This window comes from Arthrobacter sp. 01N442 (assembly GCF_056399345.1).
In genome coordinates, this window is the sequence record NZ_JBFTRD010000001.1 from 284,824 (window position 1) to 397,273 (window position 112,450).

Consider the following 112,450-nt stretch of genomic DNA (forward strand, 5'->3'; position numbering starts at 1 on the left):
GTGGCGACGACGCCGGCCGCCTCAAGTTCCTTGTAGGCGCGCGCCACGGTGTGCGGCGCGACCCCCAGTTCGCCGGCGAGGCTGCGGACGGCGGGCAGGCGGGTGCCCGGCGCCAGGGTGCCGTTGTCCGCCTGCTCGATGATATTCAGCCGGAGCTGTTCGAAGAGCGGCACCGAGCTGCCGGTGTTGGGCTTCCAACTGCCCGGGAACTGCGCCGCGGCACGTTCGGCGGAGCTCACAGTTCGGGCTCCAGGACAGCCTCGGCCTGTTCGCGGCCGGCGAACTGGGCCCGGTAGAGCGCGGCGTAGAAACCGCCCCCGGCCATTAGTTCCTGGTGGTTGCCCTGCTCAACTATCCGTCCGTGGTCCATGACCAGAATTAGATCAGCGTCCCGGACCGTGGACAAGCGGTGGGCGACGACGAAGCTGGTGCGGCCCTGCCGAAGCTTGGCCATGGCGTTCCGGATCTGCACTTCCGTGCGGCTGTCCACCGAGCTCGTGGCCTCATCGAGGATCAGGACGCTGCGTCCGGCCAGCTGAGCACGCGCGATCGAGATAAGTTGGCGCTGGCCGCGGCTCAGGGAGTCGCCGTCGTTGCCGAGCATGGTGGCGTAGCCGGCCGGGAGTGCGCGGACGAACTGGTCCACATGGCTGGACTGCGCCGCGGCCATGATCTCGCCGTCGCTGGCGCCGGGCCGGCCGTACTCGATGTTCTCCCTGATGCTGCCCGTGAACAGCCAGGCGTCCTGCGTCACGGTGCCGAAGACCGACCGCAACGTGTCGCGCGGCATGTCGGCAATGTCGATTCCGTCCACCGTGATCCGTCCGGAGTCCAGCTCGTAGAACCGCATCAGGAGGTTCACCACCGTGGTCTTGCCGGCCCCGGTGGGTCCCACGATCGCCACTGTCTGGCCCGGCTCGGCAGTGAAGGAAAGGTCCTCCACGACGGGCTTGCCGGGGCTGTAGCCGAAGGTCGCGCCCTCGAAGGTGACCCGGCCCGCGGGCGCCGGCGGCTCGGCGCCAGCGGCGCGCTCATTGACGGCGCGGACGGCCGCGGCACGCGCCGCTCCGGCGGCAGGTTCCGCAGCATCCGACGGGATTTCGGGCGCGTCCAGCAGCGCGAAGACGCGCTCGGCGGAGGCCACGCAGGACTGCATCAGGTTTAGCATCCCGCCGATCTGGCCCATCGGCTGGCTGAAGAGCCTGCTGAACTGGATGAAGGCCTGGACACCGCCGATCGTCATGCTGCCGGCGGCCACCTGGAGCGCGCCGATCACGGCGACAGCGATGTAGTTGAGGTTGGAGACGAAGATCATCAGGGGCTGCACGACGCCGGAGAGATACTGCGCGCTGGACGCCGCCCGGAAGAGCCGCTGGTTGCTCCCGGCGAAAATCTCCGCGGCGTTCTCCTGGCGGCCAAAGACCTTGATCACCTCGTGCCCGGTGAAGAATTCCTCCAGGTGCGCGTTGAGTTCGCCGGTGCCGGCCCACTGCTCGGTGAAATGCGCCTGCGACCTCCGCGCCACGAGCACGGTGATCAGGGTGGAGAGCGGGACCGAGGCCAGGGCGATCACTGCCAGTAGCGGGGACAGCCATAACATCAGGGCCAAGGCGCCGGAGAGCATCAGCACCGACATGATCAGCTGGTTGAGCAGCTGATTGAGCGCCTGCGAGACGTTGTCGACGTCGTTGGTGGCCCGGCTGAGCACGTCGCCGCGGTGCTGGTCGTCGAAATGGCTGGATGGAAGCACGTGGAGCTTTCGTTCCACGGAGGCCCGGAGCCCGTAGCTCAGCCGCTGCACGGCCGTGGCGGTAAGGGCGCCCTGGATCCAGCTGAACAGGGAGGCGCCAAGGTACATCAACGCGACTTCGAGCAGCAGCCGGCCGAGCCTCTGTTCATCGAAGGGACCCCCGACGACGCTTGCCACCACGACGTCGGTGGCGTCGCCGAGGTATTTGGGTGCCGCCACGTTCAGCGCCGCGAAGGCGCAGGTGGCGGCGATGACACCGGCCATGCGGCGGCGCACCGGCTTCAGGAGGCCCAGGAGCCTCCCGGCGGTCCGCCATTTAGCGGCAGCCGTCCGTGCCGGGGCGGCGAAGTCCGCGCTCACGGGGTCTCCTCCAGGACCAGCTGGGAGGCGGCAATCTCCTGGTAGGTACGCGACGACTCCATCAGCTCCCGATGGGTGCCTTGGGCCACGAGCCGGCCCTCCTCCAGCACAAGGATCAGGTCAGCCTCCTCGATCGTGGACACGCGTTCCGCCACGACCAGCACCGTGGCCTCCCGCAGCGCCGGCTCCAGGGCGGCGCGAAGCCTCTCGTCGGTGCCGTAGTCGAGGGCGGAGAAACTGTCGTCGAAAAGGTAGACGGGAGCGGGCCGAAGCAGCGCCCGGGCGATGCACAGACGCTGGCGCTGGCCGCCCGAGAAGTTGGTGCCGCCCTGGCTGACCGGCGAGTCGAGGCCGCCGGGGAGCTCGCTGACGAAATCTTCGGCCTGTGCCGTCTGCAGGGCCCGCCAGAGTTCCGCGTCGCTCGCGTCCGGGCGGCCCATTCGCAGGTTATCCGCGAGGGTCCCGGAGAAGAGGTAGGAGTGCTGCGGCACCATGGAAATCAGGCAGCGCAGCTCCGCCAACGGAAGCGAGCGGATCCCGCGGCCCCCGATGCTGATGCTGCCCGCCGTCGGGTCGAGGAGGCGCGGCAACAGGTTCAGCAGCGTGGTCTTGCCGCTGCCGGTGGCGCCGATGACCGCCGTCGTGGTTCCGGGAGCGGCGCTGAACGTGACCCCGCTGAGGACGGGGGCTTCGGCACCCGGGTAGGCGAAGGCGACGTCGCGGAACTCGACCGTGCCTTCGGGCACCGGGCCGGCGTGGTCCGGGCCGTGGACCGGTGGGGCCGCCGGGTCCGGCTCTGGCGGCTGGGCGGCCGGATCCGGACCGCCGATGGCGGGCTCGGTATCGAGAACCGCCTGGATGCGCTCGGCGCAGACGGCAGCGCGGGGCGCCGTGGTGAAGACGTACATCGCCATCATGATGGCGATCAGGATTTGCAGGATGTAGGCGACGAAGGCCGTCAGAGCGCCCAGGCGCATGTCTCCGGACTGGATCCGGTGGCCGCCAAACCAGACCACCGCGACGGAGGACAGGTTCACCACCACCATGATCATCGGGTTCATGCCGGCCACCAGCAGGGCCGAGTCCAGATTGTTCCGGGTGAGGTCCCGGTTTGCGGCGTCGAAACGCCGGATCTCGTGCTCCTGCCGGACGAAGCCCCGGATGACGTTGGCGCCGATGATCTGTTCCCGCAGCACCCGGCTGATCCGGTCGATAAGTTCCTGGCCCCGCCGGTACAGCGGAATCAGCCGGCGCACGATCAGCAGCATGAGCCCGGCCAGCACCGGAATCACCGCGGCGACGATCCCGGAGAGTGGAAGGTCCTGGCGGGCCGCAAGCACGATGCCGCCGATGAAGCTGGCGGGCGCAGCGACGAGCATGATGAAAACCAGGACGGTGAGGTTCTGGATCTGCGTGACGTCATTGGTGGCCCGGGTGACAAGGCTCGGCGCCCCGAACGCGCCGACCTCCTGGGAGGAAAAGGTCTGGACCTTGGCGAACAGCTCCTCGCGAAGCTCGCGGCCCACGCGCATGGCCACGACGGCGCCGAGGTAGCCGGCGGCGATGGCGGTTCCGACCTGGAGAATGGCGACGGCCGCCATCCAGCCCCCCAGCCGCAGGATTACACGCGTGTCGCCGGCCACGATCCCGTCGTCGATGATGGCCGCATTCAGGGTGGGAAGCATCAGGTTGGCGGTGGTCTGCAGCAGCTGCAGGCAGATGATGGCCAGGACGGTCATCCTGTGGGCGACAAGCAAGCGCCCCATCAGGCGAAGTAGCACCGAACCTCCATCGCTAGAACAGGGCTCGGACTAGGACCAGAACGCGGCCGCCCCCAGACCGCCTTGTCATTGTAAGCCCGATCACACTCCGATTGTTGTCATACGGCGTGTCACATTCGTCAAATGGCTCGGGTGGCGGACGAATTGCCCTCCCGCACCGCCCGGCGGCGACCGGGATCTACCCCGCTCAACCGCGCTTGCGAGCCACGGCGAAGATCCTCCGGAAGGGGAAAACCGTCCCGTGCGCACCGGGCGGATAAGCCTCCCTCAGCAGCCGCGCATACTCCCGCTCGAAGCGGCCCGCCTCCTCCGCCGTGAGCGCGGCCAGCACCGGGCGCAGGCCGGTCCCACGCACCCATTCGAGCACCGGGTCGGCCCCCGGCAGGAGCTGGAGGTAGGTGGTCTCCCAGGCGTCGGCGTCGCACCCCGCATCAAGCATCAGCTCCAGATACTCGGCGGGTTCGGCCACGACGTCGTCGTGGCGCAGCACGCCTGCCAGCCGGCCGGACCACTCGTCCGAGCCAGCAAGGCTCCGCATCAGGGTGTGTGAGGGTGAGCTGAAGTTGCCCGGGACCTGAAGCGCGAACCACGCCCCCGGACGCAATGCCGCGAGCCAGCGGGTCAGCAATTCCCGATGCCCGGGCACCCACTGCAGGGCCGCGTTCGTGACGACGACGTCGGTGTCCGGCGTCGGCATCCAGTCGGCAATGTCCGCCAGGCCAAACGCAAGGTTGTCTGCCCCCGCCCCGATGGCCTCCGCCTTCTCGAGCATCTCGGCGGAGGAGTCCAGCCCCTGCACGGCAGCGCCCGGCCAGCGCGCCGCCAGTGTGGCGGTCAGGCTGCCAGGTCCGCAGCCAAGGTCGACGACGTTCCGCGGAGCCTCGGCATGGATGCGGGCGGTCAGGTCGAAAAACGGCCGGTCCCTATAGTCCCCGAATTGCACGTACTTGGCTGGATCCCACTTCACGCGTTCCTCCGCTTCCCCATGGCTCTGTCAGCGGAAGCCTAGCCCTCCGGAGGCGTGTCGGCCCGGCGGCGCGGCGCAAACGGCTCAGCGCGCGGCGTCGGTAGCCGCTGCCGTATCCGCCGGGTAGAAGGGAGCAAGGTTTTCCTCGATCCAGCGGCCGAGCTCTGCCAGGGTCTGGCCGGTGATGCCATGGCCACCGGGATCACGGCGCCCGCGGGCGGCCGCCCCGGATTCCGTGTGGAGGTACCGCCATGTGCGCTCCAGCAGCTCCGCCGGGATGACCCGGTCCTGATCGCCCTGGGCGACGAAGACCGGAACGCCCGCCAAGCCGGCCGGGGCCACGGGAACGCCCGCTTCGAACGGGAGGGTGCCATAAAGGATGGCCGCGCCGGCATAACGCTGGGGATCGGCGAGCAGCAGGCCGCCGGCAAAGGCCGCACCGCCGCTGAAACCGACCAGCACAACGGGCCGGCCGGCAGGGGCTGCCGCGTCAAGCCATGCCCGGAACCAGGCCATTGTTTCGGTCAGCGACTCCGCAACCGGGCGGCCGATGCCGCGGTTGGCGAACCAGGCGTAACCGCCGCCCTCGGCAATCGGCGCCCGGACGGCGGCGTAGGCGGGACCGGCCGGCAGCTGCTCGGCGAGGCCGATGATGCCAAGCTCATTGGAACCGCGTCCATGCAGGAGCACCACCAAGGGCGCCGCCGGGTCGGTCGTACCAGCAGACGCCACCACGGGGGCACTGTGTGCGGCGGGCATTACTTGGTGACCTTCAGGCCGGTGTCCCAGTTGAAGTCGGCGAACTCGGGGTTTGCCTGGAGGGTCATCAGCACGAACTGGAAGCCTTCCAGTTCGCGGGCGCGCTTGAGCGGACCGACCACGATCGGCCGCAGCCCGGCATCGCCGACGAAGCTGCTGACCGCCCCGTTGGCGTTGGCGTCGTCTCCGGCAATGAAGACATCCAGGGGCTGGCCGGCGGATTCACCGGCCAGCAGGGTTCCGGCGAAGGTGGTGTTGAAGGCCTTGACCACATTGGCGCCGGAGGGGGCAAGCGCGGCAATTTCCTCCGCGGCGGAAGTCCCGGGATCCACGACGAGGGAGTCGAAGGTCTCAAAGTTCACCGGATTGGTGATGTCCACGAGCGTCTTGCCCGCGAGGCTCCCGCCGTAGCTGGCGACCACCGACTTGGCGGCATCGAAGGGGACGGCCAGGAGGACGATGTCCCCCTGGGGTGCATCGGCGGTGGTGCCGAAGCGTGCACCGTTGCCCAGGTCCCCGGCCAGCGCCTGGGCCTTGGCGGCGTCCTGGCCGAGGATCTCCACGCTGCGGCCTGCCGCGTGGGCGCGGGTGGCGATGCCCCGGGCCATGTTTCCGTTGCCGATGATGGTGATGTCGATCATGGGATTCTTCTTTCCAATGAGGCGGGTCAAGAGGTTGTTCATCAGTTTCTGTTCTGCTGGGAAATAGGTGGTTAGTTGAAGCTACAACTAACGTACGCCGACTTAATTGAAAGTTCAAGTGTTGACCCTTCCGAGTAGCCCACCGGCAGCGCCCCGGGCCACTAAGCTGGAAGGCAATGAAACTTGTTGATCAGCTCCCCGCCCCGGCCGCCCGCGTTCCCGGCAGGCACGGGCTCGATCCGGACGAGCTCTACACCCGGTTTGTCGAATGGACCGAGAGCCGCGGGCTGGCCCTGTACGCAGCGCAGGACGAGGCGGTCATGGAGCTCGCCGCCGGCGCCAACGTGATCCTGGCGACGCCCACCGGGTCCGGCAAGTCGCTGGTGGCCATCGCAGCGCACTTCCAGGCGATGGCGCGCGGGGCCCGCAGCTACTACACAGCGCCGATCAAGGCCCTCGTCTCGGAGAAATTCTTCGCCCTGTGCGAGATCTTCGGGGCAGAGAACGTCGGCATGATCACCGGCGATTCCGGCGTCAACCAGGACGCGCCGATCATCTGCTGCACCGCGGAAATCCTCGCCAACGTGGCCCTGCGCGAGGGCTCGGACGCGGACCTTGGGGCCGTCATCATGGACGAGTTCCACTTCTACTCCGATCCGCAACGCGGCTGGGCCTGGCAGGTGCCGCTGCTGGAACTTCCGCAGGCGCAGTTCCTGCTGATGTCCGCCACCCTGGGCGACGTCAGCCGCTTCGAGGAGGGCATCACCCAACTGACCGGGCGCCCGACGACGACCGTCAGTTCCGCGGAACGGCCTATCCCGTTGCACTTCTATTACCAGCAGACACCCGTGCACGAGACCCTGGAGGAGTTGCTCTCCACCAAGCAGGTGCCCGTCTATGTGGTGCACTTCAGCCAGCTGGAGGCGATCGACCGCGCCCAGAACCTGATGAGCATCAATGTCTGCACCCGGGAGGAAAAGGACAAGATCGCCGAGTTGATCGCCGGGTTCCGTTTCGCCGCGGGCTTCGGCAAGACCCTCAACCGGCTGGTCCGGCACGGCATCGGCGTGCACCACGCCGGGATGCTGCCCAAGTACCGCCGGCTCGTGGAGCAACTCGCCCAGGCCGGCCTGCTCAAGGTCATCTGCGGCACGGACACCCTCGGCGTCGGGATCAACGTCCCCATCCGCACGGTCCTGCTGACGGCGCTGAGCAAGTACGACGGCGTCCGCACCCGCCTGTTGAATTCGCGCGAGTTCCACCAGATCGCGGGCCGGGCGGGCCGGGCCGGGTATGACACCGCCGGCACGGTGGTGGTCCAGGCCCCCGAGCATGTGATCGAAAACGTCAAGGCGATGGCCAAGGCCACGGCGAAGTTCGGCGACGACCAGAAGAAGCTCCGCCAGGTGGTCAAGAAGAAGCCGCCGGAAGGCTTCGTTTCCTGGGGCGAACCCACCTACAAGCGGCTGGTTGATTCGGTGCCGGACCCGCTGAGCTCCAGCTTCACCGTCACGCACGCGATGCTGATGAACCTGATGGAACGCCCGGGCGATCCGTTCAAGGCCGCCCGCCGACTGCTGACGGAAAACCACGAGACGCGTGCCGCGCAGCTGCAGCTGATGAAGAAGGCACTGGGCATCTACCGCGAACTGCTGGCCGCCGGTGTCGTCGAACGCATCCCGCCCGCGGAGCAGGGCCCGGACGGCCGCAGCGTCCGGCTCACAGTCCACCTTCAGGCGAACTTCGCCCTAAACCAGCCGCTCTCCCCCTTCGCCCTGGCAGCGCTCGAACTGCTGGATCCGGAGTCGCCGTCGTACGCCCTCGACGTCGTCTCGGTGATCGAGTCGACGTTGGAGAAGCCGCGGCAGATCCTCTCCGCCCAGCAGAAGAAGGCCCGCGGGGAAGCCATCGCCGCGATGAAGGCCGACGGGATCGAGTATGACCAGCGGATGGCCATGCTCGAGGAAGTCACCTACCCGCAGCCGCTCGCGGAGATCCTCGGCGAGGCGTTCGATGTGTACCGCAAGGCCGCTCCGTGGATCGGCGACTTCGAACTCGCCCCCAAATCCGTGATCCGGGACATGTACGAACGCGCGATGAACTTCGGTGAGTTCGTCCAGTTCTACGGCCTGGCCCGCTCCGAGGGCATCGTGCTGCGCTACCTGGCCGACGGCTTCAAGGCCCTGCGCCAGACCGTGCCGCAGGACGCGCTGCGTGAGGACCTTGAGGACCTCATCGCCTGGCTCGGCGAGTTGGTCCGCCAGGTCGACTCGAGCCTGCTGGACGAATGGGAGGAACTTACCTCCGGCGCCGCCCCGACCCCGCATGATGCCCCGCCGCCCCCGCCGCCGTCGCTGACCTCCAATATCCGTGCCTTCCGGGTCATGGTCCGCAACGAGATGTTCCGGCGGGTGGAGCTCTTCGCGGATGAGGCCGCTACCGCGTTGGGCGAACTCGACGGCGGTTCCGGCTGGGACGCGGAGCGCTGGGAGGACGCACTGGACGACTACTTCGAAGAGCACCAGGACATCGGGACCGGCCCGGACGCGCGCGGGCCGGGCCTGCTGATTATCACCGAGGAACCGGGCGTCTGGAAGGTCCGGCAGATCTTCGACGACCCGGCCGGCAACCACGACTGGGGCATCTCTGCCGAGGTAGACCTGGCCGCTTCGGACGAAACCGGCACCGCCGTCTTACGCGTGACGGACGTGAACCGCCTGTAGCCGCTAGTAAACTGGCGACCATGAGTGTAATCCGCCCGGCCACGCCCCACGACGTCCCCGCCATCCTGCAGATGATCCACGACCTGGCCATCTACGAGAAGGAACCGGACGCCGTCCGCAACACCCCGGAGATGCTCACGGAGGTGCTGTTCGGAGAGAACCCCCGCGTGTACGCCACCATGGCCGAGAACGAGGCCGGCGACGTCCAGGGCTTCGCACTGTGGTTCCTGAACTACTCCACCTGGGAAGGCGTGCACGGGATCTACCTCGAGGATCTCTACGTCATGCCCGAGGCCCGCGGCGCCGGACACGGGAAGGCGCTGCTGCAGCACCTGGCGGCCACCGCCGTCGACCGCGGTTACGCCCGGGTTGAGTGGAGCGTGCTGGACTGGAACGAGCCCTCGATCGCCTTCTACAAGAACCTCGGCGCCGCCCCGATGGAGGCGTGGTCCACCTTCCGGCTCACCGGAGACGCCCTGGACGCGTTCGCGGGCGCCCGGACGGCCGATGCCCGTGGCTGACACGGCTGAGCTGGGGACCGCTGCCGTCCCCCACATCGTCAAGGCGCGGCACGACTACCGCGGCATGCGCACCGCGGAGCACTACTTCGAGGTGCCACTGGACCATTTCGGCGGCGACGGGGAATCCATCACCGTCTTCGCCCGGGAATACGTCTCCGCAGACCACAGCGAGGAGGCCGCCGCCGAACTCCCGTGGCTGCTGTACCTGCAGGGCGGTCCGGGCGGGCGCGGCAACCGTTTCCCCGCCCTGGGCGGCTGGAGCAAGGCCGCGGCCCGGGATTTCCGGATCCTGATGCTGGACCAGCGCGGCACCGGACTCTCCTCCCCCATCGACCGCAAGACCCTGCCGCTGCGCGGCAGTGACCGGGAACAGGCCGAATACCTGGCGCACTTCCGGGCCGACTCGATCGTGGCCGACGCCGAAGCGATCCGGCGGACCCTCGGCGCCGCGCCCTGGACCATCTACGGGCAGAGCTACGGCGGCTTCTGCGCGCTGAGCTACCTGTCGTTCGCGCCCGAGGGGCTGCGCGAGGCGCTGATCACCGGCGGCCTCGCTCCCCTGTCCGGCCCCGCGGACCGCGTCTACCAGGCAACTTTCCGGCGCGTCGCGGCCCGCAACGCCGAGTACTTCGGCTGGTATCCGCAGGACCGGGAACTGGTCAGCCGCATCGCCCGGCACCTCCGCGAGCACGAGGAACTCCTGCCCGACGGCAGCAGGCTCACCGTGGAACGCTTCCAGATGGTGGGTTCCTACCTGGGCGGCAACACCCGGGTGGACGGCCTGCACCACCTGCTGGAGGATGCCTTCGTCAGCACCCCCGACGGCGACAGGCTCTCCGACGGCTTCCTGGAGCAGGTCCGCGGGCTTGTCTCGCGGGCATCGAATCCGCTCTATGCCCTCATGCATGAGTCCATCTACGGCCAGGGCGAAGCCACCGACTGGGCCGCCCTGCGGGTGCTCCAGTCGTTCCCCGAGTTCCGCCCGGACGCCGCCGACCCGCTGCTGACCGGGGAAATGGTCTACCCCTGGTACTTCGAACAGGATCCCGCCCTGCGCCCACTCCGCGCGGTGGCACAGCTGCTCGCGGAGAAGGACGATTGGAAACCGCTCTACGATCCCGAGCGGCTGGCCCTGAACAATGTGCCGGTGGCCGCCGCCGTGTACAGCGACGACATCTACGTTGACCGGGAGCTGTCGCTGGAGACTGCGGCCGCCGTCCGGGGCCTGGAGGTCTGGGAGTCGGATGAGTTCCACCACGACGGCATCGCCGACGACGGTGAGGCCATCTTCGGCCGGCTGCTTGGCATGATCCGAGGCATGCGGGCCTGAAGCGCCCGCAACCCCGGGGTTCACGGCCCGGGGTTCAGGATGCAGGCCTGGTTTCAGGACGCAGGCCCGGGTTTCAGGCCTCAGGCTCAGGCCGGCGCAGGGGTACGCGGCGCCCGGATGGCTGCCTGCAGGACCACGCCCAGCACCGCGGCGGCCACGACGGCCGCCACAAGGTTCAGGCCCTGATACCCGACGCCGCTCATCACGAGACCGGCGAAGCCCGAGCCCACAGCGCCCGCGACCCCCATCAGCGTGTCCGACACGCCCTGCACCAGGACCCGGTCCCCGGCAGCGACGCTCTCGGCCAGCAGGGTGGAGCCGGCGATCGTGGCCGCGGACCAGCCCAGCCCCAGGAGCACCAGTCCGGTGGTGACCAGGGCGGGCTGGGCCTGGCCGAAGCCCGCCACGCAGACGGCGAGCAGGATCAACCCGTGGCCCGCCAGGATCACCGGCAGCCGGCCCACCCTGTCGGTGAGCCAGCCCATTACGGGTGAAAGGGCGTACATGCCGGCGATGTGCAGCGAAATCGTGAAGCCGATCAGCACGAAGACGTCCGTGCCGGCGGCATGCGCGTGCTCCGCGGCATGGCCGGCCATGGGGCCCTCGGTGAGCAGTTGCAGATGCAGCGGGGTCATGGACATCACGGCGGCCATGCAGCCGTGCGCAGCGACGACGGCGAGCAGCGCCAGCGTGGCCCGCGGCGAGGAACGGACCGCCCGCAGACCGTTCCGCAACGCGTGCTTGCGCCGGGCTGCCACTGTCCCCTTCGCTGGCTCCTCCGCCGGCCCATCCCCCGGCCGCTGCCCTGGCCCCTGGCCCGACTCCTCGCCTGCGGCGCGGAGGCGGGCGGCCAGCAGCAGCGGGTCCGGGCGCAGACCGATGAACAGCAGCACCGCGGCGAGGGCCAGTCCGGCGGTCGAAAACACGAAGGGCCCGGAAATCGGCGGCAGGCCCAGGGCCTGCCCCACCAACGCGCCGGGCTGGATTAGGTTCGGCCCGGCCACGGCGCCGACCGTCACGGCCCACACCACGATTGCGAGCGACCGGCCGCGGTGTTCGGGTTCGGCGAGATCCACGGCGGCGAAGCGGGCCTGGAGGTTGGCCGCCGTGCCCAGGCCCAGCATCGCGGCACCGAGCAGCAACGCCGGGAAGAAGGCGGTGACGGTGGCCAGGATGACCAGCACTGCCCCGGTCATAGCGGACAGCAGGCCGGTCACGAGGGCTGCCCGGCGTCCCCGCCGGCCGGCAAGGCCCGCAAGCGGAAGCGCGGCCAGTGCGGCCGCGAGGGTCATGGTGGTGGTCACCGAGCCGGCCCAGGCGTTGGAGCCGGAGAGCTCGACCGCGAGGAGCGACCCGACGGAAAGGCTGGCACCGCCGCCCACGCCGCTGAGCAGCTGCGCGGCGCTGAGCACGACAACGGTACGGCGCTGCACCCGTTGCGGGTGCAGCGCCGTACCGGCCGCCGTCGTGGCGTTGAAATTTTTCACGTCCCGAGCTTAGCCCGGAGACGGGCTGTCGGGGCGCGTTACTCGGCGTCGGTGAGGCTCTTGCGGGAGTCCTCTTCGAGCCGGGCGTCCAGCTTGGCCTTCGAGGCCTTGGAGCTGACCAGGCTGGCGATGACCGCGATAATGATCGTTCCGACGATCACGCCGAGCGAAACGTAGGTCGGGATTTCCGGGGCCCACTCGATGTGCTTGCCGCCGTTGATGAAGGGCAGTTCGTTGACGTGCATGGCGTGCAGCACCAGCTTGACGCCGATGAAGGCCAGGATGACGGACAGCGCGTGCTTGAGGTAGATCAGCCGGCTCATCAGGCCGCCGAGCAGGAAGTACAACTGGCGCAGGCCCATCAAGGCGAAGATGTTGGCGGTGAACACGATGAAGGCACTCTGGGTGAGGCCGAAGATGGCCGGGATGGAGTCGACGGCGAAGAGCAGGTCGGTCATGCCGATGGTCACGAAGACGATCACCATCGGGGTGAAGACCTTCTTGCCGTCGACCTCAGTGCGGAGCTTGCCGCCGTCGAACTTCTCGGACATCGGCAGGATGCGGCGGATCCGGGCGATCAGCGGGTTTTCCTTGTCTTCCTCGTCCTCGCCCTCGTCCTGGGCCTGCTTCCAGGCGGTCCAGAGCAGGAAGGCACCGAAGATATAGAAAACCCAGCTGAACTGTTCGATCACGATCGCGCCGAGCATGATGAAGATCCCGCGCAGGATCAGGGCAATGATGATGCCGACCATGAGGACTTCCTGCTGGTACTTACGGGGTACCGAGAAGCGCGCCATGATGATGATGAAGACGAACAGGTTGTCGATGCTGAGGCTGTATTCCGTCACCCAGCCGGCGATGAACTGTCCGCCGTACTCCGGGCCCGTGAAAAGGAACATGGCTCCGGCGAAGACGAGCGCCAGGCCGATGTAGAAGGAGACCCACAGGCCTGCTTCCTTCATGGAGGGCTCATGCGGGCGCTTCAGCACCAGGAGCAGATCGATGGTGAGGATGATTCCAAGAACGACGAAGGAGCCGATCTCGAACCAGACGGGAAGTTCGGGCACGAAGATACCTTTCGCAGGGTACGACTAAGCGGTGTAAGTCTCTCCGGCTGAGCTGCCGCACCTGGGCTGTCGCCATCAGGTGCAGATTCGCTGCCCGCTACGCCCGGCAGGGCATCTGTGCCGTGCGTGTTGACGATCGTAGCGCTTGGGATACTCCCCTACGTTTGATCCACTTTACCTCAGGCGTGCCCGGCCGACTGCATCTGGCGCAGCTCCTTCTTCAGTTCTCCGACCTCGTCGCGGAGCCGGGCCGCGAGCTCGAACTGCAGCTCGCCGGCGGCAGCGTGCATCTGCTCGGTCAACTGTTCGATCAGGCCCACCAGGTCCTCGGCAGGGGCCGCGGCGAGGCCGTCGGCACGAACCTTGGAGCCGCCCTTGCCCTTGCCGCGCGCCTTCCCCGCGCTGGCCAGCAGCTCGCGGGTGTCCGCGTCCTCCTTGGCCAGCTGGTCGGTGATGTCGGCGATCTTCTTGCGCAGCGGCTGTGGGTCAATGCCCTTTTCGGTGTTGTATGCCACCTGGATCGCGCGGCGGCGGTTGGTTTCGTCGATGGCCTGCGCCATCGAGTCGGTGATCTTGTCCGCGTACATGTGGACCTGGCCGGAGACGTTTCGGGCCGCACGGCCGATGGTCTGGATCAGCGAGGTCGCCGAGCGGAGGAAGCCCTCCTTGTCCGCGTCCAGAATGCTCACCAGCGAAACTTCGGGCAGGTCCAGGCCTTCGCGGAGCAGGTTGATGCCGACCAGCACGTCGAAGACGCCCATCCGCAGTTCACGGAGCAGCTCCACGCGGCGCAGCGTGTCGACGTCGGAGTGCAGGTACTCGACCTTCACGCCGTGGCCCAGCAGATAGTCGGTGAGGTCCTCGGCCATCCGCTTGGTCAGCGTGGTGACGAGGACGCGTTCATTCTTGGCGGTGCGGGTGCGGATCTCGCCCAGCAGGTCGTCGATCTGGCCCTTGGTGGGTTTGACGATGACCTCGGGATCGATCAGGCCGGTGGGGCGGATGATCTGCTGCACGAAGCCGTCCGCCTTGCCGAGCTCGTACTTGCCCGGGGTTGCCGACAGGTAGACGGTCTGGCCCACGCGCTCCTGGAACTCGTCCCATTTGAGCGGGCGGTTGTCCATGGCGGAGGGAAGCCGGAAGCCGTGGTCCACGAGGTTCCGCTTACGGGACATGTCGCCCTCGTACATGGCGCCGATCTGCGGCACGGTGACGTGGGATTCGTCGATGACCAGCAGGAAGTCGTCCGGGAAGTAGTCGAGGAGGCAGTGCGGCGCCGTGCCGCGGGCGCGGCCGTCGATGTGGGAGGAGTAGTTCTCGATGCCGTTGCAGAACCCCATCTGCTGCATCATTTCCAGGTCGTAGGTGGTGCGCATGCGCAGCCGCTGGGCTTCGACCAGTTTGTTCTGGCTCTCGAGCACCTTGAGGCGGTCCGCCAGCTCGTCCTCGATCCGCTTGATCGCCCGGGCCATCCGTTCCGGACCGGCGACATAGTGCGACGCGGGGAAGACGTACATCTCGGTTTCGTCCCGGATCACCTCGCCGGTCAGCGGGTGCAGGGTGTAAATGTTCTCGATCTCGTCGCCGAAGAACTCGATCCGGATCGCCAGTTCCTCGTACATCGGGATGATTTCCACGGTGTCGCCGCGGACCCGGAACGTGCCGCGGTGGAAATCCATGTCATTGCGGGTGTACTGCATCGAGACGAATTTCCGGAGCAGGTCGTCGCGGTTCATCTGGGCGCCCTTGCGGAGGGTCACCATGCCGGCGATGTATTCCTCCGGGGTGCCGAGGCCGTAGATGCAGGAGACGGTGGCGACCACAATCACGTCGCGCCGGGTCAGCAGGGCGTTCGTCGCGGAGTGCCGGAGCCGTTCGACTTCCTCGTTGACGGAGGAGTCCTTCTCGATGAAGGTGTCGGTCTGGGCCACGTAGGCTTCCGGCTGGTAGTAGTCGTAGTACGAGACGAAGTACTCGACCGCGTTGTTCGGCAGCAGTTCACGGAATTCGTTGGCCAGCTGGGCGGCGAGCGTCTTGTTTTGCACCATCACCAGGGTGGGCCGCTGGACCTGCTCGATCAGCCACGCCGTCGTCGCGCTCTTACCGGTACCGGTGGCGCCGAGAAGCACCACATCCTTCTCGCCATTCTGGATGCGCTCGGTCAGTTCAGCGATCGCGGCGGGCTGGTCTCCGGCCGGTTTGAACTCGCTAATAACCTCGAAGGGCGCCACGACACGGTTGATTTCCTGGGCAAGGCTCATGCTACTAATCTACCGCCGCCCTCCGACAGGAAAGCCGGATTCAGCTTTGGGCGGTACCCGCCGGTCCGGAGGCGGCGTACGACGGCGGCAGCCAACCGGTGCGGCGGGCCCACTCTTCCATCCGCGGAGCGGCGTGGCCGGTGAACCACTCCTCCTTGTCCGCCGCGTAGGCCGCGGTGGACTTGTCCACGCCGTGCCGTCGGGCCGCGCGGCGCTTTTCCGCGAGGTAGTCGGCGCGCGCCCCGGCGTCGTCGCGCAGCCAGTCGCGGAAGCACAGCGCATACCTCCAGCCGGGCGACCCCGCGGCCCGAATGTGCAGGTTCACGGCCCGGCGGGGGTCCGCGCTGCCGTGCACGCGCTTGTCCCAGTCGGCGGGGTCGGGGTGGGCGGGCTTGGGGTTGTCCGGGCCGATGCCGGGCCAGCGCGGGTAGCCCGCCGCCGCCAGCAGCGGCTCGAGGCGGTCCGCCGTCGCCAGGTCACGGACGGTGAGCTGCAAATCCAGCACGTCCTTGGCGTCGAGTCCCGGAACCGCGGTAGAGCCGATGTGGTCCACGGCGAAGACGTCCCGGGGCGCCACTGCCAGCAGGCGGGCCGCGATCCGGGAGGCCTGGGCCGGCCAGTCCGGATTGGCCGGACTGAGCACGGGGCCGCCGGTGCGCGGGGCCACCCGGTGCTTGGTCAGGTTCTCCGCGAACGGGAGCAGCCGGCGCTGCCAGAGCCGGTCCACCGCGTCCCGCAGTTCCTCCTTGGAGCCCGCGTTGTCCAGCACGACGTCGGCCGCCGCCAGCCGGGCGTCCCGGGTGGCCTGGGCGGCCATGCGCGAGCGGGCCTCCTCGACCGTCATCTTCCGGTGCTCCACCATCCGACGTACCCGGACGTCTTCCGGAGCGTCCACCACCACGACGAGATGGAAGTGGGCGCCCTGGCCGGTCTCGACCAGGAGCGGAATATCCTGGACCACGACTGCGCCTTTCGGGGCGCCGGCCGCGAGGGCGGCGGCGCGCTCCCGGACGAGGGGGTGGATGATGCCGTTCAGCACCGCCAGGCGTTCGGGATCACCGAACACGAGGGCGCCCAGGCGGGCTCGGTCCAGGGCGCCGTGGGGATCCAGGATGGCGGAACTGAAGGCTTCCACCACCCGCGCCAGACCGGGTGTCCCGGGCTCGACGACCTCGCGGGCCAACGCGTCGGCGTCGACCACCACGGCGCCCAGTTCACGCAGCCGCGAGGCCACCACTGACTTCCCTGAGGCGATGCCGCCCGTCAAACCGATCTTCAGCACCCCACCAGACTAAACTGAAGCCGTGCCAATCGACGCGGTTTCTCCGAGAGACGGAGCCACCGTGTACACAACACTCGCGGCCGGCGGCAGCTTCCGGCACGAGCTGGAGATCAAACGGTCCCGCTTCATCACGGTGCTCCAGCGCACCGCCGACGAGGACAGCGCCCGGGCGCTCATCTCCGGCCTGCGACGGGAATTCCACGACGCCCGGCACCACTGCTCGGCGTTCATCCTCGGGCCGGACCGCGGCGTGCAGCGCTCCAGCGACGACGGCGAACCCTCCGGCACCGCCGGCATTCCGATGCTGGAAGCGTTGCTGAAACGCGAAACCGCCCCCGGCGTGACCGACCTGAGCGACGTGACCGCCGTCGTCGTCCGCTATTTCGGCGGGATCCTGCTCGGTGCGGGCGGACTGGTCCGGGCCTACTCCGAGTCGGTGTCCGCCGCGCTGGAATTGGCGCCGCTGGTACGCCGCCAGCGGCTGCGGATCTGCGCCGTGCCGGTGCCGCACGCAGCCGCCGGGCGGCTTGAGAACGAGTTACGGTCGGCCGGCTATGTCATGGCCGGCACCAGCTATGATGCGCAGACGACGGTCCTCCGGCTGGCGTTGCCGGACGACCCGGCGGGGCTGGCGGAGGCCGCTGATCGGCTTGCGGCAATTTCGGCCGGAAGCGCCGAACTGCTGCCCGGAGAAACGGAGTGGACCGATGTTGCCATCGACTGATCCGGTGCCGGTGGTGGCGCTGGTCGACGTGACGGATCCCGTGCTGGAGCGGCTCCTGGCAGTCGCCCTGCACGAGGCCGACGCCGATGAAGTCACCCCGCCGCTCGGGACCGCCGAGGGTTGGAACACCGAACGGATCAGCTGGTTCCGCGCCTACCACCGCGCGGCTGCCGCAGGGCTCGACGGCCCGGCGCGGCAGAAAACCTGGGCAATCACGGCTGATGGAGAGTTGGCCGGATCCGTCCGGCTGCAGCGGGTGTCCGCTGCGGGGTCCGTGACGTTCCCGCACGACGGCGGCGCCCTGGAGACCGGGATCTGGCTGGGCCGGAGCTTTCGAGGCCGCGGCATCGGCCGGGAGGCGCTGCGCCTGGTCAAAGCCCAGGCCGCGGCGGCCGGCGCGGACCTGCTGGCGGCGGAAACAACCCCCGGAAATGCAGCAGCCCAGGCCTTGCTGCGTTCCGCGGGTGCCGAGCTCGCCGCCGACGGACAGCGGATCAGCGCGCGGTTCAAGCTGGGCTAGCCGCCGGGTCCGGGTGCGCAGTGGACAACCTCATCCCCCGCGCCCACTGGATCCGGGGATGCGGCCGGTCGTGGCCTGTCGCGGACCCGAGGACAGTGGTTGGATGAAGGGAGCCCTACGCCCGGCGACGACGGCAACAAAGCGGACGGCCCGGGCACGGCGATGAACAAGGAGACTATGCATGGACGATCCCTACAACCTCTCACGATTCCTCGAAGCCCAGGACTCCGCGGGTACCTACCAGCGCGCATTGTCGGAGTTGCGGGCCGGCTCCAAGCAGAGCCACTGGATGTGGTTCATTTTTCCGCAAATCGCCGGGCTGGGGCAGAGCGCGACTTCCCGGAAATACGCCATCTCATCCTTGGATGAAGCTCGGACTTACCTGCACCACCCGGTTCTCGGAAGCCGCCTCCTGGAGTGTTTCCGGGCGGTCGACGCCGTCACCGACCGAAGCGCCGAGCAGATCTGCGGCGGCATCGACGCACGGAAGCTGCATTCGTCGTCGACCCTCTTCCTGCGGGCGGCCCCTGACGAGCCCGCGTTCCGCCACGTCCTGGACAAGTACTTCGGCGGGGATCCGGACCAAGCCACGGACCGGATCCTCGGCACCGCGGCCTGAACATCCGCCGGCAGCATTCTCCAGGCCCGTCCCCCGTCACACATCCAGCCGGCGCGAGGAGCATGTCCCGCGCCCACGCCGGCCACTGGACATGGCCGCACTATGCTCAGCCCCCGCCTCCAGGACTGGGCATGTCCCCACGTCCCGCGCAGCAGCACCCCGCTTAACCCAAAGCGGGCCCCTGCACATGGCAGGGACCCGCTTGGGTTGGCCCGGGGCGACCCGGGCCGGTGGCAATTAGTTGCCGGTCAGCTTCTCGCGCAGAGCGGCAAGGGCTTCGTCCGATGCAAGCGTGCCTGCACCGGTCTCGGCTGCAGCCGGCTCGGAGGAGTAGCTGGTGGTGCCGGAGTCGCTCTCGCCGGACGTTGCAGCGGCAGCGTCGTCGGCAGCGTGCTGGGCAACCTGCTTCTTGTGGGCTTCCCAGCGGGTCTGGGCGTCAGCGTACTGCTGCTCCCAGGCGGCGCGCTGCGTCTCGTAGCCTTCAAGCCACTCGTTGGACTCCGGATCGAAGCCCTCCGGGTACTTGTAGTTGCCCTCTTCGTCGTACTCAGCGGCCATGCCGTAGAGAGCCGGATCGAATTCGGTGGACTCGGCGTCGACGCCCTCGTTGGCCTGCTTGAGGGACAGCGAGATGCGGCGGCGTTCGAGGTCGATGTCGATGACCTTGACGAAGAGCTCGTCGCCAACGGAGACAACCTGCTCGGCCAGCTCAACGTGGCGCACGGCGAGCTCGGAGATGTGGACCAGGCCTTCGATGCCGTCTTCAACGCGGACGAACGCGCCGAACGGAACCAGCTTGGTGACCTTACCCGGAACAACCTGGCCGAGGGCGTGGGTGCGGGCGAAGGTCTGCCACGGATCTTCCTGCGTAGCCTTGAGCGACAGGGAAACGCGCTCGCGGTCCAGGTCGACCTCGAGAACCTCGACGGTGACTTCCTGGCCAACTTCGACAACCTCGGACGGGTGGTCGATGTGCTTCCAGGACAGCTCGGAAACGTGAACCAGGCCGTCTACGCCGCCCAGGTCCACGAAGGCACCGAAGTTGACGATGGAGGAAACGACGCCGGGACGAACCTGGCCCTTTTCCAGCTTGTTGAGGAACGTGGAGCGGACCTCGGACTGGGTCTGCTCGAGCCACGCACGGCGGGACAGCACAACGTTGTTGCGGTTCTTGTCCAGCTCGATGATCTTGGCTTCGATCTGCTGACCGATGTACGGAGCAAGGTCGCGCACACGGCGCATCTCGACCAGGGATGCGGGCAGGAAGCCGCGCAGGCCGATGTCGAGGATAAGACCACCCTTGACAACCTCGATGACGGTACCGGTGACGACGCCGTCTTCTTCCTTGACCTTCTCGATGTCGCCCCAGGCACGCTCGTACTGAGCACGCTTCTTGGAGAGGATCAGACGGCCTTCTTTGTCTTCCTTGGTGAGCACCAGGGCTTCGACCTGATCGCCAACGGAGACAACGTCTCCGGGATCAACGTCGTGCTTGATGGAAAGCTCGCGGGAGGGAATGACACCTTCGGTCTTGTAACCGATGTCGAGCAGAACTTCGTCGCGGTCGACCTTGACGACGGTACCTTCGACGAGGTCTCCGTCGTTGAAGTACTTGATGGTGGCGTCGACTGCTGCGAGGAAGTCCTCAGCGGTACCGATGTCGTTAATTGCGACTACGGGGGTACCTGACTTCTCGGTTGAGGTGATGGTCATGTAGTAGGGGCTCCGTTGTGGATAGTTAGTCGGTCAGGCAAACCGTCCCACCCGCGTCGGCGACACGGGTGAAGAACACGGCAAATCAAAGGCGATCCGCCGGGTCATCCTGATTTTGTGGATTAGGTTGCGCACACGTAGTACACGCCCGTTTAGTCTAGTCGTATACGCCAACCCCGGTCAAAGCGCAACGGAGCCCGCCGTCGCCGCTCTAGAAGTGCGTAAGGCAGTGCGGTGCGCGTTCGACGGCGAGCATCAGCCGCGCCGTCAGCGCCGCCCCCGGGGTGTGTTCGGTGATCCGACCGGCCGACAGCAGTGTCACCGGACAGACCGCGCCCAGGTAGAGGGAGCCAAGGTGCGCGACGTCCAGTGACAGGTCCGGTTCGGCGTCAGGGGCCGGCGTCACCGTTGCCTCGCCGCCGCTGACCGTCAGGACGAACGTCCCGGCCGCGAAGCCGAGGCTGTCGGTGACGCGAAGCACGAGGGTCCCGTCGGCGGAGTAGCGCCGCGCGGCCAGGGCTTTCTCCACGTCCAGGATCCGCAGCCAGAGCATGTCCCGGGCGTCCGAGGCATCGACACAGCGCGGGTCCGTGAGCGCCCACGGCAGCGGATCGTCCACGGGCGCCTCGTCCCAGCTCACGCGTTCGACGAGGTCGATGGCGCCGAGGTATTGCCACAGCTCCAGGTAGGCGGTCCGGGTGGCGGCCACCAGGTCGACGACGTCCATCGTGTACGGGGTGCTGGACCAGCCGCCGAACTTGTAGGACACGTAGCCGTCCACGGCGCCGTCGGCGTCGTAGTGCAGCGCGACCTTGACCTTGGGGTCCTCACCGTCTTCACGGCTGATGGAACCGGAGGTGAACTGCCGGTAGAACTCGTGCCGGCCCACCGAGCCCGGCGTCTGGCGGTGCAGGCGTTCGAAGATCGCCGGAGCCAACTCAAGGAGCACCTTGGGATCAGCCACCTCGACGCTCCCGACGGGCGTGTGCTTCAGGACGAAGCGGGCACTCGTGTCGACCCTGATCGACTGTTCGGACGTTGCGACGCCGAAGCCGAAGCGGCCGTAAATGGACGCTTCCGATGCGGTCAGTGCCGCCATCGCCAGCCCCTCCTGCCGTGCCAGCCCCAGCTCCTCCGCCATCATGCGGCGCAACAGTCCGCGGCGGCGGTGCGAGGTCCGCACCGTAACGGCCGTCACGAGCCGGGTATCCAGCAGCCGGCCGTAGCCAATGTTCAGCGTCTTGGTCATCGTGCCGAACGTTGCCACCGGCACGTCGGCGCCGAGGGCGTGCTCGGACACCGGACCGGTCTGGTACGCGCCGGTCAGTACACGTCCGTCCACGCGCTGCATCTCGAGGCCTTTGTCGACCCGTTCGTCGCTTCGGCGGGCGTCGTGGAAGCCGAAGGCTACGGCCCGCATCCAGGCGACCGACTCCGGATATGCCGCGTCGTCCTTGGCCGCGGGTTGGAAACGCCGGATTTCATACTGCTCTGCCACGTGCTTCTCCCCCTGGAAATTCTTGCAACTTTGAAAGAACTGAACGGCCGGCCCGGCCTAGTGCCCCGCTTCGTACCAGCTGGTGCCGATACCGATCTGGACTTCCAGCGGCACCGACAGCTGGGCCGCGGCGCCCATCTGCTCCGTCACGAGCTTCTCGACCGCCTCGCGTTCACCCTCGGCGACCTCGAGGACCAGTTCATCATGGACCTGCAGCAGCATCCGTGATTTCAGCCCCTGCTCGGCCAGCGCGCCGGAAACGCCAAGCATGGCCCGCTTGATGATGTCCGCCGCGGACCCCTGGATCGGCGAGTTGAGCGCGATGCGTTCGGCGTTTTCACGCAGCTGCCGGTCGGTACTGGTCAGATCCGGGAGGTACCGGCGGCGGCCCTCGATGGTGGCGGTGTACCCGTCGATCCGGGCCTGGTCCACCACGCCGCGCAGGTAGTCGCGGACGGCGCCGAACCGGTCGAAGTAGTCCTTCATCAGGGTCCGCGCCTCGTCGACGGAAATTTCCAGCTGCTTGGACAGGCCGAACGAGGTCAGGCCGTAAGCCAGGCCATAGGACATCGCCTTGACCTTGGAACGCATCGCACTGGTGACCTGGTCGGTGGGCACGTGGAAGATGTTGGAACCGACAAACCGGTGCAGGTCTTCGCCGTCCTTGTAGGCCTGGATCAGCCCGGGGTCGCCCGAGAGGTGGGCCATGATGCGCATTTCGATCTGCGAGTAGTCAGCGGAGAGCAGGCATTCGTAGCCTTCGCTGACGACGAAGATGCCCCGCACGCGGCGGCCTTCCTCGCTGCGGATCGGGATGTTCTGCAGGTTGGGATTGTTGGAGGAGATCCGGCCCGTTGCCGCGACGTTCTGCGCGTAGGTGGTGTGGATCCGGCCGTCTTCCGTGACCGATTTCTTCAACGATTCCAGCATCTGGCGGAGCTTCGAGGACTCCCGATGCGCCATCAGCTGGACCAGGAATTCATGCCCGGTCTTTTCCAGCAGGTTCTTCAGCGAGGCGGCATCCGTGGTGTACCCGGACTTGATCTTCTTCGTCTTCGGCAGGCCCAGCTCGTCGAACAGGACGGTCTGGAGCTGCTTCGGCGAGCCAAGGTTCACCTCGTGGCCGATGGCCGCGAACGCCTGCTCCTGGGCGTTGTCGATCACCTTGGCCAGGTCCGCCAGTTGCTCGTCCATGCGCTGCATGTCGATGGCGATCCCCGCCAGTTCCATGTCGGCGAGGACCCGGCTGACGGGCAGTTCAAGGGTGGTCAGCAGCTCCTGCGCCCCGCGCTCCTTCAGCTCGGTTTCGAAGTAGCGGCTCAGGGCCTGGACGACGGCGGCGACATGGACCAGCGCGCCGGCGGCGGCAGCGTCGTCGCCGTCGAACGCCAGCTCCAGCTGGCCCGCCTTCGCCTCCTCCTTGGAGACGGTGAGGTTCAGGTGGTGCTGGGCCAGCTCGGCGAGCTCGTAGCTGCGGCGGTCGGGCTGGATGAGGTAGCCGGAGATGGAGGTGTCATCCACCACGCCGGCCAGTTCCATGCCGCGGGCGGACAGCGCCTTGAGCGCGCCCTTGAACCCGTGCATGACCTTGGCGGCCGAGGGATCGCGGAGCCAGGCGGCGAGGACGTTCTCGGTTTCGGCGTCCTGGCTGGTGAGGTCCAGGTAGACGGCGGACTCGCCGTGGACGATCGCGACGGCGGCCGCGTCCTCGCCGATGCGGCCCGGGACCAGGTCCACCGCGACGGCGGCGCGGTTGCCCTCCGCGCCGGCCAGGAACGCGCTGAGCTCGGCTGCCGTGGCGGGAACGGTGTAGTCCGGGGTGGCCAGCGTCTCGCGTTCGGCCTCGGTGACCTCGCTGCCGTAGAGGGCGAAGAGCCTGGTGCGGATGGTCTTGAATTCGAGCGTGTCGAAGAGTTCCTCGAGCGCGGCCTGGTCTGGCTTGGGATCGGCCAGGTCCTCCAGTGTGACGGGCAGTTCCAGGTCGGTCCGCAACCGGTTGAGCTTGCGGTTGCGCTTTACGGCGTCGACATTCTCGCGAAGGGCATCGCCGACCTTGCCGCCGATCGAGTCGATGTTCTCCAGTACACCCTCGAGGCCGCCGTAGAGGTTGATCCATTTGGCCGCGGTCTTGGGCCCGACGCCGGGGACGCCGGGAAGGTTGTCGGCCGTTTCGCCCACCAGGGCGGCGAGGTCCGAGTACTGGGCCGGCGACACGAAGTACTTTTCCTGGATGGCGTCCGCGTCCATGCGGGGAATGTCGCTCACGCCCTTCTTGGGGTAGAGCACGAAGACGTTGTCGGTGATGAGCTGGAAGGCATCGCGGTCACCGGAGACCAGGAGCACCTCGAAGCCGGCCGCTTCGCCCTGGGCGGCGAGGGTGGCCAGGATGTCATCCGCCTCCCAGCCCGGGAGCTTGATGGTCTTGATACCCCAGGCGCCCATGACCTTGTCGATCAGGTCGATCTGGCCGCTCATTTCCCGCGGCGTCTCGTTGCGTCCGCCCTTGTAGCCGTCGTACTCGGCCTTGCGGTGGGTGGTGTCGTCGGAGACGTCGAACGCCACAGCCACGTGGGTGGGCTTCTGCGCCTTGATCAGGTTGATCAGCATGGAGGTGAAACCATGCACGGCGTTGGTGTGCTGGCCGGTGGCGGTGGAGAACTTGTCCGCGGGCAGCGCGAAGAAGGCCCGGAAGGCCATGGAGTGCCCGTCGAGCACAAGGAGGCGGGGCTGGTCCGTGATCGGGATGACGGGAGCCTCGGTGGCGGAGACCTCGGGCGTGCTGCGCCGCGGCTTCTTCGCCTTTTCGGCAACGAGCACGGAACCGCCGGCCGACGCAGCAGTGTCTGTCATTCCTGTCGCGGTGCCTGCGGCGGCTTCGGTGGTGCCTGCGGCAGAAGGGGCGGGGGCCGGTTTGGTAGTTTCGCTCACAGGTGCCAGCCTAGTTCCCATGATCGACAATTTCACGCCCGCCCCGTTCGCCGCCGAACTTGAGGCCGCCGGTGTTCCCGCGGAACTGCACGGCTGGTTGGGCCAGATGGGTGTGGGCGCCCTCGTGGTGAAGATGGGGATCCACTTCCTCGAGTTGAGCCCGGAGCGCACGGTCGCGACCATGCCCGTAGAGGGCAACACGCAGGTCGCCGGGATCCTGCACGGCGGCGCGCACGTGGTGCTGGCCGAAACCCTCGGCTCCTTCGCTGCCGCCATGCATGCGGGACCGGGCCGCCAAGCCCTGGGGATCGACGTCGGCGCGACGCACCACCGCTCGATCTCCTCCGGCACCGTGACGGGGACCTGCACGGCCATCCACCTGGGCCGGACCCTCACGACGCACGAAATCATCATGACCGACGAGCAGGGCCGGCGGCTTTCCACTGCGCGGATCACCAACCTGCTTCGCGACGTTAGCGAGTAGCGAGCCCGGCGTCCCTCGGCCGGCCGCCGGGCTGGCGGCGGTCTGACGTCCGTCAGCCGCGGCCGCTGAGGCGGTAGCGGAGTTCGACGATGCCGCGGCCCATGGTCCGCGATGAGAGCAGCTCGAGTGGCGCCGTCGGGCCGGACAGCGGAAGCAGCGGCTTCCCGCCGCCCAGCACAATGGGGATGACCGAGAGGATCAGTTCGTCCAGCAGCCCGGCGTCGACGAACTGGGCGGCCAGGACTCCCCCGCCTACCACCCAGACATTCTTTCCCGCGGCGGCGTCCGTCAAGTCCCCGGCGAATTCGGCCACGGGTCCCCGGACGTAGGTGATGTCCGTGCCCGCGGGGGCGGACAGTTCGTGGTGCGTGAAGATCCAGCACGGGATGCCCGGGTATGGCCAGCCGCTCTCGTGTTGCCGGAGCCAGGCGTAGGTGTCCCCGCCCATCACGATGCAGCCGACGTCGGCCATGAACGCGTCGTAGCTCTCCTTGCCGCCGGCGAAGCCGTCGAACTGGAGCAGCCAGTCGAGGTTGTCGTCCGCGGTGGCGATGAAGCCATCCAGGGAGGCCGCTACGAAGTACTGGAAGCCGGGCATGTGCCCAGCGTAGCCACCGCAGGGGGCTTTTCCCAGAGGCCAAGCGGGCGGCGCGGCGGGGGCCGCCGCCGTCGGCTACTTGGTGAAGTACGGAATGATCAGGTACAGCCCGAAGAGCACCGCGACGCCGCAGAGGCCGAAGCACACGTAGGAAAGCGGCCGGATCCAGCCGGGCTGGGTGGTGCGGGCATCCCCTGCGATGGCGGTGAGCCGCACGCCCAGGGCATACAGGACCACGACGGTCACAGCGGAGACGAGGGTGGCCCCCGCTACCAGGACGAGTTCAAGCCACTTCATTACCGGCCACCCTTGGAGTTGTTGGTACGGCTGACCGCAGCCGCTTTCTTCTTCGCGAACCGGATGGCCTGGCCGGCCTCTTCGACCTCGACGGCGTTGTGGTGGCCGACGTGGGACTTCCGGGAAGCAACGAACATGTAGACCACGGCTGCCGTCCCGGCGACGGCGGCGATAACGAACCCGACCGTGCCGGTGTGCACCAGCAGGGCGGTCAGGGCGCCGACGATTCCGGCGGCCGGGAGGGTGAAGAGCCAGCCTACGACGATCTTCCCTGCAGTGCCCCAGCGCACGGTGGTGCCGCGGCGACCCATGCCCGAGCCAATGACGGAGCCGGAGGCCACGTGGGTGGTGGACAGGGCAAAGCCGAGGTGCGAGGAGGCCAGGATGGCCGCGGCGGTGCTGGTCTCCGCGGCGAAGCCCTGGGCGGGCTTGACGTCGGTGAGGCCCGAGCCCATGGTCCGGATGATCCGCCAGCCGCCGGAGTAGGTGCCGACCGCGATGGCCAGGGCGCAGGCCGCAATGACCCAGAGCTGCGGACCCGAACCGGGGGCCTGGCTACCGGCCGAGATCAGCACCAGAGTGATGATGCCCATGGTCTTCTGCGCATCATTCGTACCGTGCGCGAGGGCCACCAGGCTGGAGGTGAAGATCTGCCCGGTGCGGAAACCGCCACGCTTCTGCGTGAGCTTGCTGCCGGTCTCCGGGTCGTGCCGTGCCGTCAGCGCGTAGGCGAGCCGGGTGCAGACGTAGGCCACGGCGGCGGCGATGACCGGCGCGAAGACGGCGGGCAGGAGGACCTTCTGGAGCACCGAGGTGAAGTTCACCGAGTGCAGGCCGATGCCGGCGATGGCCGCACCGATCAGGCCGCCGAAGAGGGCGTGCGAGGAACTGGAAGGCAGGCCTTTGAGCCAGGTGATCATGTTCCAGAGAATCGCGCCCATCAGGCCGGCGAAGATGATGTCCGGGGTGATTTGGACGCCGTCGGAGCCTTCCCGGATGATGCCGCCGGAAACCGTCTTGGCCACCTCGGTGGAAAGAAACGCGCCCACCAGGTTCAGCACTGCCGCGAGAGCGACGGCGGTCTTCGGCTTGATGGCACCGGTCGCGATGGGCGTCGCCATCGCGTTGGCGGTGTCGTGGAATCCGTTCGTGAAGTCAAAGAAAAGCGCCAGCGCTATTACCAGCGCCACCATTACGGTGATTTCCACCTGTTGCCCAATCTGCAGAGTCGACGGTCAGCAGTTTCATTCCCCGTGGCGGCCTTGCTTCTCACTGTTCACCCGCCGTCAAGCCGGGAGCACCGGTGCGGTTCACCAAAGCTGTCCTGAAACCCTATAGATCGTACGTGCCAATGAGTGCAGGGCAAAACATCGGGGTTTGGCCCGGCTGCGGGGCCGGTGGCGCGGACCGCGCGGTCAGCCATGCGCGCCGCGGCCCGGGCCCGCGTCGAGCACCCCGGCGATCCTGCCTTCGAGTTCGGCCAGGGTCGCATCCGGCAGCACAATCAGCCCGTCCAGTTCACGGCGGGCCCGTTTGTACGCGGACTGCCGTTCGGCCGGGGTGGCCGCCGAGTCGGAGGCGATCCGCAGCAGTTTGCGGGCCGTCGCGAGCCGTTCGCGCTCGGGACCGGTGAAGTTGCTGTCCCTGATCCGGAGGGCTTCGCGCTCGGCGACGTCGAAGGCCAGCTCGAAGCCGCGCACGGCGGCGCGGTATTCCGCCAGCCGGGGCGCCGTCGTGATCTGCCCGGCGTCGGAGGGACGGAGGCCGTCGGCCTCGCGTTTGGCGCGGAGGAAGGCCACGGTGAGCGGCTCACGAACGTCGGTCATGACCGGAAAGTCAATGAGTTTGCCCACGTCCAGTTCGTAGTCCAGCCAGCGGCGGTTGACCGCGTCGTGGGCGTCGATGAGGGCTTGTACTTCGGCGCGGCCGGCCAGCTCCAGGTCCGCCTGTTGGTTCCTGAGCCGGTACAACTCGACTTTCCGGCGGTGCCGGCGTTCTGCGGCTTTACTCCAGGAGCGTGCCCAGTTGGCCAGCAGGGCGCTCAGCGGGAAGACCAGCCACCAGTTGTGGCCGAAGAAATTGAACAGGGAATCCACGGCATCATCCTCCCACCGGCGCCGGGCAGCGGAAAGCCCCCTCCGAAGAGGGGGCTCACGCGGTAAGCGGCAGCCCGGGCCGCTCAGTCCTCGTGCTTGACCTTGTGCACCCGGGTCACCACGGTGGGGCACGGCACGTTCAGCAACACGGCATGGGCTGTGGAACCGAGTACCAGCCGGGAAAAGCCTCCGCGGCCGCGGCTGCCGACCACCAGCAGCCGTGCCTCGCGGGCAATGTCGACGAGGGCCTTCGCCGGGTCGGTGTCGGTTTCGAGCCGCTGGTGGACGACGAGGTCGGGGTATTTGTCCCCGAGGCCGGCGACCGATTCAGCCAGCACAATCCGGTCTTCTTCGACGATCGTCTCCGCCAGTCCGCTTTCGGGGAGCTGGTGCTCCACCCAGCGGGCAGGGCTGCGGAACGCCAGGACCACGGTTAGTTCGTCCCCGCCCCGGTCGGCTTCGGCTGCGGCGAACGCCACGGCCTGGAGCGATTCCTCAGATCCGTCCACGCCGACCACCACGCCGTGGCCGCCGGCGGCGCGCTGGGCCGGGATGACGGCGACAGGGCTGTCCGAGGCTGTCACGATCTGGAGGGCGCGGTCCGTCATTGGGCCGCCGTCCATCCAGTGCTTGTCGTGGCCGCCGACGACGACCATGGACGCTTCCTTGGACACTTCCCGCAGCGCCGATCCGGGGCTTCCGTGCCGCAACTGGATATCAACGTCCACGTCGGGGGCATGGTTTTTCGCGTTGGCCTTGGCCTTCTCCAGCAGCTCCATCCCGGATTCGCGGATCAGCTCGTGGTACTGGAAGTCCGGCGACATCCAACGGTCGTCCACGGCGTGGACGCAGACCACGGCGAGTTTCTGCCGGGCAGCGCGCTCCAGCGCCCACGTCAGCGCGGCCTCGCTGCCCGCCGAACCGTTGATGCCGACGACGATTGGTTTACTCATGCTGAATCCTGCTCTTTTCCATAGCGTGAACGTTGACGTGACCTCTACGGTGGTCCCGGCAGCGCACCCTTCTGTGACCACTGCTGAGACCGCTGCATAGGCCGTTGCTTAGCGGCCGCTGCACCTTGGCATGACTCGCCGGCAGCCCCGGGGCTCTGCCGACAATTCAGTGTGACCCGGCCCCCGGCGCCCGGTTAGGGCCTTAAGCCCCACAACATCCGCCTAGAAGCCGGTCGGTTCGGTCTCGAATTCGGGCTCCCGGGGCGGCCCCTCGTGGTGCACCGGGCGCAGCGCGTCGGTGTGCTCAAGCCAGATCAGTGCGTCGTAGCGCTCCCCCATCCGGGTCGGGACGTAGTTCCCTTGCTCCCGTTCCGGGTGGTAGACCACGCCGATCGCGCGGTGGCCCAGCCAGGTCGCAAGCCATGGTCCGGTCCGGTCGTCGCCGAACTCCAGCACCGCGGGCACGCCCAGGGCCTCGTGCAGGAAATCCTCGTGGCTGCCCGGTCGCGCCGGGGGCACGGGCATGATCCGCTCCGGCGTCCCCCAGGAGTCGGCGGCGATGACCGCACCGCGGTGCGCGGCGAAGCCCACGAGCAGGACACCGTCGAGGGCGTGCCGCTCCCGCAGCAGCTGGCCGACGTTGACCAGGCCGTCCTGCGCCATGTCCGTGGCACGCGCATCGCCCACGTGGGTGTTGTGCTCCCAGATGATGCCCTTGGAGGCTGCGCCCAGGTGCCTGCTCAACCGGTCAATGGTGTCTGCCATGTGGTGGTCCCGGACGTTCCAGGACTGTCGGTCGCCGCGGACCATGATCCGGTAGTAGTGTTCGGCGTTCGCGGCGACCTCGGCGTTTTGGACGGCGTCGAACGCTTCCTCATCGTGGTCTCCCGGGGTGAACACGCGGCTCCGTACTTCGCTGAGCAGTGCCACGACGTCGGCCTCGCAGGAGTTGGGGACCAGCCGGGTGCTCCACGCGTACTGGTGCGGGTCCTCGTGGTGCGGCAGGAAGCACTGCCAGGCGCGCATCGCGGCGGGAACGGCGTCGGGCAGGTGCTCCTCGAGCCAGGCGATGATCTCGCGCAGCGAGTCCCAGAGCGAGTACACGTCCAGGCCGTAAAACCCGACCCGTTCGGGCAGCGGGCGGCGCGAGTTCCAGGTGCGCAGCCAGTCCAGGAAGCCGGCCACTTCCTCGTTCGCCCACATCCAGGTGGGCCAGCGCTGGAAACCGGCGAGGAGCGCATGGACGCCCTGGTCCTGCCCGTGCTGTCCGCGCACCCACTGGTTGATCCGCCAGCAGTCGGGCCAATCCCCTTCCACGCCGATCCAGGTGTAACCCTGCTCCTCGATCAGCCGGCGGCTAAGCGTGGCCCGCCAGGTGTAGAACTCGTGGGTGCCGTGCGAGGCTTCCCCGATCGCCGTGAACCGGCACCCGGCGGCCCGCCGCACCAGCCCGTCAAGGTCCCGTTCGGTGCGGAGGGGACGCGCAAGGGAATGGATCTCGCCCAGGACGGACGACTTGGTGACGCTGCCCGGGTTCACCGCGGGTCCCCAATCTCGATCCGCTCCAGGTGCTCCGGGACCCTGGCCCGCCACCCCAGTTCGCGTTTGATCCGGACCCGCAGCGCGTCCGAGGAGTCGGGCTCGCCGTGCGTGATGTACGTCATCCGCGGCTCCTGCGGCGCGGCCCGCATCCAGTTGATCAGCCCGTCTGTGTCGGCGTGCGCGGACAGGTTCTCCATCTGGATGACTTCGGCCCGGATCTTGACGTCCTCGCCGTAGATCCGGACCTCGCGCTCGCCCGCGGCCAGCGCCGCGCCGCGGGTGCCCCCGGCCTGGTAGCCGCTGAGAATGAGGGCGTTCTTGGGGTCCGGGCCGTAGGCCGCGAGGTGGTGCAGGATCCTGCCGCCGGTGAGCATCCCGCTGGCGGAGATGATGATCATTGGCCCGCCGCGCAAGTTCAGCAGCTTGGAGTCGTCCACGCTGCGGGTGAGCTTGGCGAGGCTGTACATGTTCTTGTATTCGTCCCGGGTGAGCCGGTGTTCCTCGGGGTGCCGCTGATACATGTCGGAGGCGTCGATCGCCATCGGGCTGTTGAGGTACACCGGAATGTCCGGGATGGCGTTCCTGCGCCGGAGCCGGGACAGGTACAGCATGAGCGTCTCGGCCCGTCCGACGGCGAACGCGGCAAACATCACCACCCCGCCGCGTTTGGCGACGCGCGTGATGATCTCCCCAAGCTGCTGCTCCGGATCCAGCGTGGAGTGCTTGCGGTTGCCGTAGGTGGACTCCGTGACAAGCACGTCGACGGCGCCCAGCGGTCGCGGCGGGAACATGAACGGATCATCGGAGCGGCCTAGGTCGCCGGTGAAGTGCACCGACTGGGAGCCGAACCTGACGTGCACCTGCGCCGCGCCCAGGATGTGACCGGCAGGCACGAAGGTCATTTCCATAACGCCGCCAAGATCCAGCGGATCGTCGAAGTCGCGGATCTTGAAGCTGTTCAGCGACTTGACCGCATCCGCTGTGGTGTACAGCGGCAGCGCCGGGCTGTGCCGGGTGGAGCCGCGGTGCGTCGCGTAACGCGCCTCCTCCTCCTGCAGGTAGCCGCTGTCCGGCAGGATCAGCTTGCAGAGCTCGGTGGTCCCGTCGGTGGCATAGACCGGCCCGGCGAAGCCGTCCCGAACCAGCGCCGGGACGTAGCCGGTGTGGTCCAGGTGCGCGTGCGTGAGGACGACGGCGTCGATCGAGCGGGGCGGCACCGGGAACGGCAGGCGGTTGCGTTCGCGGCTGCGCTTGTAGCCCTGGAACAGCCCGCAGTCGACCAGAACCCGGCGGCCGCCGGCTTCGAGCATGTAGCGGGAGCCGGTCACGGTGTCAGTTGCACCGAAAAACCGGAGGGTCGGCTGCTCGTGTTTCATGGTGCTTCCGTTCCCGAGTCCGTCAACCCCACCTTCCGCGCAATCCCGGCCCCCACCTAGGGCCGAAAGTCACGAGCACCCGGCGGCTGGGAGCCACGGCTGGTCCGGCCTGCCTGAGCCGCCCCGGTAGGCTTTTTCCGGCAGGCTCTCCGGGCAGGCCTTCGGGCGGGGAACACAAACCGGACTCCGCCAACCCAGTGGCAAGGACTACGCATGAACAAGAAACCGCTCCCAGCTGCCCCGGTTCCCGGCCTGCCCTGGGCGGACCGTCCGTGGACCAGGCACTACAGCCCGGGCGTACCCGCCGACCTCAAGCTCCCCAAGGGTTCCCTCGTGGACCTGATGGAGGCCTCCGTCCGGCGCTTCGGAGCCAAGACGGCGCTCGAGTTCTTCGGGGCGACCACCAGCTACCGGGAACTCGGGACGCAGATCAGCCGGGCGGCCGCCGGGCTGAAGAAACTCGGTGTGAAGGCCGGTGACCGGGTTGCCCTGGTCCTGCCGAACTGCCCGCAGCACGTGATCGCCTTCCACGCGGCGCTGCGGCTCGGCGCCGTCGTGGTGGAGCACAACCCGCTCTACACGGACCGTGAACTGCGCCACCAGTTCGAGGACCATGGCGCCGCCGTCGCCATCGTCTGGGACAAGGCGGTGGACCGGGTGCTGCAGCTGCCGGCCGACGTTGGGCTGCGCAGCGTCGTCTCTGTCGGGCTGATCCCCGCGATGCCGCTGGCCAAGCGGCTCGCGCTGCGGCTGCCGCTCCCGGCGGCCCGCAAGGCACGGGCCGGCCTGGCCGCCGGCAAACCCGCGCCCCGGGTGCACAACGGCGTGCGGCGCTCTGTCCTGCCGTGGCACGACCTCCTCAAGGCCGGCGAGCTCAAGAAGCGGCACCCGCGCCCCGCACCGGAGGACCTCGCGGTGCTGCAGTACACCAGCGGCACCACCGGTGAACCGAAGGGCGCCATGCTCACGCACGCGAACCTCCAGGCAAACGCCGCCCAGGGGCGGGCTTGGGTCCCCGGCCTCAAGGACGGGCGCGAAACCGTGTACGCGGTGCTGCCCATGTTCCACGCCTACGGACTGACCCTGTGCATGACCTTTGCGCTGAGCATTGGCGCGCGGCTGGTGCTCTTCCCCAAGTTCGACGTCGACCTGGTGCTCAAGGCGTACCGGAAGTCCCCGGCCACCTTCCTGCCCGCCGTCCCGCCGATCTATGAACGGATCGCGGCCGGAGCGGCACGGCAGGGCATCAGCCTCAAGGGAATCCGGTTCTCTATTTCCGGGGCGATGAACCTGCCGGTGGCGACCGTGGAGACGTGGGAAAAGGCTACCGGCGGCTACCTGATCGAAGGGTACGGGCTGACCGAGACCTCGCCGATCTCGATCGGCAACCCGTTCGGCCCGAGCCGCAAGCCGGGCACGGTGGGAGTCCCGTTCCCGCTCACCGACATCCGCGTGGTGGACCCGCAGAACGTCCGGATCGACCGCGCCCCGGGCGAGGCGGGCGAGCTGCTGATCCGCGGCCCCCAAGTTTTCGCCGGGTATTGGAACCGGCCCCAGGAGACAGAGGAGGCCCTGCTGGAGGGCGGCTGGTTCCGCACCGGCGACATCGTCTCGGTGGATAAGGACCACTTCGTCACTATCCGGGACCGGATCAAGGAACTGATCATCACCGGCGGCTTCAACGTCTCACCGACCGAGGTGGAGGACGTCCTCGCCGAGTTCCCCGGCGTCGCGGAGGTCTCCGTGGTTGGGCTGCCCAGGCCCGGCGGCGGGGAGGACGTGGTGGCCGCCGTCGTGCCCGCCGCGGGGAGCCGCCTCGACACGGGGGCACTCCTGCACTTCGCGCGCGGGCACCTGGCGGCCTACAAGGTTCCCCGGCGCGTTGAGATACTGGACGTTCTGCCGCGCTCGCTGATCGGCAAGGTCCTGCGCCGGGAGATCCGGGACAGGCTGGTGGCCGGCCGTTAGGGCGGGTACTTCCCGGCGGGAAGTACCCGCCGGCGGCGGAGGCGGCCCAGCTGCCGGGTCGCTGGGAACCCGGCAGCCAGCGGTCCCATCTCAGGCGTCCTGGTCGCGGCCCCTGGCAGTTGTGCCGCGGCGGACGGTGGCGGTCGGTGACCGGCCGTTGTCCCCCGGACGCTGATGGTGGCACCAGAATGCGGGGACGTCCTTGGAAAAAGCTGGGACCACGACGTCGCGGCGCTTGCGTGAGCTACCGACGGGCCGCCGCCCGTCCCTCGACGCAGATCCCTCGCGGCGCTCCGGGCCTGCTGGTAGGCCCGGTACAGGCCGAAAGGTAGTGTGCTTGAGTAGAGGTGCGCCAGCCTGAACGGGCGGCGTCTGCAGAAGGGAAGTTGACGTGACTCGTAAGGCTCCGCGCATTGAGGAAACTGAGGAAAAGGACCTGGAGGTCGGCGACGGGCCGAAGCACTGGGCCGCCGGGGTCCCGGGTGTCTACCATTCCATGAAGCCTGCCGTTGAGCAGATGGGTCTGAACCGCACGCGCAAGACGGTCATGAAGATGAACCAGAAGGACGGCTTCGACTGCCCGAGCTGCGCGTGGCCGGATCCGCATCACCGCAAGGCCTTCGAATTCTGCGAAAACGGCGCCAAGGCCGTCACCTGGGAAGCGACTCCGGTGGTCATCCCGACGTCGTTCTGGGCGGAGCACTCGGTGAGTGAACTGCGCAACCGCTCGGACTACTGGCTTGGCATGCAGGGCCGGCTCACCGAACCGGTTTATAAGCCCAGCGGCGAAGACCACTACAAGCCGATTAGCTGGGATGAGGCCATCCGGATCATCACCGAGAAGCTCAAGGGCCTGGACTCCCCGGACGAGGCCTCCTTCTACACCAGCGGCCGCACCTCCAACGAGGCAGCTTTCCTCTACCAGCTGCTGGTCCGCGGTTACGGCACCAACAACCTGCCGGACTGCTCGAACATGTGCCATGAATCGTCCGGCTGGGCGATGGGCCAGACAATCGGCATCGGCAAGGCCACGGTCAACTTCGACGACTACGCCGACGCGGACTTGATCATCATCATGGGCCAGAACCCGGGCACCAACCACCCGCGCATGCTCACCGAACTGGAGAACTGCAAGCACAACGGCGGCGAGATCGTCGCCGTCAACCCGCTCCCCGAGGCGGGCCTGCACCGGTACAAGAACCCGCAGAAGGTCAAGGGCATCATCGGCCGCGGCACCTCCATCGCCGACCAGTTCATGCACATCCGGATCGGCGGGGACATGGCCCTGCTGCAGGCCGTCTCCAAGCGCGTGCTCGACGCCGAGGCGAAGAACCCCGGCACCGTCCTGGACCACGCCTTCCTCGCCGAGCACTGCGAAGGGCTCGAGGAGCTCAAGGAACACCTGGCCCTCCTCGACGAGCAGGCAGTGCTGGAAGCCACCGGCCTGCGCCCCGAGGAAATCGACGAACTCGCCGCCCGCTACCTGAAGGCCGACAAGGTCATCATCACCTGGGCCATGGGGGTCACGCAGCAGAAGAAGGGCGTGGCCACCATCAAGGAGATCATCAACCTGCTCCTGCTCCGCGGCAACATGGGCAAGCCCGGCGCTGGCGCCTCCCCGATCCGCGGCCATTCCAATGTTCAGGGCGACCGCACCATGGGCATCTGGGAGCAGATGCCGCAGTCCTTCATGGAAGCCCTCGGCGAGGAATTCGACTTCGAACCGCCCCGCGAGCACGGCGTGGACGCCGTCGAGACCATCAACAAGATGCAGGACGGCGAGATCAAGGTGTTCATGGCGATGGGCGGCAACTTTGTCGGCGCCATTTCCGACACCAACGCCGCCGAGGCGGCCGTGGCCGGGACGGAGATGTCCATCCAGGTCTCCACCAAGCTCAACCGCTCGCACGTGGTGACCGGCGCGGAAGCCCTGATCCTCCCCACCATGGGCCGGTCCGAGATCGACATCCAGGAATCCGGCGAGCAGTTCGTCTCCGTGGAGGACACGGTGTGCGCCGTGCACCCCTCGTGGGGCAGCGTGGAGCCCGTCTCGCACCACCTGCTTTCCGAACCGGCGATCCTCAGCCGCCTCGGCAAAGCCCTCGTGGGCGACAAGATCAAGGCGGACTGGGACGGCTACGAGAAGAACTACGACCTGATCCGGGACCACATCTCGCGGGTCGTCGGCGGCTGCAAGGACTACAACACCCGGATCCGCCAGGAAGGCGGCTTCATCCTCGAGAACGGCCCCCGGGACTCCCGCACCTTCCCGACGCCGACCGGCAAGGCCGTGCTCACCGTGAACGAGCTCGAGCACGTGGAGCGGCCGGAGGGCACCCTGATCCTGCAGACCATGCGGTCCCACGACCAGTTCAACACCACCATCTACGGCCATAACGACCGCTACCGCGGGATCAAGAAGGGCCGCCACGTGGTGTTCGTGAATCCGGAGGACCTGAACGAGCTGGGCCTGGCCGACGGGCTTTTCGTGGACATCCACGGGCAGTACCAGGACGGCATCGAGCGGGTGCTGCGCAAGTTCCGCGTCGTCTCCTACCCGACCGCCCGCGGTTGCGCCGCCGCGTACTACCCGGAGGCCAACGTGCTGGTGCCGCTGAACCACACGGCGGAGGGCAGCAACACGCCGATCTCGAAGGCCGTCATCGTCCGGCTCGAGCCGAGCCTTGACCAGACCCCGGACAGCCCGTCCCGGCTGCACATGGCCCCGGGCGTCATGGCGCCGGCCTAAGCGGGGGCAGGCCTAAGCGGGCGCCGGCTTTACCGGGCGCCCCCGACACGCAGAAAGGCCGAGTCCCCCGACTGGGGGACGCGGCCTTCCTACGTTTGGTGCTGCTCCGGAGCTGCCCGGCTTGCTACTGGGCCCGCTTGGCCCAGCCCTTCTCGTCCGGGCCGCCGGACTCGCCGTGCTCGCATAGTTCGATGACCTTGTTGGACGCGGCGTGCACCGCCTCCTGGGTGCTCTTCCGGCCGTTGGTGGATGCCGTACCCGCGGCGTAGCCGACGATGAAGGCGCTGACGGCGTCTGCGTGCGGCCCGACTGCCTTGACGGATTCTTCCGCGACTTCCACGAGCTTCTCGTGGTCGACTTCCAGGTCAAGGATCTGCAGGGCCTGGATCAGGCGGGCGCTCCAGTGCCGCAGCGCGCTGTCTTCTTCTCGGGGCAAGGTCATCTGCTACTCCTCATGCTCGGGTGCTCGGGTCAATCGGCTGTCCCTCAAGGGGTAGCACCGAATCCGGCCAAGGTGCAACGCGACACAGCCTGTACCGCCAAGTCACCGGTCCTCCGATCCTCAGCTCCTCCGATCCTCAGCTCCCCCGACCATCAGCTCCCCCGGCCATCAACTCCACAGGGCAACGTGGAACTTCGAGCCGCGGCGCTCCAGCCCGCGCGAGCCGCCGCGGGCAACCATCGCCGCCGTGGCATCGGCGGTGCCGACGAAGCGCTGCAGGGTCTGGGCCATGCTGGTGGTCCTGTGCTGGTCCAGCGTGCTGGCCCACCACAGGCCGGGCACCGGGGTTCCGGCGACGGGCAGGCGCACCAGCGTGCCGTCGGCGACCTCGGCCTGGACGATGTGGCCCAGGGCCAGCATGGTTCCCTCCCCCGCCCGTGCGGCGGCCAGGGCCTCCGTCTCGCTGCTGAGCCTGATGATCTCCGGGACGACGCCCAGCGAGGCGAGCCAGCGGCCCTCCTCCGCGGTCTCCAGGATGCCCGCGGGACCGGTAAACCAGGGCCTGCCCAGCAGCCGCTCCACGGCGAGCGGGCCGTGCACCCGCCCCAGCGGGTCGGACGGGGCCGCCACGAACACCCGCTGGTAGCGGAGGAACGGAACAGAGTAGAGGCCCGGGACGGGTGCGGAGCTCCCGGGGTGCCCCGGCGGCCTGGCCCCCAGGGCGATGTCATAGGCACGCTCCAACAGAAGCCCGGCCAGGTCGTCGGCCGCCTCGGCGACGACATCCACCGAGGCGCCCGGGACCCGCTTGGTGAACAGGTCCAGCAACCGCCCGGCGGCGTGCTCGGCAAACGGCGCGGTGGCCGCAATTCTCAGCCGTCCGGCGTCGTTCTTGGCGTTGCCGACCTCCCAGCGGGCCTGGTCCGCGAGCCCGACAATATCCTGCGCGTAGTCCGCCAAGGCCCGGCCGCCGGGTGTCAGGGTAATCCCGCCCGAGGCCCGCACGAACAAGGGATCCCCCAGGTCCTGCCGGAGCGCCGCGAGGGCCGCGGAAACGGCGGGCTCGCTGACGCCCAGGGCCGCTGCGGCCGCGTGAAGGGAACCGAGGCGTGCCACCAGCGCGAACGTCCGCAACTGGCTCAACGTCATCGACACGGCTTCATAACCTTTCGCTTATGACGATGTTGACACCCTCCTTGGGGCGGGGCAAGACTGACGCTAAATCGGCGCCGCGCGACGATGCCTGCGCCCTGGAGTGAGGTGGGACTATGCAGATTCCGGCTCCATTCGACTATGTTCGGGCCACCACGGTGGAGAACGCCCTTGAACTTCTGGCACGCCACGGCCCCGAGTCCCGGGTGATTGCCGGCGGCCACAGCCTGCTGCCGATGATGAAGCTCCGGCTGTCGCGGCCCGAATGGCTGATCGACATCAACGACCTCTTCGAGCTTGACTTCATCCTGCGCGACGGCGCGGAGCTGCGCATCGGCGCCCTGACCCGCCACTCCACACTGCTCGAATCGGACGAAATTGCCGGGCTGTTCCCGATCGTCCGGGACGCGGAGCTGGTGATCGCCGACCCGGTGGTCCGCAACCGCGGCACCATCGGCGGTTCGCTGTGCCAGGCCGACCCGGCCGAGGATCTCTCCACGGTGTGCGCCGTCCTCAGCGCCGCGGCCGCGGTCCGCGGCCCCGCCGGCGAGCGCGTCCTGTCCATGCCGGACTTCCACCGCGGCCCGTACCAGACGGCCGTCGGCCCGGACGAGCTGCTGTGCGAAGTCCGCATCCCCATCAAGGCCCGCTCCGGCAGCGCCTACGAGAAGGTGGAGCGGCGCGTGGGCGACTGGGCCGTGGGGGCCGCCGGGGCGTCCGTGACGCTCGCGGAGGACGGCAGCATTGCCGAGGCCGCCGTCGGGCTCACCGCACTGGGCCTGGACCACACGGTTGAGGAAGCCGCCGGGCTGTTGCGCGGCAAGCACCCCTCCGAGGAACTGTTCGCCGACGCCGGCCGACTCGCCGCCGAGGCCTGCGACCCGGTGGCGGACCAGCGCGGACCGGTCGACTACAAACGGCACCTCGCCGACGAACTCACCCGGCGCGTCCTGCGGCGCGCCTGCGCCCGGGCCGCCGGGCAACCCGAGCAGCCGGTCAACCAGCAACAGGAAGGCTGAAGCGCATGCAGATCAGCATGACCGTGAACGGCAACGAAGTAACGTCCGAGATTGAACCGCGCGTGCTCCTGGTCCACTACATCCGCGAGGTGCTCGGACTGACTGGCACCCACTGGGGCTGCGACACCAGCAACTGCGGAACCTGCGTGGTCCTGATGGACGGCCAGCCCGTGAAGTCCTGCACCGTCCTGGCGGCGATGGCCGCCGGACACGACATCCGGACAGTCGAGGGACTCGCCGCCGGGACCACGCTGGACCCGGTGCAACAGGGCTTCATGGAGGAGCACGGGCTGCAGTGCGGCTTCTGCACGCCGGGCATGATGCTCACAGCCCGCGCCCTGCTGGACAAGAACCCGCACCCGGACGAGGGCGAGATCCGCCAGGCCATCTCCGGCCAGATCTGCCGGTGCACGGGCTACGCGACGATCGTCCGCTCGGTGCAGTGGGCTGCGGCCCATCCGGCGGACGGGGCCGACCTGGGCGAAGGAGCCGACGAGGTCCTCGACGGGACCGACACCGTTGTGGCGGACGTCGCCACGGAAACCGAAGACGCAGAGGTGAAGGCATGACCGTCATCCATGAGCGGGAGAACAACCCCGCCGCCGGCGACGCGGACCGTCCGATCGGCTACGGCCGCATCCAGCGCAAGGAAGACCCCCGCTTCGTCCGCGGCAAGGGCCACTACATCGACGACCTCGTCCTGCCCGGCATGCTGCACGGCGCGATCCTGCGTGCCCCGGTGGCGCACGCCCGGCTGGTGTCGATCGACACCACCAACGCCCTGGCGCACCCCAAGGTCCTCGCCGTCATCACCGGCAAGGACCTCGAGGGCCTCAAGCTGGCCTGGGCTCCCACGCTCTCCGCCGACGTGCAGGCGGTTCTCGTGACGGACAAGGTCCGGTTCCAGGGGCAGGAGGTCGCGTTTGTCGTGGCCGAGGACCGTTACGCCGCCCGGGACGCGCTGGAGCTGATCGACGTCGAATACGACATGCTGCCGCCACTGGTCGATGCGCGCAGGGCACTCGACGCCGACGCCCCGCTCATCAGGGACGAAATCGAGGGCCGGACGGACAACAAGATCTTCGATTGGGAGATGGGGGACGCGGCCGAGACCGACGCCGTGTTCGCGGGCGCGGACGTCGTGGTCAGCCAGGAGATGGTGTACCCCCGAGTGCACCCGGCTCCGATGGAGACCTGCGGCGCCGTGGCCGACTTCGACGCCGTCAACGGCAAGCTGACCCTGTACGAGACGACGCAGGCCCCGCACGCGCACCGGACGCTGTTCGCGATCGTGGCCGGCATCCCGGAACACAAGATCCGGATCGTCTCCCCCGACATTGGCGGCGGTTTCGGCAACAAGGTCGGCATCTACCCCGGCTACATCCTCGCGGTGGTCGGCTCCATCGTCACCGGCAAACCGGTCAAGTGGGTGGAGGACCGCTCGGAGAACCTGATGTCCACCTCCTTCGCCCGCGACTACATCATGCAGGGCGAGATCGCCGCGACGAAGGACGGCAAGATCCTGGCCCTGCGCACCAACGTGCTGGCCGACCACGGCGCCTTCAACGCCACCGCCCAGCCCACCAAAAACCCGGCCGGCTTCTTCTCCATCTTCACCGGCAGCTACGACCTGCAGGCCGCCCACTGCAAGGTCACCGGCGTCTACACCAACAAGGCACCCGGCGGCGTGGCCTACGCCTGCTCCTTCCGGGTCACCGAAGCCGTGTACCTCGTGGAGCGGATGGTGGACGTCCTGGCCCGGAAGCTGGAAATGGACCCGGCGGAGCTCAGGCTGAAGAACTTCATCAAACCCGAGCAGTTCCCCTACGCGAACAAGACCGGATGGGTCTACGACTCCGGCAACTACGAGGCGGCGATGCGCAAATCCATGCAGCTGGCCGGCTACGAGGAGCTGCGGCGCGAACAACAGGAGAAACGCGCCAGGGGCGAACTGATGGGCATCGGCATTTCCTTCTTCACCGAGGTTGTCGGCGCCGGGCCGCGCAAGCACTTCGACATCGTCGGCCTGGGCATGGCCGACGGCGCCGAGCTGCGGGTGCACCCCACCGGCAAGGCCGTCGTGCGGCTGTCCGTGCAAAGCCAGGGGCAGGGCCACGAGACCACTTTCGCCCAGATCGTCGCGGAGGAACTCGGCATCCCGCCGGAGAACATCGACGTCGTCCACGGCGACACGGACCAGACACCGTTCGGCCTCGGCACCTACGGGAGCCGCTCGACGCCGGTCAGCGGCGGCGCCGTGGCGCTGGTGGCGCGCAAGGTGCGGGAGAAAGCGAAACTGATCGCCGCGGCCATGCTGGAGACCCGCCCCGAAGACCTGGAATGGGAGAAGGGCCGCTGGTTCGTCAAGGGCGACCCCACAGCCGGGAAGACCATCGAGGACATCGCCATGGCGGCCCACGGCACCATGACCCTGCCCGAAGGCGTCGACGGCAACCTGGATGCGGAGGTCACCTACGACCCGCCCAACCTGACCTTCCCGTTCGGCGCCTACATCTGCGTGGTCGACGTCGACCCTGGCACCGGCCACGTCAAGGTGCGGCGGTTCATCGCGGTGGACGACTGCGGGACCCGGATCAACCCGATGATCATCGAAGGCCAGGTGCACGGCGGCCTGACCGACGGGGTCGGGATGGCCCTGATGGAGATCATCGAGTTCGACCCGGACGGCAACAACCTGGGCGGCTCGTTCATGGACTACCTCATCCCCACGGCCATGGAGGTCCCGGACTGGGAGACCGGCTTCACGGTCACACCGTCCCCGCACCACCCCATCGGCGCCAAGGGGATCGGCGAATCCGCCACGGTCGGCTCACCGCCGGCGATCGTGAACGCCGTGGTCGACGCGCTGGCGCCATTCGGCGTCGTGCACATGGACATGCCGTGCACGCCGGCCCGGGTCTGGGCCGCCATGCAGGGCCGGGCAACGCCGCCGATCTGAGATGACCACCGCCGCAGACTCCATCTCCGCCCGGGCCGGCGAACTCGCCGCCCGCCGCGAGCCGTTCGTGCACGCCACGGTGGTCCGCGCCCAGCATCCCACCAGCGCCCGCGCCGGGGACACCGCCCTGGTGCTGCCCGGCGGGGACATCCAGGGCTTCGTGGGCGGGAACTGCGTCGAGTCCTCGGTCCGGGAATACGGCCTGCAGGTGCTCGCCTCCGGGGAACCCCTGTTGCTGCGCGTGCTGCCCGGCGAACCGTCCAGGCACGCGGAGGACGGCGCCGTGGAGGTGTCCAACCCGTGCCTGAGCGGCGGAGCGATCGAAATCTTCCTCCAGCCGCGCCTCCCCGCGCCCCGGGTCGTGGTGGTGGGGACGACGCCGGTGGCCCAGGCGCTCGCGGCGCTGGGGGCCGGTGTGGGGTTCGACGTCGAACTCGCCGACGGCGGTTCCGCGGAACCCCGCGCGGGCGACGCCGCCCTGATCGTCGCCTCGCACGGCAAGGCCGAGGAGGGTGCCCTCGAGGCCGCGCTGCGTGCCGGAGTCCCCTACGTCGCCCTGGTCGCGAGCGAAACCCGGGGCGCCGCCGTGCTGGACTCGCTCGAGGTCGACGATGTGCTGCGCTCGCGGGTATACACCCCCGCGGGCCTGCAGCTGGGCGCGCGCACCCCCGGGGAAATCGCCGTGTCCATCCTCGCCCAGCTGGTGCAGGAACGGGCCGCGGCCCGGGCGCACGCCCAGGACGCTGCCCAGAACAGCGCGCAAGCCGGAGGGGTTCCTGCGCCGTCGACGCCGCAGCCGGAAACCGCGGTGGACCCGGTGTGCGGCATGTCGGTCCCGGCGGTCGAATCGTCACTGCAGCTCGAGCACAACGGTGTCACCGTCTACTTCTGCTCGCCCGGCTGCCGCGCGGCCTTCCGCAAGGATCCGGAGCGCTATGCCCTCAGCACCTGATTCGACCCTCCCGGCAGGCACCGCGGCCGTCATCCTGGCGGCCGGCGGGTCGGCGCGCCTGGGCCGGCCCAAGCAGCTGCTGCCCTACGGCGACGGCGTGCTGCTGGATGCCGTGCTCGCGACGGCCCGGCGCTGCGGGTTCGCGCAGACCGTGCTGGCGCTCGGCGGATCCGCAGAGGAAGTCCTCGGTGCGGTGGACACCACGGGCTGCGAGGTGGCGCTCAACCCGGACTACGGCCAGGGATGTTCGTCCTCGATCGCCGCCGCGATGGGAGTGCTGCGGCCGGACACCGAGGCGGTGGTCCTGCTGCTGGGCGACCAGCCCGGCGTCCGGACGGAGAGCGTGGCGCCGCTGCTGCGGGCGCTGGGCCGGTCCGACGGCCCGTTGGCCGCCGTGTGCCGCTACGACGACGGCGTGGGCCATCCCCTCGCGTTCAGCCGGCGGCTGCTGCCGGAGCTGGCCTCGTTGCACGGGGACAAGGCCGTGTGGAAGCTGCTGGAGCAGCGGGCGGACGACGTCGTCGAGGTTCCCACGCCGGGCCTCATCCCCCTCGACGTCGACACCGAAGAGGACTACCGGCGGGTGCTGGCCGAGCTGCAGGGGGCCGGATGAACACGGCAGCCCGGCACGGCGCGGAGGACGAGGTGCAGCGGAGGATCCCCGACGTCGCCTCGCTGATGGCGGCCCTGGACCAGCACGACTACCTGGCTGACACCGGGCTGGCCACCGCGCTGTTCCTGGCGGTGCGGCTGCCGCAGCCCATCCTGCTCGAGGGCGAGGCCGGCGTGGGCAAGACGGAGGCAGCCAAGACGCTGGCGCTGCTGCTGGACACCCCGCTGTACCGGCTGCAGTGCTACGAGGGTATCGACGCGGGAGAAGCGCTTTACGAGTGGAACCACCAGCGCCAGCTGCTGGGGATCCGGCTGGCCGAGGCGCGCGATGCCGAGGTCGGCGAGGCTGAACTGTTCGGTCCTCAATACCTCCTGCGCCGGCCGCTGCTGCAGGCCATCGAACACCCGGGGCCGCGTCCGGCCGTGCTGCTGCTGGACGAGATTGACCGCGCCGACGCCGAGTTCGAGGCGTTCACCTTTGAGTTGCTGGCAGAGGCCTCGGTCACTATCCCCGAGCTGGGCACCATCCGCGCCACGCATCCGCCCATCGTCGTGCTGACCTCCAACCGCACCCGTGACCTGCACGACGCGCTGACCCGCCGCTGCCTGTACCACTGGATCGATTACCCGGGCCCGGCCCGGATTGCCGAGATTGTGCGCCGCCGGGTGCCCGCCAGCAGCGGCCCGCTGGCGTTGCAGGCCGCAGCGGTGATCACTCGGCTGCGCAGCCTGGACCTGGCGAAGCCGCCTGGCATCTCCGAGGCCATCGACTGGGTGTCCGCGCTCGCGGTGCTGGGCATCGAGCGGATCGACGCCGCGACGGCCGAACGGACCCTGGGTTCGATCGTGAAGAACCGCGACGACTTGGAACTGGTGGGCTCCCGCGGCGCGGCCTGGCTGGTGGACGGCACCGATGACTGACCCGACGCCAAAATTCCCGCAGGCGGCCACGGCTGAGACGCTAACTGCCGGGCCGCCGACTGCCGGGCCGCCGACTGCCGGGCCGCCGTTCGTCGAGGCTGCTTCCCTGGCCGCGTCCTTCATCACGGCCCTGCGCGGCGCGGGAGTCACGTGCTCGCCGGACCGGGCGGCCAGGCTGGCGGTGGCGCTGCGGCTTGTCCCGCCGACGTATCTGGAGCGGCTGTACTGGACCCTGCGGGTGGTGCTGGTCTCCAGCCGTGAGCAGTTACCGGTGTTCGACGCCGTGTTTGACGCCGTTTTCCGGGGCGGCTTCGACCCCGCCGCCGCGCTGGAGCGCCACGCCGGCCAACCCGTCCCTGTCCCGGCGGCGCCGCCGGCGGACGGCGCCCGGCCCAAGGCCGCCGCCGGCACCGGACGCGAGACCGAGCACCGCTACACAGCCGGGCGGCAGCACCCCGCCGTGGCTTCGGTCCAGGACGACGCCGGAGACCGGCGCGGACCCGAGCGCGAGGCGGTGCTGGCGATGGCCTCCACCGAAGAGCACCTGCACGCGATGAACTTTGCCGAGCTCACCGACGCGGAAGCCGCCGAGATCCGCCGCCTGGCCGGCCGGATCCTGCTTTCGACGCCCGTGCGCTTGAGCCGGCGTACACGCAAGTCGGTGCACAGTAGCGCGCGCCTGGACATCCGGGCCACCGTGCGGGCGGCCCGGCGCTCCGGCTATGACTCCCCCAGGCTCCTTTACGCCCGGCGCCGCCAACTCAGGCGCAAGCTGGTGCTGCTGTGCGATGTCTCCGCGTCGATGGAAGCCTATTCCCGGATCTTCCTCGCGCTGCTGCAGGGAGCAGTCACGACCGCTGGGGCCGAGGCCTTCGTCTTCTCCACCAGGCTGACACGCCTGACCCGGCAACTGGCCCAGCGCGATCCCGACCTGGCACTTGCCCGCGCAGCCGCCACCGCGCCGGACTGGGCCAGCGGCACCAGGATCGCCGCGTGCCTCCGGGACTTCGTCGACGAACACGGCCGCCGCGGCCTAGCGCGCGGAGCCGTGGTGGTGGTTTTCTCCGACGGCTGGGCGCAGGAGGATCCGGAGCAGATCGCGGCCCAGATGGCGAGATTGCGCAGGCTCGCGCACCGGGTGGTCTGGGTGAACCCGCGGAAGGCGGCGCCGCACTACCAGCCGCTGGCCGGCGGCATTGCCGCCGCACTGCCCTACTGCGACGCGTTCGTCAGCGGGCACAGTTATGTGGCACTGGCGGAGCTGGCTGCGGCCATCCGCGGCGACGGCCCGGCCGGTCCGGAAGGACATGCAGTGGGAAGACAAGGGATCGAAAGTCAAGGGAGCAGCTAATGCAGATCGACAGCAGTTTCTCGGTGGTCGCACCGATCGGCAAGGTCTGGGACACGCTGATGGATTTCGAACGGGTGGCCGGCTGCCTTCCGGGTGCCCAGATCCTGAACAAGCTCTCCGACGACGCCTACCAGGTGGGCATGACGGTGAAGCTGGGCCCGGTGAACATGCAGTACAAGGGGCTGCTGAACGTCCGGGAGCGGAACGCCACCGAGCACCGGGCCGTTCTGGGCGGGAAGGCGCAGGAGACCCGCGGCCAGGGCACAGCGGAAGCCAAGGTCACGCTGGCCCTGGCGGAGGAGGGAACCACGACCCGCGGAACCGTCAGTGCCGACCTGGCGCTTTCCGGCAAGGCAGCCGCCATGGGCAAGAGCGTGATCGGCAGCGTTACCGAACAAATGATGGGACTCTTCGCCAGCAACCTGCAGGCCATGCTTGCCGAGCCGGGGGCAGCCGCGGCCCAGGGCCCGGCCGAGGCCCCTGCCGAGGCCCCTGCCGAGCCCGCACCTCCGGCGGCCACCCCACCGGCAATGACCCCACCCGCTGCCCCTGTGCCAGCTGCCGCAGCCCAACCGCCCGCAGCCCCCATACCGCCAGTGACGCCAGCGACGCCAGCGCCGTCGGGCAGTCTCGACGCCTTCAGCCTGGCGAAGGGCATTGCCGCCGACCAGCTCTCCAGCCCCGGCAAGGTCGCGGGCCTGCTCGCCGCAGTGGCGTGCCTGGCGTACTGGGCGGGCCGGCGCTCGGCCTTCCGGATGCTCCGGCTCTGCGGAAGGCTCTAGGAGAAGCCCATGCGGGACGTGCTGGGGGCCATCTTGCCGGACTGGCGGCTGGGCAGGACTGCGGGCCTGGCCACGGTGGTGAACACGTTCAAGTCCGCCCCGCGGCTTCCGGGCGCGTCGATGCTGGTCACCGCCGGCGGCGAGGCCGTCGGGTCGGTGTCGGGCGGCTGCGTGGAGGGCGCGGTGTATGAGCTGGCCACCCAGGTCAAGGACGACGGCGTCCCGGTGCTGGTGCGGTACGGAATCAGCGACGACGACGCCTTCGCCGTCGGCCTCACTTGCGGCGGCATCATCGACATCTTCGTGGAGCCGGTCTCCCAACAGCGCTTCGCCGAGCTCGACGGCGTGCGGCAGGACATCGGCGACGAAAAGCGGGTGGGCGTCGCCACGGTGATCGAACACCCGGACAGCAACTGGCTCGGACGGCACCTGGTGGTGCGGCCGGACGGCTTCGAGGGCAACCTGGGCTCCGAACGCGCCAACCTCGCCGTCGGCGACGACTGTCAGGGCTACTTGGCCGCGGGCCGGACCGGCATCCTGAACTACGGCCCGGACGGGGAACGGCTCGACAGTGGAATGCGCATCTTTTTCACCAGCTACGCCCCGCCGCCGCGGATGCTCGTCTTCGGGGCCATCGACTTCGCCTCCGCGCTGGCAAGGCTGGGAACCTTCCTGGGCTACCGGGTGACGGTGTGCGACGCACGCCCCGTCTTCGCCACCCCGGCCCGGTTTCCCGAGGCCGCCGAGGTGATCAGCGAGTGGCCGCACCGCTATCTTGCCCGGCAGCAGGAGCAGGGACTGGTGGACGAACGGACCGTCATCTGCGTGCTCACCCACGACCCGAAATTCGATATTCCGCTGCTGGAGGTGGCCCTGCGCGGCAGCCCGGTGGCCTTCATCGGGGCGATGGGCTCGCGGCGCACCCATGAGGACAGGATCCGGCGGCTGCGCGAGGCGGGACTGGGCGGGACCGAGCTGGCCCGGCTGCACAGCCCGGTCGGCTTGGACCTTGGCGCGCGCACCCCGGAAGAGACAGCGGTGTCCATCGCCGCGGAAATCATCGCCAAGCAGTGGAGTGGCAGCGGCGAGCCGCTACACCGGCTGGACGAGCGGATCCACCACGACGAGCAAAACCACGATCAGCAGCACGCCTAGCGGCTTCCCGGCCTTCGGTCAGCGTGCGGCGGCAGGAACGGCCGAGAGCAGCTCCCGGAAGCGTGCGGCGTGTGCCGCCAATTCGTCCGGCGTCACCCGTGGGGCCGAATGCCGGACCAGGGGTTCTGCCATTTCCAGCCCGCAGAGGTGCGCGGTGGCCTCCAGCGGACGCAGCAGCTCGGCCATGGTGAAGCGGTTGTGCCCCGCCGGCGTGTAGGAGGATTCGGGGCCGCCGGTTGAGATGACCAGTTGCAGCCGCTTGCCGTGCAGGGCGGTTCCGCCGGCGCCGTAGGCGAAACCATAGCTGAGGACCTGGTCCATCCACTCTTTCAGCACACCGGGCACGGAGTACCAGTGCCAAGGGAACAGCAGGACGATGGTGTCATGCTCGAGCAGGAGCTCCTGCTCCCTGGCGGCGTCCACGCGCCGGTCCGGGTAGGCGGAGGCGAGGTCCCGGACGGTCACGCCGTCGAGGTCCCTGACGGCGGCGGCAAGCCGCGCGGTGATCCGGGATGCTGCCAGGTCGGGGTGGGCAACGACGACGAGGGTGCGGTGTGTGGTCATGGGAGCTTTGTGCTTCTTTCAGGATTCCTGGCCGGGCGCAGCGGCGCGCCGGGCTGCCCTAGACAGGATTGTCTATGTCGGGAACGAAGCTACCAGACAGAATTGTCTGTACACAAATGGCGGGCGCCACTGCTGGTCGGGCATGTGGCGCCGCGGGGCCCGGCCGCGGGCGTAAGCTCGTGCCATGGCGAGATATTTCGATGTGCACCCCGACAACCCGCAGCCGCGAGCCATTACGCAGGTGGTGGAGATGATCAAGTCCGGCGGCCTGATCGCCTACCCGACCGACTCCTGCTACGCCCTCGGCGCGCAGCTCGGCAACCGGGACGCGCTGGACAGGATCCGGGCCATCCGGCACCTGGATGACAAGCACCACTTCACGCTGGTCTGCAAGGACTTCGCCCAGCTCGGCCAGTTCGTCCAGATCGACAATGACGTGTTCCGCAGCATCAAGGCAGTGACGCCGGGCAGCTACACTTTCATCCTGCCGGCCACAAAGGAAGTGCCGAAGCGGCTGCTGCACCCGAAGAAGAAAACGGTGGGCGTACGCATCCCGGACAACAAGGTCGTCCAGGCCTTGCTGGCCGAACTCGGCGAACCGCTGCTTTCCAGCACGCTGCTGCTTCCGGACGAAGAAGAGCCGCTGACCCAGGGCTGGGAAATCAAGGAACGGCTGGACCACGTGGTGGACGCCGTCATCGACTCCGGCGACTGCGGGGCAGAGCCGACCACGGTCATCGATTTCTCCAGCGGCGTTGCCGAGGTCACCCGCCACGGCATGGGAGACCCGTCCCGCTTCGAATAGCGCTGCGGATAGCCGTCGGGCTGGCCGGGCGGGTCCTTGCAGCGACACCCCCGGCCCCCTATTGTTCGGATCATGACCGCGCCCGGGGGAAACGCACGTTATCGAAAACGCACGACGCCGACACTGTTGTCTATCGCATGCCTCGCCTTTGGGGCGGTGACGATTGGGGCGGTGACGGCGGGCTGCGGCTCGGCTCCGCCCGCGGAGCCGGCTGGCACGCCAACCCTGACCAAGCCGCCGGCAGCCTCGGCAGCGGCCGTGACGGGCGCCGGGCTGTCGCCAGGTCAGACCCTTGCGCCCGCCCCGCCGGTTCCGCCCGCCCCCGCCGGCCGCGGCGCGGATCAGTGCCTGCAGCAGGCCGGGGACGCCGCAGCCAACGGACCCCTTCGGTGCGAATACTTCACTTCCGGCTCCCTGATGCCCGCATCCGTGCCCGCAGGTCCTGGCCTGAGCTCCGGTGACTATGCCGTCAGGTTTGGCAGCGTGGGCGGCCATCCGTTGATGACGGTGCGGATCCGCTGCGCGTCCTACGCGGTCGGAGTGAGTGTTGCCGGCGGCACCATCACACCGGATCCGGGCACGTTCGAAAGCTTCGTCGGCGCGTGCCCATTCCCCTGGGACGGGGAACAACAGCGGATGAAGCAGTACCTTCAGGCGCCGCTTCAGTTTGCCCGCCGGGACAGTGGCATCGTGCTGCACAACCAGGAGTGGGGAGTTACCCTATTCCGAACCCCCTACGGGGCCGCCTAATTGACTCCGGCATTTACATTTCCAGGTTCATAATCGAGGCATGAGACTGACTGGAGTTCTCCCCGAGGACGCACCGGACCCTCGTGTTCAGCAGGCTGAACAGCTGAGACTCATGCCCGTCCCCGTGATGGGCCTCATGCCCCAGCCGTCGCTGGAAGACACGGACACTGTTTCTCTGGCCTACAGCCAGGACGATCGTGGATACAGCGAAATGACGGCGGGCGTCACCTACACAGTCTGGCGGAACCCGGCAGACCGCTCGGATCCGATAAACCTCGCGGACCTCGACGAGCGCACGCGGAAGGCGATCGAGAATGTTCCGCCATGGCCGCGACCCGCGTGGCTGGTCGCGCAGGTGGAGCGAATGCGGTACCCGCAGTTGTGGGACGCCGTGCGAACCAGCTGGCACCGTGATTCCTCCGAGCGCTCTTCGGTCCGCAGGCTGCTGGTCGACCACGTCAACCACATCCTCATGAATCAGTACCGGCCGGAGCCCGGATTGAACGGCAGTCCGTGGGATCGGGCCGCACCCGCAGTGGGCGACCGGATGGTCAATGGCCGGGTACGTGTCCTCGTCAACGGGGTGGAAATACCCGGCGTCGAAGTCGACACGGGCCCGTTCGTATACGGCATCGGCGCCGAACTGCCAGGCGCAGGCGTCGTGACCGCCGCGCTTCCGCGCTCCGAACTCAACCACATCCAGATCCAGTTCAGCACCAGGAGCCGACCGACCGGATGGAGTCAGAAATGATGCGCAGAAACTCATTCGCGCTGGCTGCGGGACCGCCGTTAAGTGGTTGCGCGCGGCGAAATGGGTATCCGCACTCCTGAATGGCACTGCCCGGTCAAATGTCGGCCCCCGGGGCTACACTTTAACTCGAACATATATTCGAAAAAAGGTGTGTTGTGGGCGTAATCGTTGGGCCTCGCGTGATAGACGCTGGCACTTCCCTCCTCTCGGTGCTGATCTCGCCGGTTCCGGTCGCCGCCGGCTATCCGTCGCCGGCGCAGGATTACTTCGACGGACGGATCGACCTCAACGAGCACCTGATCAAGGACATCACCAGCACCTACGTCGTCAGGGTGTCCGGGGACTCCATGGAGGGCGCCGGCATCAGCGACGGCGACGAGCTGATCGTCAACCGTGCCCTGGAGCCCCGCGACGGATGCGTCGTCGTCGCCGTCCTCGACGGCGAACTCACCGTCAAGCGCCTGCGCGTCACCGCAGCCGGCGTGGTCCTGCAGGCGGACAACCCGCGCTACCCCGACATCAGGGTTCCGGCCCTCTCCGACCTGGTCATCTGGGGCGTCGCCACCCGGTGCCTGCACCATGTCTGAGCCCCCGGTATGAGCCCCATGCCCGAGACCCGGCCCGGCGGCAGCATCGCCCTCGTGGATGTGAACTGCTTCTACGCCAGCGCCGAACGCGCGTTCGACCCCTCCTTGGAAGGCCGGCCGGTGGTGGTGCTATCCAACAACGACGGCTGCGCCGTCACCCGATCCCCCGAGGCGAAGGCGCTCGGCATCCCGCTTGGCGAACCGTGGTTCAAGCTCGCCCCACGCGCCAAGGAGTGGGGGCTCGTGGCCAGGTCGAGCAACTACGAGCTCTACGGCGACGTCAGCGCCCGGGTGATGGAACTCCTGGGCCGGTATTCGGCGTGGCTGGAGGTCTACAGCATTGACGAGGCCTTCCTGGGCGTGCGCGGCGACCCGGAAGAACTGCTGCGGCTGGGGCAGGCAATGAAGACGGCGGTTCGCCGGAATGTCGGCGTCCCGGTCTGCGTCGGCATCGCCGGGACCAAGACCCTGGCGAAACTGGCCAACAAGTGGGCCAAACACAACCCCGCCTTCGACGGCGTCTGTCACTGGGATTCGGTACCCGCCAACCTGCAGGAGCAGCTCATGGCCGGCCTGTCCGTCATCGAACTCTGGGGCGTCTCGACACGACTGACCAAACGGCTGAACGCGCTGGGGATCCATAGCGTGCTCGACCTGGCCCGGGCGGACCCGGTCCGGATCAGGGACCGCTTCTCGGTGGTGCTGATGCGCACCGTTCTGGAATTGCAGGGCACGCCCTGCATTCCGCTTGAGGAGGAGCGCGTCGGCCGGGACCAGCTCATCTTCAGCCGCTCCTTCGCCACCCCGATCAGCACCGCGGCCGGAATGCGCCAGGTCCTGGGCATCTACGCGCAACAGGCCAGCGCCAGGCTCGCACGGCACGGCCTGCAAGCCAAGGTCTTGACCGCGTTCGCCGCAACGTCCTACTACAACCCCCGAGACAGTTCACACCCCTCGGTGTCTGCAGCGCTCCCGATGCCGACCGCTGATCCGGTCCTGCTGGCCAGGGCGGCCTACGCCCTGCTCCCCCGGGTCGTCGACGGCGTCAAGTACGCGAAGGCCGGCATCATGGTCACCGACCTGCGCCCGACAGCCAGCCAGGCGCCGCTGGCCGTGTTTGAGAACCCGCATGAAGAACACGGCATCGGGCCGCTGCTGGAGGAGGTCAGCCGCAAATACGGCCGGGGCTCCATCGGCCTGGGTCACGCGGGGATCCGCGGCGGCCCCGACTGGACGATGAAACGCGACATGCTGTCCCCGCGCTACACGACCCACTGGGACGAACTTCCCGTGGTGAGGGCCGCCTGAGCACGGCCTGAAGCTCAGCCCGTGGTCCGGGCCGTTTGCAGGAAGGAGTCCAGGATCCTCCCGGCGTTCTCGCGGAGCCGGTCATCAACCGCGGGACCCTGGGGGCCGGCCGCGTGCAGCCTGTCCCAGAGCAAGAGAAGGGCCCCCAGCACTTCGGAGAGGCCCGTATCCGCCTCGGCGCGCCTCCGCAGCAGCCGGAGGTGAGCCGCTTGGAGGGCCGGCCCCGGCGGGCAGGCAAGGTCGCGGTCGAAAAGGCGGCGGCACCGGTCATAGGCGGACAACCCCTGCACCGGCAGGCCGGCAAGTTCGTACGCCGTCACCAGGCCGGTCCACGCCCGCTCGTTAAGCGGTTCCAGACGGATGGCTGACTGGGCCCAGCGGATCGCCTCGTCGTGGCGTCCCAGGAAGGCCGCGGCCTCGGCGGCGGAGATCATGGCTGCCACGCGCTCGGCCGCGTGGCGGGCGCGGGCCGCATCTGCCCAGTCGGCGTCGAGCTCGAAGCCGAGGAGCGGATCGGCCGAGAGCTCCAGGGCCTCAACCAGGAACAAATAGGCCTTGGCGGGCGCTGCCAGGTCCGCGGCGCGCAACAGGTCGCGGAAACGCGAAAGGTCCAAATCCACGAGTGCGGGATCCAACACGTATCCGCTGTTCGCGGTCCGGAGCGGCCCCGTCTTGGTATGTCCCGGCTGGATTGCCCGGCGAATGCCGCTGACATAGCTCTCCAGCGTGGCCACGGCCCCGTCGCTGGCGCATGGCCCCCAGAGGATTTCGATCAGCCGGGTTTTCGAGACCGGAGTACCCAGATTGAGCAGGAGGATTTCCAGAATGTGCCGCGGCTTGCAGCCGCCCAGATCCGCGGCCGTGAGTGCCACGCCCTCGCGGCGAATTTCCAGGGATCCAAACAGCTGAACCGCTATGGATGGCGCTGCCGCCGGCAAGTTGTGCACGATGCTCTCCGATCCCCAGGCCCCGTTGCAAATCGCGTTGATCAATGACATGCCACTTCCCGCAGCCACCGTGACACGGCGGCCTAGAGACAACAAGCGAGGGTAACTACCCGATTTTTCCGGAGGCGAAAAGTCGGGTACGGGGCGCCCGCGTATCGAGTACGCAGGCCCGAGGAAATCCGGGTAGCCGGCAGTTTGGCCAAGTAGCTTCCGGAGCGGAGCAGGGCTCTGACGAGTAGCTATGGGGCCCCACCCGCGTCCTTCGCGCCGGCCCATTGTTCGGGTTCGTAGGCCTTCCGGACGCGCCGGGGTTCAGGCAAAATACCCGGCTTGCGCTCCGGCGCCATGTGCCCGGAACGGGCGCAGAATTGAGTCAGGAAGCTTTCCTTCCAGCGTTGCCTCAAGGTCAAGAGGGTGCGTCATGAACACCGGGAATGCACATGTCACGTTGCTGCTCGCAGCGGTCCTGCTGGGTGCCGCGGGATGCGCGCCGGGTGGGCAGACCGGGTCGCCGCCGGCGGCCACAGCTCCGGCGAGCGCCTCCGCGAGCGCGAGCATGCCGATGGGATCCGGCGGTCGGCCCGGCAGTTCGACGCCGGCCACTCCGGCGCCGGCCAGTTCGACGGCGGCGATCACCGTACGCGACTTTGCGTACGGTACGCCGGTGGTAGTCGCCGCCGGGGCGCAGGTGAGCGTGACGAACATGGACAGCGCCGAGCACACGGTGACCTCAGACGACGGCTCCGCGTTCGACGTCGACGTCAAGGGCGGCGGCGGCACCGCCACGTTCACCGCGCCGTCACAGCCGGGGACGTATCCCTTCCACTGCACCTTCCACCCCGGCATGCACGGAACGTTGACGGTCAAGTGAACCCCCGCGGCGGCTCACCCGGACGGGGCCCGGACCTGGCCCTGCGGGCATTGACGGCCTTGGCCCTGCTGATCGACGCCGGTGTCCACATCCATCTGGCGCCCGGCTACCAGGCCGGGTCCCCGCAAGGGGTCGGCCAGGGCACCTTGTTCCTGCTCGAATCCGCGGCGGCGGCGCTCGCGGCGCTGGCGGTGCTGCTGCGCGGCAGCACGGCCTCCTACGTTTTCGCCTTCCTCGTGGCGCTCAGCGCCTTCGGTGCCGTCATGTTCTACCGCTACGTGAACCTCCCCGCCTTCGGACCGTTCCCGGCGATGTACGAGCCCGTCTGGTATTTCGAGAAGACCGTCAGCGCCATTGCGGAGGGTGCCGGTGCGGCGCTGGCCGGGCTCGGCGTGGTCCGCACCCGGCGCGCCCGGCAGCGCCTGCCGGGCGGCCCGGGGACCGGCCGCCTCCGTGCCTGACCGGGGCGTTGTTAGCATGGGGTCGAGGTGAGCATGCCGAACAGATATCCCCGCCGGGCGGCGGTAGACGTCACGGCTGCCGGGGCCGCCTACCTGGGGGCCGGCGGCTGGCTCGCGTCGCTCGCCTCCCCCGGCGCGGCCGCGGGGTCCCTGGCCGTAGGCGCCGGCGCACTAGTACTGGGCCGAACAGCCGGCTCCATTTTGCTGCGGGAGTCCCGCGTGTGCACGCCCGCTGACCGGGTCACCCTGGTCCGTGCCGTGCTGGTGGCGTGCTGCGCGGCGCTGACGGCCGCGGGACTCCTTGGCCGGCAACTGCCCGCCGCGCTCCTCGTCGTCCTGGGTGCCTTTGCCTTCGCGCTCGACGCCGTGGACGGTCCGGTGGCGAGGCGCACCGGGACCGCGTCCGCAGCGGGAGCGCGGCTGGACACCGAGACGGACGCCGCGCTGACCCTGGTGCTGTCCTGCGCGGCTGCGGCGGCCTTCGGGCCGTGGGTGCTGCTGATCGGACTCATGTACTACGTCTTTGCCGCCGCCGGCTGGCTCCGTCCGGCCCTCAAGAAGGACCTCCCCGCCTCGCCCGTCCGGAAGGCCATCGGCGCGCTTCAACCTCTCGCCCTGCTCCTGGCCCTGACGCCGGCCATACCTTCAGTGGCGGGCACGACGGCGCTCCTCGGCGCCCTCGCGCTCCTGCTCTTCTCGTTCGGCCGTGACACCGCCGCGCTGGAGCGGCTGCACCGCTCCGATCGGGTTGGCGCTGGTGCGGCGGACGCCTTCAATCGCTGAACTCCCGGTGCTACGTTGCAAAGATGGACACCCGAACCGAATCAATCCCGGTCCTGGACCTGGGTGGGGCGAGAAACATCGACGGTTCATTCAACCCCGGCTTCCTTGCCGAACTCCGCGACGCCAGCCACCGGGTGGGCTCTTTCCAGCTGGTCGGCCACGGCGCCACGGCCGAGCAGGTTGGCGAGCTGTTCGGGCTCACACGCCGGTTTTTCGATCTCCCGGAAGCGGACCGGTTCGCCCTGGACAACCGGAAATCCCCGCATTTCCGCGGCTACACCCGGCTGGGGCACAAGGCGACGCGGGGGCGCCCGGACGTGCGGGAACAGCTGGACTTTGGCCCCGAACGGCCCGCCCTGAGCGGCTACCCGGCGGAGCAGCCATACTGGCTCATCCAGGGGCCCAATCTCTGGCCGGATGAGCCCCTCCCGGAACTGCGCAGCGCGGCCATGGCCTGGGCCGAACGCATGTGCGTCGTGGGCGCGGAGGTGCTGCGCGCCATCGCGGTGTCGCTGGAACTTCCGGAGGACTACTTCGATGCAGCCTTCGAAGGCACACCGGCGTGGATGGCCAGGCTCACCCACGACGTCGGCGGCGTAGTCCAGGCAGCCGGCGACCAAGGGGTCGGCGCGCACGCGGACTACGGGTTCGTGACCCTCCTGCTGCAGGACCGGGCGGGCGGTCTGGAAGTCCGGCCGCCCGGCAGCAAGGACTGGATCCCGGTGGCGCCCATCGAGGGGCCCTGGTGGTAAACCTCGGCGAAATGCTTGAGGTGGCGACCCAGGGGTATCTTTCGGCTACGATCCACAGGGTGCAGGCGCCACCACCCGGCGTCGACCGTTACACCGTTCCGTTCTTCTGGTCGCCCCGGCTGGACGCCGTGATTGAGCCGGTCCCGCTTCCCCCGGCGCTCGCGGCCCAGTCCCGCGGCCTTTCGGACGATCCCGAGAACCCCATGCTCGCCTCCTACGGGGCGAACGTCTTCAAAGGCTGGCTCCACGCCCACCCCGAGGTGGCCCGGCTGCACCACCCCGAACTCCTCCAGGAATAACGGGCAGACCCTAGTCCTTGCTCTTGGCCCGGCTGGGCTGCACCCGCGGCGGTTCGCCCGGCATCTTCGGGAAGTCCGGTGGGAACGGAAGCTCGCCGAGGCCAGCGGCCTGGTCCCGTTCCCACCATTCAAGCAGCGCCGCTATGGACCCGGGGCTCGAATGCATGTCCGCCCAGGGGTCACCCGTGGCCTTGAGCCGGCCGGGGACGGTGGCGACGGTGAAGTCGCCCGGGTCGGCGCCGTCGAGCTCCTCCCACTCCAGCGGGCAGGACACGGTGGCGGCGGGCAGTGCGCGCGGGCTGTAGGCCCCCGCCATGGTGCGGTCACGGTTGGCCTGATTGAAGTCGATGAAGACCCGGGCGCCGCGTTCCTCCTTCCACCACGCGGTGGTCACCTGCTCCGGCATCTGCCGCTCGAGTTCGCGCGCGGCGGCGATCACGGCGTGCCGCACATCGAGGAACTCGTGTGCGGGCTCGATCGGCGCGAAGACGTGCAGTCCGCGGTTGCCCGAGGTCTTGATGAAGGCACTCAGCCCCGCTTCGGCCAGTACCTTGCGCAGTTCCTGGGCCGCGGGCACGGCATCCCGGAAGCCAGTGCCGGGCTGCGGATCAAGGTCGATCCGCAGTTGGTCCGGGTTGTCCGGGTTCGCAGCCCGCGAGGCCCAGGGGTGGAAGACCACGGTGTTCATCTGCACCGCCCACACCGCGGCGGCTATCTCATCGATCACCAGCTGCGGATGGGAGCGGCCGCTCGGATAGACCACGTCCACGGCCCGCACATAGTCCGGGGCGCCCTTGGGCGGGTTTTTCGAAAAGAACTGTTCGCCGTCGACGTCGCCGGAGAACCGCTGGAGCGTGATGGGACGGCCCCCGTTGGCGGCCAGGAAGGCGTCCCCGACGGCGATCATGTAATGGGCCAGGTCCAGCTTGCTCAAACCCGCGTCAGGCCACAGCAGCCTGCTGGGACTTGAGATCCGGATTTCCCTGCTGCCTTCGGGTCCCGCAACGGAGACCGTGGTTTCTTCCCTCGCCATGAGCACAAGCTACCCCGGGCCGCCGTCCAGCAAAAGGAGACGGCGGAAGCATCAGGGATGCCGGACGGTCTTGTAGATCTCGAACCAGGCCACGCCGGCGGCACCGGCCACGACCGCCAGCAGCCAGTCCCCCGGCGCCAGCGGCCCCAGGTCGAAGGCGCCGCGCAGCCCCGGAACGCTCAGCAGCACCACCAGGAACAGGGCGGCGCCGCCGACCACCCACTTCAGGGTCCGGTTCCGGCGCTCGCGGAACGTCCGCCAGACCGGCAGCCGCCAGGACCGGTTCACCAGGATCAGCGACAGGTTGCCGATGACGAGGGTGGCGAAGGCGAGCGAACGGACGACGTCGTCCGCCTTTCCGCTGCCGATGCTCCAGAGGTAGACGCAGACCACGGCAGCCAGCACGGAAAGCCCCTGGCAGGCGGCAATGACCAGGACCCGTCGGCCGAAGATGCCTTGGCCGGCCCGGCGCGGAGGCTGGTCCATGATGGCCGGGTCGATTTCCTCCGCTTCGAAAACCACGGAACAGGCCGGGTCGATGATGAGTTCCAGGAACGCGATCTGGACCGGCAGCAGCACCAGCGGCCACTCACTGACGAAGACCGGCAGCAGGGACATGCCGACGATCGGGACGTGGACGGCGATGGTGTACGCCAGGGCCTTGCGGAGGTTGTCGAAGATGCCGCGGCCCTGGCGGATGCCGCCGGCGATGGAGCTGAAATCGTCGTCGGTGATGACCAGGTCGGCGGATTCGCGGGCGACGTCGGTGCCGCGCGCGCCCATGGCGATGCCGATATCCGCCGCGCGCAGGGCGGGCGCGTCGTTGACGCCGTCGCCGGTCATGCCGACCACCTCGCCGTTGACCTTGAGGGCGCGGATCAGCCGGAGTTTCTGCTCCGGCACCATCCGCGCGAACACGCTGACGGTCCGGATGCGCCGGGCCAGCTCTTCATCCGCCATGGCCTCGAGTTCGGGGCCGGTGATGACGCCGGCGCCGTGGTCCAGGCCGATCTCGCGGGCGATCGCCAGGGCCGTCCCGGGGTAGTCCCCCGTGATCATGACGGTTCGGACCCCTGCCCGCGCACAGGCCGCCACGGCGTCGGCCGCGCCGGGCCGCAGCGGGTCGTGCAGACCCACCAGGCCCAGATACTCAAAGTCGAAGTCGCGCTGGAGCTCCGGCAGGCTTCCGGCCCGGTCGAACGAGGCCCGCGCCACGGCGAGGACCCGTTGGCCGCCCGTGGTTGCCGCCTCCACTTCCATGGTCAGGGCCGCGAGCTCGGCCGTGCCCAGCCGGCACAGCCTTGCCACCGCCTCCGGGGCACCCTTGGCGGCCACAACGTAGCGGCTTCCATCCGGGGCACGCCAGACGTGCGAGAGGGCCAGCAGGCTTTCCGAGAGCGGATATTCCCGGACCAGTTCCCAGTCGGCGTGCACGTGTTCGGTGTCGCCCAGGTACTTCGCGCCGACCGCTTTGAACGCCTTGTCCATCGGATCGAAGGGATCCACCGGGGAGGCGAGGACGCCAAACTCGGCGATCGTGTGGAAGGCCTCCGGCAGCGGTCCGTCGTCGAGGGTGTAGCTCCGGGTACCGACCACCAGCTGGCGCACGGTCATGCTGTTCAGAGTCAGGGTGCCGGTTTTGTCCACACAGATGACGGTCGCCGCGCCCAGGGCTTCGATCACCGGCGAGCGCCGGGTCAGCACGTGCTTTTGCGACATCCGCCAGGCTCCCAGGGCCAGGAACACGGTCAGCACCACCGGGAACTCCTCGGGCAGCATCGCCATCGCGGTCGCGATGCCGGCCAGCAGTCCCTCGAGCCAGTTCCCCCGGCTCAGCCCGTACAGCACCACGACGACGGCGGCGGCGGCCAGGCCCAATGCCGCCACGTAGCGGACCAGCCGGTCGATTTCCCGTTGCAGCGGGGTCGGTTCCTGTTCGATCGAGCGCAGGGCCGAGCCGATCCGGCCCAGTTCCGTGCCCGCCCCCGTTGCCTTGACCAGGGCCAGCCCATGGCCCTTCACCACCAGGGTGCCGGAGAAGATCCAGGGCGTGGCGTCCCCGCCCGGCCGGCCCATGGCCTCCGCCGCGGCGCCACCCTGCGGCGCCTTGCGGACCGGGACCGACTCCCCGGTCAGCGCTGATTCGTCGGCCGCGAAGTTGCGGGCTTCCAGCAGCACCGCATCGGCCGGCACCCGGTCCCCCTCGGCGAGTACGGCAAGGTCCCCGCGCACCACCTCGCGTCCGGGGATGCGGAGCTGGTCTCCGTCGCGGACCACGAGCGCTCGCGGGGAGGACAGGTCCCGGAGGGCCGCGAGCGCGTTCTCGGTCTTGCGCTCCTGGTAGATGGAAATGCCGATCACCACGACCACGAAGGACATCAGCAGCACGCCGTCGAGGAGTTCGGCCAGGACGAAGTTCACGGTCCCGGCACCCAGCAGCAGGAGCAGCATGGGCTGGCGGATCACGGCCCAGCTCTGCTGCAGGAGGTTGCGCGGCTTCGCCGTGGGAAGCTCGTTCGGGCCGTCGGCCGCCAGCCGCCGGGCGGCCTCCGCCGAGGACAGTCCCTCCGCGATGGCGGCGGATGCCGGCGACATCAAAGCCAGGCGGTCCGGCGCAGCGGGGGTTCGGCGCCGCCGGCGCGCTGCACCAGGACCTGGTTCACGCCCGTGGTGCCGGCTTCGAATCCCAGCGCACTGGCCGCCATGTAGAGCCGCCAGACCCGGGCACGGCCCAGGCTGCTGGCCGCCACGGCTTCGTCCCAGTGGCGCTCCAGGTTCTGCACCCAGGCGCGCAGCGTCAGCGCGTAGTGCGGGCGCAGCGCCTCGACGTCGAGCACTTCCAGGCCTCCGCCTTCCAGGGCGCCGATCATCTCGGTCAGGCTGAGCATCTCCCCGTCCGGGAAGACGTAGCGCGGGATAAAGGAATCGGGATCCGGGTCGGTGGGGCCGGCGTTCCAGGAGATGGCGTGGTTCAACAGCCGGCCGCCGGGGCAAAGCAGCCCGTGCAGCCGGGAGACGTAGTGCCCGATCTGCTCGCGGCCCACATGCTCGGACATGCCGATGGAGCTGATCGCGTCGAAGGGACCGTCGTCCACGTCCCGGTAGTCCTGGATCCGGATCTCGACCCGGTCCGTCAGTCCGGCTTCCGCCACCCGTTTCCGGGCCAGTTCGGCCTGCTCGGCGGAGAGCGTGACGCCGACGACGTCGGCCCCGTAGCGTTGGGCCGCGTGGATGGCGAAGCTGCCCCAGCCGCAGCCGACGTCCAGCACCCGCATCCCGGGCCGGAGACCGAGTTTGCGGCAGACCAGATCGAGTTTTGCTTCCTGCGCCGCGTCCAGGCCCGTTTCGGGGGTATCCCAGACCGCGCAGGAGTAGACCAGGGACGGGCCGAGCACAAGGGCGTAGAACTTGTTGCCGACGTCGTAGTGGTGCGAGATGGCGGCGGCATCGCGCTTCCGGGAATGCCGCCGGCCCTTCCGCGCCACGCGGGCCTCTTCGGGGGGCGGGGCAGGGTTCGGCCCCAGCGCGCCGAGCCGCACCGCGGCCGCGGCCAGGGCTCCCAGTTCGCGGACCGTGGGCCGGCGGAACGGCCCGGGCTGGGCGAACTTCCCCGCCGAACTGAGGGCGGTGAAGCTGGCGAAGATGTCGCCGGGCGCCTCGATCTCGCCGGCGACGTACGCCCGGCTCAGGCCGAGCTGGCCGGGCGAGAAGAGGATCCGACGCAGCGCCCGGCGCGAGTGGACCACCAGCAGCGGCGCGCCCTCCGGTCCGGCTTCCGAGCCGTCCCAGGCCCGCAGCCGGAGCGGGATGTCCTCGGTACCGAGCACGATGGCCAGCGCTCCGGCCAGCCGCGGTGCGGCTCCAGCGGTAGTTGACATGACTCATTCCTCTCAGCCGGCGGCTTGTCCCAGCCCCAATCTATGGGCAACCGGGGCGCCGGAACAGGGGCCGGACGGCCCGGACGGGCGCAGTCCGGCACCGGCCGGCGGGCCGCTCTGGTGCTCGCTCTGGTGCTCGCCGCGGCCCGTGGTTAGGGTGGCTGACATGTCTGAGGCATTTACGTCCCTCGTGGACGCTTTCAAAAACGTGGGGGTGGCGCGCGCGTACGGAGCCCCCGTCCAGCTCGGCGGCGAGGAACTCATTCCGGTGGCGCTGGTGTCGTTCGGCTTCGGCGGCGGCAGCGCCCCTGCCTCGGACGAAGCCCCAGCGGGCTCCGGCGGCGGGGGCGGCGGCTTCGTGCTGCCCCTCGGCGTCTACGCCCGGAACCCGCGCGGCCGCGTCATGTTCCGGCCCAACCCGATCGCCATGCTGCTGGCCATGGCGCCGGTGGCCTGCGCCGTCGGGTTGTCACTGCGCGGGCTCGCGCGGCGCGGAATGCTTCATGGCCGCCGCTGAGCAGCCGCTGAGCATCGACGTCGAGGGCACCGCGGTGTCTGGGGTCTACTGCCGCCCCGACAACCCCGTCGCGACGCTCGTGGTGGCCCACGGCGCGGGAGCCGGAATGGAGCACCCGTTCCTGCGCGGCTTCACCGGGGCCCTGAACGACGTCGGCGTCGCAACGCTGCGGTTCAACTTCCCGTACCGCGAGGCCGGCCGGAAGTTCCCGGACCGGCCGCCGTTGGCCATCGCGGCCTGGCGGGCGGCGATGGATGCGGCGGCTGCCCGGTCCGAGGGCGAGCCGCATTGGGCTGCCGGGAAGTCCTTTGGCGGCCGGATGGCATCGATGGCCGTCGCGGAAGGCATGCCCGCGGCCGGGCTCGTGTACCTCGGCTATCCGCTGCATCCCCCGGGCAAGCCCGAGAAGCTGCGCGACGAGCACCTCTACGGGCTCACCGTGCCGATGCTGTTCCTGCAGGGCACCAGGGACACCTTCGCAACCCGCGGGCTGCTGGAGTCCGTGGTGGAGCGCATCGGCCAGGCGGCGACGCTGCAGTGGCGTGAGGGCGGGGACCATTCCTTCGCCGTGGCCGGGGCGAAGCGGGCAGCGGATGAGATCGGGGCAGATCTCGCCCCGGCAGTGGCGGAGTTCATCCGGCTGCACAGCGGGGACCTGGCTGTTAAGGATGCCAGGTGAACGGGCCGGGAGTGAGCGGCACGCCCCTCGACCGGCCGGAACCGCTGGCCGACGGCGACGTCCCGGCCTGGTGTCAGCGGCTGGGGCTGCCGGGTCTGATCGACATTCACACGCATTTCCTGCCGGAGCGGATGCTGCGGCGGGTCTGGGCGCACTTCGACGAGGCCGGACCTCTGGTGGGCAGGCCCTGGCCCATCACCTACCGCACGGACCAGGACAGCAGGCTGGCCCAGCTCCGGCAGCTGGGGGTCCGCCGCTTCACCGCACTCGCCTACGCCCACCGTCCGGGGATGGCGGCAGACCTAACGGACTTTGCCCTGGACCTCGCCGCCGCCGAGCCGGACTGCGTGCCTAGCGCCACGTTCTACCCGGAGGACGGCGTGCTGGGGCAGGTCGAATCGGCCCTTAGCCGGGGCGCGCGCGTGTTCAAGATCCACGCCCAGGTGGGCGGCTTCGACCTGCGCGAACCGGTCCTGGACCCGGTGTGGGGCCTCCTTGCCGAGGCCGCCGTCCCCGTGGTGGTGCACGTGGGCAGCGGCCCGGTCCCGCGGGCCGGGTTCACCGGGCCGGACAAGCTCGAGGGCGTGCTGCGCCGGCATCCCGGACTCACCGCCGTCGTCGCCCATCTGGGCACGCCGGAGTACGCCGAGTTCCTGGCCCTCGCGGAGAAGTATCCGCGCGTCCATCTCGACACCACGATGGCCTTTACCGACTTCTTCGAGGAAGTGGCCCCGTTTCCGGCCGGGCTGCTGCCGAGGCTCGCCGAGCTTGGGGACCGGATCGTGCTCGGCAGCGACTTCCCCAACATCCCCTACCCCTACGCGCACCAGCTTGAGTCACTCGAACGGCTCCGCGACCGGGAGCCACGGCTCGACGACGACTGGCTGCGCGCGGTCTGCTGGTCCAACGGCGAACGGCTGATCGGCAGCTGATCCGCACTGTGCCCGCAGCTGCCGCTGCAGCCGGTGGTTCCCATAACGGCTTCGAGGCTGAAAGATGGTGCCCATGAGCAAACCATATGAAGCCTCCCGGCGCGTCGAATCCGACAACCCCGAGGCAGTTGTTTCCGCCGTCCGTGAGGCCACGAGCGAACTCCGCGACGAGCTTCAGCGCGACGGGATCGAGGTCAGCTTCCAGGACCTGGCCCTGCTGGGCCATTCGGAATCCTGGGACGGCGAGGGCCAGCGCTGGGTCCACGTTGCCTGGGAGGGCGCCGAAGCCGGGTAGCGGTTTCCCCCCAAAGTGCACACTGCCGGGCCCCTCACATCCTGCTTTTGACCTTGGCCGTGGCGGGCGCGGTCCAGGGGTCCTCCGGCCAGGGGTGCTTGGGATACCGGCCTCGCATCTCCGCCCGGACCTGTGCGTAGGGCCCGGACCAGAAGGACGCCAGGTCGTCGGTGACAGCGAGCGGCCGCCGGGCGGGAGACAGCAGGTGGAACAGCACCGGAACCCGGCCATCGACCAGCCGCGGCGTCTGATCCCAGCCGAAGCACTCCTGCAGCTTGACCGCGACCACCGGCCGGCCGCCGTCGCGCTCTCCCGCTTCGGGGTAATCGATGCGGATCCGCGAGCCGCTGGGCACCTGCAGCGCCTCCGGGGCCAGCTCCCCCAGCCGGGCAGCCTCCGGCCAGGGCAGGAGCCGCCGCAGCGGTTCGGCCAGGTCGATGCCGTTCGTCGCAGCACCTGCGGCGAGGGCTTCCAGTTCCGGCGCCAGCCACTCATCCAGCCGGGCCAGCAGGGCAGGTTCGGAGACGTCCGGCCAGGGTTCGCCAAGTTCGCGGTGGAGCAGGGCCAGGCGCCGGCGCAGCGCGTCCGCCGCCGTCGACCAGCCGATCGTCTGCAGCCCCGATTGTTCCAGCGCACGGGCCACCGCGGCGCGGCCCTCCGCCGCGGACGGCCGCACCGGCGTCGAGGAGAGCACGATAGCGCCCAGCCGGCGCTCCCGGCGCGCGGTGACCCGTCCCTGGCCGAATCCTGCCTCCACCGTGTCGCTGAGCAAATGCCGCGCCGCCGACTCCGCGGCCTCCGCCGAAAGCGGCGCGGCTGACCGGATGACCGCGCCGGTCCCGGCCGCGTCCTGCCCGTCGGCGCGTGACACCTCCGCGACCGCCAGCCACTCGTGGCCGGCCAGCCGGCTGCCGCCCGGGAGCCCGGACCGGGTTCCGGATGAGAGCAGATAGCGTTCCCCGGGCCCCGGCACCCGGCGGGCCACCCGGTCCGGGAACGCGAGGGCGACAACGAATCCGGTGCCGTCCGCACCGGCCGGCCGCGCGGGGCCGGGCTGTGCGGCGTCCGCGTGCGGCCCGGACCGCCGGGCAAGGGATTCCATCCGCCGGACGTCCTCCGCCCAGCGCCGGGACCCCGGGTCGTTGCCGGAACGCAGGGCGTTCAGCAGCCCGGGCAGGTCCGCACCGGGGGCGCGCTGCCCGCCGGCGACGGCGGCGACGGCCTCCGCCGCGGCGCGGGGCCCGACGGCGGAAGCGCCATCCAGCAGGGCGCGGGCGAGCCGCGGATCCGCCGGGATCCGGGCCAGCGTTTTGCCGAGCTCCGTCGCCAGTCCGCCGGTGCCTACGGCGCCGAGCTCGCGCAGCACTTCCACGGCCTCTTCCATCGCAGCGCCGGGCGGTGCGTCCGGGAGTGCCAGCCCCCGGCCGCCGGGCGAGCCCCAGCAAGCCAGCACCAGGGCCGCTCCCGTCAGGTCGGCGACGGCGATCTCCGGAGTCTGGTGGGCCGGGGCGGCCCCGAAACTCTTCTGGTCGTAACACCGGACCACCCGTCCGGGGCCAAGCCGCGCGGCCCGTCCGGCGCGCTGTTCGGCCGAGGCACGTGAGCAGGACACGGTCACCAAGCCGGTCATGCCGCGCCCGGCGTCCCGGCGAGGTTCGCGGGAGAGTCCGGAATCAACCACCAGGCGTACCCCCGGAACCGTCAGGGAAGATTCGGCGAGCGCCGTGGAGACGATGATCCTTGCAGGGTCCCCCGGGGCGCGGCCGGACACGGCGCGGTCCTGCAGGGCGGGGCCGACCTGGCCATGCAGCTCCAGGACCTCTGCCCCCGCCAGGCTCCGCAACCTGGCCGCGACGTGGGAGACCTCCCGGGCACCCGGAACGAAAACCAGTGCGTCGATGTCCTCTCCCGCGGCGAGCGCCGCGGCATGGGCATGCGCGGCTGTGTCCGCCACGTGGTCCAGGAACGTGCGCGTCACGCCGCGGGCGTCCAGGCGGGGAACCGGTGCGGGCGCCCACTGGGTCTCCAGCGGGTGCAGCGCGGAAGGGCAGCCGACGACGGGGGCCGCGCCGCCGCCGTCGGACGCCGCGTCCCCCAGCAGGGCGGCGAAACGTGGCGCATCCAGGGTGGCGGACATGGCAACGAGCGTGAGGTCGCCGCGCAGCTGGCGGACTTCGGCGAGCATGCCGAGCAGCAGGTCTGTCTCCAGCCCGCGTTCGTGGACCTCATCGAGCACCACCGCATCGGTGCCCTCCAGCCCGGGATCCGCGAGCAGGCGGCGCAGCAGGATGCCGGGGGTGACGAATTCGATCCAAGTGCCGGGCCCGGCCTGACGGTCGCCGCGGACGGTGTAGCCGACGCGTCCGCCCAGCGGGCTGCCGTCCAGGGCGGCGAGGCGCCGGGCGGCGGAACGCGCGGCGACGCGGCGCGGCTGGGTCACCACGATCCGCGGGGCCGTGTCGGCAGCGCCGCGCAGCGCAGCGTCCTGCAGGGCAAGGTTGGCCAGCAGCGGGGGCACCAGCGTGGTCTTTCCCGTCCCCGGTGGCGCCTCGACCACCGCGGCACCGCCCGGGGATCCCGCCTCCAGGGCCTCAGCGAGCCGGCCCAGGGACCCGGCAAAGACCAGCCCGGTTCCGATGGAGCCCAGGTCGAAAGGAGGGCGGGCCGGGTTGCCCGCGGCGGGGGTGGAAGTCACGCCTCCATTGTCCCCCGCCACTGCTACTGGCATTTTGTGGACGAAACTAAGGAAGACTGGAACTCCCAATCGCAAAGGCGGAACCCATTGATCAATCTCCAGCAGGACGCTGACGGCTTCATCCGGATGAACCGGCACTTCCCCGCCAGCACCCCCGTCACCATCACCTTCGCCGACGGCTCCACCGAAGAGTTCACCGGCCAGCAACTGAATGCTGCCTACGACGCCGCGCTCGCCGAGTTCCGGGCGCAAAACAACCTGGACGCCAAGGGCTTTTCCCGGGCGCCCAGGAAGAAAGTCAATCCGGGAAACAAGATCGAGTTCGTCCGCGTCCACCCCGGCATGGCCGGCTAGCGGCACCCGCCGGCAGCGGAGCCGAAGAACGGAGCCGAAAAGGAGCCGGCGAAAAAAATCCGGCGCATCTCGGAACAATCGGCGCGGGCACGGCGTTGGCTCATACTGTGGCTCCGGGCGATACGCCCTCGGGCCACCGCGCCATCGTGGGCCAAAAGGTTCCGGGGCGCCCCCCAAACCCCGGACCGCCTCTTCCCCGCGACGACCGCGACACCGCACCGACTCTTACTGGAGAAGAATGCTTACCGTAAACGCTTACGCTGCCCCGTCCGCCACCGAGGACCTCGTCCCCACCACCATCGAGCGCCGCGACGTCGGCCCGCACGATGTCCTGATCGAGATCAAGTTCGCCGGGATCTGCCACTCGGACATCCATACCGTCCGCGGCGACTGGGGCCCGCAGTCCTACTCCCTCGCCCCCGGCCATGAGATCGCCGGAATCGTGACCGAGGTCGGCTCGGCCGTCACCAAGCACGCCGTGGGCGACCGCGTCGGCGTCGGCTGCATGGTGAACTCCTGCGGCGAGTGCGCCAACTGCCAGGCCGGCGAGGAGCAGTACTGCCTCAAGGGCAACACCGGCACCTACGGCGCCGTGGACGGCGACGGCACCATCACGCAGGGCGGCTACTCCACCCACGTCGTCGTCACCGAAGACTTCGTGGTGAGGATCCCCGAGGGCATCGAGCTCGACGTCGCCGCGCCGCTGCTGTGCGCAGGCATCACCACCTACTCGCCGCTGCGCCACTGGAACGCCGGCCCCGGCAAGAAGGTCGCCGTCGTCGGACTGGGCGGCCTCGGCCACATGGCCGTCAAGATCGCCCACGCCATGGGCGCCGAGGTCACGGTCCTTTCGCAGTCGCTGAAGAAGCAGGAAGACGGCCTGCGCCTCGGCGCGGACCACTACTTCGCCACGAGCGACGAGAACACCTTCACCGAGCTCGCCGGCAGCTTCGACCTGATCATCAACACGGTCAGCGCCTCGATCGACATCAGCTCCTACCTGCAGTTGCTGAGCCTCGACGGCACCATGGTGAACGTCGGCGCCCCGGCCGAACCGCTGCCCGTGAACGCGTTCGCCCTGATCGGCGGCCGCCGCTCCTTCGCCGGTTCCATGATCGGCGGCATCCGCCAGACCCAGGAGATGCTGGACTTCTGTGCCGAACACCACCTCGGCGCCGAGATCGAGGTCATCCCGGCCGAGAAGATCAACGAAGCCTACGAGCGTGTACTCGCCTCCGACGTGCGCTACCGTTTCGTGATCGACACCGCGACCCTGAGCTAACTCGCACGGCGGTTTCGCGCAGCGGTTCCGCGCAGCGGTTCCGCGCAGCGGTTCCGGACGTCGGTTCCGCAGAGCCGTTCCGCGCGGCGGTTCCGGACGAACGACCCGCAAACGGTCCGGCGCTACGGGGATTCCCGTAGCGCCGGGCTGTTTCCGTAGCGCCGGACCGTTTCCGTCGCGGAAACCGCCGCCCCGGCAGCGCTTCAGCCTGCGCTCTCCGGACGCCCGGCCCGCCACCCCTTGCCGGTTACGGCCCGTGGGAGGAGGATGTCGGGCACACCAGGGAGGCCCGCCATGATCCAGCTCGGCAAGGTTGAGAGACTCCGCGACGCACTCGCCGGCATGTACGTCTGATGGTCCTTCGCGGAACGCACGACGGCCCGCCACCGGCCCCGCCTCGGGAACCGAGACAGGGGCCTGCGGCGGCGGCCCTCTTCCGCCTGGTCCAGCTGGCGCTCCTCCCGGTCGCGGTAGCCGGCTATCTGTGGGCACTGCCCCGGCTGCTGCTGTACAGCCGTCGGGCCGGGGTCTCGGCCACCCTGCTGGCGTCGCTCTATACGCGTTTCATGCAGCACCGGCTCGGCACCAGGGCCGACGAGCCGGCCAGTCGGCTCATGATGGCGATGCCCAATGTGTCCCGGACCGGCTTCGGCTTGGTGGCCTGCCCGACGATCGCCGGCCACCGGGCGACCGGCTATGTTCCCCGGATCTACCGGTACCCCTACGAGGGTGAGGCTCCGTTGAGCCATCAGGACTCCGCGCGGACAAGCTTCTTCGATGCTGCCCTCCGACGGCATCTTCCCGGCGTCGACCAGCTGGTCATCCTCGGTGCGGGCTTCGACACGCGCGCCTTCCGGCTCAACGGAGCCGAGCAGGTGCGCTGCTTCGAGGTAGACAAGCCCAGGACCCAGGCCTTCAGGCTCGGCATGCTGAACCGGGCGGGGCTGCCAACGCAGCAGGCAAGCTACGTGGCTGCCGACCTTCGGGCGGAGGATTGGTGGAACAAGCTCGTGGCTGCCGGTTTCGACCCGGACCGGCCGGCATTCTTCCTCTGGGAAGCTGTCACCATGTACTTGGACCGAGGCTCCGTCGAGTCGACACTCCGCCGGATTGCCGGCGCGGCTCCCGGCAGCGTGGTCAGCTTCGACTATTTCGCCGCCCAGACCCTTGCGTCCCGCTCGCCCTACATGCGCTACGCCCGTGCCGCCACAGCCTTTGCAGGCGAACCCCTCGACTTCGGAATCGACAACACTCCCCCGGCACGGGATCGTGCCGGGGAATTTCTCCGGCCCTTCGGCCTGGCCGTGGAGGAACACCGAAATTTCGGCAAAGAGAGCCGACGGCGGGGCGCGCCGGCCGGCTTCGTCACCGCCGTCGTCGGCCAAGCAGAGTGACCCCCGGCCGGCAATGAACTGTTCACTTATCCCAGGCCTTCCGGACGTCTGGATATCACCAGCCGGAAATGCGGCTGCAATAAAGCGGGGTCAAGCTGGAAGGGATACCCGCAGGGTGTCCCGTTATAAGAGGTCGCTAGAGAGAGCAGGGCCGCCGTGAATCCCTTGATCATCCTGACCGGTCCCACCGGCGCCCCCGACGGCACCCGACCAGGCACCGCGATACGGCCGATCCAGGCCACCGACCTGCCAGGCCTCTCCCTTATGTACCGGGAGGCGTACGCGGACAGCCTGCCGCAGCCGGCGGACCGCGAGGTCGGCTGGATCGACGCCCTGATCGATGGAGCCCGCGGGCGGCACCTTGCCGAGGCGTCGGCGGTAAAAGCAGCACCCGACGGGCAACTCGCGGCCGCCATTATCGTCACCGAGCCCGTGCCCGGCAGTGATGTCGACTGGGACAGCGAGATCGCCGAACTGTTCACGCATCCCGACCACCGCCGGCAGGGCCTCGCCGAGGAACTGCTGGCCCACTGCCTGAACGCCCTGCACAAGCTGGGCCGCAACCGGGTGGCGGTCACGGTGGACAGCGGCAATTCGGCCGCGCTGGCGCTCTACCTGTCCCGCGATTTCCGGCGGTTGTCCGACGACGACGGCGAGTGACGGCGCAGCCGGGCTCCTTCCCCGGCCGAGGCCGGTGATGCTAGCTTGTCCGGATGGACGTCCTGGACTGGCTGCTCGACTCCGACCCCGCGCTCCGCTGGCAGGTCCTGCGCGACCTCACGAACGCGTCCGCGGAGGAGGTGCGTGCGGAGCGCGCCCGCGTCTCCGACTCCGGCTGGGGCGCCCGCCTGCTCCGGCTGCAGGGCTCCGACGGACAGTGGGACGGCGGCACCTACTTTCCGTCGGCCTTCGATAATTCCGAACCGGGCCAGCCCTGGACCGCGACCACCTACAGCCTGCTTTTGCTCCGCGAGTTCGGTCTAGACCCCGGCAGCGAGCCGGCACGCACCGCCGTCGGCCGGGTCAGGGAGTGCAGCCGCTGGGAAGAGGGCGGCCAGCCTTTCTTCGAGGGCGAGGTGGAGCCCTGCATCAACGGGATGGCCGTCGCGCTCGGGGCCTATTTCGGCGCGAACGTCGACGACATCGTCTCGCGACTGCTGGCTGAACAACTCGACGACGGCGGCTGGAATTGCGAGGCGGAGCGGGGTTCCACCCGTTCCTCGTTCGACACCACCATCAACGTGCTGGAGGGGCTGCTGGAGTACGGCCGATCGGGTGGCCGGTCCCCTGACGTGGCCGCGGCACGGCAGCGCGGCGAGGAGTACCTGCTGGAGCGGGGCCTGCTGCGGCGCAAGAGCACCGGGGAACTGATCGATCCCGCGTGGCTGCAGTTCTCCTACCCGGTGCGCTGGCACTACGACGTGCTCCGCGGCTTGGACTATTTCCGGGCCGCCGGCGCCGCTCCGGACGAGAGGACCGCGGAGGCCCTGGCGCTGGTGGAGTCCAAGCGGCAGCCTGACGGAACCTGGCAGCTGGAGAACAGCCATCCGGGCCGGATCCACTTCCCGCTGGACGAGGGCGACGGCCGCCCAAGCCGTTGGAACACGCTGCGGGCCCGGCGGGTCCTGGACTGGGCCGCGCGCGCCTAAGATGTTTGTAACTTCGATGGAAATATGGCTAAATTTGCCTGTAGGTATCGAAGGTTTTTGGGGGAATCATGAACAAGGCGCAACGACGCGCGCATATGGAACCGCCGTGCCCGGCCTGCGGTTCACGGGTGGTGCCCATCTGGAAGGACGTCCGGTCCGCGGCGGCGCGGCAGCCCGACTGGCAGGTCAGCGCGAGGCAGTGCAGCAGCCAGGGCTGCAACATGAACGACCCGCAGAACTGGTAATCCCGCCGCACGGACCGTCCGGGGTCGCCGCCCGGACCATTCCAGCGATGCCACGACGGCGCCAGTGGTCGGAGGGTGCATGCCCGTAAGGAGCGCCGGCCTGCTGCTGTTCCGAAGAGGCCCACAGTCGGGGCTGGAAGTGTGGATCGCGCACATGGGCGGGCCGTTCTGGGCGCGGAAGGACGCCGCGGCCTGGTCCATCCCGAAGGGCGAGTACACCGAGGACGAGGATGCCCTGGCCGCCGCCAAGCGCGAGTTCGCCGAGGAAATCGGGACGCCGCCCCCGCCGGCCGACTATTTCCCGCTGGGCAGCTTCCGGCAGTCCTCAGGCAAGGTCATTACGGTCTTCGCCGCCGAATCGGACTTTCAGCCGGAAGCAATCTCGAGCAACACGTTCCCGCTGGAGTGGCCGAAGGGATCCGGCATCGTCCGCAGCTACCCGGAGATCGACGACGCCGCGTGGTTCAGCGCGACCGTGGCGCGCACCAAGCTGGTGCGCGGCCAGCTGCCCATCCTGGACGCGCTTATCGCCCACCTCGGCGGGGCGGGCTGATCGGGGCATTCCTCGTGACAACTTTCGCATTGCCACGTCACAGCGGGCGCAGGTAGTGTGACAGAACCTGTCAATCACGTGAACCGGGGAGCACCCATGCATCTTGTAGGACGCCGACTGTCCGCCGCCACCGCGGCCCTGGCCCTGGGCGTGGCGGGCGCCGCCGTCGCCTCCCCTGCCTCCGCGGATCCGCGGGAGACCGAGAAGACCGCGACGGCATCCGGCTACGGCGGCGCCGTGAGCACCGTGGACCCCGAGGCCTCCGCCGCCGCACTGGAGGTGCTGCGGAAAGGCGGCAATGCCGCTGACGCCGCGGTCGCCGCCGCCGCTACCCTGGGCGTGACCGAGCCGTACAGCGCGGGGATCGGCGGAGGCGGCTACTTCGTCTACTACGACGCAAAGCCCGGCCGCGTCGGCACGGTGGACGGACGTGAAACCGCCCCGGCAGGCATGCGGCACGATGCGTTCATCGACCCGGCAACGGGCCAGCCCTACCGGTTCACCCCCGAGCTCGTCACCAGCGGCGTCGCCGTGGGAGTCCCGGGCACCCCCGCGACCTGGGAAAGGGCACTCGAGCGCTGGGGCAGCCTCGGCCTTGGCGAGGCCCTCAAGCCGGCCATCAAGGTGGCCACCCGGGGTTTCGTGGTGGACGGCACCTTCCGCCAGCAGACCCTCGACAACAAGGCCCGCTTTGCGGCGTTCCCCGCGACCAGCGCCCTCTTCCTCCCCGGCGGCGATGCCCCCGCCGTCGGCAGCATCTTCCAGAACCACGACCTCGCCGCCACCTACCGGCTCCTCGCGAAGCAGGGCACGCGCGGCTTCTACCGCGGGCCGCTCGCCTCCGACATTGCCGCCACCGTGCAGGCGCCGAAGAAGGCTGCCGGCACCAAACTGCCCGTGCCTGCCGGGTCCATGACCACGGCGGATCTCGCCGCCTATCGCGCGCTGGACCAGGATCCGACCCACGTGAACTACCGGGGGCTGGATGTTTACGGCATGGCGCCCTCCAGCAGCGGGGGCACCACGGTTGGCGAGGCACTGAATATCCTGGACCCGTCCAATCTCTCCGGGATGTCCCGGCCCGGCGCCCTGCACCACTACCTGGAGGCCAGCGCCCTGGCGTTCGCCGACCGCGGCAAGTACGTCGGCGACCCGGCCGGACAGCAGGTGCCGACAGCCGCCCTGACCGACCCGGTCTTCGGCAAGGAACGCGCCTGCCGGATCGATCCGCTGCGGGCCGCCCCCAAGCCGGTCGCGCCCGGCGATGTCACCGCATACGACGGCGCGTGCCCGGCCACCAGTGCCGCCCCCGCGGACGAGTTGGACACCGAGAACATCTCGACGACCAACCTCACGGTCGCGGACAAGTGGGGCAACGTGGCCGAGTACACCCTCACGATCGAGCAGACCGGCGGGTCCGGCATGGTGGTGCCGGGCCGGGGTTTCCTGCTGAACAACGAACTGACGGACTTCTCCACGGTGTACGACGCCAAGGACCCGAACCGGATCGAGCCGGGCAAGCGCCCGCGCTCCTCGATGGCGCCGACCATCATCCTCAAGGACGGATCGCCCTTCTTTGCCCTTGGCTCGCCCGGCGGATCCACGATCATCACCACCGTCCTGCAGACCATCCTGAACCGGGTTGACCTGGGCATGACGATCTCCGAGGCGATCGCGGCCCCGCGGGCGTCACAGCGGAACACCGCGAAGGTGACCGCCGAACCGGACTTCATCACCGCATACGGCGGCCCGCTCGCCGGGTACGGCCACGCCTTCACGCCCTCCGGGGACGCCTTCACCTCGGCGGCGGAAATCGGCGCGGCAACGGCGATCGAGTTCGGCCCGGGCGGGCGGATGACCGCGGCGGCCGAGCCGGTCCGGCGCGGCGGAGGCTCCGCGATGGTGCTCAACCGGTCGCGGTAGCCCGCAGGCCGGCCCGGGTTCCCCCGGACCCGCCTGCCCGCCTCCGGCGCCGGTCAGGCGTCCAGTCCCCTGGCGTACGCGGCCTGTCCAACGTGCTGCAGGCAGTCGGCAAGGGTACTGACCAGCCGCACGCCGAGGGTGACCGGCGGGTCCCAGCGGGTGTCCACGACGCGGTCGAGGTCGCCGCCGTCGAGGCCCCGGATGAAGCCGACCGTCTGCTTGTGGACGGCGTCGTAGTACGCGGCCAACAGCTCGGGCGCGGCCGTGACGGCGTCGACCTGCGCGGAAGTGTGGCCGTAGCCGGTGTCCCGCTCGGGCAGCGGCAAGCCGAAGCGGGCGGCAAAGCCCTGCGCGGTCCACACCTGGGCGAGGCCGGCCGCGGAGGCAAGCTGCGCGTCCTCGACCCGGCCCAGATGCCAGATCAGCCACGCCATCGAGTTCCCGTTCCCGCCCGGGCGCCGGGACAGCGTGTGGGCATCCACCCCGTCCAGCGTGGCCGCCACCGTTTCGTGGATCCGGCCAAAGGCATCGAGCAGCAGGTCCTTGGCTTCCATCTCAGTTCCTTCCGGCGCAAGGTTCTTCCGGGCGCACGGTGCGCCGAGGCCCATGCTGGCACGGGCCAGCCCGTTGCGCTATCACTTCGGCACGTTCCGGTGCCTTCAGAACGACCAGAGGTGAGAGAGCAACGGGCCGGCGTGGCCGGGCATCGGCGGGCGGCTCAGGCCGGGACCGGCTCCTGCACGCCGGTCCGGGCTTCACGGACGGCGGGCACGCCGTCGCCGTCCTGGCCGTACAGCCAGTCGTTGTACCGGAAGTCGTTGTCCTTCCGGCTCTTGAAGAGCAGGTTGCGCAGCGTCCGGGCCAGTCCGGACACGTGCCACGATTCGCCCCAGACGCGCGCGGTGCGCTGCACCCGGGCTGTGCGGCCGGCGCGGACGCTGTTGAACTCCTTGATCGCACCGTCCCAGGCGTCCGGGTTGATGCCGGCCTCCGTGAAGACCGTGCCGACGGTGGCGTCCTGCAGCGCGGCGGCGTCCTCGAGCGCCTGGCAGGCGCCCTGGGCGAGGTACTGGAGCATGGGGTGCGCGGCGTCGCCCATCAGGACCATCCGGCCGGCGACCCAGTTCTCGATCGGGTCACGGTCGTACATCGGCCAGCGGATGCCGGTGGCCAGGTTCTTCAGCGCCTCCTGGACGGCCGGAACGCAGTCCTTGTACGCGGCTTCGAGCTCGTCGACGCCGCCGTATTGCTCCTCGCCGCGTTCGAAGGACGGGGATTTGAAGACGGCCACGGTGTTCAGCAGCTCGCCCTTGCGCAGCGGGTACTGCACCAGGTGGCAGTCCGGGCCGAGGTAGACGATGACGTCCTCCAGGTCGGCCCTGGGGGTGTCTTCGGTGATCGGGACGGTGCCGCGGTAGGCGACGTAGGCCGAGGAGACGGGCTCGTCGTTGGTCACGAGCGGGCGCAGGGTGGACCGGAGTCCGTCCGCGCCGATCACGACGTCGGCCTCGTAGTCCACGCCCGCGACGGTGTGGGCCACACCGCGGCCATTGACGGTTTCCACGCTCTCGACCATGACGTCGTTGACGAGCGTGACGCCGGCGGCTTCGCAGCCTTCGAGCAGCACCCGGTGCAGGTCGCTGCGGTGGATCACGACGTAGGGCGCGCCGTAGCGTTCCGCGAATTCCCCGCCGAGGCTCTGGCGGGTGAGCTCCTCGCCGGTGACGGCGTCGCGGAACACGAGGTGCTTGGGCTGGACGCCGATTTCGAGCGCCTTTTCCAGCAGCCCCCAGCGCTTCAGGACGCGGGAGGCGTTGGGGGCCATCTGCAGCCCGGCGCCGACCTCGCCGAATTCGGGAGCCCGCTCCACAAGGGTGACGTTGGCGCCGTTTTCGCGCAGTGCGAGGGCTCCGGCCAGTCCGGCCAGTCCCCCTCCGATGACCGGGACGTCGGTGGACGGGCCCTCGGCGGACGGGAAACTGGTGGAGAGGACGTGCTCAGACATTGCTTGCTCCTTGCGGGATCGAGATTTTAGCGGTGAGTTTGAGGCCGACGACGACCAGCAGGACCGCGGCAATGGCGGCTGCGCCGGCGAAGGCGAGGAAATTGGAATTGACGCCCAGCCCGGCGGCCAGCAGCAGGCCGCCGATTTGGGGTGCGGCGACGGCGCCGATGCGGCCCGTGCCCAGCGCCCAGCCCAGCGCGGTGCCGCGCAGGTGTCCGGGGTAATGGCTTGCGACGGCGGCAATGATCAGGCACTGCGTGCCGTGGGTTCCGACGCCGGCGAGGACGAGCATGAAGTAGACGACGGCGACTGGCGGCCCGGTCACGAGGACCACGAGGGCACCGGCGGCGACGGCGGCGGCGGCGATCGCCGTCGGGATCGGACCGAAACGGGTCCCGGCCCAGGCCGTCAGGACCGAACCCGCCACCGCTCCGAGGTTGAGGGCCAGGGCGAAGGTCAGGGCGGAGCCGAGGTTGTAGCCGGCGAGCTGCATGAGGTTCGGCAGCCAGGTGCCCAGCCCGTACCAGGCGAAGAGGGTGGCGATCGTGGCCAGGGCGAACAGCATGCTGATGCCCAGGTACGGCGCGCGGAGCAGGGAGGAGAAGCCGGCCGGTTCCCGGAGCGTGCGGCCCTTGCCGGCCGCGTTCCCTGCGGCGGCTGCCGGGGCCAGGGTCTCGGGCAGGTATTTCAGTCCCAGCGGCACCACAACCAGCAGCGCCACCGAGGCCACCAGGAACATGGATTCCCAGCCGAAGGCCGGGATCAGCTGGATGCCGACAAGGGCGGCGATGGATCCGCCGATCGGGACGCCGGACATCATCAGCGTGGCAATGGTAGACCGCCACTTGGTGGGGACGAGTTCGGCCACGAGGGCGTTGGCCGAGGGCACCAGCCCGCCAAGACCGATGCCGGCCAGGAGCCGGAGGGCGCCGAAGACGGGGGCGTTGGGAGCGAAGGCGCAGAGCATGGTGAAGATTGAGAAGACGACGGCGCAGCCCAGGATGGTGCGGCGGCGTCCCCAGGAGTCGGCCATCCGGCCGGCGAAGATAGCTCCGATCATCATGCCGACGAAGGCCATCGAACCGATGGTCCCGGCGGTGGCCTTGCTCAGGCCCCACCCGGTCTCGGAGATGAGGGAGGACTGGACGGTGCCGTAGACGATCAGGTCGTAGCCGTCGAAGACGACAAGGAGCCAGCAGACGAGGACGGCGGCCGCCGAGGCTTTGGAGAAACGGGAGGTGGGCCCGTCGGCGGGCGAGGGGCCCGGAGACTCCGGCGCGGACCGTTGCGGCGCTGCAACAGATGGTGTGTGATTCATGCCACTACTGTCCTAGCCGCCGCAGATGAACCACAATACAATTCTGATGTGCAGAACACGCCAGCGTCGCCGTCCGCCCGGAAGCCCGTCCAGAAACGCCCGACGTATTCGATCGAGGCGGTGGACAACGCGCTGCAGCTCCTGCAGCTCCTGCGCGACGGCGGCGCGCTGCGTCTGAAGGACGCCGCAGCGGAACTCGGCGTCGCGCCGTCGACCGCCCACCGCCTGCTGGCCATGCTGGTGTACCGGGGGTTCGCCGTGCAGGAAGAAACCCGCCGCTACGTGCCCGGGCCCGCGATGGGCGTCGGGCCGGCGGGGCTGGCCTGGACCAGGCTGCTGCGCACGCTCGCGCAGCCGCACATGGAACTGCTCTCCGCCCGGCTCAACGAAACCGTGAACCTTATGGTGCGGGTGGGAACCAAAGTCCGCTTCCTGGCGACCGTGGAGGGGAATAACGTCCTGCGCGTGGGTGACCGGCAGGGGACGGTGATGCCGGCCAACAGGACGTCCGGCGGCAAGGCCATGCTCGCGGAACTGGAACCTGCCATGATCGAGCAGCTGTTCCGCAGCAGTAACGCCGAGATTGGCGGGGACACGATCGCGGACGCAGAGTATCCGGCCTTCCTGCGCGAACTCGAATCCATCCGGAGCAACGGCTTCGCCGCCAACTTCGAGGGCACCGAGGAGGGTGTCAGCGCCCTCGGCATGGCCCTGCACAACCGGCACGGGCACGTCGTGGGGGCGCTCAGCGTGGCGACTCCCGCGACCCGCTTCCGGCGGGTGTTCGACGCCGGTCTCGTTTCCGCCATGCGGGAGACCTGCCGGCAACTGGAGATCGATATCGCCGCCAATCCGGCCGAGCCGGACTAGGCGGGCGGCTCGGCTGCCGGGCTGCCGGGACGGATACCCCACTAGTTCTGACTGGCAGAATATGTTGGGAGTCACACTGCGGTCTCCGTATGGTCGAACTACGCCAAGAACTGTTCTGACCTACCGAGGAGGCCCACGTGTCCATCAGCGCCGAGAACACGACCCATGAATCAGTGGCTGCGGGGCACACTGCCCCGGAGCCCACGCCCGAAGAGGCCGCCCAGCTGCAGGAGCTGTACCGCGACTTCGACCGGGAAAACCTGATCCCGCTCTGGACCGAGATTGCGGACCTGATGCCGATGGTGCCGAGCCCCAAGGCGGTCCCCCACGTCTGGCGGTGGAGCGATCTGTACCCGCTGGCTGCCCGCGCCGGCGACCTCGTCCCGGTGGGCCGCGGCGGCGAACGCCGCGCCATTGCACTCGCCAACCCCGGCCTCGGCAACACCCCGTACGCCACCCCCACATTGTGGGCGGCCATCCAGTACCTCGGCGCCCGCGAAACCGCCCCGGAGCACCGCCACTCGCAGAACGCCTTCCGCTTCGTCGTCGAGGGCGAAGGCGTCTGGACCGTCGTGAACGGCGACCCGGTGCGCATGTCCCGCGGCGACTTCCTGCTCACCCCGGGCTGGAACTTCCACGGCCACCACAACGACACCGACGAGCCGATGGCCTGGATCGACGGACTGGACATCCCGTTCGTGCACTACGCCGACGCCGGGTTCTTCGAGTTCGGCACCGAACGCGTCACCGACGAGGCGACCCCGGACATCTCCCGCTCCGAGCGGCTCTGGGCGCACCCGGGTTTGCGTCCTCTCTCCGGCCTGGACGACACCACCAGCTCCCCCATCGCGGCCTACCGCTGGGAGCACACCGACCGGGCGCTCCGGGAACAGCTGCTCCTCGAGGACGAGGGCCATCCCGCCACCGTCTCCCAGGGCCACGCGGCGGTCCGCTTCACCAACCCCACCACGGGCGGGGATGTGATGCCCACCATCCGGGCCGAATTCCACCGGCTCCGCGCCGGCGCATCCACGCAAGAGCTCCGCGAGGTGGGCTCGAGCGTCTGGCAGGTCTTCGAAGGCACCGGCTCAGTGGTGCTCAACGGCGAAACCCGGACGCTGGAAAAGGGCGACCTCTTCGTCGTGCCCTCCTGGGCCGCCTGGTCGCTCCAAGCCGACAACGAATTCGATCTCTTCCGCTTCAGCGACGCCCCCATTTTTGAACGGTTGAACTTCAACCGCACCTACACCGAAGGACGCAAGAACGCATGAAACTCCTCACCCTCCGCCTCGCCGCTGGCGACAACACCGTCACCGTGGCTGTGCGCCAGGACGGCGACACCCTGACCGAGATTGACGGCTTTGCCAACGTCGGCGAGCTGCTGAAGGACGCCGACTGGGAAGCCACGGCCCGGGCGGCCAGCGGCGCCACCCATTCGCTCGAGGGCGCCGACCTCGACGCCGTGGTCCCCTCCCCCGGCAAAATCATCTGCGTGGGCCACAACTACCGCAACCACATCAAGGAAATGGGCCGGGAAGTCCCCGAGTTCCCCACCCTGTTCGCCAAGTACGCCGAATCCCTGATCGGCCCGAACGATGACCTGGCCCTGCCGCAGGAGTCCGACGCGGTCGATTGGGAGGCCGAGCTCGCCGTCGTGATCGGCAAGGCTGGCCGCCGGATCAGCGAAGCCGACGCGAAGGACCACATTGCCGGCTACGCCGTTCTCAACGACGTGTCCATGCGCGACTACCAGTTCCGCACCATCCAGTGGCTGCAGGGCAAGACCTGGGAAAAGTCCACCCCGTTCGGCCCGGCCCTGGTCACCAAGGATGAGTTCTCCGCAGGACCGCTGATGACTTCCGAGGTCGACGGCGAGATCCAGCAGCAGACCCCTACCGGCGACCTGGTCTTCACGCCGGAATTCCTGGTCTCCTACATCTCCACGATCATCACGCTGAACCCCGGCGACGTGATCGCCACCGGCACGCCCGGCGGCGTGGGCCACGCCCAGGATCCGAAACGCTATCTGCAGGAGGGCCAGCTCCTGGTCACCACCATCGAGGGCCTGGGCCAGCTGAAAAACCGCGTGGTCAAGGAAGCCTGATGGTTGCCCGCCAGGACCAGACGACGGACCCGGAGCTCCTGCAGGCCCTCCTGCAGGCGCGACGGGGCACGGCGTTCTTCGCCCGCAAGCTCAACGAACTCACCGACGCACAGCTCGACGGCGACTCGCTGCTGCCCGGCTGGACCCGCCGCCACATCACGGCCCACATCGGCTACAACGCCCGCGCGATTGCGCGCCTCATCGAGTGGGCGGCCACCGGGGTGGAGACCCCGATGTACCCCTCCACCGAGGTCCGGGACCGCGAGATCGACTTTGGCGCCACGCTTCCGCCGATTGCGCTCCGGCACCTGTTCGACCACTCCGCCGTGCACCTGAACGTTGAATGGCGTGACCTGCCCGAGGACGCCTGGCACCACAGGGTCCGGACAGTCCAGGGCCGGGAGGTGCCTGCCGCCGAAACGGTCTGGATGCGCAGCCGGGAGGTCTGGATGCACGCCGTGGACCTGGACAACGGCGCCGCCTTCCGGGATATCCCCGTACCGGTCCTGGAGCGGCTGCTGCGCGACATCACGGGAGCCTGGAAAACCCGCGGCACCGATGCGGGCCTCGTGGTCAAGGTCACCGACCGCGACCTGAGCTTCGGGGACACCCAGGCGGAGTCCCCCACTGTGGTGTCCGGGCCGCTGGCCGCCGTCGTCGAATGGGCCGCCGGACGCGGCCACGGCGGCGTCACCGCTGCCGAGCCCGGAGCCTCGAACGGCCTGGCCCCGGCCGCGCCGAAGTGGATCTGAGCACCGTCTGAGCCGACGGGCGCTCCTGCCCAGTTACATCCCTCGAATCCGCTCCTGTGCCGGGGACACGCCGGCCGGCTGCGCGTGTCGGACCTGGTAACTGGGCTGGAGCGCACGGCCCCGCTTTGCGAGGGCCCCTTCAGCCTTCTTCGCAGAGCAGGTGGTACCAGCTGTCGGCGAGCACTTCCAGGGCGTGTTCGCGGTTGGGTTCGAACTTGCGCCGGGTCCAGAGCGTGGCCACGTAGTCCAGGGAGGTGAAGGCGAGGGTCCCGCGGATGTGGCGGGTCTCCTCGGTGAAGCGCCCGGCAAGTTCCATCCCGCGGACCAGGTCGGATATGACCTCCTCGTGCCACCCCTCCACCATGGCGCGCACCTCACGGTCGACCGCGGCCGCCTCGTCGAGGACATCGAGGTAGGGCCGGAAAACCGGCCACAGCGCCGCCCGCGACTCCAGCCAGGCCAGGATGCCCGGCAACTCCCCGGCGCGCACCACGTCCACCAGGTCCGGCGCGGTGGAACCGCTCTCCGGCCCATCGGCGCGGTCCAGCACCGCGTTGACCCGCGCCATGAAGTCCCGCATCAAGTCAGCGCGTGAGGGGTAGTAGGCGTAGAAGGTAACCCTGGTGGTACCCGCCGCCGCGGCGATCTCATCGATCGTGGTCGCGGCATAGCCTTTCTCGGTAAAGAGCTCCAGCGCCCGCTCCACGATCATGTCGCGGGTGAGCTTCTTCTGGGCTTCTCGCAGCGACGACATGGATCAATCCTAACGTTGCGGCACGGGGTCAAACCCGGGCAGTCGCCGCCGGGCGCGGCGCGGCCGGGGCGGCGCCTGCTGGCTCGGAGTCGGCCAGCCAGCGCAGTTTGGGGATCGGGATCCGGAAATTGACCGCGGCTGCGGTCCCGGAACCGTCCGGATTGGACCAGCGCAGCAACTCCGAGCCGTCTTCACCACCCCGCTCGCAGTAGCCGGGGGCACCCGAGACCGGTGTGAAGCCGACCGCTTTGAGCGACAGGCCGAAGCCTTCGGTCCAGAAATAGGGCTGGAAGTTGAACTCGGGTGCGGCGTCGCCGTGCAGCAGTCCGACGGCGGCGACCTTGGCCTGGTCGATGGCACTCGTCCACAAAGGCACCCGCTGCACGCCGCGGAGGGTCGGGAAGAACGCCACATCGCCGGCCGCCACGATCTCCGGCCGCACCCGGCCGCGGGAGTCCACGCGCAGCGCACCCTCGGCGAGCAGCTTTGAGCCGGCCAGCCAGCCGATGCTGGGCTCATCGCCGACGGCGGTGACCACCAGGTCAGCCTCGAGCGAGGTGCCGTCGGCCAGGACAACCCTCGCCCGGTCGCCGTGATCGACCAGCCGGGCCTTGCCGCCCTCAACCACCCGCAGTCCGCGGCGGACGGCGGCGGTGGTGAAGAGGTCCGCCAGATAGCCGCCGAGTTGACGGACAAGCGGCAAGCCGTCTGAAACGAGGGTGACCTCACAGCCCATATGCAGGCAACCGGATGCCACCTCCATCCCGAGGGGTCCGCCGCCGATCACGATGACCGAGGGCCGCGCTGCGACGCGTTCCCTCAGGTGGACGGCGTCCTCGATGGTGCGCAGCGTCAGTTCCAGAGGCGCCTCGTCCCCGCCGGGTGCTGCCGTGAGCCGCCGTGCCCGGGAACCGGAGGCGATGACCAAGCCGTCGTACGGCAGCTCATCGCCTCCGTCCAGCAACACCCGCCGGGCCTCGGCGTCCAGGCCCGTCGCGCTCACGCCGAGCAGCTCGGTTGCTTCGTGGCCAGGTTCTGGGAGCTCATGCGCCCGGAGGCCTCCATCACCGCTGCCGCCGGCACCGTTCCCGCTGTCGCCGTGCAGCAGCGCCTTGGTCAGGGCCGGGCGGCTATAGGGATGATGGCGCTCGGCACCCACCACCGTGAGTTCGCCGTCGAAACCGGCCGAACGCAGCGAGTCACAGGCAGTGAGCCCGGCGATGCCGTTGCCGACCACGACGATCCTGCGCATCATCAGGCTGCGGCCAATCGCAGAGCGGCCACCGGGCAGACCCTGACAGCAGCCTTGGCGGCGTCGAGCTCGGGCCCGTCCACCTCCGCGACATCGATCACCAGTTCGCCGTCGTCGTCGAGATGCATCAGCTTCGGCGCGGCTTCCTCGCACAGGCCGTGTCCCTCGCAGCGCGGCCGGTCCAGTTCGATCCTCACGCGGCCACCACCTTTTCGACTTGGAGCGACTCGTGGCTGCGGGTGATGTTGCTCGGTTCCCGGACCTCATCCGAGATCGTCAGCGTCTTCACCCTGCGTGCAAGCGCCTCGATGATGGCGTGCGCCTCGAGCTTCGCCAGCCCCTGTCCGGCGCAGCCGTGGGGTCCGTAGCCGAAGGAGAGGTGGTCCACCGGGTTGCGCAGAATGTCAAAGGTGTCCGGGTTTTCGTAATGCCGCGGATCCCTGTTGCCAGAACCAAACAGGATGCCCACCTGGGCACCTGCAGGAATCGTGACCCCGTCGATCTCGACGTCGCGCGTGGCCTTGCGGCCCCAGATGTGGACCGGCGCCCAGTAGCGCAGCACCTCGGCGAAGGCTGCGGGGACGAGTTCCGGGTTCTTCCTGACCAGCTCGAACTGCTCGGGGTGGTGGCCGAAGAGCGCGATGATGTTGCCGATCGAAGCGATGGTGGTGTCGACACCGGCACCGAGGTACTGGTGGATGATGTGCCCCGCGGAGCCCTGGGGAATGTCCCCGCGCACCTCCGCGTCGAAGATGCCGCGGCCGATCGAGCCGGGCGTGAGGTCCTCAGCCGTGACCGACGAGCACCAGCCGTAGAGCTCGCCGGCGATCGGGAAGTTCTCCTGGGTGCGCTGGTTCAGCGGGCCGAGGACCTGCATCGCGGCCTGGCCCCAGCGCAGCATGTTGTCCCTGACGTGGCCGCTGAAGCCGATCAGGTCGGCCACGATCTCGATCGGGAAAGCCCGGGCCAGGGAATCGATGGCCTCGAAGCTGCCGCTGACGGCCAGTTCGGCCACAAGCTTGTCAGCCTTTTCGTCGATGACGACCTTCAGGCCCCGAAGCGCTCGGGGGGTGAGGTTCTGCGACAGCGTGGCGCGCAGTTGCGTGTGGACGGGCGGGTCGGAGGCGAGCGAGGTGCCTTGGAGCGCCTCATTCACCATCGGGTTGAAGCCGATGCTGGTGGACGAGAACGTTTCCGGATCCCCCAGTGCGTCGCGGATGACGTCGTAGCGCGTCAGGACGTAGAGCTCGTTCTTGGGCAGGTGGACCACAGCTGCCTGCTCGCGGAGCGAGGCGTACGTGGGGTACGGGTCGATAAGGATGTCGTCATCCCAGATGTCGATGTCGGATTCGAGGGGTGCAGTCATGGTGTTCTCCAAATGATGTGTTGGTTGTTGGATCCAGCCCGGGCGGTCAGTCTCAGACCGCAGCCTCGGCGCTGGCCTCGGCGTTGGCTTCGGTGGTTTCCGCGACGGCGTCGGGCGTGGGTGCCGAGGCCCGGGCGGAGATGAACAGGGTGAGGATGGCGGAGAGTGTCGCCGCGATGCCGGCGGCAAGGTAGACGGCCTGGAAGCCGTGGCCGAGGGATGACCCAGCCACGCCCTGAATTTGCTGCTTCGCGGCACCGAGGGCCTGGACCATGCCATCGACGGCCTGGGCGGGTGCGCCGCCGGCCGCAGCCTGGCTGGAGAACTGCGCGATCACGCCGTCCCAGCCGGAGAGGTAGCCCAGGGGCGGGACGTTCGACAGCCCGGCGACGGCGTCGGCGGGCAGGCCCGCGCCGCCGAGGATCCCGGCCAGGGGGCCGGCGAAGACGCTGGCGCCGATTCCGAACGCAATGGCCGAGCCGATGACGGGGCCCAGGGCGAAGCCGAGGTCGCGCAGGAGGTTGGTCGTCGCGGATGCCATGCCGATGTGCTGCGGCTGGACGGTGTTGATGGCGACGGCGGTGATGGAGCCGACCGTGAGCGCGAACCCGATGCCCAGTAGCAGGAGCGGCGCAATGAACGCCGTCCAGGGGGTTCCGCCAAACACCTCCGGCGTGCCCAGGGCGAAGGTCGAGAGCCAGAAGGCGGAGACGGACATGAAGGCGAAGCCAGCGGTGAGTACCCAGCGCGGAGCCACGTGGTGGATGAGCCAGCCGACCGCCGGGATGAAGGCAAACGCAGGGCCCTGGATGAAGACGAAGAGCACACCGACCTTCCAGGCTTCGGCGAGGGCGAGTCCGCCCACGGCGACGCTGGTGCTGTAGCAGACCGCAAGGAAGGCGAACATGCCGGTGACGGCAACCACGCCGGTGATCGAGTAGGCGCTGTTTTTGAACAGCGAGAGGTGGATCAGCGGCTGCTTAGTGCGCATTTCGATGACCACAAAGGCGACCAGGAGAACGCCGCCGGCCACGTAGCTGGCGATCACCTCGGCGCTGCCGAAGCCGGCGTCGACCGCTTGCACGGTGGCGAAGAGCACCGCGATCAGGCCGAGCGCGAGAGTCACCTGGCCGGGCAGGTCCAGCTTGCGTCCCTCGGCCGCTGCAGAATCCTTGGCCCGGACCGCCACGATGAGAACCGCGACGGCGATCGCGGCAGCGACGTAGTAGGCCACCCGCCACCCGCTGAAGACGTTGGGCGCGCCGGCAGCGGCACCCGGGACGGTGAAGGCCGCCGCCGTCACGCCTGCCAGCATCGGCGAGATGACCGCGCCCAGCGACAAGAACCCGGCCCAGGTGGCGATGACTTTGGCCCGGGCGCGGTGGTCGGGGGTGATCGCCGCGATCATGGACAGCGAAATGGGGAAGAGGATGCCGGCCCCGATGCCGCCGACTGCCTGCGCCGCGATCATCATCTCGGTGCTGGAGGCCAGCGCCGCCAGGACCGAGCCGGCGACGCTGATTGCAGCGCCGGCGTAGAGCAGCTTCTTGCGGCCGAACAGGTCACCGAGGAGACCCCAGCTGAGCTCAAACACCACGATGCCCATCATGAACATGCCGGCAATCCAAGTCAGGCCGGCGCCCGAGGTGTGGAACTCCACCGCAAAGGTGCCGTTGAGGGCGCCAGGCAGTGCGTTGGTGATTTGGGCCAGTGTGACGGCGCTATAGGCGGCGACGAAGGTGGCCCGGACCGAGCCGCGGCCCGGCACCGGTGTGGTCAGACTCATCGATGAAACTCCTTTGTTTCGGAAGAAGGTGTGGCGCTCACCACAGTGTGGAGTCAAGCTTTACAGACTGTCAAGAGCGCATACGCAATGTTGCCTTCACAAACGTCCAATGAAGCCGCGTTCCGTACGCGCCGACAATTTTCTTGACACGATGTAAAGCGTTGTGTGATGCTGGCAACACCGCAACGGAGCGCTGGCGCGCCAGGCTTCGCGGCCCTGAATTCAACCCCGCAACCCAAGGGAGAACCCTCGTGAGTCACCCCACCCCCGCCGGCACCGCCGCAGCGACCAAGGCCCCCGCCGGGCGCACCGTCAACACGGTCCTGGGTCCCGTGCCCGATTCCGAACTGGGTGTGGTCGCGGTCCACGAGGCACTGCTCTCGGTCCTCCCCGGCGCCCAGTACGCCCCCGACATCACGATGGACCGGGCAGAGATTTTCGAAACCCTGGCCGCGAAGCTGCAGGACTTCCGCGACCACGGCGGGCGGACGATCGTTGACAGCACAGGCATGTTCCATGGCCGCGACCTCAAGCTCTACGAGGCGCTCTCACGTTCCACCGGCGTCCACATCGTCGCCTCCACGGGCCTCGGCCCGGAGGAAGAACTCGGCGGCTACTTCCTGACGCCGCAGACCAACCCGCCCACGCCGTGGCCGGCCGAAAAGTTTGGCGATCTCTTCGGCAAGGAGGTCACCGAGGGGATGGTGATTCCCCGGGTCGAGCGGCGCGCCCCTGCCGGCATCGTCGCCACCATCGCCGACCGCGCGGGCATGACCGCCACCGAGGAAAGCTTGTTCCGGGGATCCGCCCGCGCCGCCCGGAATACCGGCGTCCCGGTGTCCATCCGTTTTGGCGCCGACGCCCTGCACGATCTGGACATCGTCCTGGATGAGCAGGTCGGAGCCGACCGGGTGCTCGTCGGAGACCTGGACCGTAAGGACGTCGCCGGCGCCGCCGCCGAAGTGGCCGGCCGGGGAGCCTTCGTCGGCATCGACCATGTGGGCCTGAACGACAACCCTGGCTACCTCACCGACCACGAGCGCGCCGAGCTGGTGCTCGAGCTCGTCACGGCCGGCCATGCCGACAAGATCATCCTCTCGGGCAACTCGATCGGCGTGGCCAAGGGCCTGCCGGAGTACAACCTGCCCTACAGCCACGTCCTGACCACGTTCATGCCCTTCCTCAAGTCCTGGGGCCTGGGCGAGGAGGACAGCCGACGCATCCTCGTGGACAACCCGCGCAGGCTGCTGGCCGTGCGCTAAGCCCACGCCCGTACGTCCCCTAACCCTTTCGACCCCTGAGGTGAACGAATGACCAAGGTCAACACCGTGCTGGGAACCATCCCGGCCGAAGAACTGGAAATCGTGGCGGTCCACGAACACATCGGCTACGGCATGCCGGGGTCCGAGCTGGACACCAAGTGGTGGAAGTCGCCGGAGCAGGCCTATGAGGAAACTGTGCCCAAGCTGCGGAAGTTCCGCGACTACGGCGGCGGCACCTTCGTGGATGCGACGGGCATCTGCAACGGCCGCGACGTCGACTACTACAAGTCCCTGTCCCGGAAGACGGGCGTCCACATTGTCGCCTGCACCGGCTTCGTCGGCGGGGACACCGCGCTGCCCCACTTCTCGCGTGCGTCCGTGGACTACCTCACCAAGGTGTTCATCCACGAGATCACCGTCGGCATCGGATCCACGGGCGCCAAGGCGGGCGTCATCAAGGTTGGTGTCAGCCGCGGCGGCCGCATGACGGAGCTGGACAAGCGCATCTACCGCGCCGCGGCCCGCGCCGCCGTCGTCACCGGCGCACCCATCCTGACCCACCTGGCCATCGATCCGGAACCGGCCGTGACCATCTTCAACGAGGAGGGCCTCCCGCTTGACCGGGTGCTCTTCGGCCATGCCGACGACGGCCTGAACGCTCCGATCACCCCGCACGACTGGATCTACGAACAGGGCGGCCGGATCGGCTTCGATACCTTCGGCTACGACCTGGAACTGCCGGACCCGCCCTTCTGGGGACGCAAGCGCGCGGAACGCATGGAGCACTTCGTCAAGCTCGTCAACAAGGGCTACGCGGACAAGCTCCTGGTCTCGGCCGACGCCAACTGCAGCCCCCTCGGCTGGCCGGGCGTGAAAGGCCACACCATCAACTACATCTTCGAGGACATGATCCCCGACATGCGGGCGGCCGGCATCGATGACGCCACCCTCAAACTCCTGCTCGAGGACAACCCCGCAGACTTCCTGTCGCTTAGCGCCTGACCCTCCCTGACACGCACAGCCCACCCCCTCCCCTGACTTGGCCCGGGCCAAGAAAGAGTCAAGAAAGAGAACCATCCAATGAAGGCTGAAGACATCAAGAACCTCAAGATCGCCGTCGTCGGCGCCGGCTACGGCGGCGCCGCAGCGGCCAAGGCCCTGAGCCTGCTTGGCGCAGACGTCACCGTCTACGAGCAGGCTCCCCAGATGGGCGAGGTCGGCGCCGGCATCGGCCTCCGTCCCGCCACGATGGCCCGGTTCCGCCAGTGGGGGATCTTCGATGCGGTCGCCAAGGTCAGTTCACCGAGCGACTACTTCGAAATCCTCACGGCCACCGGCGAACCGATCATGAAAGACAACTGGCCCGAAGCCGGCGATGAGAAGCACACCTACCTCATCCATCGCCGCGACTTCATCGATGCCCTGCTCGGCGTACTTCCCGCGGGCATGGTGCAGCTTGGCCACCGGCTGGAGACCATTGAGGACAAGGGCGGCAGCTCCGTCCTGACCTTTGCCAACGGGGAGAGCGTCGAGGCCGACCTGGTGGTCGGCGCGGACGGCATCAAGTCCACGGTCCGCGAGCAGCTCTTCAGCAGCGCGGGCCCGGTGTTCTCCGGCGAGCACGCCTACCGGGTGGTGATCTCCGCCGACGACGCCCACGGCCTGGTGGTCGACGACAACCTGCGGATGTACATCGGCAAGGGCACGAAGGTCTACCTGCTGCCGCTGCGCCACCGCAACCAGATGTCCTTCGACATCACCGCCCTGAACCCGGACGGGACCTGGGCCCCCGCGATCAGCAAGGAAGACCTCCTGAAGACGGTGGAAGGTTTCGACGAGCGGATCGTGGGGATCGCCCGGGGCCTGGACATGCACGCCGTGAACATCCGGGCGGTCTACGACATCGACCCCGTTGACACCTGGCACACGGACTCGGTGGTCCTGATGGGCGATGCGGCCCACTCCATGCTGCACCACCAGGGGCAGGGCGCGAACTCCGCCATCGAAGATGCCGGAGCCCTGGCCGACGCCCTGGCCGAGGCCGGCTCGGTCAAGGAAGCGCTGGCGCTGTTCCAGTCGACCCGCAAGCCGGTGACGGACGAACTGCAGCGCATCTCGCGCCAGGGATGGTCCGAGGAAGAGGTCAACGACGTATTCCCCGGACAAAAGCCCGCGTCCCAGCAGCCCGCGTCCCAGCAGCCCGTCCAGGTGGAGGCATAACGGTATGGCAATCCATCCAGAAATCGCCAAGGTCCTGGCCACCCTGCCTGCACCCGATGGTTCTCCCCTGGACCCTGGCGCCATGCGCGCCGGGGAGGCCGCGCAGGTCGCGCCGCCGGAGGAGCGTCTCCCGCTCCACGCCGTCGAGGACGCCACGGCTGTGACCCCATTTGGCGAAGTGCCGGTGCGGATCTATACCCCCGCCGAGGCCGACAGCTACGGCCTCCTGGTGTATTTCCACGGCGGCGCGTTCTTCCTCGGTAGCCTGGACACCCACGACCATGTGGCGCGCTCCCTGGCCAAGGAAACCGGCTACAAGGTCATCTCGGTGGGCTACCGCCTCGCCCCAGAGGCCGCCTTCCCTGCCGGGCTGGACGACTGCTACGGCGTGGTGCGCTGGGCGGCCGGACAAGGCGCCGGCCTGAAGTGGGACGGCAAGAACCTCGCCATCGCCGGCGACAGCTCGGGCGGCAACTTCGTCGCCGCGGTCGCAGCGAAGGCCCACGATGACGGATTCGAGCGGATCACCCACCAGGTCCTCTACTACCCCTCGCTGGACCTGGACTTCGACGTCGAACGCTACGCCTCGCTGCGGGAGAACGCCGAAGGGTACGGACTCGAGACGGCCGGGCTGCTGCCGTTCAACTCCTTCTACCTTGAAAGCGGAGCCGATCCGGAGGACCCCCTCGTCTCCCCCATCAAGCGCCGGGACCTCTCCGGCCTGCCGCCGGCCCTGGTCATCACCGCCGAGTACGACCCGCTGCGGGACGAGGGCGAACTTTACGGCCGGCGGCTCAGGGAAGCCGGAGTGGAAGCCTCGGTCAGCCGCTATGCGGGCGCCAACCACGGCTTCGTCGCCAATTTCTCCTGGATTCCGGAGTTCTATGGGGCCATCGAAGAAACCGCCGCCTTCCTGGGCGGGAGCGCGGGGCCCAACGGGCACCCAGGCCTGGCGCGGGCACAGAGCAGTGGGGCGCAATGACTGAACCGGTCGCCGTCCACCCCTTGTTCTCCCCGTGGGGGCGGTTCGGCCTCTACAGTTTCTTCATCGATGCCCCGGAGCCCGCGATCGTGGATACGGGCATCGCGTCCTCGCCCGCCGAGGGCATGGTGCCGGCCCTGGCGGCGATCGGCCGCCGAATCGAGGACGTCCGCTGGATCCTGCTGACCCACGGCCACATCGACCACCTCGGCGGCGCCCATGCCTTGTGGGAGCTCACCGGACGGCGAGCCCAGGTGGTCATCCACGAGGCCGACGCCCCCATGCTGCGCTCCCGCCGCGCCCATGTGGACGAATACCTTGCCGGTCGCGGGCAGTACCTGCATGACCCGGACGGCGAGGCCAAGCTGACAGCCGCCACGAACGCCGTCATCTCAGGCGAGATGGAACCGGACGTGCTGGTGCGCGGCGGCGAGACCCTCTCCCTCGGCGGAAACGTCACCGTGTCGGTCCACTCGATCCCGGGCCACACCCCGGGTTCGGTGGCGTACGTCGTCGACGGCCAAAACGACGTGTTCGTCGGCGACGCCGTCCAGGTCCACGGCGCCGCCAACGGCTTCCCCGGCTTTGTGGACCCGGCCGCCTACCGTGCGAGCCTGCGTTACCTGCGCGATGAAATCCGTCCCACGCACCTCTACCTGGGCCACCCGTACCGACGCGCCGACGGCACACCGTACGGCGTGGAGCTCGACGCCGGAGAGGCTGCGGAGGCGCTCCAGGCGAGCCTGGCCGTCGAGGCACGCGTCAATGAGGCGGCCTGCGGCTGCCTGGCCGACGGGCTGCAGGATTCCGACTCGCCCTATTCGCCCTTCACCCGCGCTGCCGAGGACCTTGGCTACACCGGGGACCCCACGCTGGAGCCGTCCCCGTTCTTCACCACGCTCCACGGCTACAGCACCGCGTTGGACCCCACGACCCACCATGAGGAGATCAGCCACACATGAATGACTTCCAGATACTGGACGCAGGCGGCGAGAAGATCGCCGTCCGCAAGGACCTCCGGGTCCCGATGCGCGACGGCGTCGAGCTCGCCGCGGACACCTACCAGGGCCCCGAGGACAAGCCGCGGCCGGCGCTCGTGGCCTTGAGCCCCTACGGCAAGGAGTTGCAGGCGCTCGCGCTGACCACGCCGCCGCAGCGGCGCCCCAGCCCGATGTGGGACGGCTGCATCGAGGCCGGCGACATCGCCCGGATCGTCAAGGAAGACTACGTCCACGTCATCGGCGACCTGCGCGGCTCCGGGCACTCGGGCGGCGAGCACATCGGCAACTACAACGCCGGGGGTGTGTCCCTGGGCCAGGACGCGTACGACTTCATCGAGTGGGTCGCCGAGCAGCCGTGGTGCGACGGCAACGTCGGCATGGTCGGCATCTCCTACTTCGGGTCCATGCAGGTGCTGGCTGCCGCCGAGCGGCCGCCGCACCTGAAGGCGATCTTCGTTTCCGGCGGACACTACGACTTCTACGAGACCACGTACCACGGCGGCATCATGTGGTTCATGCCGCGGGCCGCGCGGGAGGGCCGCGGCGGCGACTCCGGCTGGGCGTTCACCGACGGCGTCAAGTCCCGCATGATCGAGAAGCACTCACCCGCGGACCTCAAGGAACTCGTCGCCAAGCGCCTGGAGGATCCCGACGTCGCCGCCTGGCCGAACTTGGTCCACGTCCTGCACTACCCGAAGAACCACGAAGCCTGGTTCGACATCGTGATGAACGACCTCGACGGCGACTGGTACGAGGAGCGCAACCCCATCACGCTCGCGCCGAACATCGATATCCCGGTCTGGCTGCAGATCGACCAGGGCCGCGGCTGGACCATGGACGGCACGATCGAGCTATTCAACGCGCTGAAGGGACCCAAGAAGCTGGACATCGGCCCCTACCCGCCGATGCAGTCGCGTCCGTTCATCGAGGAACACGACAAGATGTTCCGCTGGTACGACTACTGGATCAAGGGCATCGACAACGGCGTGATGGACGAGCCTGCCGTCAGCGTCTTCGTCGAGGGCTCCCGCGAGCTCGTGACCGCGGAGGCGTGGCCGCCGAAGGACACCGAGTACAAATCCCTCTACCTGCGGCCGCGCCGCAAGCTCTCGACCGAACCAGAGCCCATGGGTGCCGAACATGCGGCCCCGGACGGTTTCTACCAGGCGCCGCTGACGGTGACCGACAAGGTGGAAATCATCAGCTGGTCCACCCCGGCCTTCGAGGAGGACACGGAAATGATCGGCACCGGTGCCGCTCACATCTTCGCCGAGATCGACCAGCCGGACACCAATTTCATCCTGCGCCTGTGGGACTACGCCCCCAACGGCAAACGGCAGCTCATCACGAGCGGCTACCTCAAGGCCTCGCACCGCGAACTCGATGAGCGCAGCACCGAAGGCAGCCCGATCCACCCGCACACCCGATCCGTGCCGGTGGAACCCGGCGTGATCGAGGAGTATGTGCTGCGGCTCTACCCGTTCGCGAACACGTTCAAGCAGGGCCACACCTTGACGGTGGAGCTGTCCAATGACGAGCCGCTGGCCGACGAGCACAACGCACTGCTGCCGCCGGACGCCTTCCACCTGCCGGTGGGCCGACCCGTCACCCACAAGATCTACCGCGACGCGGCCCACCCCTCCCGGCTGGTGCTGCCCTTCACCACGCAGTCGTCGCTCCAGGACACGGCGGAGTGAGCTGAAAGGGCTGCGCTCCTGCCCAGTTACCTCCCTCGAATCCGCTTCTGTGCCGGGGACACACCGGCCGGCTGCGCGTGTCGGACCTGGTAACTGGGCTGGAGCGCACGGTCCGGCAGAAGGCGCCGGCCGCGCTGTGCTAAATTTCGGGCCATGACCTCGCAACCGCCAAGCCATCATGCCGACGCGCCCGCTGCCGCCGCTATCGGCCTGCTGGCGAGGCAGGGTTTCGACGCAACGTCTGTCGACGACCTTGCGGACGCGGCGGGGATGAGCCGCAGCACCTTCTTTCGGAAGTTCGGTTCCAAGGAGGACGTCGTCTTCGCCGACCACGAGCGGATCCTGCGGCAGGTCACCGACAGCCTAGCGGAAACAATGCAGGAACCACTCGCGGCAATCTGCGAAGCGGCCCTGCTGGTCTTCAACCACCACCTTCGGAACCGGGAAACGTCCCGGGCACGCTATGAGCTGATGCAGGCGGTTCCCGCACTCCGGGACCGGGAACTGGTCACCTCGCACCGGTACGAGAGGGCGTTCCTCCAGCACCTGCTGGACACGCTGCCCGACGCCGAACACCGCGAATACAAGGCCGTCTCCTTCGCCGCGGCCGTGGTGGCCGTGCACAACGCCTTCCTCCGGCGGTGGCTCCGCACGGCGGCCGGGGCCCCGGAAGCGGAGAAGGCTGCCCGGGACCGCTCAACGGCGCTCGCCAACGAACTGCACGCCCTCTCGGAGATCTTCCGTCCGGCGCTGCTGGGCTCGGGCCGCGCGCCCGAGTCCACCGCCGTCGTCGTGACTGTCCTCGCGGCGGGCGCAGACAAGGACGCAATTGCCCAGGCCGTCCGGGATGCCCTCCCCTAAGCCAGGGATCGAGCGTCGTGACACTGAGTTTCTTGACGTGGGACTCCGTTTCATTGCATCCTTAGTCGATGTGGCGCGAGCCACACTCCGCGGGCGATCAGACCCCGCACCGCAGACAGAGGACTACACATGACGACGACGTCGCCCGGCTCCGGGCTTACCGCCACAGCGACCGCGGACAACTTTCCGCTCGGAACCGTAGAACCCGATTACGTGCTGACCGAGGCCCTGGGCACGGACCCCGCCGCCGTCTTCACCAGCCTCAGCGACGAGGACCGAAGCTACTGGGATCGTGCCCGCAGCTTCGTCCAGGACGAGGTCCTTCCCGTCATAGACGGTTACTGGGAGCGCGCCGAGTATCCACTGCACCTGCTCCGGCGCCTCGGCGAACTCGATTTGCTGCGGGACGGCGTCGAGGTCGACGGGTACCCCGCGATGAGCAGCATGGCCGCCGGCCTGGTGAACATGGAAATCAGCAGGGGCGACGGCTCCGTGGCCACCATGATCGCCGTGCAGGGCGGCCTCGCCCTGCGCTCCGTCGCGGAGTGCGGGTCCGCGGAGCAGAAGGACCGCTGGCTGCCGGCGATCGCCGCCGGCACGGAATACGCCGCGTTTGCCCTGACGGAACCGACCCACGGATCGGACTCCGTGGCCCTGGAGTCCACGGCCACCGCCACGGACGGCGGTTTCCTGCTCAACGGCGAAAAGAAGTGGATCGGCAACGGCTCCGTCGGCGGCGTCAGCGTGGTGTGGGCCCGCGGCGAGGACGGCCAGGTGCACGGCTACCTGGTTCCGCAGGACTCCCCCGGCTACTCCGCGACCAAGATCGAGGGCAAGCTGGCCTTGCGCGCCATCTGGCAGGCGCACATCCGGCTCGAGAACGTCTTCGTCCCGCAAGAGAACGTCCTGCCAGGCGCCCGGACCTTCAAGGACACCGCGCGCGTGCTGCTGGCGACCCGGCTGGGCGTCGCCTGGTCCGCCGTCGGGCATGCCACCGCCTGCTACGAAACCGCCGTCCAGTACGCCAAGCAGCGGGTGCAGTTCGGCCGGCCGCTGGCAGCTTCCCAGATTGTGCAGGAACGACTGGCCCGGATGCTCAGCGAGCTGGCCACCATGCAGCTGATGGTCGTCCAGATGACCCGCCTCGACGAAGAAGGGCTGCTCACTCCCGAGCAGGCCTCGCTGGTCAAGTACACCTGCACCCGGACGGCCCGCGGCATCGCCTCCAATGCCAGGGACCTGCTCGGCGGCAACGGCATCCTGCTGGCCAACCGCGTCGCCCGGCACCTCGCCGACATCGAGGCCATCCACACCTACGAGGGCACCGAGACCATGCAGGCCCTCATCATCGGGCGCGGCATCACCGGAACCTCCGCCTTCGCCTGAGCCCCCGCCTGATCCGCACCGCGCCCGCCACCCCGAAAGGATTCTCATGAACCAGAACGCCAACATCCCCGTCATCCTCGGCGGCGCCCGGACACCCTTCGGCCGCTTCCGCGGCGGCCTGACCGCCTTCTCGTCCAGCGAGCTCGGCGCGCACGCCATCCGCGCCGCGCTGGACCGGACCGGCGTCGCTCCCGAGCAGGTCGGCGCCGTCATTGTCGGGCAGGTCATCCAGGCCGGAGCGGGCCAGGGTCCGGCGCGGCAGGCCAGCCTGGCCGCCGGCATCGGCTGGGACGTTCCCACCGTAACGATCAACAAGCTCTGCCTCTCCGGGCTCACCGCCGTGATCGACGCCGCCCGGATGATCCGTGCGGGCGAAGCCGACTTCATCGTCGCCGCCGGCCAGGAATCAATGACCAACGCGCCCCACCTTGTGCCCGGCCTGCGCGCCGGCGTCGTCATCGGCGATGCGCCGATGCTCGATTCGCTGAACCACGACGGCCTGCAGGATCCGGTGAGCGGGCAGCTCATGGGCACCGCAACGGACGCCGGCAACGCCGAGCGGGGCATCGCGCGCGCCGAGCAGGACGAGGTCGCGGCCCGCTCCCACCAGCGCGCCGCGGCAGCACGCGCTGAAGGCGTACTCGCCGAGGAGATCGCCCCGATCGAGGTTCCGCAGCGCAAGGGCCCGGCGCTCACGCTCGAACACGACGAGGGCATCCGGCCGGAGACCACCGCGGAATCGCTCGCCCAGTTGCGGCCCGCCTTCTCGAAGGACGAAGCGGCCACCATCACGGCCGGGTCCTCCTCCCCGCTCTCCGACGGTGCCGCGGCGCTGGTGATCGCCAGCAAGGCCGCAGCCGAGGCAGCGGGACTGGAATGGATTGCCGAAATTGGCGCCCACGGCCAGACCGCCGGGCCGGACGGCTCCCTGCATTCGCAGCCGGCACGGGCCATTGAACGCGCCCTCAAGGGCGAGGGACTCTCTGTCGAGGACCTCGACCTCGTCGAAATCAACGAAGCCTTCGCCTCCGTGCTCATCCAGTCGGCCAACGACCTGGGCATCGAGGCCGAAGCCGTCAACGCCGAAGGCGGCGCCATCGCCCTCGGTCATCCGGTGGGAGCTTCCGGTGCGCGCCTGGTGCTGCACCAGGCACTGGCACTGAAGCGCCGCGGTGGAGGCACCGGCGTCGTCGCCCTTTGCGGCGGCGGCGGCCAGGGCGACGCACTGATCCTCAAAGCATGAGCACCCCTACGAAGAAGCAGGCCATGACCAACAACAGCACCGCAGACGGCTTCGGAACAATCTCCGTCGCCGCCATCCTGGCCGAATCCGCCCGGCGGACACCGAACAGCATCGCCCTCATCGTCGGTGAGGACGAGACCAGCTACGGCGAACTGTGGCGCGGGACGCGTGCCTACGCCGGGGCGCTGCGGGCCCGCGGCATCGGGCCCGGCGACGCCGTCGCCGTCCTGATCCCCAACGTCCCGGACTTCGCCCGCGTCTACTACGCCGTCCTCTCGCTGGGAGCCATCGTGGTTCCGGTGCACGCCCTGCTCAAGGCACGCGAAATCGAATACGTCCTCCAGGACAGCGGCGCCAGGATGTTGATCTGCGCCGCACCGCTGCTGAAGGAAGGCGCCGCCGGCGCCGTCAGCGCCGGCGTCGATGTCCTGACGGTCATGGCACCCGAGGACGGCGATCTGCCCCGGCTCGAGTCGGAGGCGGCCGCGGCCGAGCCCATCCGCAGCTACGAGCCATGCCGGCCCTCGGACACCGCCACGATCCTGTACACCTCCGGCACCACAGGCAAGCCCAAGGGCGCCCTAGGCACGCACTTCGCCCTGGTGGAACAGACCTCCGTCATCTTGACCTCGGTCATGGACTTTAAGCCCGGCGACGTTCTCTTCGGCGGCCTGCCGCTCTTCCACACCTTCGGCCAGACCGTGGTGCTCAACGCCGGCCTGCGGGCGGGGGCCACAATCGTGATGATGCCGCGCTTCAACGGCGAAGATGCCCTCCAGCTGATGGCCCGGCACAACGTCAACATCTTCCTCGGCGTGCCGACCATGTATGTGGCGCTCATCGAAGCGGCGAAGACCGTTGCCGTCCGTCCGACCGGCCTCCGCTACGGCATCTCCGGCGGGGCATCGCTGCCGCTTGCGGTGATGGACCGGTTCCGCGACGTCTTCGGGGTGGAGATCCACGAAGGCTATGGCCTGACCGAGACCTCTCCGGTCGCCGCGTTCAACCATGTGGGCACCCAGCCCCGGCCCGGCACCATCGGGACGGCCATTTGGGGCGTCGACATTGAAATTGCGCGGGCCGAGACGGTCGACAGCATCGAACTGCTGCCCACGGGCGAGCTGGGCGAGCTCGTCGTCCGCGGACACCTGCTGATGAAGGGCTACCTCAACCGGCCGGAGGCCACGGAGGAGGCGATCGTCGACGGCTGGTTCCGCACCGGGGACCTTGGCACCAAGGACGACGACGGATACCTCACCATTGTGGACCGCAAGAAGGACATGATCATCCGGAACGGCTACAACGTCTACCCCCGCGAGGTGGAGGAAATCCTGCTCACCCACCCGGAGGTGGTCAGCGCCGCCGTCTATGGGATCCCGCACGACGTCCACGGCCAGGAAGTCGCGGCCGCAATCGTGCTCGACGCCGGCGCCACCGTCTCCGAGAAGGAGCTGATCGACTTCGCCAGCGCCCAGCTGGCCGCGTACAAGTATCCTCGCGTCATCAGGCTGCTCACGGAGCTCCCTCTCGGCCCGAGCGGGAAAATCCTCAAGCGAAGCCTGGCCGGCGGATCCAACGGGACGTAGGAGGAACAGCATGGGGATTGACGCCCGTCGATAAACTGGCCACGTGAAATTTCTCGAGAACGCCCCGCGGTTCCTCTTCTTCACCGGCAAGGGCGGGGTGGGAAAGACGTCCATAGCCTGCGCGGCGGCGCTCACCCTCGCGGGTAAGGGCAGAAGGGTCTTGCTGGTCAGCACAGACCCCGCCTCCAACGTCGGGCAGGTCTTCGGGGTCAGCATCGGGAACACCCTCACGCCCATCCCGGGGGCACCGGGGCTCTCCGCCCTGGAAATTGACCCTGAGCAAGCCGTCGAGGCCTACCGGGAACGGATCCTCGCCCCCGTAAGGGGTCTCCTCCCGGAGACCGAACTGGTAGGCATCGCCGAGAGCCTCTCAGGCTCCTGCACAACGGAGATTGCCTCTTTCGACGAGTTCACCAACCTGCTCGCCGACGACGAAGCATACGGCGAGTACGACCACATCCTCTTCGACACTGCCCCGACAGGCCACACGCTGCGGCTGCTGCAACTGCCCGGCTCGTGGACCGATTTCCTGGCCGCCGGCAAGGGCGACCCCTCCTGCTTGGGGCCGCTCTCGGGACTCGAGAAGCACAAAGAGGTATATGCCGCGGCGGTCCGTGCCCTTACCGATCCGGCGAGGACTCGGCTTGTCCTGGTCACCCGGGCACAGAAGTCGGCACTGAGCGAGATCGAGCGGACGTACCGCGAACTCGAGCAGATCGGGATCGGCGGCGGTTACGTCGTCGTCAACGGCGTGCTCCCGGATTCAGCCGGCACGGAGGAACTGGCGCGGGCGCTGAGGACCCGCGAGTCTGCTGCCCTCGCCTCCATTCCCGAGTTGGTCGCCGGGCTGCCACGCGATGTCCTGGAATTGAATTCGGGCAACATGGTCGGCATTCCGGCCCTGAAGTCCCTGTTCGTGACCGCTTCCGGCGCCAGCTCCACGGCAGACGCGGCAGACGCGGCCCCGGCCCCCGAGGTCAGCCACGCTCCGCTGGCCGCCCTGGTGGACGAGATGGAAGCCGACGGCCATGGTCTCGTGCTGTGCATGGGCAAGGGCGGGGTCGGGAAGACCACCGTCGCGGCCGCTATCGCAGTCGCGCTGGCGAACCGGGGTCATGCGGTTCACCTCACGACGACCGATCCGGCCGCTCACCTCACCGAGACGCTCAACGGTTCCATCACGGGCCTGACGGTTTCGCGGATCGATCCGGAGGCGGCCATCCAGGAATACCGCAGCCACGTGATGGAAACCAAGGGCCGGAACTTGGACGAAGAAGGACGTGCGGCGCTGGCCGAAGACCTGTTGTCCCCGTGCACCGATGAGGTAGCCGTGTTCCGGCAGTTCTCCAGGGTGGTTCAGGAGTCGCGCCGGCACTTCGTGGTGATCGACACCGCCCCCACCGGGCACACGCTGCTTCTCCTGGATGCAACCGGTTCCTACCACCGCGAGATCGCCCGCCAGGTCGGTGACACCATGGGGTTCGTGACGCCGCTCATGCGACTACAGGATCCAGCCCAGACCAAGGTCGTACTTGTCACCCTTGCCGAACCAACACCGGTGCTCGAAGCACAGGAACTGCAGTCCGACCTGGAAAGAGCCGGCATCCATCCGTGGGCCTGGGTGATCAACAACTCGATCGCAGCCGCGCATCCGCGGACGCCGTTCCTGCGGGCCCGCGCCGCGAGCGAATTCGAACAGATCACGAAAGTGCACACCCTGACGGGCCGGGTAGCCCTGATTCCGCTGCTGGCCGAGGAACCCGTTGGAGAAGAAAGACTGTCCGCGCTGACCACTCCCAGCTCGGAGCCGGCCTGAGAGAGACTCGCCCCGCCGGCTCCGCGGCCCGGCTAGTCGAGCCGGCCCCGGTCCAGCAGCGCCTCGATATCCCGGGCCGTGGCGTCCAGCCTGGCGATCGTGTCGCGCTGGAGGGACCGCAGGTATTCGGCATCCGACTCGCCGTCCTGAACCCAATTCTCGTCGCCCGGCGCGTCCATCGCCTGGCGTGTGTTTGCCGTGGCTGTCCTGACGTTTTCCAGCACGGCGCGCAGCCTGTCCTGGGCGGTGGGCTCTTCCATGGTCATGGGTGTCCTTTGTTCGCGAGGCTGTTGCCGGTCCTTGGGACCAGTTTCCCCGCGGGCACGTGCACGGCACCAGAACTAAAGGACCTGGGTTCGCCGTTCGATCAGCACGGTGTCCCGCCATTGGCCTGCGGCAGGGCCGTGGGCCATCCGGCCAATCTTTTCCCGCCGGCCGACCGCCCTGAACCCGTGGGCGAGGTGGAGCGCCAGGCTTTGCTCGTTCTCCGGGAACACGCTCGCCTGGATGGTCCAGATGCCGTCCCGTTCCGTCGAGGCGATCAGGGACCGGAGGAGGACGGATCCGATCCCCCGGCCGCGCGCGGCTGCGGAGACGTAGATGGAGTGTTCCACGACGCCCGCGTAAACCGGCCGGGCGGACACGGCGGAAACCGCAGCCCAGCCGAGAATCCCGGCGTCGGGCGTCTCCGCCACCAGGCGGTGCGAGGCCAGCCGCGAGGCGTCGAACCGGTGCCAGTCCGGCGCCTCGGACTCGAACGTCGCCTGCCCGGTGGCGATACCCTCGCTGTAAATTCTGTGCACCGCCGGCCAGTCCGTCTCCCGCATCGGCCGGACGGCGACACCCGCCGCGGTTCCCCGGCTCACAGTGTCGCCAGGAGCCCGGCAGTCTGCTCGATCGCGCCGGGCACCAGTGAGTAGTAGGCCCAAGTCCCGCGCTTTTCACGGTGCAGCAAGCCGGCGTCGACCAGGATTTTAAGGTGGTGCGACACGGTGGGCTGGCCCAGGTCCAGCGGTTCGGTAAGGTCGCAGACGCAGGCTTCCCCGCCCCCGGAACCCTTGACGATGGAGAGGAGCCGTAGCCGGTTAGGGTCGGCCAGGGCCTTGAACACCAGGGCCTTGCGCTGGGCATCCTCTGCGCTCAGGACGGCCTGGTCGGACGGTACGCAGCAGGCCTCGTCGACGGCCGGCTCAAGGGTCTGCAGAGAATTCATGTGTCTATTATGCACATGGATTGACATCCATCGATATAGTTGGCAATACTTCATATCGATAACCATCAATCTTTTGCCGAGCTGTCCAAATCAGGCTGCGCCGGCGCAGTACAGGAGTCCCGTGAACATCCAGACCGACCAGTCGCCCGACGTCGAAGGTGAGGCCGCCGTCGTCGGCAAACTCTCCACTCTGGACCGGTTCCTGCCCGTCTGGATCATCGCGGCCATGGCTCTCGGCCTGCTGCTGGGCAGCTTCGTCCCGGGCCTGAATACCGCACTTGAGGCCGTCAAAATCGGCGAGGTCTCCCTGCCGATCGCCGTCGGCTTGCTGGTGATGATGTATCCGGTGCTCGCCAAGGTCCGCTACGACCAGGCACACCGCGTGATCGGCGATCGCAAACTCATGATCACCTCCCTGGTCCTGAACTGGGTCCTCGCCCCGGCGTTCATGTTCGTCCTGGCGTGGATCTTCATCCCGGACCTGCCCGAGTACCGCACCGGGCTGATTATTGTGGGCCTGGCCCGCTGCATCGCCATGGTGATGATCTGGAACGACCTTGCCTGCGGCGACCGCGAGGCCGCGGCCGTGCTGGTGGCCATCAACTCCGTCTTCCAGGTCATCGCGTTCGGCGCCCTCGGCTGGTTTTACCTCCAGCTCCTGCCCTCCATCCTGGGCCTGCCCACCACCAGCGCCGGCTTCTCCTTCTGGGCCATTACCGCCTCCGTGCTGGTGTTCCTGGGGATCCCGTTGCTGGCCGGCTTCCTCACCCGCACACTCGGGGAACGGGCCAAGGGCCGCGACTGGTACGAGGGAACCTTCCTTCCGAAACTCGGCCCCTGGGCACTCTACGGCCTGCTGTTCACCATCACCCTGTTGTTCGCCCTGCAGGGCGGCACCATCACTTCCCGCCCGCTGGACGTCGCCCGGATCGCCCTGCCGCTGCTGGTTTACTTCCTGGTGGTCTTCGGCGCCGGGATGCTGATTGGCCGGCGGCTGCGACTGGGCTACGCCAAAACCACCACCCTGGCCTTCACCGCGGCGGGCAACAACTTCGAACTCGCCATCGCCGTCGCGATCGGCACCTTCGGCGTCACCTCCGGGCAGGCGCTGGCCGGCGTCGTCGGGCCCTTGATCGAAGTCCCCGTCCTAGTTGCACTGGTCTACGCGGCCCTCTGGGCCCGCAAATGCTACTTCACCTCCCGCACCCTTTCCGTCTAACCCCACAAACCTCAGGAGAACGCCATGAGCACCGAAACCGCCAAGAAGCCGTCCGTCCTCTTCGTCTGCGTCCACAACGCGGGCCGCTCCCAGATGGCCGCTGCCTTCCTCACCACCCTGTCCAAGGGCGCCATCGAAGTCCGCTCCGCGGGATCTGCGCCCGCGGATAAGGTCAACCCCGCCGCCGTCGAGGCCATGGCCGAACTCGGGATCGACATGTCTGCGGAGATCCCCAAGGTCCTCACCACCGAGGCCGTCAAGGAATCGGACGTCGTCATCACCATGGGCTGCGGCGACACCTGCCCGATCTTCCCGGGCAAGCGCTACGAGGACTGGGAACTCGAGGACCCTGCCGGGCAGGGCGTCGACGCGGTCCGTCCCATCCGGGACGAAATCAAGTCCCGCATCGAGGAGCTCATCGCTTCCCTCACCCCCGCGAACAAGTAACCACCCCGCCGAACGAAACAGAGGACACCATGGCTGCAACCAACACCCTTCCCGTAGCTGTCATCGGAGCCGGGCCCATCGGCCTCGCCGCGGCGGCGCACCTGCTCGAACGCGGCCTGGAACCGTTGATCCTCGAGGCCGGCCCGGCCCCGGCCGCCGCGATCGAACAGTGGCGCCACATCCGGTTGTTCTCGCCCTGGCAGTACAACACCGACGCCGCCGTGGCACGACTGCTCGCCGCGGCCGGCTGGGAATCACCCGAGCCGTCCGCGCTGCCCACCGGCGGCGACTTGATCGACCGGTACCTCAGCCCACTCGCATCGCTTCCCGAGATCGAGTCCCGCCTGCACACCGGGGCCCGCGTCATCGCCGTCACCAGGCAGGGCATGGACAAGACCCACAGCCGGAACCGCGACACGACCCCGTTCGTGGTCCGGGTCGCGCACGCCGACGGCGAAGTCCGCGACTACCAGGCCGCCGCCGTCATTGACGCCTCCGGAACCTGGTCCACCCACAACCCCCTCGGCACCTCCGGCCTGCCCGCCGTCGGCGAAGCAGCCGCCGCGGCCCACATCTCCTCTCCCCTGCCGGACGTCCTGGGCCGAGACCGCGAAGCCTTCGCCGGGCGCACCGCCGTCGTCATCGGCGCCGGCCACTCCGCGGCCAACACGCTGATCAACCTCTCCGAACTTGCGGCCCAAGTGCCCGGCACGAAGATCGTGTGGGCGATCCGCGGAGCCTCGGCGGCCAAGGTCTACGGCGGCGGCGACGCCGACGGGCTCGCCGCCCGCGGCCAGCTCGGCAGCAGGCTGCGCGCCCTTGTGGAGGACGGCACGGTGGAACTGCACACCGGCTTCGGGATCGCCGCACTCACCGCGGCCGACGCCGGTTCGGTAACCCTCACCGCCACCGACGGCCGGACCCTGACGGCGGACGTCGTGGTCCCGGCTACCGGGTTCCGCCCAAACCTGGACATGCTCCGGGAACTCCGGCTGGAACTGGACCCGGGCGTCGAAGCACCGCGGGAGCTGGGCCCGCTGATCGATCCCGAATTCCACTCCTGCGGCACCGTGGAACCGCACGGCGCGAAGATGCTGGCCCACCCGGAGCGGGACTTCTACATCGTCGGGATGAAGTCCTACGGCCGGGCCCCCACCTTCCTGCTGGCCACCGGCTACGAACAGGTCCGCTCCGTCGCCGCGGCCCTGGCCGGGGACCGGGAAGCCGCCGACACCGTCCAGCTCGAACTACCCGAGACCGGAGTCTGCTCCTCGGACATCGGCACCAGCTGCGACGTCCCGACGCCGGCGACCGCGGGGTTCGTGGCGGAGACCTCCGGCGGTTGCTGCGGGACGCCCGAACCGGTCCTGGTCGGCTTCCCCACCGGTCTGGCCCACGGCCGCTCCGGCGAAAACTGACCCCCTCCGCCTGGTCACCTAGCCAGGTCCCCATCCCTGCTAAGCAACACCGGCTCCGGCTCCAGCAAGAAGGAATCAAACCAATGATCCAGACCACGAAAAGGCCCGGCGTCCTGTTCGTCTGCAGCAAGAACGGCGGCAAATCACAGCTCGCCGCCGGACTGATGAACCAGCTCGCGAACGGTTCCGTCACGGTGTACTCAGCCGGGACAAACCCGGGCACGTCACTGAACCCCCAGTCCGTGGAGTCTCTGGCGGAACTCGGCATCGACATCAGCGGCGAACACCCGAAACCCATCACTGAGGCAGTCCTTGACGAGGTCGACGTCGTGATCGTCTTGGGCAAGGAGGCCAGAGTGGACGGCCCCGAGGGCAAGCGGCTTGAAGTCTGGGACACGGATGAGCCCTCCGAACGCGGCATCGAAGGCATGGAGCGCATGCGGCTGGTCCGGGACGACATCAAGTCCCGGATCCAGAAGCTGTATGCGGAGCTCACCGGTAGCTAGGCCATGCCCGCCGCGGCGCCATCAAGGACCCTGGTGGCAGAGGGTGCACCGCGCGGCGGTCTCGCCGCACTGTGCATTACCCAAACCACAGGGTGGGGCGTGCTCTACTACGCGCTGGTCGCCGCGGTCCGGCCCATCAGCGAGGACACCGGCTGGGACCCGGCTTTGGTCACCGGGGCCTTCTCCGCCGGGCTGCTGGTCTCCGCTGCAGCCGGAATCTTCGTGGGCAGGATCCTGGACAGGACCGGGCCGCGGACACTGATGATCAACGGATCGCTGCTGGGAGTGCTGGCACTGGTTATCGTGGCGATGGCACCAACCCTGCCCGTGTTCTTTGCCGCGTGGCTTTTGGCGGGGGCCGCGCAGTCCGCGGTCCTCTATCAGCCGGCCTTCACCGTGATCACCCGCTGGTACGGCCCTGCCCGCATCCGGCCCCTGACAATCCTGACCCTCGCCGCCGGCTTCGCGTCCACCATCTTCGCCCCGGTCACCGCCGCCCTGGCCTCCGCGTTCGGCTGGCGGGACGCTTTCCTCGTGCTCGCCGGGATCCTGGGTCTGGTCACAGTCCCACTGCATGCCCGCTACCTTAACGGTCAGTGGGCGCCGCCCGCTCGCGGCACCCCTGCGACAGACCACCGCGCCCGGCTGCGGGCCGTCCGGCGCAGTCCGGAATTCCTCGGCCTGCAAACCCTCATGGTGCTCCTCGGGTTTGGTCTTTACACCGTGACGCTGAACATCATTCCCCTGCTGCTTGAAAAGGGAGCCGACTACCCCACGGCCGCCCTCGGCCTCGGGCTTGTGGGCGCCGGGCAAGTCGGCGGCCGGCTGCTGTTCGCGGCCATCCCGCCCGGAGCCCGGCTGCCAAGCATCACCGCTGCGGCGGCCTGCGCTGTGCTCCTCCTGGCAGCCCTGCCCGGCCCGATGCCGGTGCTGATTGCGGCGGGAATGCTCGCAGGTGCCGTCCGGGGCTGCCAGACCCTTCTGCAGGCGACCGTCGTCGCTGAACGGTGGGGAACGCACGGCTTAGGCACCCTTCAGGGCGTCTTTGCGGCACCGCTGACCGCCGTGACCGCCGTCGCCCCGGCTGCGGGCACGCTGCTGGCGGTATGGCTGGGAACGTACACGGGCATGGGCTACGCCATGGCAGCAGCCGCCGGCACGGCGGCCGTGCTTGCGGCCGGCATGAGCCTGCGGCCACAACGGGCTGGGAAGTCCGACAGCTTTGGCCTTTCATCCACGGCACCGCCGCCGCGAGGAAAGAAGCGGCGCGACTCACGCCCTTAACCGGGGGAGATCCCGTCCAGCCACTTTAGGGCTTCCGCACGGGAGGTGAAATAGGCGTGCGGGCAGAAGTCATGGCGCCCCAGCGCTGCCGCCACGACGGTGTCCACCACCGTCGATCCCACCAGGGCAACGGCCGATACCGCCTGGGCACGCTCGTAAGCGCCCCTCGCCGCTGCGCTCACGGTCACGCTGGAGATATCCACCAGCAGGGGCAGCGCGCTGCCGTCACTGAGGCCGCGCATGACCTCGATGGACGCGATGGCGTCCTCAATTCCGACCTGCGAACCGGGCGCCCAGGACAGGTGCAGTAGCCGCCCGCTGAGACCGAGCCGGCCCTTGCCGTCTGCAATCAGGATTTCTTCCATGCCGCCCTCCCCCAGGGCCCCACAATACGCCTTGAGAGGCCAGATACACGGGACGCGGGCGGCAAAGGCGCTCCCGGCCATGAGCTCGGCGGTCGCAGCACCGCGGATGGCCAACGAAGCGTGCAGCGGCGTCGGGCGCGTCCAGAGTGTGCAACGCTGGTTGCATGGATCTCGAGGTGTCGCCCGCGCTCACCATCCCCTAGTCCGAACTCCGCTGGCGGTTCTCACGCTCATCCGGGCCGGGCGGCCAGCACGTCAACACCTCGGACAGCCGCGTGGAACTCTCGTGGAGTGTCGGCGGCTCGGCCGCGCTTTCGGACAGCCAGCGGGCGATGCTGGTGGCACGCCTGGGACGACGCCTGGTCCGCGGGGTGATCACGGTGACCGCTTCGGAGCAGCGATCCCAGCTGCGCAATCGCGAGAGCGCCCTGGCCAAGCTCTCCGAGCTTGTGGCCGAGGCCCTGACGGCAGAGGCTGCGCCGCGCCGGCCGACCAAACCTACCCGGGGCTCCAACCGCAGGCGCCTTGCCGCGAAGGAACGGCGGGCCGCGACGAAACAGCAGCGCCGACGGCCGTTCGCGGAGTAGCGGCTCCGGCCGCCCTTTTGCGGACCAGCGGCTCCGGCCATTCGCATTCGGCCCCTGTCGCCACGAGGGGGCATTGGATAAAATCAGGGTCCCCGGTCAATCGACCCGGGACCCCGGCGGCCGGGCCCGGACGCTAGCTCGCCGGGCTGAGCAGAGAGGCCAGCCATGGACTTCACCCCGGCCAGTGAGCATCCGCTGGATCCCTTTCCTTCCTACGAACGAATGCGGGAAACCGCCCCAGTCTTCCACCACGAGCAGTCGGGCAGCTGGCACGTCTTCCGGTACGAGGACGTGCAGCGGGTGCTCTCCGAACACGCCACGTTCTCCTCCCGGATGCGGGGCGACGACTCATCCGAGTCCGGCCACCTCTTCGAATCCAGCCTGATTACCACCGACCCGCCCCGGCACCGGCAATTGCGTTCCCTGGTGACGCAAGCCTTCACGCCGAAAGCCGTAGACGCGCTCGGTCCCCGCATTTCACAGCTCACGGACGAGCTCCTCGGGGAGATCACGGACCTCGGAACGGCGGACCTGATCCAGGCATTGGCCGTGCCGCTGCCGGTGATCGTGATCTCGGAACTGATGGGCGTGCCCGCCGAGGACCGCGACCGCTTCAAGGAGTGGTCAGACGTGATCGTCAGCCAGACGCGGACCAATGCGCTAAATGAGGATCATGAGGCAGCCAACCGGGAGATGACGGCGTACTTCCTGGACCTGATCGAACAGCGTCGGAGCCGGCCCGGCAACGACTTGATCAGCAGTCTGCTCTCTGCCGAGATCGACGGGCAGAAGCTAAGCGTGGTCGAGCTGCTGGGTTTCTGCAGCCTGCTGCTCGTTGCCGGCAATGAAACAACCACCAACTTGATCGGCAACGCTGTTCTTTGCTTCGCCGAAGTTCCCGGCACCATCGAACGCCTCCGCGGGGAACCGTCGCTGCTCCCCCAGGCCATAGAAGAGGTCCTTCGCTTTCGGTCTCCGGTCCAGTCGATGTACCGGATTGCCGTCGCCGAAACCGCTCTGGGCGATGTTCAAATTCCGGCCGGCGCCCCGCTCGTGGCGTGGATCGGCTCCGCGAACCGGGACGAACGGCAGTTCCAGCAGGCCGCCCGCTTCGACGTCGACCGCGGCCAGATCCGGCATCTTGCGTTCGGCCACGGCGTCCACTTCTGCCTCGGCGCCCCGTTGGCAAGGCTGGAAGCCAGGATCGTGCTGGAGGGCATCCTCAGCCGGTTGCCCGGACTCGCCCTGGATCCGGGAGCTCGCCTCGAACGGATGGAAAGCACCATCGTCTATGGCCTGAAAGCGCTCCCGGCCAGCTGGCAGGCGGCCTGAACGTCGCGATGAGCCGGTGCGCACCGCTTGCACCGGGAGCATACTGGTGGCATGAATGAGCGTGAGGACTTCTTGGCCTGGGTCCAGACCGCGCTGTACCAGGCGGAACTGGCCCTGCACAATGGCGACGCAGCGCCCCGCCGGGCGCTCTGGTCCCGCAATGAACCCGTGAGCGTCCTGGGTGCATGGCGCAACGCGAACGGCCAGCGGGAACTGGATGAGCTGTTCACGGGGCTCGCGAAGAGTTTCTCGGACTGCACGTCCTATGTGTTCGAATTGCAGGCATATGACGTGGTGGGCGACATGGCCTACACGGCGGGCCTCGAACACACCTCTGCGTCCGTGAACGGTGAGCCGCGGGCCTACACGCTGCGGGCCACCCAGGTTTACCGGCGCGAGGACGGCGAATGGAAAGTTGCGCATCGGCATGGCGAACACCGTGACGGAGACTCCGTAAACCTGCCTCCGGTACCCCGGTCGACGGCGGCACACGCGCGCGGCGGCCGCCTTACCTCACTCGGGGATATGATCCGAGCTCATACGGGTCGTCATAAACAGACCAGCTGATTGGTGGCGTGAGCTCAAGGTTTCCTGCTTCCAAAAGCCCGTTGTGGATATCCTGGCGCCCGTGCTTCTGGTAATCGCCCCAGGCCTTGAGGACTTTCACCCTGTCCTTCACGACGGCGGCGAGGAACTTAGCCTCGTCTCCGCCCTGGGCCGGGGGGCGTTCCGACTTCCGGGCTGCGGCCAGAATGCCACCGAACGACTCGTCGTCGTCCCCCGGGCCGTGGTTGACCGAGACGTCGTAGTAGATCGCAAGCCCCAGCGGACCAACGCCGTCCCGGACAGCTTCTTCGAACGCAGGCTGCCAATAGACCCTGTCCCGCTCCTGCTGTTGGGTCCGCTGGAAGGCCGGGTCACCCGCAGCGGCCTTCCAGTCGGCAGCGAAGCCAGGGTCCAGCAGCCGGTGGCTCAAGGCCGGGCGTTCCTTGTAGGGCGCCTCCATGATCTGCTGCAGGCTCGGCAGGTACTGCGCCAGCGGATTCCCGGGGGCGGCATTCGAGTAGGCCTGGAGGAGCTCGAGCATATCGCCGGTGCCGCTGCACCACCCCACCAGGCCGCCGGTGTAGCCGCGCCCGTCATCGATGTCCTCGATGTAGCCATAGGACGTGGTCCAGTCAGGAGTCGAATTCTCTGCGGTGGAGGTGAGCTGGAGCGCGATCTCCTTGTACACCGGATTGGCGATATCCGCCCGGGATTGGGTTTCGCCGTTTGCCTGCTGGTCTTTTCGTCCAAAAAGTCGATCAAACACCAGACCTCCCGAAGTTGTCGTGGCGCCGAGCCTAGCAGTCCGCCGGCCGGCGCAATAGGGCCTTTCCGGCACTGTGCAGCGACGCCGGACCCCTCGCATCCTGTCCGCGCCGGCGGACTGTTATCCGGCCTGCCGTCCATCCCTTGCGGCGGCCGGACGCGTTTGTAAACTGAACGGGAATCCACCTATTCGTTTGGCAAGGGATGGGATTGAAAATGACTACGTTTCGGGACCTCCACTACGCCGCAACGCCGTTCCTATTGCCGAATGCGTGGGACGCCGGATCCGGCCTGGCATTCGCCGATGCGGGATTCCCTGCCGTCGGCACCACCAGCTTTGGCATCGCTGCGAGTGCAGGCCTCCCGGACGGAGGCCGCTCCAGCAAGGCGGCAACGGCCGCTCTGGTGGCCCGCCTGTGCCGCCTGCCGGTCCACATCACGGCGGACATCGAGGACGGTTACTCCGATGACCCGGCCGAGGTTGCGGACTTCGTGGCCCAACTGGCTGCGCTCGGCCTGGCCGGGGTCAACCTGGAGGACAGCACGGCCGGTCATCTGGTTGATCCAGCAGTCGTCGCGGACAAGGTCGCCGCCGTCAAGCGACGCAGTCCGGCCGTGTTTGTCAACGCGCGGGTGGACAACATCTGGTTCGGCGAACAGGCCACCGTCGACGCCGTCCTGCGCCGCGCCGGTCTCTACGCCGACGCCGGGGCGGACGGAATCTTTGTCCCCGGGCTTGCGGCTCCGGACGACATCCAGGCCGTCACCGCCGGTGTCGCGCTGCCGGTTAACGTGCTGGCACATCCCTCACTGACCGTCCCTGAACTGGGTGAGCTGGGGGTCAGGCGGGTGAGTTCCGGCTCCCTGCCTTACCGAGCCGCCGTCGACGCCGCGGTGAACGTAGTCACCGCCCTGCGCGATGGCAAGCAGGCGCCGGCCGCCACCCCGTACTGGGAGATGCAATCGCGCTTGGTGTCCTTTAGCGAACGTTCCGAGAATTGACTCGGCCGGGCCGCCCCGACCTAACTCGCGGGGAGCCCCAGGCTGCCAGCGGTGTCCGGATCCTGCCTGATTCCGGCATAGTAGGCAGCGGCCATGTCCTGCTTTGCGCGGCCCTGGGAGGCGACTCGTTCGAGGCGCTCGGCCGATGCCTCCACCCCGTCTAGCCGAACACCCTGCTCCCGGGCGGCATCGAGGATCAGCCGGGCGTCTTTCAGGGATGTGTCGACCGCGAAGGACGCCGGTTCCAGCCGGTCTTCGAGGATGAGGCCGGCCTTGGTTCGCAGGAAGGGCAGATCGAGGCCGCCGCCGTCGATCAGCCCGAAGAACTGCCCGGGATCCACCCCGAGCGCCTCGGCGAGGGCCAGGATCTCACCGGCGGCATTCGAGGCGGCGATGACCCAGCTGTTGACGACGAGCTTCAGCCGGGTTGCGGAGCCCGCGGCCGCGTCCTGCCCCGTCCAGACCGTGCGCGCACCGATGGCGTCCAGGACCGGCGCCACTCGTTCGCGGACTGCGTCCGGGCCGGCCGCGATCACTATAAGCTGGCCGGCCTCAGCGGGCTCGCGGGTGCCGGAAACGGGCGCTTCGACCAGGTCGAGGCCTACCTCGTTCGCCAGGTCCGCGAGGGCTGCGACGTCGTGCACGCCGACGGTAGTGGACTGCACCCAGGCGGTGCCCGGGCGGACTCCCGCTGCCGCTTCTCGGATTACCTCGGTCACGGCGGCAGCATCAAAGAGCATGGTCAGCACGACGTCGGCGCCCGCAACAGCCTCAGCCGGGGACCCGGCTATCTGTGCCCCGGCGTCGCCGAGCGGGACGGTCTTGGCCTGGTCGCGGTTCCACACGTGGACTTCGTGTC

The 112,450-nt window shown here is 68.7% G+C and carries 104 protein-coding genes and 2 pseudogenes (2 of these 106 running past the window's edge); 63 read left to right on the top strand and 43 right to left on the bottom strand.

The genetic code is table 11. From position 1 onward, the window contains the following. The 6 genes from AC1DNC_RS01275 to AC1DNC_RS01300 form a co-directional block, all read right to left on the bottom strand. Positions 1 to 239, bottom strand: the 5' portion of a protein-coding gene (locus AC1DNC_RS01275) for a GntR family transcriptional regulator (RefSeq protein WP_476860756.1). The gene continues 154 nt to the left of window position 1, outside the view; only the first 239 of its 393 coding nucleotides appear in the window; it begins with the start codon at positions 237 to 239; the stop codon falls past the left edge of the window. Next, positions 236 to 2,014: an ABC transporter ATP-binding protein gene (locus AC1DNC_RS01280; RefSeq protein WP_476860958.1), complete on the bottom strand. Its 1,779-nt coding sequence runs from the start codon at positions 2,012 to 2,014 to the stop codon at positions 236 to 238. Before AC1DNC_RS01280 ends, AC1DNC_RS01275 begins: the two co-directional genes overlap by 4 nt. Before the next feature lie 92 nt (positions 2,015 to 2,106). Beyond that, positions 2,107 to 3,876 carry an ABC transporter ATP-binding protein gene (locus AC1DNC_RS01285; RefSeq protein ID WP_476860757.1) on the bottom strand — a complete coding sequence of 590 codons (1,770 nt, stop codon included), beginning with the start codon at positions 3,874 to 3,876 and terminating at the stop codon, positions 2,107 to 2,109. Positions 3,877 to 4,078: 202 nt separating this feature from the next. After that, positions 4,079 to 4,858: a trans-aconitate 2-methyltransferase gene (locus AC1DNC_RS01290; protein WP_476860758.1), complete on the bottom strand. Its 780-nt coding sequence runs from the start codon at positions 4,856 to 4,858 to the stop codon at positions 4,079 to 4,081. Between the two features lie 84 nt (positions 4,859 to 4,942). Next, entirely contained in the window at positions 4,943 to 5,617 is a 675-nt protein-coding gene (locus AC1DNC_RS01295; protein ID WP_476860759.1) for an alpha/beta hydrolase, read from the bottom strand. Next, positions 5,617 to 6,258 (bottom strand): NADPH-dependent F420 reductase, encoded by a 642-nt coding sequence (locus AC1DNC_RS01300; RefSeq protein WP_476860760.1) that lies wholly within the window; start codon positions 6,256 to 6,258, stop codon positions 5,617 to 5,619. The genes AC1DNC_RS01295 and AC1DNC_RS01300 overlap by 1 nt, the downstream gene beginning before the upstream one ends. A 176-nt stretch (positions 6,259 to 6,434) precedes the next feature. Here AC1DNC_RS01300 and AC1DNC_RS01305 point away from each other — a divergent pair, with 176 nt between their 5' ends. Genes AC1DNC_RS01305 through AC1DNC_RS01315 form a run of 3 tightly spaced genes read left to right on the top strand, consistent with a single transcriptional unit; the run spans position 6,435 to position 10,832 of the window. Then, positions 6,435 to 8,981: a DEAD/DEAH box helicase gene (locus tag AC1DNC_RS01305; protein WP_476860761.1), complete on the top strand. Its 2,547-nt coding sequence runs from the start codon at positions 6,435 to 6,437 to the stop codon at positions 8,979 to 8,981. Positions 8,982 to 9,001: 20 nt separating this feature from the next. After that, complete coding sequence (locus tag AC1DNC_RS01310) at positions 9,002 to 9,502, top strand: N-acetyltransferase family protein (RefSeq protein ID WP_476860762.1); 501 nt, start codon at positions 9,002 to 9,004, stop codon at positions 9,500 to 9,502. After that, entirely contained in the window at positions 9,489 to 10,832 is a 1,344-nt protein-coding gene (locus tag AC1DNC_RS01315; protein WP_476860763.1) for an alpha/beta fold hydrolase, read from the top strand. Before AC1DNC_RS01310 ends, AC1DNC_RS01315 begins: the two co-directional genes overlap by 14 nt. Positions 10,833 to 10,918: 86 nt before the next feature. Here AC1DNC_RS01315 and AC1DNC_RS01320 read toward each other — a convergent pair whose 3' ends face one another. From AC1DNC_RS01320 to coaE, 4 genes are all read right to left on the bottom strand, one after another. Then, positions 10,919 to 12,319, bottom strand: coding sequence for an MFS transporter (locus AC1DNC_RS01320; RefSeq protein WP_476860764.1), 1,401 nt, complete (start codon positions 12,317 to 12,319; stop codon positions 10,919 to 10,921). Positions 12,320 to 12,357: 38 nt separating this feature from the next. Beyond that, complete coding sequence (locus AC1DNC_RS01325) at positions 12,358 to 13,386, bottom strand: TerC family protein (RefSeq protein WP_476860765.1); 1,029 nt, start codon at positions 13,384 to 13,386, stop codon at positions 12,358 to 12,360. A 179-nt stretch (positions 13,387 to 13,565) separates the two neighbouring features. Then, a complete protein-coding gene (gene uvrB, locus AC1DNC_RS01330; protein WP_476860766.1) occupies positions 13,566 to 15,647 on the bottom strand; it encodes an excinuclease ABC subunit UvrB in 2,082 nt (693 codons plus the stop codon). A 40-nt stretch (positions 15,648 to 15,687) separates the two neighbouring features. Continuing rightward, a complete protein-coding gene (gene coaE / locus AC1DNC_RS01335) occupies positions 15,688 to 16,929 on the bottom strand; it encodes a dephospho-CoA kinase (protein WP_476860767.1) in 1,242 nt (413 codons plus the stop codon). Positions 16,930 to 16,990: 61 nt separating this feature from the next. On the opposite strand from coaE, the gene AC1DNC_RS01340 reads away from it, so the two are divergent. The 3 genes from AC1DNC_RS01340 to AC1DNC_RS01350 all read left to right on the top strand — a co-directional run bounded on the left by AC1DNC_RS01340 (position 16,991) and on the right by AC1DNC_RS01350 (position 18,792). Beyond that, on the top strand, positions 16,991 to 17,653 hold the full coding sequence (locus AC1DNC_RS01340; protein WP_476860768.1) for an IMPACT family protein: 663 nt from the start codon (positions 16,991 to 16,993) through the stop codon (positions 17,651 to 17,653). Further along, a complete protein-coding gene (locus tag AC1DNC_RS01345; RefSeq protein WP_476860769.1) occupies positions 17,637 to 18,173 on the top strand; it encodes a GNAT family N-acetyltransferase in 537 nt (178 codons plus the stop codon). Before AC1DNC_RS01340 ends, AC1DNC_RS01345 begins: the two co-directional genes overlap by 17 nt. A 181-nt stretch (positions 18,174 to 18,354) precedes the next feature. Then, positions 18,355 to 18,792, top strand: a complete 438-nt coding sequence (locus tag AC1DNC_RS01350; protein WP_476860770.1) for a DUF1810 domain-containing protein — start codon at positions 18,355 to 18,357, stop codon at positions 18,790 to 18,792. A 237-nt stretch (positions 18,793 to 19,029) separates the two neighbouring features. Here the strand turns inward: AC1DNC_RS01350 and rpsA are convergent, their stop codons facing one another. From rpsA to polA, 3 genes are all read right to left on the bottom strand, one after another. Continuing rightward, the gene (rpsA, locus tag AC1DNC_RS01355) at positions 19,030 to 20,505 is read right to left on the bottom strand and encodes a 30S ribosomal protein S1 (protein WP_175323298.1); all 1,476 of its coding nucleotides are present in this window, start codon (positions 20,503 to 20,505) and stop codon (positions 19,030 to 19,032) included. 211 nt (positions 20,506 to 20,716) lie between these two features. After that, a complete protein-coding gene (locus AC1DNC_RS01360) occupies positions 20,717 to 22,003 on the bottom strand; it encodes a GNAT family N-acetyltransferase (RefSeq protein WP_476860771.1) in 1,287 nt (428 codons plus the stop codon). A 57-nt stretch (positions 22,004 to 22,060) separates the two neighbouring features. Beyond that, a complete protein-coding gene (gene polA, locus AC1DNC_RS01365) occupies positions 22,061 to 24,700 on the bottom strand; it encodes a DNA polymerase I (protein WP_476860959.1) in 2,640 nt (879 codons plus the stop codon). Positions 24,701 to 24,950: 250 nt separating this feature from the next. Between polA and AC1DNC_RS01370 the strand changes: the two genes are divergently transcribed. Further along, the gene (locus AC1DNC_RS01370) at positions 24,951 to 25,415 is read left to right on the top strand and encodes a hotdog fold thioesterase (RefSeq protein ID WP_476860772.1); all 465 of its coding nucleotides are present in this window, start codon (positions 24,951 to 24,953) and stop codon (positions 25,413 to 25,415) included. Between the two features lie 52 nt (positions 25,416 to 25,467). On the opposite strand, the gene AC1DNC_RS01375 is transcribed toward AC1DNC_RS01370, so the two are convergent. From AC1DNC_RS01375 to AC1DNC_RS01405, 7 genes are all read right to left on the bottom strand, one after another. Continuing rightward, positions 25,468 to 26,013, bottom strand: a complete 546-nt coding sequence (locus AC1DNC_RS01375) for a dihydrofolate reductase family protein (protein WP_476860773.1) — start codon at positions 26,011 to 26,013, stop codon at positions 25,468 to 25,470. Positions 26,014 to 26,088: 75 nt separating this feature from the next. After that, complete coding sequence (locus tag AC1DNC_RS01380) at positions 26,089 to 26,310, bottom strand: hypothetical protein (protein ID WP_476860774.1); 222 nt, start codon at positions 26,308 to 26,310, stop codon at positions 26,089 to 26,091. Next, positions 26,310 to 27,518 carry an inorganic phosphate transporter gene (locus AC1DNC_RS01385; protein WP_476860775.1) on the bottom strand — a complete coding sequence of 403 codons (1,209 nt, stop codon included), beginning with the start codon at positions 27,516 to 27,518 and terminating at the stop codon, positions 26,310 to 26,312. The genes AC1DNC_RS01380 and AC1DNC_RS01385 overlap by 1 nt, the downstream gene beginning before the upstream one ends. Before the next feature lie 207 nt (positions 27,519 to 27,725). Continuing rightward, on the bottom strand, positions 27,726 to 28,406 hold the full coding sequence (locus AC1DNC_RS01390; protein ID WP_476860776.1) for a hypothetical protein: 681 nt from the start codon (positions 28,404 to 28,406) through the stop codon (positions 27,726 to 27,728). A gap of 83 nt (positions 28,407 to 28,489) precedes the next feature. Further along, on the bottom strand, positions 28,490 to 29,359 hold the full coding sequence (locus AC1DNC_RS01395) for a universal stress protein (protein ID WP_476860777.1): 870 nt from the start codon (positions 29,357 to 29,359) through the stop codon (positions 28,490 to 28,492). Positions 29,360 to 29,581: 222 nt separating this feature from the next. Further along, positions 29,582 to 30,898, bottom strand: a complete 1,317-nt coding sequence (locus tag AC1DNC_RS01400) for an erythromycin esterase family protein (RefSeq protein WP_476860778.1) — start codon at positions 30,896 to 30,898, stop codon at positions 29,582 to 29,584. Beyond that, the gene (locus AC1DNC_RS01405) at positions 30,895 to 32,277 is read right to left on the bottom strand and encodes an MBL fold metallo-hydrolase RNA specificity domain-containing protein (RefSeq protein WP_476860779.1); all 1,383 of its coding nucleotides are present in this window, start codon (positions 32,275 to 32,277) and stop codon (positions 30,895 to 30,897) included. The genes AC1DNC_RS01400 and AC1DNC_RS01405 overlap by 4 nt, the downstream gene beginning before the upstream one ends. A gap of 213 nt (positions 32,278 to 32,490) precedes the next feature. Here AC1DNC_RS01405 and AC1DNC_RS01410 point away from each other — a divergent pair, with 213 nt between their 5' ends. Continuing rightward, entirely contained in the window at positions 32,491 to 34,245 is a 1,755-nt protein-coding gene (locus AC1DNC_RS01410; protein ID WP_476860780.1) for a long-chain-fatty-acid--CoA ligase, read from the top strand. A gap of 391 nt (positions 34,246 to 34,636) precedes the next feature. Then, positions 34,637 to 36,994 (top strand): FdhF/YdeP family oxidoreductase, encoded by a 2,358-nt coding sequence (locus tag AC1DNC_RS01415; protein ID WP_476860781.1) that lies wholly within the window; start codon positions 34,637 to 34,639, stop codon positions 36,992 to 36,994. Between the two features lie 124 nt (positions 36,995 to 37,118). Here AC1DNC_RS01415 and AC1DNC_RS01420 read toward each other — a convergent pair whose 3' ends face one another. Continuing rightward, positions 37,119 to 37,436 (bottom strand): DUF6457 domain-containing protein, encoded by a 318-nt coding sequence (locus AC1DNC_RS01420; RefSeq protein WP_476860782.1) that lies wholly within the window; start codon positions 37,434 to 37,436, stop codon positions 37,119 to 37,121. Between the two features lie 168 nt (positions 37,437 to 37,604). Further along, entirely contained in the window at positions 37,605 to 38,585 is a 981-nt protein-coding gene (locus AC1DNC_RS01425) for a LysR family transcriptional regulator (RefSeq protein ID WP_476860960.1), read from the bottom strand. A gap of 119 nt (positions 38,586 to 38,704) precedes the next feature. Between AC1DNC_RS01425 and AC1DNC_RS01430 the strand changes: the two genes are divergently transcribed. The 9 genes from AC1DNC_RS01430 to AC1DNC_RS01470 are packed head-to-tail and all read left to right on the top strand — an operon-like array spanning position 38,705 to position 48,339. Continuing rightward, the gene (locus AC1DNC_RS01430) at positions 38,705 to 39,607 is read left to right on the top strand and encodes an FAD binding domain-containing protein (RefSeq protein ID WP_476860783.1); all 903 of its coding nucleotides are present in this window, start codon (positions 38,705 to 38,707) and stop codon (positions 39,605 to 39,607) included. 5 nt (positions 39,608 to 39,612) lie between these two features. Continuing rightward, complete coding sequence (locus tag AC1DNC_RS01435) at positions 39,613 to 40,176, top strand: (2Fe-2S)-binding protein (protein ID WP_476860784.1); 564 nt, start codon at positions 39,613 to 39,615, stop codon at positions 40,174 to 40,176. Beyond that, the gene (locus AC1DNC_RS01440; RefSeq protein ID WP_476860785.1) at positions 40,173 to 42,566 is read left to right on the top strand and encodes an aerobic carbon-monoxide dehydrogenase large subunit; all 2,394 of its coding nucleotides are present in this window, start codon (positions 40,173 to 40,175) and stop codon (positions 42,564 to 42,566) included. The genes AC1DNC_RS01435 and AC1DNC_RS01440 overlap by 4 nt, the downstream gene beginning before the upstream one ends. A gap of 1 nt (position 42,567) precedes the next feature. Next, positions 42,568 to 43,518, top strand: a complete 951-nt coding sequence (locus AC1DNC_RS01445; RefSeq protein ID WP_476860786.1) for an XdhC family protein — start codon at positions 42,568 to 42,570, stop codon at positions 43,516 to 43,518. Next, positions 43,502 to 44,131, top strand: coding sequence for a nucleotidyltransferase family protein (locus AC1DNC_RS01450; RefSeq protein WP_476860787.1), 630 nt, complete (start codon positions 43,502 to 43,504; stop codon positions 44,129 to 44,131). The genes AC1DNC_RS01445 and AC1DNC_RS01450 overlap by 17 nt, the downstream gene beginning before the upstream one ends. Next, positions 44,128 to 45,051 (top strand): AAA family ATPase, encoded by a 924-nt coding sequence (locus AC1DNC_RS01455; protein ID WP_476860788.1) that lies wholly within the window; start codon positions 44,128 to 44,130, stop codon positions 45,049 to 45,051. The genes AC1DNC_RS01450 and AC1DNC_RS01455 overlap by 4 nt, the downstream gene beginning before the upstream one ends. Beyond that, a complete protein-coding gene (locus AC1DNC_RS01460; protein WP_476860789.1) occupies positions 45,044 to 46,402 on the top strand; it encodes a vWA domain-containing protein in 1,359 nt (452 codons plus the stop codon). The genes AC1DNC_RS01455 and AC1DNC_RS01460 overlap by 8 nt, the downstream gene beginning before the upstream one ends. Next, positions 46,402 to 47,184: an SRPBCC family protein gene (locus AC1DNC_RS01465; RefSeq protein WP_476860790.1), complete on the top strand. Its 783-nt coding sequence runs from the start codon at positions 46,402 to 46,404 to the stop codon at positions 47,182 to 47,184. The genes AC1DNC_RS01460 and AC1DNC_RS01465 overlap by 1 nt, the downstream gene beginning before the upstream one ends. Before the next feature lie 9 nt (positions 47,185 to 47,193). Continuing rightward, entirely contained in the window at positions 47,194 to 48,339 is a 1,146-nt protein-coding gene (locus AC1DNC_RS01470) for an XdhC family protein (protein ID WP_476860791.1), read from the top strand. An 18-nt stretch (positions 48,340 to 48,357) separates the two neighbouring features. Here the strand turns inward: AC1DNC_RS01470 and AC1DNC_RS01475 are convergent, their stop codons facing one another. Further along, on the bottom strand, positions 48,358 to 48,903 hold the full coding sequence (locus AC1DNC_RS01475) for an NAD(P)H-dependent oxidoreductase (protein ID WP_476860792.1): 546 nt from the start codon (positions 48,901 to 48,903) through the stop codon (positions 48,358 to 48,360). 184 nt (positions 48,904 to 49,087) lie between these two features. Here AC1DNC_RS01475 and AC1DNC_RS01480 point away from each other — a divergent pair, with 184 nt between their 5' ends. From AC1DNC_RS01480 to AC1DNC_RS01500, 5 genes are all read left to right on the top strand, one after another. Next, positions 49,088 to 49,708, top strand: a complete 621-nt coding sequence (locus AC1DNC_RS01480) for an L-threonylcarbamoyladenylate synthase (protein WP_476860793.1) — start codon at positions 49,088 to 49,090, stop codon at positions 49,706 to 49,708. A 72-nt stretch (positions 49,709 to 49,780) separates the two neighbouring features. Continuing rightward, the gene (locus tag AC1DNC_RS01485; RefSeq protein WP_476860794.1) at positions 49,781 to 50,458 is read left to right on the top strand and encodes a hypothetical protein; all 678 of its coding nucleotides are present in this window, start codon (positions 49,781 to 49,783) and stop codon (positions 50,456 to 50,458) included. Between the two features lie 40 nt (positions 50,459 to 50,498). Then, the gene (locus AC1DNC_RS01490; protein WP_476860795.1) at positions 50,499 to 51,209 is read left to right on the top strand and encodes a hypothetical protein; all 711 of its coding nucleotides are present in this window, start codon (positions 50,499 to 50,501) and stop codon (positions 51,207 to 51,209) included. A 155-nt stretch (positions 51,210 to 51,364) separates the two neighbouring features. Continuing rightward, a complete protein-coding gene (locus AC1DNC_RS01495) occupies positions 51,365 to 51,796 on the top strand; it encodes a LexA family protein (protein ID WP_476860796.1) in 432 nt (143 codons plus the stop codon). An 18-nt stretch (positions 51,797 to 51,814) separates the two neighbouring features. After that, entirely contained in the window at positions 51,815 to 53,104 is a 1,290-nt protein-coding gene (locus AC1DNC_RS01500) for a Y-family DNA polymerase (RefSeq protein ID WP_476860797.1), read from the top strand. A gap of 14 nt (positions 53,105 to 53,118) precedes the next feature. Here AC1DNC_RS01500 and AC1DNC_RS01505 read toward each other — a convergent pair whose 3' ends face one another. Then, positions 53,119 to 53,976 carry an AfsR/SARP family transcriptional regulator gene (locus AC1DNC_RS01505; RefSeq protein WP_476860798.1) on the bottom strand — a complete coding sequence of 286 codons (858 nt, stop codon included), beginning with the start codon at positions 53,974 to 53,976 and terminating at the stop codon, positions 53,119 to 53,121. Positions 53,977 to 54,363: 387 nt separating this feature from the next. Continuing rightward, positions 54,364 to 54,756, bottom strand: a complete 393-nt coding sequence (locus AC1DNC_RS01510; protein WP_476860971.1) for a hypothetical protein — start codon at positions 54,754 to 54,756, stop codon at positions 54,364 to 54,366. Between AC1DNC_RS01510 and AC1DNC_RS01515 the strand changes: the two genes are divergently transcribed. From AC1DNC_RS01515 to AC1DNC_RS01530, 4 genes and pseudogenes are all read left to right on the top strand, one after another. After that, complete coding sequence (locus tag AC1DNC_RS01515) at positions 54,716 to 54,922, top strand: cupredoxin domain-containing protein (protein WP_476860799.1); 207 nt, start codon at positions 54,716 to 54,718, stop codon at positions 54,920 to 54,922. The genes AC1DNC_RS01510 and AC1DNC_RS01515 overlap by 41 nt on opposite strands. Continuing rightward, a complete protein-coding gene (locus tag AC1DNC_RS01520; RefSeq protein WP_476860800.1) occupies positions 54,919 to 55,383 on the top strand; it encodes a hypothetical protein in 465 nt (154 codons plus the stop codon). The genes AC1DNC_RS01515 and AC1DNC_RS01520 overlap by 4 nt, the downstream gene beginning before the upstream one ends. 33 nt (positions 55,384 to 55,416) lie before the next feature. Next, complete coding sequence (locus tag AC1DNC_RS01525) at positions 55,417 to 56,166, top strand: CDP-alcohol phosphatidyltransferase family protein (protein WP_476860961.1); 750 nt, start codon at positions 55,417 to 55,419, stop codon at positions 56,164 to 56,166. Between the two features lie 23 nt (positions 56,167 to 56,189). After that, positions 56,190 to 57,217 (top strand): annotated as a pseudogene (locus AC1DNC_RS01530) (isopenicillin N synthase family dioxygenase). 10 nt (positions 57,218 to 57,227) lie between these two features. Here the strand turns inward: AC1DNC_RS01530 and ligD are convergent. From ligD to AC1DNC_RS01545, 3 genes are read right to left on the bottom strand one after another with little or no spacing between them, the layout of a single operon-like run. Then, entirely contained in the window at positions 57,228 to 58,250 is a 1,023-nt protein-coding gene (gene ligD / locus AC1DNC_RS01535; RefSeq protein WP_476860801.1) for a non-homologous end-joining DNA ligase, read from the bottom strand. A 51-nt stretch (positions 58,251 to 58,301) separates the two neighbouring features. Further along, positions 58,302 to 60,845 carry a cation-translocating P-type ATPase gene (locus AC1DNC_RS01540; RefSeq protein ID WP_476860802.1) on the bottom strand — a complete coding sequence of 848 codons (2,544 nt, stop codon included), beginning with the start codon at positions 60,843 to 60,845 and terminating at the stop codon, positions 58,302 to 58,304. Next, positions 60,845 to 62,128, bottom strand: a complete 1,284-nt coding sequence (locus AC1DNC_RS01545) for a class I SAM-dependent methyltransferase (protein WP_476860803.1) — start codon at positions 62,126 to 62,128, stop codon at positions 60,845 to 60,847. The genes AC1DNC_RS01540 and AC1DNC_RS01545 overlap by 1 nt, the downstream gene beginning before the upstream one ends. Before the next feature lie 166 nt (positions 62,129 to 62,294). Between AC1DNC_RS01545 and AC1DNC_RS01550 the strand changes: the two genes are divergently transcribed. The 4 genes from AC1DNC_RS01550 to AC1DNC_RS01565 all read left to right on the top strand — a co-directional run bounded on the left by AC1DNC_RS01550 (position 62,295) and on the right by AC1DNC_RS01565 (position 64,551). Continuing rightward, positions 62,295 to 62,645, top strand: coding sequence for a hypothetical protein (locus AC1DNC_RS01550; RefSeq protein WP_476860804.1), 351 nt, complete (start codon positions 62,295 to 62,297; stop codon positions 62,643 to 62,645). After that, positions 62,632 to 63,324: an alpha/beta hydrolase family protein gene (locus AC1DNC_RS01555; RefSeq protein WP_476860805.1), complete on the top strand. Its 693-nt coding sequence runs from the start codon at positions 62,632 to 62,634 to the stop codon at positions 63,322 to 63,324. The genes AC1DNC_RS01550 and AC1DNC_RS01555 overlap by 14 nt, the downstream gene beginning before the upstream one ends. Continuing rightward, positions 63,321 to 64,256: an amidohydrolase family protein gene (locus AC1DNC_RS01560; protein WP_476860806.1), complete on the top strand. Its 936-nt coding sequence runs from the start codon at positions 63,321 to 63,323 to the stop codon at positions 64,254 to 64,256. The genes AC1DNC_RS01555 and AC1DNC_RS01560 overlap by 4 nt, the downstream gene beginning before the upstream one ends. 73 nt (positions 64,257 to 64,329) lie before the next feature. Next, positions 64,330 to 64,551, top strand: a complete 222-nt coding sequence (locus AC1DNC_RS01565) for a hypothetical protein (protein ID WP_476860807.1) — start codon at positions 64,330 to 64,332, stop codon at positions 64,549 to 64,551. A gap of 34 nt (positions 64,552 to 64,585) precedes the next feature. Here AC1DNC_RS01565 and hrpB read toward each other — a convergent pair whose 3' ends face one another. After that, positions 64,586 to 67,279 (bottom strand): ATP-dependent helicase HrpB, encoded by a 2,694-nt coding sequence (gene hrpB / locus AC1DNC_RS01570; RefSeq protein WP_476860808.1) that lies wholly within the window; start codon positions 67,277 to 67,279, stop codon positions 64,586 to 64,588. A gap of 54 nt (positions 67,280 to 67,333) precedes the next feature. Here hrpB and AC1DNC_RS01575 point away from each other — a divergent pair, with 54 nt between their 5' ends. From AC1DNC_RS01575 to ggt, 8 genes are all read left to right on the top strand, one after another. Next, positions 67,334 to 67,600, top strand: a complete 267-nt coding sequence (locus AC1DNC_RS01575) for a hypothetical protein (RefSeq protein WP_476860809.1) — start codon at positions 67,334 to 67,336, stop codon at positions 67,598 to 67,600. A 238-nt stretch (positions 67,601 to 67,838) separates the two neighbouring features. Further along, positions 67,839 to 68,882, top strand: a complete 1,044-nt coding sequence (locus tag AC1DNC_RS01580) for an NAD(P)-dependent alcohol dehydrogenase (protein ID WP_476860810.1) — start codon at positions 67,839 to 67,841, stop codon at positions 68,880 to 68,882. Positions 68,883 to 69,235: 353 nt separating this feature from the next. Further along, positions 69,236 to 70,276 carry a class I SAM-dependent methyltransferase gene (locus tag AC1DNC_RS01585; protein WP_476860811.1) on the top strand — a complete coding sequence of 347 codons (1,041 nt, stop codon included), beginning with the start codon at positions 69,236 to 69,238 and terminating at the stop codon, positions 70,274 to 70,276. Between the two features lie 156 nt (positions 70,277 to 70,432). After that, entirely contained in the window at positions 70,433 to 70,936 is a 504-nt protein-coding gene (locus AC1DNC_RS01590) for an N-acetyltransferase family protein (protein ID WP_476860812.1), read from the top strand. Positions 70,937 to 70,989: 53 nt separating this feature from the next. Beyond that, positions 70,990 to 71,925, top strand: coding sequence for a prenyltransferase/squalene oxidase repeat-containing protein (locus AC1DNC_RS01595; RefSeq protein WP_476860813.1), 936 nt, complete (start codon positions 70,990 to 70,992; stop codon positions 71,923 to 71,925). A 95-nt stretch (positions 71,926 to 72,020) separates the two neighbouring features. Beyond that, positions 72,021 to 72,170: a DUF7340 domain-containing protein gene (locus AC1DNC_RS01600; RefSeq protein ID WP_476860962.1), complete on the top strand. Its 150-nt coding sequence runs from the start codon at positions 72,021 to 72,023 to the stop codon at positions 72,168 to 72,170. A 79-nt stretch (positions 72,171 to 72,249) separates the two neighbouring features. After that, positions 72,250 to 72,723, top strand: coding sequence for an NUDIX hydrolase (locus tag AC1DNC_RS01605; protein WP_476860814.1), 474 nt, complete (start codon positions 72,250 to 72,252; stop codon positions 72,721 to 72,723). A gap of 96 nt (positions 72,724 to 72,819) precedes the next feature. Next, complete coding sequence (ggt, locus tag AC1DNC_RS01610; RefSeq protein WP_476860815.1) at positions 72,820 to 74,646, top strand: gamma-glutamyltransferase; 1,827 nt, start codon at positions 72,820 to 72,822, stop codon at positions 74,644 to 74,646. A gap of 53 nt (positions 74,647 to 74,699) precedes the next feature. Here ggt and AC1DNC_RS01615 read toward each other — a convergent pair whose 3' ends face one another. From AC1DNC_RS01615 to AC1DNC_RS01625, 3 genes are all read right to left on the bottom strand, one after another. Next, complete coding sequence (locus AC1DNC_RS01615) at positions 74,700 to 75,200, bottom strand: mycothiol transferase (protein ID WP_476860816.1); 501 nt, start codon at positions 75,198 to 75,200, stop codon at positions 74,700 to 74,702. Between the two features lie 164 nt (positions 75,201 to 75,364). Continuing rightward, positions 75,365 to 76,651, bottom strand: coding sequence for an FAD-dependent oxidoreductase (locus AC1DNC_RS01620; protein WP_476860817.1), 1,287 nt, complete (start codon positions 76,649 to 76,651; stop codon positions 75,365 to 75,367). Then, complete coding sequence (locus AC1DNC_RS01625; protein ID WP_476860818.1) at positions 76,644 to 77,969, bottom strand: MFS transporter; 1,326 nt, start codon at positions 77,967 to 77,969, stop codon at positions 76,644 to 76,646. Before AC1DNC_RS01625 ends, AC1DNC_RS01620 begins: the two co-directional genes overlap by 8 nt. Before the next feature lie 48 nt (positions 77,970 to 78,017). On the opposite strand from AC1DNC_RS01625, the gene AC1DNC_RS01630 reads away from it, so the two are divergent. The 4 genes from AC1DNC_RS01630 to AC1DNC_RS01645 all read left to right on the top strand — a co-directional run bounded on the left by AC1DNC_RS01630 (position 78,018) and on the right by AC1DNC_RS01645 (position 81,695). Then, on the top strand, positions 78,018 to 78,839 hold the full coding sequence (locus AC1DNC_RS01630) for an IclR family transcriptional regulator (RefSeq protein ID WP_476860819.1): 822 nt from the start codon (positions 78,018 to 78,020) through the stop codon (positions 78,837 to 78,839). 137 nt (positions 78,840 to 78,976) lie between these two features. Further along, on the top strand, positions 78,977 to 80,110 hold the full coding sequence (locus AC1DNC_RS01635; RefSeq protein ID WP_476860820.1) for a cupin domain-containing protein: 1,134 nt from the start codon (positions 78,977 to 78,979) through the stop codon (positions 80,108 to 80,110). Next, entirely contained in the window at positions 80,107 to 80,943 is an 837-nt protein-coding gene (locus tag AC1DNC_RS01640) for a fumarylacetoacetate hydrolase family protein (RefSeq protein ID WP_476860821.1), read from the top strand. The genes AC1DNC_RS01635 and AC1DNC_RS01640 overlap by 4 nt, the downstream gene beginning before the upstream one ends. Continuing rightward, positions 80,943 to 81,695, top strand: coding sequence for a maleylpyruvate isomerase family mycothiol-dependent enzyme (locus AC1DNC_RS01645; RefSeq protein ID WP_476860822.1), 753 nt, complete (start codon positions 80,943 to 80,945; stop codon positions 81,693 to 81,695). The genes AC1DNC_RS01640 and AC1DNC_RS01645 overlap by 1 nt, the downstream gene beginning before the upstream one ends. 139 nt (positions 81,696 to 81,834) lie before the next feature. Here the strand turns inward: AC1DNC_RS01645 and AC1DNC_RS01650 are convergent, their stop codons facing one another. Genes AC1DNC_RS01650 through AC1DNC_RS01670 form a run of 5 tightly spaced genes read right to left on the bottom strand, consistent with a single transcriptional unit; the run spans position 81,835 to position 86,853 of the window. Further along, the gene (locus tag AC1DNC_RS01650) at positions 81,835 to 82,449 is read right to left on the bottom strand and encodes a TetR/AcrR family transcriptional regulator (protein WP_476860823.1); all 615 of its coding nucleotides are present in this window, start codon (positions 82,447 to 82,449) and stop codon (positions 81,835 to 81,837) included. A 28-nt stretch (positions 82,450 to 82,477) separates the two neighbouring features. Continuing rightward, on the bottom strand, positions 82,478 to 83,704 hold the full coding sequence (locus AC1DNC_RS01655; protein WP_476860824.1) for an NAD(P)/FAD-dependent oxidoreductase: 1,227 nt from the start codon (positions 83,702 to 83,704) through the stop codon (positions 82,478 to 82,480). Continuing rightward, positions 83,704 to 83,898 carry a ferredoxin gene (locus tag AC1DNC_RS01660; RefSeq protein ID WP_476860825.1) on the bottom strand — a complete coding sequence of 65 codons (195 nt, stop codon included), beginning with the start codon at positions 83,896 to 83,898 and terminating at the stop codon, positions 83,704 to 83,706. The genes AC1DNC_RS01655 and AC1DNC_RS01660 overlap by 1 nt, the downstream gene beginning before the upstream one ends. Continuing rightward, the gene (locus AC1DNC_RS01665) at positions 83,895 to 85,067 is read right to left on the bottom strand and encodes a cytochrome P450 (RefSeq protein WP_476860826.1); all 1,173 of its coding nucleotides are present in this window, start codon (positions 85,065 to 85,067) and stop codon (positions 83,895 to 83,897) included. Before AC1DNC_RS01665 ends, AC1DNC_RS01660 begins: the two co-directional genes overlap by 4 nt. Before the next feature lie 52 nt (positions 85,068 to 85,119). Continuing rightward, positions 85,120 to 86,853: an MFS transporter gene (locus AC1DNC_RS01670; protein ID WP_476860827.1), complete on the bottom strand. Its 1,734-nt coding sequence runs from the start codon at positions 86,851 to 86,853 to the stop codon at positions 85,120 to 85,122. A gap of 251 nt (positions 86,854 to 87,104) precedes the next feature. Between AC1DNC_RS01670 and AC1DNC_RS01675 the strand changes: the two genes are divergently transcribed. From AC1DNC_RS01675 to arsA, 11 genes are all read left to right on the top strand, one after another. Then, positions 87,105 to 88,115: a phosphotriesterase family protein gene (locus AC1DNC_RS01675; RefSeq protein ID WP_476860828.1), complete on the top strand. Its 1,011-nt coding sequence runs from the start codon at positions 87,105 to 87,107 to the stop codon at positions 88,113 to 88,115. Positions 88,116 to 88,163: 48 nt separating this feature from the next. Further along, positions 88,164 to 89,117 (top strand): phosphotriesterase family protein, encoded by a 954-nt coding sequence (locus tag AC1DNC_RS01680; protein ID WP_476860829.1) that lies wholly within the window; start codon positions 88,164 to 88,166, stop codon positions 89,115 to 89,117. A gap of 78 nt (positions 89,118 to 89,195) precedes the next feature. After that, positions 89,196 to 90,335: an FAD-dependent oxidoreductase gene (locus AC1DNC_RS01685; RefSeq protein ID WP_476860830.1), complete on the top strand. Its 1,140-nt coding sequence runs from the start codon at positions 89,196 to 89,198 to the stop codon at positions 90,333 to 90,335. Positions 90,336 to 90,339: 4 nt separating this feature from the next. After that, positions 90,340 to 91,317 (top strand): alpha/beta hydrolase, encoded by a 978-nt coding sequence (locus AC1DNC_RS01690; RefSeq protein WP_476860831.1) that lies wholly within the window; start codon positions 90,340 to 90,342, stop codon positions 91,315 to 91,317. Next, the gene (locus AC1DNC_RS01695; protein ID WP_476860832.1) at positions 91,314 to 92,279 is read left to right on the top strand and encodes an MBL fold metallo-hydrolase; all 966 of its coding nucleotides are present in this window, start codon (positions 91,314 to 91,316) and stop codon (positions 92,277 to 92,279) included. The genes AC1DNC_RS01690 and AC1DNC_RS01695 overlap by 4 nt, the downstream gene beginning before the upstream one ends. Beyond that, positions 92,276 to 94,015: a CocE/NonD family hydrolase gene (locus AC1DNC_RS01700; RefSeq protein WP_476860833.1), complete on the top strand. Its 1,740-nt coding sequence runs from the start codon at positions 92,276 to 92,278 to the stop codon at positions 94,013 to 94,015. Before AC1DNC_RS01695 ends, AC1DNC_RS01700 begins: the two co-directional genes overlap by 4 nt. A 153-nt stretch (positions 94,016 to 94,168) precedes the next feature. Then, positions 94,169 to 94,876, top strand: a complete 708-nt coding sequence (locus AC1DNC_RS01705; RefSeq protein ID WP_476860834.1) for a TetR family transcriptional regulator — start codon at positions 94,169 to 94,171, stop codon at positions 94,874 to 94,876. 129 nt (positions 94,877 to 95,005) lie between these two features. Continuing rightward, entirely contained in the window at positions 95,006 to 96,262 is a 1,257-nt protein-coding gene (locus AC1DNC_RS01710) for an acyl-CoA dehydrogenase family protein (protein ID WP_476860835.1), read from the top strand. Between the two features lie 46 nt (positions 96,263 to 96,308). Next, complete coding sequence (locus tag AC1DNC_RS01715; protein WP_476860836.1) at positions 96,309 to 97,505, top strand: acetyl-CoA C-acetyltransferase; 1,197 nt, start codon at positions 96,309 to 96,311, stop codon at positions 97,503 to 97,505. A 23-nt stretch (positions 97,506 to 97,528) separates the two neighbouring features. Then, on the top strand, positions 97,529 to 99,091 hold the full coding sequence (locus AC1DNC_RS01720) for a long-chain-fatty-acid--CoA ligase (RefSeq protein ID WP_476860963.1): 1,563 nt from the start codon (positions 97,529 to 97,531) through the stop codon (positions 99,089 to 99,091). A gap of 43 nt (positions 99,092 to 99,134) precedes the next feature. Beyond that, positions 99,135 to 100,907, top strand: coding sequence for an arsenical pump-driving ATPase (arsA, locus tag AC1DNC_RS01725; protein ID WP_476860837.1), 1,773 nt, complete (start codon positions 99,135 to 99,137; stop codon positions 100,905 to 100,907). A gap of 32 nt (positions 100,908 to 100,939) precedes the next feature. On the opposite strand, the gene AC1DNC_RS01730 is transcribed toward arsA, so the two are convergent. From AC1DNC_RS01730 to AC1DNC_RS01740, 3 genes are all read right to left on the bottom strand, one after another. Further along, positions 100,940 to 101,173 carry a hypothetical protein gene (locus AC1DNC_RS01730; RefSeq protein WP_476860838.1) on the bottom strand — a complete coding sequence of 78 codons (234 nt, stop codon included), beginning with the start codon at positions 101,171 to 101,173 and terminating at the stop codon, positions 100,940 to 100,942. A 75-nt stretch (positions 101,174 to 101,248) separates the two neighbouring features. Then, complete coding sequence (locus AC1DNC_RS01735; protein WP_476860964.1) at positions 101,249 to 101,734, bottom strand: N-acetyltransferase family protein; 486 nt, start codon at positions 101,732 to 101,734, stop codon at positions 101,249 to 101,251. 35 nt (positions 101,735 to 101,769) lie between these two features. Continuing rightward, complete coding sequence (locus tag AC1DNC_RS01740) at positions 101,770 to 102,120, bottom strand: ArsR/SmtB family transcription factor (RefSeq protein WP_476860839.1); 351 nt, start codon at positions 102,118 to 102,120, stop codon at positions 101,770 to 101,772. A gap of 127 nt (positions 102,121 to 102,247) precedes the next feature. Here AC1DNC_RS01740 and arsB point away from each other — a divergent pair, with 127 nt between their 5' ends. From arsB to AC1DNC_RS01765, 5 genes are all read left to right on the top strand, one after another. Then, positions 102,248 to 103,339 (top strand): ACR3 family arsenite efflux transporter, encoded by a 1,092-nt coding sequence (gene arsB / locus AC1DNC_RS01745; RefSeq protein WP_476860965.1) that lies wholly within the window; start codon positions 102,248 to 102,250, stop codon positions 103,337 to 103,339. 24 nt (positions 103,340 to 103,363) lie between these two features. Continuing rightward, on the top strand, positions 103,364 to 103,786 hold the full coding sequence (locus AC1DNC_RS01750) for an arsenate reductase ArsC (protein ID WP_476860840.1): 423 nt from the start codon (positions 103,364 to 103,366) through the stop codon (positions 103,784 to 103,786). Between the two features lie 29 nt (positions 103,787 to 103,815). Next, the gene (locus tag AC1DNC_RS01755) at positions 103,816 to 105,204 is read left to right on the top strand and encodes an FAD-dependent oxidoreductase (protein WP_476860841.1); all 1,389 of its coding nucleotides are present in this window, start codon (positions 103,816 to 103,818) and stop codon (positions 105,202 to 105,204) included. Between the two features lie 83 nt (positions 105,205 to 105,287). Continuing rightward, positions 105,288 to 105,710, top strand: a complete 423-nt coding sequence (locus tag AC1DNC_RS01760; RefSeq protein ID WP_476860842.1) for an arsenate-mycothiol transferase ArsC — start codon at positions 105,288 to 105,290, stop codon at positions 105,708 to 105,710. A 33-nt stretch (positions 105,711 to 105,743) separates the two neighbouring features. Next, positions 105,744 to 106,994, top strand: coding sequence for an MFS transporter (locus AC1DNC_RS01765; RefSeq protein ID WP_476860843.1), 1,251 nt, complete (start codon positions 105,744 to 105,746; stop codon positions 106,992 to 106,994). Here the strand turns inward: AC1DNC_RS01765 and AC1DNC_RS01770 are convergent. Next, positions 106,991 to 107,359, bottom strand: a complete 369-nt coding sequence (locus AC1DNC_RS01770) for a DUF7793 family protein (RefSeq protein WP_476860844.1) — start codon at positions 107,357 to 107,359, stop codon at positions 106,991 to 106,993. The two genes, AC1DNC_RS01765 and AC1DNC_RS01770, sit on opposite strands and share 4 nt — an antisense overlap. A gap of 164 nt (positions 107,360 to 107,523) precedes the next feature. Between AC1DNC_RS01770 and arfB the strand changes: the two are divergent. From arfB to AC1DNC_RS01785, 3 genes and pseudogenes are all read left to right on the top strand, one after another. Then, positions 107,524 to 107,946 (top strand): annotated as a pseudogene (arfB, locus tag AC1DNC_RS01775) (alternative ribosome rescue aminoacyl-tRNA hydrolase ArfB). Between the two features lie 165 nt (positions 107,947 to 108,111). After that, complete coding sequence (locus tag AC1DNC_RS01780; RefSeq protein ID WP_476860845.1) at positions 108,112 to 109,278, top strand: cytochrome P450; 1,167 nt, start codon at positions 108,112 to 108,114, stop codon at positions 109,276 to 109,278. Between the two features lie 51 nt (positions 109,279 to 109,329). Further along, complete coding sequence (locus tag AC1DNC_RS01785) at positions 109,330 to 109,845, top strand: nuclear transport factor 2 family protein (protein WP_476860846.1); 516 nt, start codon at positions 109,330 to 109,332, stop codon at positions 109,843 to 109,845. Here AC1DNC_RS01785 and AC1DNC_RS01790 read toward each other — a convergent pair. Beyond that, entirely contained in the window at positions 109,787 to 110,590 is an 804-nt protein-coding gene (locus tag AC1DNC_RS01790; RefSeq protein ID WP_476860847.1) for a chitosanase, read from the bottom strand. The genes AC1DNC_RS01785 and AC1DNC_RS01790 overlap by 59 nt on opposite strands. A 215-nt stretch (positions 110,591 to 110,805) precedes the next feature. Here AC1DNC_RS01790 and AC1DNC_RS01795 point away from each other — a divergent pair, with 215 nt between their 5' ends. Beyond that, positions 110,806 to 111,591 (top strand): isocitrate lyase/PEP mutase family protein, encoded by a 786-nt coding sequence (locus AC1DNC_RS01795; protein WP_476860848.1) that lies wholly within the window; start codon positions 110,806 to 110,808, stop codon positions 111,589 to 111,591. Between the two features lie 20 nt (positions 111,592 to 111,611). Here the strand turns inward: AC1DNC_RS01795 and AC1DNC_RS01800 are convergent, their stop codons facing one another. Further along, positions 111,612 to 112,450 carry the 3' portion of an NAD(P)-dependent oxidoreductase gene (locus AC1DNC_RS01800; RefSeq protein ID WP_476860849.1) on the bottom strand. The gene runs 79 nt beyond the window's last position, so 839 of the gene's 918 nt are visible here — the last part of the coding sequence; its start codon lies beyond the right edge, outside the window — the gene reads right to left on this strand; the stop codon is at positions 111,612 to 111,614.

Bases quoted from the DNA above. Each gene is read 5' to 3' on its own strand.
- AC1DNC_RS01280 (WP_476860958.1), bottom strand. From the start codon at position 2,014: ATGGCCGGTGTCATCGCCGCCACCTGCGCCTTCGCGGCGCTGAACGTG.
- AC1DNC_RS01285 (WP_476860757.1), bottom strand. From the start codon at position 3,876: ATGGGGCGCTTGCTTGTCGCCCACAGGATGACCGTCCTGGCCATCATC.
- AC1DNC_RS01295 (WP_476860759.1), bottom strand. From the start codon at position 5,617: ATGCCCGCCGCACACAGTGCCCCCGTGGTGGCGTCTGCTGGTACGACC.
- AC1DNC_RS01300 (WP_476860760.1), bottom strand. From the start codon at position 6,258: ATGATCGACATCACCATCATCGGCAACGGAAACATGGCCCGGGGCATC.
- AC1DNC_RS01305 (WP_476860761.1), top strand. From the start codon at position 6,435: ATGAAACTTGTTGATCAGCTCCCCGCCCCGGCCGCCCGCGTTCCCGGC.
- AC1DNC_RS01310 (WP_476860762.1), top strand. From the start codon at position 9,002: ATGAGTGTAATCCGCCCGGCCACGCCCCACGACGTCCCCGCCATCCTG.
- AC1DNC_RS01315 (WP_476860763.1), top strand. From the start codon at position 9,489: ATGCCCGTGGCTGACACGGCTGAGCTGGGGACCGCTGCCGTCCCCCAC.
- uvrB (WP_476860766.1), bottom strand. From the start codon at position 15,647: ATGAGCCTTGCCCAGGAAATCAACCGTGTCGTGGCGCCCTTCGAGGTT.
- AC1DNC_RS01345 (WP_476860769.1), top strand. From the start codon at position 17,637: ATGTTGCCATCGACTGATCCGGTGCCGGTGGTGGCGCTGGTCGACGTG.
- AC1DNC_RS01350 (WP_476860770.1), top strand. From the start codon at position 18,355: ATGGACGATCCCTACAACCTCTCACGATTCCTCGAAGCCCAGGACTCC.
- rpsA (WP_175323298.1), bottom strand. From the start codon at position 20,505: ATGACCATCACCTCAACCGAGAAGTCAGGTACCCCCGTAGTCGCAATT.
- polA (WP_476860959.1), bottom strand. From the start codon at position 24,700: ATGGCCTTCCGGGCCTTCTTCGCGCTGCCCGCGGACAAGTTCTCCACC.
- AC1DNC_RS01370 (WP_476860772.1), top strand. From the start codon at position 24,951: ATGATCGACAATTTCACGCCCGCCCCGTTCGCCGCCGAACTTGAGGCC.
- AC1DNC_RS01375 (WP_476860773.1), bottom strand. From the start codon at position 26,013: ATGCCCGGCTTCCAGTACTTCGTAGCGGCCTCCCTGGATGGCTTCATC.
- AC1DNC_RS01380 (WP_476860774.1), bottom strand. From the start codon at position 26,310: ATGAAGTGGCTTGAACTCGTCCTGGTAGCGGGGGCCACCCTCGTCTCC.
- AC1DNC_RS01395 (WP_476860777.1), bottom strand. From the start codon at position 29,359: ATGAGTAAACCAATCGTCGTCGGCATCAACGGTTCGGCGGGCAGCGAG.
- AC1DNC_RS01405 (WP_476860779.1), bottom strand. From the start codon at position 32,277: ATGAAACACGAGCAGCCGACCCTCCGGTTTTTCGGTGCAACTGACACC.
- AC1DNC_RS01410 (WP_476860780.1), top strand. From the start codon at position 32,491: ATGAACAAGAAACCGCTCCCAGCTGCCCCGGTTCCCGGCCTGCCCTGG.
- AC1DNC_RS01420 (WP_476860782.1), bottom strand. From the start codon at position 37,436: ATGACCTTGCCCCGAGAAGAAGACAGCGCGCTGCGGCACTGGAGCGCC.
- AC1DNC_RS01425 (WP_476860960.1), bottom strand. From the start codon at position 38,585: ATGACGTTGAGCCAGTTGCGGACGTTCGCGCTGGTGGCACGCCTCGGT.
- AC1DNC_RS01430 (WP_476860783.1), top strand. From the start codon at position 38,705: ATGCAGATTCCGGCTCCATTCGACTATGTTCGGGCCACCACGGTGGAG.
- AC1DNC_RS01435 (WP_476860784.1), top strand. From the start codon at position 39,613: ATGCAGATCAGCATGACCGTGAACGGCAACGAAGTAACGTCCGAGATT.
- AC1DNC_RS01440 (WP_476860785.1), top strand. From the start codon at position 40,173: ATGACCGTCATCCATGAGCGGGAGAACAACCCCGCCGCCGGCGACGCG.
- AC1DNC_RS01445 (WP_476860786.1), top strand. From the start codon at position 42,568: ATGACCACCGCCGCAGACTCCATCTCCGCCCGGGCCGGCGAACTCGCC.
- AC1DNC_RS01450 (WP_476860787.1), top strand. From the start codon at position 43,502: ATGCCCTCAGCACCTGATTCGACCCTCCCGGCAGGCACCGCGGCCGTC.
- AC1DNC_RS01455 (WP_476860788.1), top strand. From the start codon at position 44,128: ATGAACACGGCAGCCCGGCACGGCGCGGAGGACGAGGTGCAGCGGAGG.
- AC1DNC_RS01460 (WP_476860789.1), top strand. From the start codon at position 45,044: ATGACTGACCCGACGCCAAAATTCCCGCAGGCGGCCACGGCTGAGACG.
- AC1DNC_RS01465 (WP_476860790.1), top strand. From the start codon at position 46,402: ATGCAGATCGACAGCAGTTTCTCGGTGGTCGCACCGATCGGCAAGGTC.
- AC1DNC_RS01470 (WP_476860791.1), top strand. From the start codon at position 47,194: ATGCGGGACGTGCTGGGGGCCATCTTGCCGGACTGGCGGCTGGGCAGG.
- AC1DNC_RS01475 (WP_476860792.1), bottom strand. From the start codon at position 48,903: ATGACCACACACCGCACCCTCGTCGTCGTTGCCCACCCCGACCTGGCA.
- AC1DNC_RS01480 (WP_476860793.1), top strand. From the start codon at position 49,088: ATGGCGAGATATTTCGATGTGCACCCCGACAACCCGCAGCCGCGAGCC.
- AC1DNC_RS01485 (WP_476860794.1), top strand. From the start codon at position 49,781: ATGACCGCGCCCGGGGGAAACGCACGTTATCGAAAACGCACGACGCCG.
- AC1DNC_RS01490 (WP_476860795.1), top strand. From the start codon at position 50,499: ATGAGACTGACTGGAGTTCTCCCCGAGGACGCACCGGACCCTCGTGTT.
- AC1DNC_RS01500 (WP_476860797.1), top strand. From the start codon at position 51,815: ATGCCCGAGACCCGGCCCGGCGGCAGCATCGCCCTCGTGGATGTGAAC.
- AC1DNC_RS01510 (WP_476860971.1), bottom strand. From the start codon at position 54,756: ATGTTCGTCACGCTCACCTGCGCCCCGGCGGCGACTACCACCGGCGTA.
- AC1DNC_RS01525 (WP_476860961.1), top strand. From the start codon at position 55,417: ATGCCGAACAGATATCCCCGCCGGGCGGCGGTAGACGTCACGGCTGCC.
- ligD (WP_476860801.1), bottom strand. From the start codon at position 58,250: ATGGCGAGGGAAGAAACCACGGTCTCCGTTGCGGGACCCGAAGGCAGC.
- AC1DNC_RS01540 (WP_476860802.1), bottom strand. From the start codon at position 60,845: ATGTCGCCGGCATCCGCCGCCATCGCGGAGGGACTGTCCTCGGCGGAG.
- AC1DNC_RS01545 (WP_476860803.1), bottom strand. From the start codon at position 62,128: ATGTCAACTACCGCTGGAGCCGCACCGCGGCTGGCCGGAGCGCTGGCC.
- AC1DNC_RS01550 (WP_476860804.1), top strand. From the start codon at position 62,295: ATGTCTGAGGCATTTACGTCCCTCGTGGACGCTTTCAAAAACGTGGGG.
- AC1DNC_RS01555 (WP_476860805.1), top strand. From the start codon at position 62,632: ATGGCCGCCGCTGAGCAGCCGCTGAGCATCGACGTCGAGGGCACCGCG.
- AC1DNC_RS01565 (WP_476860807.1), top strand. From the start codon at position 64,330: ATGAGCAAACCATATGAAGCCTCCCGGCGCGTCGAATCCGACAACCCC.
- hrpB (WP_476860808.1), bottom strand. From the start codon at position 67,279: ATGCCAGTAGCAGTGGCGGGGGACAATGGAGGCGTGACTTCCACCCCC.
- AC1DNC_RS01580 (WP_476860810.1), top strand. From the start codon at position 67,839: ATGCTTACCGTAAACGCTTACGCTGCCCCGTCCGCCACCGAGGACCTC.
- AC1DNC_RS01585 (WP_476860811.1), top strand. From the start codon at position 69,236: ATGGTCCTTCGCGGAACGCACGACGGCCCGCCACCGGCCCCGCCTCGG.
- AC1DNC_RS01595 (WP_476860813.1), top strand. From the start codon at position 70,990: ATGGACGTCCTGGACTGGCTGCTCGACTCCGACCCCGCGCTCCGCTGG.
- AC1DNC_RS01600 (WP_476860962.1), top strand. From the start codon at position 72,021: ATGGAACCGCCGTGCCCGGCCTGCGGTTCACGGGTGGTGCCCATCTGG.
- AC1DNC_RS01605 (WP_476860814.1), top strand. From the start codon at position 72,250: ATGCCCGTAAGGAGCGCCGGCCTGCTGCTGTTCCGAAGAGGCCCACAG.
- ggt (WP_476860815.1), top strand. From the start codon at position 72,820: ATGCATCTTGTAGGACGCCGACTGTCCGCCGCCACCGCGGCCCTGGCC.
- AC1DNC_RS01615 (WP_476860816.1), bottom strand. From the start codon at position 75,200: ATGGAAGCCAAGGACCTGCTGCTCGATGCCTTTGGCCGGATCCACGAA.
- AC1DNC_RS01620 (WP_476860817.1), bottom strand. From the start codon at position 76,651: ATGTCTGAGCACGTCCTCTCCACCAGTTTCCCGTCCGCCGAGGGCCCG.
- AC1DNC_RS01625 (WP_476860818.1), bottom strand. From the start codon at position 77,969: ATGAATCACACACCATCTGTTGCAGCGCCGCAACGGTCCGCGCCGGAG.
- AC1DNC_RS01640 (WP_476860821.1), top strand. From the start codon at position 80,107: ATGAAACTCCTCACCCTCCGCCTCGCCGCTGGCGACAACACCGTCACC.
- AC1DNC_RS01645 (WP_476860822.1), top strand. From the start codon at position 80,943: ATGGTTGCCCGCCAGGACCAGACGACGGACCCGGAGCTCCTGCAGGCC.
- AC1DNC_RS01650 (WP_476860823.1), bottom strand. From the start codon at position 82,449: ATGTCGTCGCTGCGAGAAGCCCAGAAGAAGCTCACCCGCGACATGATC.
- AC1DNC_RS01655 (WP_476860824.1), bottom strand. From the start codon at position 83,704: ATGATGCGCAGGATCGTCGTGGTCGGCAACGGCATCGCCGGGCTCACT.
- AC1DNC_RS01665 (WP_476860826.1), bottom strand. From the start codon at position 85,067: ATGACTGCACCCCTCGAATCCGACATCGACATCTGGGATGACGACATC.
- AC1DNC_RS01670 (WP_476860827.1), bottom strand. From the start codon at position 86,853: ATGAGTCTGACCACACCGGTGCCGGGCCGCGGCTCGGTCCGGGCCACC.
- AC1DNC_RS01680 (WP_476860829.1), top strand. From the start codon at position 88,164: ATGACCAAGGTCAACACCGTGCTGGGAACCATCCCGGCCGAAGAACTG.
- AC1DNC_RS01685 (WP_476860830.1), top strand. From the start codon at position 89,196: ATGAAGGCTGAAGACATCAAGAACCTCAAGATCGCCGTCGTCGGCGCC.
- AC1DNC_RS01690 (WP_476860831.1), top strand. From the start codon at position 90,340: ATGGCAATCCATCCAGAAATCGCCAAGGTCCTGGCCACCCTGCCTGCA.
- AC1DNC_RS01695 (WP_476860832.1), top strand. From the start codon at position 91,314: ATGACTGAACCGGTCGCCGTCCACCCCTTGTTCTCCCCGTGGGGGCGG.
- AC1DNC_RS01700 (WP_476860833.1), top strand. From the start codon at position 92,276: ATGAATGACTTCCAGATACTGGACGCAGGCGGCGAGAAGATCGCCGTC.
- AC1DNC_RS01705 (WP_476860834.1), top strand. From the start codon at position 94,169: ATGACCTCGCAACCGCCAAGCCATCATGCCGACGCGCCCGCTGCCGCC.
- AC1DNC_RS01710 (WP_476860835.1), top strand. From the start codon at position 95,006: ATGACGACGACGTCGCCCGGCTCCGGGCTTACCGCCACAGCGACCGCG.
- AC1DNC_RS01715 (WP_476860836.1), top strand. From the start codon at position 96,309: ATGAACCAGAACGCCAACATCCCCGTCATCCTCGGCGGCGCCCGGACA.
- AC1DNC_RS01720 (WP_476860963.1), top strand. From the start codon at position 97,529: ATGACCAACAACAGCACCGCAGACGGCTTCGGAACAATCTCCGTCGCC.
- AC1DNC_RS01730 (WP_476860838.1), bottom strand. From the start codon at position 101,173: ATGACCATGGAAGAGCCCACCGCCCAGGACAGGCTGCGCGCCGTGCTG.
- AC1DNC_RS01735 (WP_476860964.1), bottom strand. From the start codon at position 101,734: ATGCGGGAGACGGACTGGCCGGCGGTGCACAGAATTTACAGCGAGGGT.
- AC1DNC_RS01740 (WP_476860839.1), bottom strand. From the start codon at position 102,120: ATGAATTCTCTGCAGACCCTTGAGCCGGCCGTCGACGAGGCCTGCTGC.
- AC1DNC_RS01750 (WP_476860840.1), top strand. From the start codon at position 103,364: ATGAGCACCGAAACCGCCAAGAAGCCGTCCGTCCTCTTCGTCTGCGTC.
- AC1DNC_RS01755 (WP_476860841.1), top strand. From the start codon at position 103,816: ATGGCTGCAACCAACACCCTTCCCGTAGCTGTCATCGGAGCCGGGCCC.
- AC1DNC_RS01760 (WP_476860842.1), top strand. From the start codon at position 105,288: ATGATCCAGACCACGAAAAGGCCCGGCGTCCTGTTCGTCTGCAGCAAG.
- AC1DNC_RS01770 (WP_476860844.1), bottom strand. From the start codon at position 107,359: ATGGAAGAAATCCTGATTGCAGACGGCAAGGGCCGGCTCGGTCTCAGC.
- AC1DNC_RS01780 (WP_476860845.1), top strand. From the start codon at position 108,112: ATGGACTTCACCCCGGCCAGTGAGCATCCGCTGGATCCCTTTCCTTCC.
- AC1DNC_RS01785 (WP_476860846.1), top strand. From the start codon at position 109,330: ATGAATGAGCGTGAGGACTTCTTGGCCTGGGTCCAGACCGCGCTGTAC.
- AC1DNC_RS01795 (WP_476860848.1), top strand. From the start codon at position 110,806: ATGACTACGTTTCGGGACCTCCACTACGCCGCAACGCCGTTCCTATTG.